Annotated in this window: 87 protein-coding genes, 1 tRNA gene, 1 rRNA gene, 1 other RNA gene and 3 pseudogenes (1 of these 93 cut by a window edge); 48 read left to right on the top strand and 45 right to left on the bottom strand. The window is 39.3% G+C overall.

Annotated elements, in window-relative coordinates:
* Window positions 1-22: 22 nt before the first annotated feature.
* Both rrf and ACQ96U_RS04950 read left to right on the top strand, forming a co-directional pair.
* Window positions 23-138: ribosomal RNA gene (rrf, locus tag ACQ96U_RS04955) — 5S ribosomal RNA — on the top strand.
* A gap of 250 nt (window positions 139-388) precedes the next feature.
* Complete coding sequence (locus ACQ96U_RS04950; RefSeq protein ID WP_431720117.1) at window positions 389-1,489, top strand: extracellular solute-binding protein; 1,101 nt, start codon at window positions 389-391, stop codon at window positions 1,487-1,489.
* A gap of 80 nt (window positions 1,490-1,569) precedes the next feature.
* Here the strand turns inward: ACQ96U_RS04950 and rep are convergent, their stop codons facing one another.
* Window positions 1,570-3,591 (bottom strand): DNA helicase Rep, encoded by a 2,022-nt coding sequence (gene rep, locus ACQ96U_RS04945; RefSeq protein WP_431720116.1) that lies wholly within the window; start codon window positions 3,589-3,591, stop codon window positions 1,570-1,572.
* 433 nt (window positions 3,592-4,024) lie between these two features.
* Here rep and ACQ96U_RS04940 point away from each other — a divergent pair, with 433 nt between their 5' ends.
* Window positions 4,025-5,728: a putative bifunctional diguanylate cyclase/phosphodiesterase gene (locus tag ACQ96U_RS04940; protein ID WP_431720115.1), complete on the top strand. Its 1,704-nt coding sequence runs from the start codon at window positions 4,025-4,027 to the stop codon at window positions 5,726-5,728.
* A 5-nt stretch (window positions 5,729-5,733) separates the two neighbouring features.
* Here the strand turns inward: ACQ96U_RS04940 and ACQ96U_RS04935 are convergent, their stop codons facing one another.
* Complete coding sequence (locus ACQ96U_RS04935; protein WP_431720114.1) at window positions 5,734-7,251, bottom strand: YifB family Mg chelatase-like AAA ATPase; 1,518 nt, start codon at window positions 7,249-7,251, stop codon at window positions 5,734-5,736.
* 176 nt (window positions 7,252-7,427) lie between these two features.
* Window positions 7,428-7,766 (bottom strand): accessory factor UbiK family protein, encoded by a 339-nt coding sequence (locus ACQ96U_RS04930; protein ID WP_431720113.1) that lies wholly within the window; start codon window positions 7,764-7,766, stop codon window positions 7,428-7,430.
* 622 nt (window positions 7,767-8,388) lie between these two features.
* Here ACQ96U_RS04930 and glnK point away from each other — a divergent pair.
* The 4 genes from glnK (at window position 8,389) to ACQ96U_RS04910 (ending at window position 13,594) form a co-directional block, all read left to right on the top strand.
* A complete protein-coding gene (gene glnK / locus ACQ96U_RS04925) occupies window positions 8,389-8,727 on the top strand; it encodes a P-II family nitrogen regulator (RefSeq protein WP_431720112.1) in 339 nt (112 codons plus the stop codon).
* A gap of 46 nt (window positions 8,728-8,773) precedes the next feature.
* Entirely contained in the window at window positions 8,774-10,021 is a 1,248-nt protein-coding gene (locus ACQ96U_RS04920) for an ammonium transporter (RefSeq protein ID WP_431720111.1), read from the top strand.
* A gap of 150 nt (window positions 10,022-10,171) precedes the next feature.
* The gene (locus ACQ96U_RS04915) at window positions 10,172-10,603 is read left to right on the top strand and encodes a secondary thiamine-phosphate synthase enzyme YjbQ (RefSeq protein ID WP_431720110.1); all 432 of its coding nucleotides are present in this window, start codon (window positions 10,172-10,174) and stop codon (window positions 10,601-10,603) included.
* Between the two features lie 288 nt (window positions 10,604-10,891).
* On the top strand, window positions 10,892-13,594 hold the full coding sequence (locus tag ACQ96U_RS04910) for a family 20 glycosylhydrolase (protein ID WP_431720109.1): 2,703 nt from the start codon (window positions 10,892-10,894) through the stop codon (window positions 13,592-13,594).
* A gap of 139 nt (window positions 13,595-13,733) precedes the next feature.
* Here the strand turns inward: ACQ96U_RS04910 and ACQ96U_RS04905 are convergent, their stop codons facing one another.
* The 3 genes from ACQ96U_RS04905 to ACQ96U_RS04895 form a co-directional block, all read right to left on the bottom strand.
* Window positions 13,734-15,914, bottom strand: coding sequence for a PKD domain-containing protein (locus ACQ96U_RS04905; RefSeq protein ID WP_431720108.1), 2,181 nt, complete (start codon window positions 15,912-15,914; stop codon window positions 13,734-13,736).
* 710 nt (window positions 15,915-16,624) lie between these two features.
* The gene (locus ACQ96U_RS04900; RefSeq protein ID WP_431720107.1) at window positions 16,625-17,392 is read right to left on the bottom strand and encodes a substrate-binding periplasmic protein; all 768 of its coding nucleotides are present in this window, start codon (window positions 17,390-17,392) and stop codon (window positions 16,625-16,627) included.
* A 380-nt stretch (window positions 17,393-17,772) separates the two neighbouring features.
* Window positions 17,773-20,040: a hypothetical protein gene (locus ACQ96U_RS04895; protein WP_431720106.1), complete on the bottom strand. Its 2,268-nt coding sequence runs from the start codon at window positions 20,038-20,040 to the stop codon at window positions 17,773-17,775.
* A gap of 697 nt (window positions 20,041-20,737) precedes the next feature.
* Here ACQ96U_RS04895 and ACQ96U_RS04890 point away from each other — a divergent pair.
* The 8 genes and pseudogenes from ACQ96U_RS04890 to ACQ96U_RS04855 form a co-directional block, all read left to right on the top strand.
* A pseudogene (locus ACQ96U_RS04890) lies at window positions 20,738-20,818 on the top strand (hypothetical protein); the annotation flags it as partial.
* Window positions 20,819-20,848: 30 nt separating this feature from the next.
* Window positions 20,849-21,280, top strand: a complete 432-nt coding sequence (locus ACQ96U_RS04885; protein ID WP_431720136.1) for a hypothetical protein — start codon at window positions 20,849-20,851, stop codon at window positions 21,278-21,280.
* Between the two features lie 574 nt (window positions 21,281-21,854).
* Entirely contained in the window at window positions 21,855-24,014 is a 2,160-nt protein-coding gene (locus tag ACQ96U_RS04880; RefSeq protein WP_431720105.1) for a type I secretion system permease/ATPase, read from the top strand.
* A 222-nt stretch (window positions 24,015-24,236) separates the two neighbouring features.
* A complete protein-coding gene (locus tag ACQ96U_RS04875) occupies window positions 24,237-25,625 on the top strand; it encodes an HlyD family type I secretion periplasmic adaptor subunit (protein WP_431720104.1) in 1,389 nt (462 codons plus the stop codon).
* A 3-nt stretch (window positions 25,626-25,628) separates the two neighbouring features.
* On the top strand, window positions 25,629-27,806 hold the full coding sequence (locus ACQ96U_RS04870) for a type I secretion system permease/ATPase (protein ID WP_431720103.1): 2,178 nt from the start codon (window positions 25,629-25,631) through the stop codon (window positions 27,804-27,806).
* A gap of 547 nt (window positions 27,807-28,353) precedes the next feature.
* Window positions 28,354-28,839: a pyridoxal-dependent decarboxylase gene (locus ACQ96U_RS04865; protein WP_431720102.1), complete on the top strand. Its 486-nt coding sequence runs from the start codon at window positions 28,354-28,356 to the stop codon at window positions 28,837-28,839.
* Window positions 28,840-28,883: 44 nt separating this feature from the next.
* A complete protein-coding gene (locus ACQ96U_RS04860) occupies window positions 28,884-29,186 on the top strand; it encodes a hypothetical protein (protein WP_431720101.1) in 303 nt (100 codons plus the stop codon).
* Window positions 29,187-29,694: 508 nt separating this feature from the next.
* On the top strand, window positions 29,695-41,538 hold the full coding sequence (locus tag ACQ96U_RS04855) for an amino acid adenylation domain-containing protein (protein WP_431720100.1): 11,844 nt from the start codon (window positions 29,695-29,697) through the stop codon (window positions 41,536-41,538).
* A 129-nt stretch (window positions 41,539-41,667) separates the two neighbouring features.
* Here ACQ96U_RS04855 and preA read toward each other — a convergent pair whose 3' ends face one another.
* The 3 genes from preA to ACQ96U_RS04840 all read right to left on the bottom strand — a co-directional run bounded on the left by preA (window position 41,668) and on the right by ACQ96U_RS04840 (window position 45,447).
* Window positions 41,668-42,957 (bottom strand): NAD-dependent dihydropyrimidine dehydrogenase subunit PreA, encoded by a 1,290-nt coding sequence (gene preA / locus ACQ96U_RS04850; protein ID WP_431720099.1) that lies wholly within the window; start codon window positions 42,955-42,957, stop codon window positions 41,668-41,670.
* Window positions 42,958-42,961: 4 nt separating this feature from the next.
* On the bottom strand, window positions 42,962-44,281 hold the full coding sequence (locus ACQ96U_RS04845) for an NAD(P)-dependent oxidoreductase (protein ID WP_431720098.1): 1,320 nt from the start codon (window positions 44,279-44,281) through the stop codon (window positions 42,962-42,964).
* 353 nt (window positions 44,282-44,634) lie between these two features.
* Window positions 44,635-45,447, bottom strand: a complete 813-nt coding sequence (locus ACQ96U_RS04840; RefSeq protein WP_431720097.1) for a substrate-binding periplasmic protein — start codon at window positions 45,445-45,447, stop codon at window positions 44,635-44,637.
* 241 nt (window positions 45,448-45,688) lie between these two features.
* Between ACQ96U_RS04840 and ACQ96U_RS04835 the strand changes: the two genes are divergently transcribed.
* From ACQ96U_RS04835 to ACQ96U_RS04825, 3 genes are all read left to right on the top strand, one after another.
* Complete coding sequence (locus ACQ96U_RS04835; protein ID WP_431720096.1) at window positions 45,689-46,345, top strand: 2OG-Fe(II) oxygenase; 657 nt, start codon at window positions 45,689-45,691, stop codon at window positions 46,343-46,345.
* Between the two features lie 95 nt (window positions 46,346-46,440).
* Window positions 46,441-47,463 (top strand): endonuclease/exonuclease/phosphatase family protein, encoded by a 1,023-nt coding sequence (locus ACQ96U_RS04830; protein ID WP_431720095.1) that lies wholly within the window; start codon window positions 46,441-46,443, stop codon window positions 47,461-47,463.
* Between the two features lie 136 nt (window positions 47,464-47,599).
* A complete protein-coding gene (locus ACQ96U_RS04825) occupies window positions 47,600-47,887 on the top strand; it encodes a hypothetical protein (RefSeq protein WP_431720094.1) in 288 nt (95 codons plus the stop codon).
* Window positions 47,888-47,951: 64 nt separating this feature from the next.
* On the opposite strand, the gene ACQ96U_RS04820 is transcribed toward ACQ96U_RS04825, so the two are convergent.
* Window positions 47,952-49,988 carry an extracellular solute-binding protein gene (locus tag ACQ96U_RS04820; protein ID WP_431720093.1) on the bottom strand — a complete coding sequence of 679 codons (2,037 nt, stop codon included), beginning with the start codon at window positions 49,986-49,988 and terminating at the stop codon, window positions 47,952-47,954.
* A 286-nt stretch (window positions 49,989-50,274) separates the two neighbouring features.
* Here ACQ96U_RS04820 and ACQ96U_RS04815 point away from each other — a divergent pair, with 286 nt between their 5' ends.
* Window positions 50,275-52,323 carry an extracellular solute-binding protein gene (locus ACQ96U_RS04815; protein ID WP_431720092.1) on the top strand — a complete coding sequence of 683 codons (2,049 nt, stop codon included), beginning with the start codon at window positions 50,275-50,277 and terminating at the stop codon, window positions 52,321-52,323.
* A gap of 1 nt (window position 52,324) precedes the next feature.
* Here the strand turns inward: ACQ96U_RS04815 and ACQ96U_RS04810 are convergent, their stop codons facing one another.
* From ACQ96U_RS04810 to lptM, 7 genes are all read right to left on the bottom strand, one after another.
* Entirely contained in the window at window positions 52,325-53,116 is a 792-nt protein-coding gene (locus tag ACQ96U_RS04810; RefSeq protein ID WP_431720091.1) for a substrate-binding periplasmic protein, read from the bottom strand.
* A gap of 176 nt (window positions 53,117-53,292) precedes the next feature.
* The gene (locus ACQ96U_RS04805; protein ID WP_431720090.1) at window positions 53,293-53,997 is read right to left on the bottom strand and encodes an HAD family hydrolase; all 705 of its coding nucleotides are present in this window, start codon (window positions 53,995-53,997) and stop codon (window positions 53,293-53,295) included.
* Window positions 53,990-54,901 (bottom strand): tyrosine recombinase XerC, encoded by a 912-nt coding sequence (gene xerC / locus ACQ96U_RS04800; RefSeq protein WP_431720089.1) that lies wholly within the window; start codon window positions 54,899-54,901, stop codon window positions 53,990-53,992. The genes ACQ96U_RS04805 and xerC overlap by 8 nt, the downstream gene beginning before the upstream one ends.
* 4 nt (window positions 54,902-54,905) lie before the next feature.
* The gene (locus ACQ96U_RS04795; RefSeq protein ID WP_431720088.1) at window positions 54,906-55,598 is read right to left on the bottom strand and encodes a DUF484 family protein; all 693 of its coding nucleotides are present in this window, start codon (window positions 55,596-55,598) and stop codon (window positions 54,906-54,908) included.
* Window positions 55,595-56,425 (bottom strand): diaminopimelate epimerase, encoded by an 831-nt coding sequence (gene dapF / locus ACQ96U_RS04790; protein WP_431720087.1) that lies wholly within the window; start codon window positions 56,423-56,425, stop codon window positions 55,595-55,597. The genes ACQ96U_RS04795 and dapF overlap by 4 nt, the downstream gene beginning before the upstream one ends.
* 364 nt (window positions 56,426-56,789) lie before the next feature.
* Window positions 56,790-58,040 carry a diaminopimelate decarboxylase gene (lysA, locus tag ACQ96U_RS04785; protein ID WP_431720086.1) on the bottom strand — a complete coding sequence of 417 codons (1,251 nt, stop codon included), beginning with the start codon at window positions 58,038-58,040 and terminating at the stop codon, window positions 56,790-56,792.
* Window positions 58,041-58,074: 34 nt separating this feature from the next.
* Window positions 58,075-58,194 (bottom strand): LPS translocon maturation chaperone LptM, encoded by a 120-nt coding sequence (gene lptM, locus ACQ96U_RS04780; protein ID WP_215820853.1) that lies wholly within the window; start codon window positions 58,192-58,194, stop codon window positions 58,075-58,077.
* A 378-nt stretch (window positions 58,195-58,572) separates the two neighbouring features.
* Here lptM and ACQ96U_RS04775 point away from each other — a divergent pair, with 378 nt between their 5' ends.
* On the top strand, window positions 58,573-58,851 hold the full coding sequence (locus ACQ96U_RS04775) for a hypothetical protein (protein ID WP_431720085.1): 279 nt from the start codon (window positions 58,573-58,575) through the stop codon (window positions 58,849-58,851).
* Window positions 58,852-58,989: 138 nt separating this feature from the next.
* Here ACQ96U_RS04775 and ACQ96U_RS04770 read toward each other — a convergent pair whose 3' ends face one another.
* The gene (locus ACQ96U_RS04770) at window positions 58,990-59,691 is read right to left on the bottom strand and encodes a hypothetical protein (RefSeq protein WP_431720084.1); all 702 of its coding nucleotides are present in this window, start codon (window positions 59,689-59,691) and stop codon (window positions 58,990-58,992) included.
* 396 nt (window positions 59,692-60,087) lie between these two features.
* Between ACQ96U_RS04770 and lpdA the strand changes: the two genes are divergently transcribed.
* Window positions 60,088-62,220: a dihydrolipoyl dehydrogenase gene (gene lpdA / locus ACQ96U_RS04765; RefSeq protein WP_431720083.1), complete on the top strand. Its 2,133-nt coding sequence runs from the start codon at window positions 60,088-60,090 to the stop codon at window positions 62,218-62,220.
* 48 nt (window positions 62,221-62,268) lie between these two features.
* On the opposite strand, the gene ACQ96U_RS04760 is transcribed toward lpdA, so the two are convergent.
* From ACQ96U_RS04760 to rpiA, 3 genes are all read right to left on the bottom strand, one after another.
* Window positions 62,269-62,961, bottom strand: coding sequence for a sensor histidine kinase (locus ACQ96U_RS04760; protein ID WP_431720082.1), 693 nt, complete (start codon window positions 62,959-62,961; stop codon window positions 62,269-62,271).
* Between the two features lie 15 nt (window positions 62,962-62,976).
* On the bottom strand, window positions 62,977-64,614 hold the full coding sequence (locus ACQ96U_RS04755; protein WP_431720081.1) for a tetratricopeptide repeat protein: 1,638 nt from the start codon (window positions 64,612-64,614) through the stop codon (window positions 62,977-62,979).
* Window positions 64,615-64,813: 199 nt separating this feature from the next.
* Window positions 64,814-65,491 carry a ribose-5-phosphate isomerase RpiA gene (gene rpiA / locus ACQ96U_RS04750; RefSeq protein ID WP_431720080.1) on the bottom strand — a complete coding sequence of 226 codons (678 nt, stop codon included), beginning with the start codon at window positions 65,489-65,491 and terminating at the stop codon, window positions 64,814-64,816.
* 157 nt (window positions 65,492-65,648) lie between these two features.
* Between rpiA and ilvA the strand changes: the two genes are divergently transcribed.
* Complete coding sequence (gene ilvA / locus ACQ96U_RS04745; RefSeq protein ID WP_431720079.1) at window positions 65,649-67,190, top strand: threonine ammonia-lyase, biosynthetic; 1,542 nt, start codon at window positions 65,649-65,651, stop codon at window positions 67,188-67,190.
* A gap of 33 nt (window positions 67,191-67,223) precedes the next feature.
* Here ilvA and ACQ96U_RS04740 read toward each other — a convergent pair whose 3' ends face one another.
* The gene (locus ACQ96U_RS04740) at window positions 67,224-69,779 is read right to left on the bottom strand and encodes a sensor domain-containing diguanylate cyclase (RefSeq protein ID WP_431720078.1); all 2,556 of its coding nucleotides are present in this window, start codon (window positions 69,777-69,779) and stop codon (window positions 67,224-67,226) included.
* A gap of 69 nt (window positions 69,780-69,848) precedes the next feature.
* Window positions 69,849-70,322, bottom strand: a complete 474-nt coding sequence (locus ACQ96U_RS04735; protein WP_431720077.1) for an EVE domain-containing protein — start codon at window positions 70,320-70,322, stop codon at window positions 69,849-69,851.
* A 413-nt stretch (window positions 70,323-70,735) separates the two neighbouring features.
* Between ACQ96U_RS04735 and ACQ96U_RS04730 the strand changes: the two genes are divergently transcribed.
* Complete coding sequence (locus ACQ96U_RS04730) at window positions 70,736-70,867, top strand: hypothetical protein (RefSeq protein WP_431720076.1); 132 nt, start codon at window positions 70,736-70,738, stop codon at window positions 70,865-70,867.
* A gap of 30 nt (window positions 70,868-70,897) precedes the next feature.
* Here the strand turns inward: ACQ96U_RS04730 and ACQ96U_RS04725 are convergent, their stop codons facing one another.
* The 4 genes from ACQ96U_RS04725 to ACQ96U_RS04710 all read right to left on the bottom strand — a co-directional run bounded on the left by ACQ96U_RS04725 (window position 70,898) and on the right by ACQ96U_RS04710 (window position 72,268).
* Window positions 70,898-71,488 carry a 5-formyltetrahydrofolate cyclo-ligase gene (locus ACQ96U_RS04725; RefSeq protein ID WP_431720075.1) on the bottom strand — a complete coding sequence of 197 codons (591 nt, stop codon included), beginning with the start codon at window positions 71,486-71,488 and terminating at the stop codon, window positions 70,898-70,900.
* A gap of 12 nt (window positions 71,489-71,500) precedes the next feature.
* A non-coding RNA gene (gene ssrS, locus ACQ96U_RS04720) (6S RNA) lies at window positions 71,501-71,681 on the bottom strand.
* Window positions 71,682-71,741: 60 nt separating this feature from the next.
* Entirely contained in the window at window positions 71,742-72,062 is a 321-nt protein-coding gene (locus tag ACQ96U_RS04715; RefSeq protein WP_431720074.1) for a cell division protein ZapA, read from the bottom strand.
* Window positions 72,059-72,268: a TIGR02449 family protein gene (locus ACQ96U_RS04710; protein ID WP_431720073.1), complete on the bottom strand. Its 210-nt coding sequence runs from the start codon at window positions 72,266-72,268 to the stop codon at window positions 72,059-72,061. The genes ACQ96U_RS04715 and ACQ96U_RS04710 overlap by 4 nt, the downstream gene beginning before the upstream one ends.
* A gap of 130 nt (window positions 72,269-72,398) precedes the next feature.
* Here ACQ96U_RS04710 and ACQ96U_RS04705 point away from each other — a divergent pair, with 130 nt between their 5' ends.
* From ACQ96U_RS04705 to ACQ96U_RS04665, 9 genes are all read left to right on the top strand, one after another.
* The gene (locus ACQ96U_RS04705) at window positions 72,399-72,992 is read left to right on the top strand and encodes a UPF0149 family protein (protein ID WP_431720072.1); all 594 of its coding nucleotides are present in this window, start codon (window positions 72,399-72,401) and stop codon (window positions 72,990-72,992) included.
* A gap of 134 nt (window positions 72,993-73,126) precedes the next feature.
* Complete coding sequence (gene pepP, locus ACQ96U_RS04700; protein ID WP_431720071.1) at window positions 73,127-74,449, top strand: Xaa-Pro aminopeptidase; 1,323 nt, start codon at window positions 73,127-73,129, stop codon at window positions 74,447-74,449.
* A gap of 22 nt (window positions 74,450-74,471) precedes the next feature.
* Window positions 74,472-75,695 carry a 2-octaprenyl-6-methoxyphenyl hydroxylase gene (ubiH, locus tag ACQ96U_RS04695; RefSeq protein WP_431720070.1) on the top strand — a complete coding sequence of 408 codons (1,224 nt, stop codon included), beginning with the start codon at window positions 74,472-74,474 and terminating at the stop codon, window positions 75,693-75,695.
* Between the two features lie 12 nt (window positions 75,696-75,707).
* On the top strand, window positions 75,708-76,988 hold the full coding sequence (locus ACQ96U_RS04690; protein WP_431720069.1) for an FAD-dependent monooxygenase: 1,281 nt from the start codon (window positions 75,708-75,710) through the stop codon (window positions 76,986-76,988).
* Between the two features lie 139 nt (window positions 76,989-77,127).
* Entirely contained in the window at window positions 77,128-78,159 is a 1,032-nt protein-coding gene (locus ACQ96U_RS04685) for an extracellular solute-binding protein (RefSeq protein ID WP_431720068.1), read from the top strand.
* Between the two features lie 189 nt (window positions 78,160-78,348).
* Window positions 78,349-79,977, top strand: a complete 1,629-nt coding sequence (locus ACQ96U_RS04680) for an ABC transporter permease (protein ID WP_431720067.1) — start codon at window positions 78,349-78,351, stop codon at window positions 79,975-79,977.
* A 150-nt stretch (window positions 79,978-80,127) separates the two neighbouring features.
* Window positions 80,128-80,520 (top strand): glycine cleavage system protein GcvH, encoded by a 393-nt coding sequence (gene gcvH / locus ACQ96U_RS04675; protein ID WP_215820833.1) that lies wholly within the window; start codon window positions 80,128-80,130, stop codon window positions 80,518-80,520.
* Window positions 80,521-81,077: 557 nt separating this feature from the next.
* Window positions 81,078-81,548: a C40 family peptidase gene (locus tag ACQ96U_RS04670; RefSeq protein WP_431720066.1), complete on the top strand. Its 471-nt coding sequence runs from the start codon at window positions 81,078-81,080 to the stop codon at window positions 81,546-81,548.
* Window positions 81,549-82,131: 583 nt separating this feature from the next.
* Window positions 82,132-82,686, top strand: coding sequence for a hypothetical protein (locus ACQ96U_RS04665; protein WP_431720065.1), 555 nt, complete (start codon window positions 82,132-82,134; stop codon window positions 82,684-82,686).
* Window positions 82,687-82,727: 41 nt separating this feature from the next.
* On the opposite strand, the gene ACQ96U_RS04660 is transcribed toward ACQ96U_RS04665, so the two are convergent.
* Together ACQ96U_RS04660 and ACQ96U_RS04655 are read right to left on the bottom strand one after the other, a co-directional pair.
* Window positions 82,728-82,803: transfer RNA gene (locus ACQ96U_RS04660), tRNA-Thr, on the bottom strand.
* A 400-nt stretch (window positions 82,804-83,203) separates the two neighbouring features.
* A complete protein-coding gene (locus ACQ96U_RS04655) occupies window positions 83,204-84,160 on the bottom strand; it encodes a GGDEF domain-containing response regulator (RefSeq protein WP_431720064.1) in 957 nt (318 codons plus the stop codon).
* A 566-nt stretch (window positions 84,161-84,726) separates the two neighbouring features.
* Between ACQ96U_RS04655 and ACQ96U_RS04650 the strand changes: the two genes are divergently transcribed.
* A complete protein-coding gene (locus tag ACQ96U_RS04650) occupies window positions 84,727-85,464 on the top strand; it encodes a flagellar brake protein (RefSeq protein WP_431720063.1) in 738 nt (245 codons plus the stop codon).
* A 37-nt stretch (window positions 85,465-85,501) separates the two neighbouring features.
* A complete protein-coding gene (locus tag ACQ96U_RS04645; RefSeq protein ID WP_431720062.1) occupies window positions 85,502-85,753 on the top strand; it encodes a hypothetical protein in 252 nt (83 codons plus the stop codon).
* Here ACQ96U_RS04645 and ACQ96U_RS04640 read toward each other — a convergent pair.
* From ACQ96U_RS04640 to ACQ96U_RS04625, 4 genes are all read right to left on the bottom strand, one after another.
* Window positions 85,742-86,212 carry a hypothetical protein gene (locus ACQ96U_RS04640; RefSeq protein ID WP_431720061.1) on the bottom strand — a complete coding sequence of 157 codons (471 nt, stop codon included), beginning with the start codon at window positions 86,210-86,212 and terminating at the stop codon, window positions 85,742-85,744. The genes ACQ96U_RS04645 and ACQ96U_RS04640 overlap by 12 nt on opposite strands.
* A gap of 195 nt (window positions 86,213-86,407) precedes the next feature.
* The gene (locus ACQ96U_RS04635) at window positions 86,408-87,553 is read right to left on the bottom strand and encodes a type IV pilus assembly protein FimV (RefSeq protein WP_431720060.1); all 1,146 of its coding nucleotides are present in this window, start codon (window positions 87,551-87,553) and stop codon (window positions 86,408-86,410) included.
* A gap of 253 nt (window positions 87,554-87,806) precedes the next feature.
* Window positions 87,807-88,169 carry a hypothetical protein gene (locus tag ACQ96U_RS04630; RefSeq protein ID WP_431720059.1) on the bottom strand — a complete coding sequence of 121 codons (363 nt, stop codon included), beginning with the start codon at window positions 88,167-88,169 and terminating at the stop codon, window positions 87,807-87,809.
* Between the two features lie 275 nt (window positions 88,170-88,444).
* Entirely contained in the window at window positions 88,445-89,131 is a 687-nt protein-coding gene (locus ACQ96U_RS04625; protein WP_431720058.1) for an outer membrane beta-barrel protein, read from the bottom strand.
* A 1,375-nt stretch (window positions 89,132-90,506) separates the two neighbouring features.
* Here ACQ96U_RS04625 and ACQ96U_RS04620 point away from each other — a divergent pair.
* The 3 genes and pseudogenes from ACQ96U_RS04620 (at window position 90,507) to ACQ96U_RS04610 (ending at window position 92,866) form a co-directional block, all read left to right on the top strand.
* The gene (locus ACQ96U_RS04620; protein ID WP_431720057.1) at window positions 90,507-90,722 is read left to right on the top strand and encodes a hypothetical protein; all 216 of its coding nucleotides are present in this window, start codon (window positions 90,507-90,509) and stop codon (window positions 90,720-90,722) included.
* A gap of 476 nt (window positions 90,723-91,198) precedes the next feature.
* Window positions 91,199-92,365, top strand: a pseudogene (locus ACQ96U_RS04615) (DNA-directed RNA polymerase).
* Window positions 92,366-92,488: 123 nt separating this feature from the next.
* A complete protein-coding gene (locus ACQ96U_RS04610; RefSeq protein ID WP_431720056.1) occupies window positions 92,489-92,866 on the top strand; it encodes a hypothetical protein in 378 nt (125 codons plus the stop codon).
* Window positions 92,867-93,053: 187 nt separating this feature from the next.
* Here the strand turns inward: ACQ96U_RS04610 and ACQ96U_RS04605 are convergent, their stop codons facing one another.
* Window positions 93,054-93,605, bottom strand: a complete 552-nt coding sequence (locus tag ACQ96U_RS04605; RefSeq protein ID WP_431720055.1) for a DUF4234 domain-containing protein — start codon at window positions 93,603-93,605, stop codon at window positions 93,054-93,056.
* A 350-nt stretch (window positions 93,606-93,955) separates the two neighbouring features.
* Between ACQ96U_RS04605 and ACQ96U_RS04600 the strand changes: the two genes are divergently transcribed.
* From ACQ96U_RS04600 to ACQ96U_RS04580, 5 genes are all read left to right on the top strand, one after another.
* A complete protein-coding gene (locus ACQ96U_RS04600) occupies window positions 93,956-94,267 on the top strand; it encodes a KilA-N domain-containing protein (protein WP_431720054.1) in 312 nt (103 codons plus the stop codon).
* Between the two features lie 175 nt (window positions 94,268-94,442).
* The gene (locus ACQ96U_RS04595) at window positions 94,443-94,796 is read left to right on the top strand and encodes a hypothetical protein (protein WP_431720053.1); all 354 of its coding nucleotides are present in this window, start codon (window positions 94,443-94,445) and stop codon (window positions 94,794-94,796) included.
* 284 nt (window positions 94,797-95,080) lie between these two features.
* The gene (locus ACQ96U_RS04590) at window positions 95,081-95,233 is read left to right on the top strand and encodes a hypothetical protein (protein WP_431720052.1); all 153 of its coding nucleotides are present in this window, start codon (window positions 95,081-95,083) and stop codon (window positions 95,231-95,233) included.
* A 37-nt stretch (window positions 95,234-95,270) separates the two neighbouring features.
* Window positions 95,271-95,828, top strand: a complete 558-nt coding sequence (locus ACQ96U_RS04585; protein WP_431720051.1) for a hypothetical protein — start codon at window positions 95,271-95,273, stop codon at window positions 95,826-95,828.
* Complete coding sequence (locus tag ACQ96U_RS04580) at window positions 95,828-96,541, top strand: DnaB-like helicase C-terminal domain-containing protein (protein WP_431720050.1); 714 nt, start codon at window positions 95,828-95,830, stop codon at window positions 96,539-96,541. Before ACQ96U_RS04585 ends, ACQ96U_RS04580 begins: the two co-directional genes overlap by 1 nt.
* Before the next feature lie 30 nt (window positions 96,542-96,571).
* Here ACQ96U_RS04580 and ACQ96U_RS04575 read toward each other — a convergent pair whose 3' ends face one another.
* A complete protein-coding gene (locus tag ACQ96U_RS04575) occupies window positions 96,572-96,946 on the bottom strand; it encodes a hypothetical protein (protein ID WP_431720049.1) in 375 nt (124 codons plus the stop codon).
* A 75-nt stretch (window positions 96,947-97,021) separates the two neighbouring features.
* Between ACQ96U_RS04575 and ACQ96U_RS04570 the strand changes: the two genes are divergently transcribed.
* A complete protein-coding gene (locus tag ACQ96U_RS04570) occupies window positions 97,022-97,201 on the top strand; it encodes a hypothetical protein (protein ID WP_431720048.1) in 180 nt (59 codons plus the stop codon).
* A gap of 674 nt (window positions 97,202-97,875) precedes the next feature.
* Here ACQ96U_RS04570 and ACQ96U_RS04565 read toward each other — a convergent pair.
* Both ACQ96U_RS04565 and ACQ96U_RS04560 read right to left on the bottom strand, forming a co-directional pair.
* Window positions 97,876-98,493, bottom strand: a pseudogene (locus tag ACQ96U_RS04565) (IS982 family transposase); the annotation flags it as partial.
* Between the two features lie 53 nt (window positions 98,494-98,546).
* Window positions 98,547-99,407, bottom strand: a complete 861-nt coding sequence (locus ACQ96U_RS04560; RefSeq protein WP_431720047.1) for a phage tail protein — start codon at window positions 99,405-99,407, stop codon at window positions 98,547-98,549.
* Window positions 99,408-99,724: 317 nt separating this feature from the next.
* On the opposite strand from ACQ96U_RS04560, the gene ACQ96U_RS04555 reads away from it, so the two are divergent.
* The 3 genes from ACQ96U_RS04555 to ACQ96U_RS04545 are packed head-to-tail and all read left to right on the top strand — an operon-like array spanning window position 99,725 to window position 104,797.
* On the top strand, window positions 99,725-100,060 hold the full coding sequence (locus ACQ96U_RS04555; RefSeq protein WP_431720046.1) for a hypothetical protein: 336 nt from the start codon (window positions 99,725-99,727) through the stop codon (window positions 100,058-100,060).
* The gene (locus ACQ96U_RS04550; RefSeq protein WP_431720045.1) at window positions 100,026-103,856 is read left to right on the top strand and encodes a toxin VasX; all 3,831 of its coding nucleotides are present in this window, start codon (window positions 100,026-100,028) and stop codon (window positions 103,854-103,856) included. The genes ACQ96U_RS04555 and ACQ96U_RS04550 overlap by 35 nt, the downstream gene beginning before the upstream one ends.
* Window positions 103,853-104,797, top strand: a complete 945-nt coding sequence (locus tag ACQ96U_RS04545) for a hypothetical protein (RefSeq protein WP_431720044.1) — start codon at window positions 103,853-103,855, stop codon at window positions 104,795-104,797. Before ACQ96U_RS04550 ends, ACQ96U_RS04545 begins: the two co-directional genes overlap by 4 nt.
* 300 nt (window positions 104,798-105,097) lie before the next feature.
* Here the strand turns inward: ACQ96U_RS04545 and ACQ96U_RS04540 are convergent, their stop codons facing one another.
* The 7 genes from ACQ96U_RS04540 to ACQ96U_RS04510 form a co-directional block, all read right to left on the bottom strand.
* Window positions 105,098-106,450, bottom strand: coding sequence for a CAP domain-containing protein (locus tag ACQ96U_RS04540; protein WP_431720043.1), 1,353 nt, complete (start codon window positions 106,448-106,450; stop codon window positions 105,098-105,100).
* Between the two features lie 172 nt (window positions 106,451-106,622).
* Complete coding sequence (locus ACQ96U_RS04535) at window positions 106,623-107,186, bottom strand: NapC/NirT family cytochrome c (protein ID WP_431720042.1); 564 nt, start codon at window positions 107,184-107,186, stop codon at window positions 106,623-106,625.
* Window positions 107,187-107,188: 2 nt separating this feature from the next.
* Window positions 107,189-108,325: a cytochrome c3 family protein gene (locus ACQ96U_RS04530; protein ID WP_431720041.1), complete on the bottom strand. Its 1,137-nt coding sequence runs from the start codon at window positions 108,323-108,325 to the stop codon at window positions 107,189-107,191.
* A 250-nt stretch (window positions 108,326-108,575) separates the two neighbouring features.
* Window positions 108,576-108,929 (bottom strand): cupredoxin domain-containing protein, encoded by a 354-nt coding sequence (locus ACQ96U_RS04525; protein WP_431720040.1) that lies wholly within the window; start codon window positions 108,927-108,929, stop codon window positions 108,576-108,578.
* Between the two features lie 12 nt (window positions 108,930-108,941).
* Window positions 108,942-111,209 carry a heavy metal translocating P-type ATPase gene (locus tag ACQ96U_RS04520; RefSeq protein WP_431720039.1) on the bottom strand — a complete coding sequence of 756 codons (2,268 nt, stop codon included), beginning with the start codon at window positions 111,207-111,209 and terminating at the stop codon, window positions 108,942-108,944.
* 183 nt (window positions 111,210-111,392) lie between these two features.
* Entirely contained in the window at window positions 111,393-112,043 is a 651-nt protein-coding gene (locus tag ACQ96U_RS04515; protein ID WP_431720038.1) for a hypothetical protein, read from the bottom strand.
* Between the two features lie 134 nt (window positions 112,044-112,177).
* On the bottom strand, window positions 112,178-112,390 hold the full coding sequence (locus tag ACQ96U_RS04510; RefSeq protein WP_431720037.1) for a hypothetical protein: 213 nt from the start codon (window positions 112,388-112,390) through the stop codon (window positions 112,178-112,180).
* A 188-nt stretch (window positions 112,391-112,578) separates the two neighbouring features.
* On the opposite strand from ACQ96U_RS04510, the gene ACQ96U_RS04505 reads away from it, so the two are divergent.
* Entirely contained in the window at window positions 112,579-113,034 is a 456-nt protein-coding gene (locus ACQ96U_RS04505) for a GNAT family N-acetyltransferase (protein ID WP_431720036.1), read from the top strand.
* A gap of 65 nt (window positions 113,035-113,099) precedes the next feature.
* On the top strand, window positions 113,100-113,558 hold the full coding sequence (locus tag ACQ96U_RS04500; RefSeq protein ID WP_431720035.1) for a GNAT family N-acetyltransferase: 459 nt from the start codon (window positions 113,100-113,102) through the stop codon (window positions 113,556-113,558).
* A gap of 11 nt (window positions 113,559-113,569) precedes the next feature.
* On the opposite strand, the gene ACQ96U_RS04495 is transcribed toward ACQ96U_RS04500, so the two are convergent.
* Window positions 113,570-114,062 carry the 3' portion of a TetR/AcrR family transcriptional regulator gene (locus ACQ96U_RS04495; RefSeq protein WP_431720034.1) on the bottom strand. 71 nt of this gene lie beyond the right edge of the window, so the window shows 493 of its 564 coding nt (coding positions 72-564); the start codon falls outside the window, past its right edge; the stop codon is at window positions 113,570-113,572.

The raw sequence follows: 114,062 nt of genomic DNA, 5'->3' as shown, positions 1-114,062 counted from the left end.
ACGATTCTGCTAAAGGTTTATGCTTGACGACGATAGCGAGTGGGCACCACCTGATTCCATCCCGAACTCAGAAGTGAAACTGCTCAGCGCCGATGGTAGTGTGGCGTTTCGCCATGTGAGAGTAGGACATCGTCAAGCGCTTATTGGAAGCCCTGGTACTGTTGTGCCGGGGCTTTTTACTTTAGGGATTTTGCTTAGTAATAACATTTAGCTCAATACTAAGCTTAAACTATAAGGAACTTAGACTGTATGTGTGGGATAACTTGGTCTACTAAGTTAGTTTAATCTACCCATCTTCTTTCTTTGTTTTACGCTTAAAATAAAGTTAGAGATATTTTATCAACAACTGTCGTAACAATACTGACAAGTGTATTGGAGATGGCTATTAATGAAATGCTTACACTCTCTGGTACTTAGTACTTCAATTCTTTGTTTTCCTTTAGTGACTCAGGCAGATGATACCAAACAGGTATATATCTATAACTGGAGTGATTATATAGCTGAAGATACGTTAAAGAATTTTGAAGAAAAGACTGGTATCAAGACGCAGTATGATGTTTTTGATAGTAACGAAATACTGGAAGCAAAGTTACTATCAGGTAAGACGGGCTACGATGTTGTTGTACCTTCTCACGATTTTTTGAGAGTACAAATTAGGGCTGGAGCATTTCAACCACTTGATAAAAGCAAACTCCCAAATTTAAAAAATCTTGATAGTGATATGATGAAGGAGATATCTGCCACTATTGACCCAGATAATAAGTTTGCTATTCCCTATTTATTGGCTACCACTGGTTTCGGTTATAACCCTGAAAAGGTAAAAGCGGCATTGGGTGATGATGCACCTGTTAATAGCTGGCGTTTACTTTTGGATGAAAAGAATTTAGCTAAGCTTAAGTCCTGTGGTGTTGCATTTTTAGATGCCCCTACTGAAGTCTTTCCTATAGTCTTAAATTACTTGGGTAAAAATCCTAATACCCAAAACTTGAATGATTACAAAGAAGCCGCCAAGCTGCTTGAAAAATTAAGCCCTCATGTGACTTATTTTCATTCATCAAAGTATATTTCTGACTTAGCAAATGGTGACATATGTGTAGCTATTGGTTGGTCTGGGGATATGTATCAAGCAGCAGACCGAGCAGCTGAAGCTAAAAATGGCATTAATATAACCTACAATATCCCTGAAGAAGGGGCGCCAATATCCTTTGATATGTTGGCGATTCCAAAGGATGCTACTCATCCAGAAGCAGCTCATGCATTTCTTAACTACTTAATGGAACCAAAGGTGATTGCAAATATTACTAACTACGTTAAGTATGCAAATCCAAACGTAGAATCGAAGTCATTTGTTGATGCTGAAATTATAAAAGATCCTGGTATTTACCCTACAGAAAAGGCAAAGCGTAAACTATTTACCTTTGGCGAGCGATCAAAGACTGTTCAGCGGTTTATCAATAGAGCCTGGACGCGTATTAAGACAGGTAAGTAATAATAATCTTTGAAAAGCTAAAATCGAGAAAATAAGGCCTAACTTATTTAGAAGTTAAGCCTTATTTTTGCGCTGTACTGTTATTGATTAATTCGGTTACGAATTGAAGTGAGGGCATCTTTCCCAGTTGCTTGTTTAATTTCCTGACTTACCTCTTCACCAAAGCCAATTCGTATAACATCCTCTTGTGGGAGTTCATCAAGAAAACGACTTGGTGTAGTTTCTATTTGTTCACCAAATTGCTTACGTTGTCCTGCTAAAGTCATTGTTAGTGCCTTTCGTGCTCGGGTAATACCTACGTAAGTTAATCGGCGTTCTTCTTCTATATTATTTTCTTCAATACTACTCCGGTGGGGGAGTAAATCTTCTTCCATACCAATCATAAATACAAAGGGATACTCAAGTCCTTTCGAGGCATGAAGGGTCATGAGCTGAACACGGTCACTATCGTCTTCTTGTTCTTGGCGCTCAAGCATATCCCTTAATACAAGCTTGCCTATTGCTGCTTTTATATCTGTTTCCACATCATCTTCTTCATCCATAACTTTTAGTGACTTTTCTAGTGAGTCAACAAGGGTCCAGACATTGCTCATTCGCTTATCTGCGACACTATCACTACTACTGTTTTGGCGTAACCAGTTCTGGTAATCCAAGTCATGAACCATCTCTTTAATAGCAGTAACAGGATCTTCTTGGTGACATTGTTGAGTTACCTTCTGCATCCAGTGAGTAAATCGTTGTAGTTTCTCAAGAAAGCGGTCATCAAGATGGGTGCTAAGACCAAACTCACTACAGGCAGCAAACAGACTGATATGTCGTTGAGATGCGTAATTTCCAAGTTTTTCTAGCGTCGTTGGACCGATTTCCCGGCGAGGTACATTAATGACTCGTAAGAATGCATTATCGTCATCTGGGTTAATGATGAGTCGAAGATATGCCATGATATCTTTTACTTCTGAACGAGAGAAAAAAGAGGTTCCACCTGATATAAAATAGGGAATTTGATGATGCTGTAACTTTAACTCAAGCAATTTAGCTTGATGGTTTCCTCTATATAAAATTGCATAGTCCTTGAATTTGGTTTCATGCTTTAATTTATGAGTGATAATTTCTGCCGCAACGCGTTCTGCTTCCACTTCTTCATTACGACAACGTACTACACGAATCTCGTCCCCCATGCCGAAGTCACTCCAAAGTCGTTTCTCAAAAACGTGTGGATTATTGGCAATAACGGTGTTTGCTGCTTTGAGAATACGGCTGGTTGAGCGGTAGTTTTGTTCTAGCTTAATAACATTGAGGCTTGGGTAGTCATCTTTGAGTAAAGCCAAATTTTCTGGACGAGCTCCACGCCAAGCATAAATTGATTGGTCATCATCCCCTACAACGGTAAACGCAGCTCTAGTACCAACGAGTTGTTTTACAAGTAAATATTGTGAGGCATTGGTATCTTGGTATTCATCGACTAATAAATAGCGAATTTTATTTTGCCATTTATCAAGAACTGTTGGGTTTTCAGAGAAGAGCATTACAGGTAATAATATGAGATCATCAAAGTCAACGGCATTGTAGGCTTTTAATGTACGTACGTAGTGCTGGTAGATGGTGGCAATGACTTCTGTCTCTTCATCTTTGGCATGACTAATCGCTTGGTCGGCGGTGATGAGGTCATTTTTCCAGTTTGAGATGGTATGTTGAATTAAATCAATTTTATCCATTCCTTCGCTATAGTACTTTTCACCTAGCTCTTTGATGAGTGCTTTGGAATCCTGGTCATCAAAAATTGAAAAGCCTGGCTTGTAGCCAAGTGTTTTATGTTCGCGGCGAATGATATTCAGACCCAAGTTGTGAAAAGTTGAAACAGTAAGCCCTCGGGCCTCTTTGCCGCTAACGAGTTGACCAACGCGCTCCTTCATCTCTCGCGCCGCCTTATTGGTGAAAGTAACAGCAACGACATGCTTAGCTTTTAAGCCGCATGTCTCAATCAAGTAAGCAATTTTTTGGGTGATAACACTTGTTTTACCACTCCCAGCCCCAGCTAAGACGAGTAAAGGTGAGTCAATATATTTTACAGCTTCTTCTTGTCTGGGATTAAGTCTACGCACAGAGTTTGGGCTCCTTTTCACTAACCAAATAGCGGCGTATTTTAACAAATAGAAATCTGACCGCGAATGGATTTTTTGTCATCTTTTGCTTTTTGGCTTTAACTCGGTGCGTGAGAATAATAGAGAAACATCCTGTAGTCATAGGATGAAATGACTTATCACTTAGAATGATAGACATAATCTGAAAACAAGTTACATGCTTGTGAAACTGTTATTGGTGATGCTTGCTCAAAAAATAAAAACTGGGAAATGATATCAATTTACATGGCTATTGATTTGGTATAAGAACGATAGCTCAGTAAGAACTGACAAAGCAGGTCAAGTTTATTGACGAGTTGTTAGAGAATTTTTGGTGGATTTTGACTGATTGTGTGATCATATAAGGTAATTAAATTGGCGCGACGACCAAGTGTATATTGGAGGACCGACATTCGTGGCAGGTCAACGAGATGAGGGGCAACCCAAAGTATATTTAATCGATAAAAAAAACACTGAGAAAAACTACTTGGTATCGTTGCTAAAAGAAAGTGACTCACAACTTTTTTTTAAACTAAATCACCTTACATCATTGGTAGAGATGGAATCTCTGGAAGGGTGCCGTGGCAGTAGGCTTGTTATCTTACTTGCAGAAGAGTTTATGGAAGAGTATCCAGGTTTACTGGAAGTATTAAGTTGTGACTATCCTGTTCTGTTATTAGTGGATTCAATTTCTGCTGATAAATATAAGCGAATAGTAAAAAAAGGGGCTGCTTATTATGTGTTGCGAAAAAGCTACACAAAAGAGCAATTAAAAACACTGGTTAAATTAGCTGAAGAGCAGTACGCACAAACGCACTCTACTTCAGGTATTGATACTCTAACAGGATTAGCCAGTCGTCGTACATTCACTCAGCGTTTAAATAGTATGTTGCTAGAGCAGCATTATAATAAGCCACCGGCCTTATTGCTGATTGATTTAGATGGCTTTAAAAAAGTAAATGAATGGCTGGGATATCAGGCTGGAGATCAACTGATATGTGATGTTGCACAAAGACTTAAGCAACTTTTTCCAATACACGAGCATATTGCTCGGATAGGTGATAATGAATACGGTGTGACCATTGATAATATCGGCCAGACTGCCGAGTTGGTACATACTGTTAAGGAATTACTAAAAGCACTGGCTCACCCATTTATAATTTCCGGTCATCAATTAACGATCGGTTGTAGTATTGGCATTGCTTTAGCCGTAGATGGTCCTAGAAATGTCGACTCATTAATTCATAATGCCACGCTTGCTTTGAAACAAGCGAAACAGCAACTAGGAGGCAGTTACTGTTTTTATTCTCATGACTTAAATACTCATGCTAAACAGCGTTACTGTTTGGAAACAGAACTGCGTCATGCAATTAAACAAAAAGAGTTTCAATTACTTTATCAACCCAGAATTGATGCAACAACAGGCAAGTTGTGTGGTGTTGAAGGGTTGTTGCGATGGTATCACCCATTACGTGGTTTGCTATTACCCAGTGATTTTATTCCATTAGCAGAAGAAACAGGGCTTATTGTTCCTTTGGGGCATTGGGTTATATACCAGTCTTGTTATGACCTTTTAAAGTTAATCGACGTGTGTGGTGAACAGGTTAGTATGGCGATTAACTTATCTTTTCAACAGTTCAAGGATGCTCGTTTATTTACTGTGATTTCTCATGCTTTGGAAAAATTTGATGTTCCACCTCAATGTTTGGAATTCGAGCTCACAGAAACTGCCATGATGCAAGATGAGGCTGCAGTCGCTGCTGCAATGAGTGCACTAGGGAAGTTGGGTATCACGTTTTCATTAGATGATTTTGGCACAGGCTTTTCGTCATTTGCACATATACAGCAGTTGCCGATTTCGACCTTAAAAATTGATCGAAGCTTTATTTGTAAGATTCACTCAAATACGGATGATGCGGTGATTGTACAGGCAATAACTAATTTAGCGCATAATTTGAATTTAAGTGTCGTTGCTGAAGGGGTGGAAAATCAGGCACAAGTGGATGTGCTTACTAAAATGGGTTGTGACCAACTACAGGGTTTTTTTTACAGCCCACCTGTGCCAATTACCTCGTTTTGCCAACGTAACTCTGATGAATTAGTAGGTTGTATAGTTTAAGCTTCTTAATTGGAAACCGCTCGATCTAGTTTTCTGTAACCAAGAGCCTCTGTGATATGACTGACTTGTAACTGCTCGTTCTCTGTTAGGTCCGCAATACTACGAGATACTCTTAAAATGCGATGATAAGCGCGAGCGGATAAACCCAGTTTTTGAAGTGCATTATTCAGCAAGCGTTGTGCATCATCTGTAAGAGAACAAAATAGCTCAATTTCTTTTGCATTTAACTCACTATTTGCTTTTCCTTGTCGGGCTAACTGAAGCTCTCTTGCTTTAATAACGCGTTGTTGGACTTGAGCACTGTTTTCTACACTTAACTGAGAGGCTCGTTGAGTAAGCAAGCCATTAGGTAATGAGGCAACCTCAATGTGCATATCAATTCGATCCAGTAATGGACCAGAGAGTTTACGGCGGTAACGACTAATTTGCTGATCAGTACAGCGACAGGCTTGTCGATTGTCACCAAGATACCCACAGGGGCAAGGGTTCATCGCCGCAACCAGTTGGAATTTTGCTGGATAAGTCACCTGTCGGCTGGCGCGAGAAATTACTATTTCTCCAGACTCCATTGGCTCACGTAAAACTTCTAACACTCTTCGCTCATATTCTGGAAGCTCATCAAGAAATAATACTCCGTGATGGGCCAGTGATATTTCTCCAGGTTTGGGGCTGCTGCCGCCACCCACCATCGCAATGGCTGATGCAGTATGGTGAGGTGCACGGAAACTTCTATTCAACCACTCTGTTATAGGTCGAGGTTTTCGAGAGATGGAGTTAACTGACGCGACTTCTAAAGCCTCTTTTTCTGTTAAAGGAGGCATTATGCTTGGTAGTCTACTGGCAAGCATGGTTTTTCCTGTTCCTGGAGGCCCAAAAAAGAGCAGGTTATGCCCACCTGCTGCAGCGACTTCAAGTGCTCGTTTGGCTTGTGGTTGCCCTTTTACATCGGCAAGGTCTTTAGATGATAGTGTTTTAATATGTTTGTAACTTGCTTTGAATGGGGTAATAGACTGGTTATCCTGCAGGTGCTGGCAAAGCTGGTTTAAGCTGTTGATGCCTAGCAATGTACAGTTTTTGACGAGACTGGCTTCTGCACAATTGTCTTCTGGAAGAACAAGTTGTCGATTGACGGTTTGGCATTGTACTGCAGCGGGTAACACACCTTTGACAGGTCTTACTTCACCAGATAAGGCAAGTTCCCCAATAAATTCGTAGTCTACGAGCTTAGCTGGGGCTATTTGTCCTGAAGCAGCTAAGATTCCCAACGCAATAGCAAGGTCAAAGCGACTCCCTTCTTTTGGCAAGTCTGCAGGGGCTAAATTGATGGTGATACGTTTTGCAGGAAATTCAAAGTGTGTATTTAAGAGAGCGCTTCGAACACGGTCTTTACTTTCTTTAACCGCAGTTTCTGGTAAACCAACAATAGCCAAACCAGGTAGACCATTTGAAAGGTGAGCTTCAACAGTAACAAGTGGCGCATGAATACCAAATTGAGCACGAGTATAAACAACAGCCAGAGACATAAATCATCCTTGCAGACTCACTAATAAAAGAGGAAGGTAGTTTAAAATTTGTACAGTGAGACTGCTAATAGGAGGATGACAGACTGTGAACTCGTAAAATATCCACAAAAAAAATGTGAATTTATTGGTTGTTTGGGTGATTTTTAATCGCTATGTAGTGACTAACTTGTGTTGAGTTAGTTCTCTTTTTCTTCTGGAGGTAATTGTTGAGAAGCACTTTCAATAATGATTGTCGATTTATCCGCTGAGGCAAGGTGAGCCTCCAGCGCTGCTACTTTCTGCTCTAATGCTTCTAGTTTGGCACGGGTATGTTGTAAAACGGCTAATTGATCTTCAAATTGCTCTCTTGTCACCAGGTCTAATTTGGCAAAAGCTGTTTGCAATAGAATATGGATATTATTTTCAATGTCTTTTTGAATTTGTGGTTTTTCCCCTGACATCAGTTGCTGCACTTTTTCACCAACGGAGCTGCTGATTTGTTCGCTAAGAGACTGAATAAATGCTTTGTTGATCATGCTTAAGCCTGTTCTGTTGAGTGTGCACGATTAAGGAAACATGTACGGTATAGATGTTATCAAGCAGTAATGAATGCACTATTACTTTAGCATAGTCATGAAGCGAGAAACTATTCGTAGTTGATCATTTAGAATTCATGGAACAGTCACTAGCCTCTTCTACTATCAGCTATATACATACACGCTTTGCTTAGACAGGGTGATCGTAAAAAGAGCAAAGCCATTTTGCGTGAACCAAACTGGTGCATTTTTTCTATAACACTCCTTCAATTCAACTCCGAACGATAAGCTAACTTATTGATATAAAAAGATGAAATCTGTAGATGGCATACATCCTGCTACTAAGTTGCTGTTAAACGTGTACTTGTTGAAGAAATGCTCAGCATTATGTGACGTTTACAGTTGCTTACTTTTTTGCTGAGCGTACGAGTAGGAAATGAATAAATAACCACTTGATGTTGATGGAACAAGGGGGTGTGGCAAAGGAAGCCTTGTGCTGTTAGCGCTAAGTTACGTAAAGGGTTATAAATCTACTTGTATTTAGGTATTAGGCTTATATAAATTGCATAAATAACTTGCTCCAGCCCCCCATGGGCAAGACATAAAACTGCAGGAGATTAAAATGAAATTAGTTTCGGCAATCATTAAGCCATTCAAGTTAGATGACGTACGTGAAGCCCTTTCTGAAATCGGTGTGCAAGGTATTACTGTTACTGAAGTGAAGGGATTTGGACGACAAAAAGGCCATACTGAATTATATCGTGGCGCTGAATATGTTGTTGACTTCTTACCCAAGGTAAAAATTGAAATTGCTATTGGCGATGAGATGTTAGATCAAGTCATTGAAGCAATATCAACGGCAGCTAACACCGGCAAAATAGGCGATGGCAAAATTTTTGTGGTTGCCCTTGAGCAGGCAGTAAGAATTCGAACTGGTGAGACAGGAACTGATGCTATCTGAGCGAACCGTTGTGTAACGTTATTTGAAGCCTAAAGGGGGGCTGATTGTGGAAAACTTAACTCAACTGTCTTATGCGCTCGATACTTTTTATTTTTTAGTATGTGGTGCTTTAGTCATGTGGATGGCTGCGGGTTTTGCTATGTTAGAAGCAGGCTTAGTCCGAGCTAAAAATACCGTCGAAATTTTAACCAAGAATGTCGCGTTATTTGCTGTAGCATGCACAATGTACTTGTTGTGTGGCTATGCAATCATGTATCCCGGTGAGGATGCAGCAGGTGGTATTTTACCTATATTAGGAACACTCATAGGTGATGAGCATACAGCAGAGGCTGTGTTATCAAGTGAGGGTTCAACTTATTATGCGGCACGTTCTGACTTTTTCTTTCAGGTGGTCTTTGTTGCAACGGCAATGTCGATTGTATCTGGTGCCGTTGCTGAACGAATGAAACTGTGGGCATTTTTATTGTTTGCGGTGGTGCTGACAGGATTTATTTACCCTGTTCAAGGTTACTGGAAATGGGGTGGTGGTTTCCTGCAAGCAGCTAAATTTCAAGACTTTGCAGGCTCTGGTGTAGTGCATATGTGTGGTGCTGCTGCTGCACTAGCAGCGGTCATTTTACTGGGACCACGTAACGGTAAGTATGGCAAGAATGGTGTGGTGAATGCTATTCCTGGTGCTAATTTGCCTCTCGCAACGTTAGGTACCTTTGTGTTGTGGCTGGGTTGGTTTGGTTTTAATGGCGGCTCCCAGCTCAAGTTGACTGGTATTGAAAATGCTAATGCTGTTGCACAGATTTTTGTGAATACCAATGCGGGAGCTGCAGGTGGAGTGATCGCTGCTCTTATTACTGCACGTTTGCTATTTGGCAAAGCTGATTTAACAATGGCTTTAAATGGTGCACTTGCAGGCTTGGTTGCGATTACTGCTGAACCTCTAACCCCTTCAGCATTAGCAGCAACACTCATTGGTGCTGTGGGTGGTATTCTGGTGGTGTTTGCCATTGTAACACTTGATAAGCTTCATCTGGATGATCCTGTTGGTGCCATTTCTGTACATGGTGTGGTAGGTATTTGGGGATTATTGGCTGTGCCTCTGACGAATAGCGATGCAACATTGCTCAAACAGTTACTGGGTATCGTGACCATCTTTGCCTGGGTTTTTGGTTGTAGCTTTGTCGTATGGTTTGTCCTTAAAAAAATTATGGGTATACGTATCAGTCAAGAGGAAGAATACGAAGGGGCAGATATTGCGGAGTGTGGTATGGAAGCCTATCCTGAATTTACCAGCAAATAAAATTATGAATATGGGACAGCCTTTAATAAGTCATCAATGGCCCTTAGAGGCAATGATAACAGCATATATTCGCTAGTTATTATAAAAGGAGGCATAAGCCTCCTTTTTTATTATTAAGTGCTCATATTCATTCGTGGGGATGGTTTTTTTATGTGGGTACAAAAGATTGTTCAATTAGTGCCAAGGGAACGAGGGTTTCATTTGGTAACTGATGAGCTAATACAAGAGCTACCAGAAATTGACACTGTTAAGGTGGGGTTATTAAGTCTTTTTATGCAGCACACATCAGCATCATTAACAGTGAATGAAAATGCTGATCCCTCAATACGAGCCGACTTTGAGTCCCACTTAAATTATTTAGTGCCTGAAAATGCGGAACATTTTCAATCCAAAGGTCATGGTGCTGATGCAACACCTGCACATTTAAAGAATACGCTGATCGGTTTCTCATTAGTCATACCCATATCACAAGGCCAGCTAGCGTTAGGTGCATGGCAAGGTATTTATCTCGGAGAGCATCATACTCATGGAAGCAGTCATCGAATTGTTGCAACACTGTTTGGTGAGGATTTCGAGAAATAAATTAAAATAGGCGTAATGTTTCAGCATATAAATAGTTTACTTATAGGTATAATATACCCTTCACGAATCATTTTTAGGGTTTGTTGTCTGCACTCTTGAGCACTAAGGATGGTGTGAATGCAGTTTATGCAGGAGCGTTTAACTGCCACCCCAGTCACTTATTAATATAAGCTCCGAGGGCTTCATCGCTTGACGGCCGCCCCTAAAAAAACTTCGTTATGGGTATAATTAAGTTGTAAGGAAATAATGTATTACAACAAGTCTAAAAATGACCTATAAGGTGAAATTATGAACATAAGGCCAAACGGAATTATAAGAAGCCTAAGACAGTACGAATACATTCTCAAAATATTATTTATCATTATCCCGGTCAGTTTATTTTCTATCGCAGCTTCAGCTAAAAATCTTAATACAAAAGGAAACGCATACAATATAGGTATCCACTGGCAGGTACTGGATAACTTGCAGGATGATGCAAATAGTTTTAAAGCCGAATTAAAAATAACAAATCATGGTCGCCAAAGCTTAATCAGTCAAAATTGGCGAATCTATTTTAACTTTGTCCGTGAAATACTCACCTATACACCTAATGATATGCTTGAAATAAAACATGTTAATGGTGATTTATTTTATATCGAGCCAAAAGCAGCATTTAAAGGATTAAATAATGGTGAAACCCTTACCATTAACCTAACTGCACAGTACTGGGCGATCAGTAAGTCTGATGCGCCTGCAGGATTTTACCTTGTGCCAAGTAAGGATAGTCAACCCATTCTGATTAATGATGTTGTTATTGCAGATCACCTATCAGATAAACAAACTAAACGATTTAATGGAGATCATTGGCCCGTTGACACTGCGGCAGTGCGCTTTGACAGAAATCGGGCGTTGCTTGCGGTGGATACCGCAGTCGTCGCACATAAGTCAGGTCAGCAAAAAAACAGCGATGAAAATACGTCCTTTGTAATACCAAGTCCTGTTGAAGTACATAAAAACAGTAATCAACCGCTTGTAATCAATCAACCAATTACCATTGCATTTAACGAAGAGTTTAGTAGTGAAGCACAGTATTTGAAAAGTATGCTTATTGAGGAGCTGGGTTGGCCTGTCAGTTTTACTGAGTATTGTGACTATACTGCGTTTAGTATTTGTTTAATTAAAGATAAAGTAAGTGATCAGCATTCAACTAAAACAAATACCGATGGTTATGAGTTGAGCGTAGATAAACTACATGGAATAAATATTTATGCAGAAAATGCAGGAGGTGTTTATTACGGAATACAAACACTCTTGGGGTTGATTCCTGTTGAGAGTTATTCACACTTTGCATTAAACTCAAAGCGTAGTAGGCAGTTATTAATTCCAGTTTTATATATTAAAGATTACCCCCGTTTTCAGTATCGAGGCGTGCACCTTGATGTTGCTCGAAACTTTAGCTCTTTAGATTCAATAAAACGATTAATTGATGTTTTAGCACTGTATAAGTTAAACAGGTTGCATTTACATCTTTCAGATGATGAAGGCTGGCGACTGGCTATTTCTGGGTTACCTGAGTTAACTGACGTTGGTGGGCGAAGAGGGCATACATTGGATGAAACAAAACACCTAGTGCCTTCTTTTGGATCTGGCCCTTTTCCAGATAATAATGGATCTGGATTTTATTCTCGTGCAGAGTTTATCGAATTATTACGTTATGCCCAGCGTCATCATATTACCGTAATACCTGAGGTTGACTTTCCTGGACATGCCCGTGCTGCAATAAAGTCAATGGAGGTGCGCTATGCTCGTTTGCAACGTGAAGGGTTCAAAGAACAAGCTGCTCGCTTTTTACTGAGTGACTTGCAAGATAAGTCTGTCTATAAGTCTGTTCAGGGCTGGCATGATAATGTCATCAACCCCTGTCTTTCTTCTACTTACTTATTTATTAATAAAATATTAGCTGAATTACACTGGATGTATCAGGAGGCTAATGTTGAAGTTCCTGTCATTCATTTAGGAGGAGATGAAGTCCCTGACGGTGTTTGGCGAAAATCACCCGCTTGTACAGCATTATTTGGCACAGAAGAACTTTCTGATGAACAGGTTGAGAGGCTCAAACGCCAGTTTGTTTATAATGTACATCAAATGGTACAGGTTTATCGTAAACAAACGGGCGGCTGGGAAGAGCTTGCTTTTGTTAAAGAAAATGATTCAGTAGTCATTAATCCGATGATTGATCCTGGCTCTATGCGTCCTTATGTATGGAATAATGTTTGGGGGTGGGGCACAGAAGACTATGGTTATCGGCTTGCTAACGCAGGGTTTCCCGTTGTATTGGCCAATGCGACAAATTTATATTTTGATTTAGCCTATCAAAAAGATCCAGATGAGTTGGGTTATTATTGGGCCGGTTTTGTTAATACACGTACGGTCTTTGAGTTTACCCCATTTGATATTTTTAAATCTGCTTGGCAGGATAGGATGGGAAATCCATTAAGTGATGATCAATGGGAAAATAGTACACGGTTACAAGCTGATATGCGTGGCAATATTTTAGGAATTCAAGGCCAGTTATGGAGTGAAAATATTAAATCCGCTGCGCAATTAGAGTACTTGGCATTACCTAAGTTAATCGCGCTGGCAGAAAGAGCATGGTCAAAACAGCCTGCATGGGCCAACGAACAGGATAGGAAAAAACGCCTTTTTAAATTAAACCAACATTGGCAAAAATTTGCAGTTCGAGTTGGGTCTTATGAATTACCACGGTTAGATCATTGGAATGGGGGATATCAATATCGTTTACCACTACCTGGTGCAAAACTCGTGGGTGGAAGAATACATGCAAATACAGCTTTTCCTGGTTTAACAGTACGATATACTGTTGATGGCAGTGAACCTTCAATCAATTCCAAAAAATACCAACATCCTTTGGACCCAGTTTCTGGTGAAATAAAGCTAAAAACATTTTCTTCAAATGGGCGGAGTAGTCGGACAACAGTATTATCACCATAAACTATAAGTCACTTCATTCGTAATGAATATTACTGACCAATAGACATAATTCGTTGAGGGTATAGTTTAAAAAAAGGGCTGTTAAACAGCCCTTATTAAGAGTGAAATTTAACCCTCTATAGAGAGTATTTTTTATTGATTATGTTGCAGACCCGGATACCACATTACTAAAGTTCGAGTCACCTGTTTTATTGGTTGCTTTGATACGATATTCGTATGTTTTTCCACCTTCTACGGCTTTATCAACAAATTGTGTTGTATTGGCTTCAACCGTATTGAGGTATTGCCAATCTTTTCCTTTTTCACGCTTTTGAATGACAAACATAAGCTCATTGTTACTTGTGTCTTGCCATTGCAACGTCACCGCTTTTTGACCATTTATGCTTGATACAGAAATAGACAAGCTTGCGGGTGCAGTTGGCTTTTCGTCACCATTATCGGGTCCTGATGGAGGTAACGGTGGTGGAATGTCAGGATCGTTGGGTTTGTCACCATCATCATCAGGGTTGCCTGGCGGTGGTGGCGGAGGTGGTAAGTCATCATCTCCTGAATCATCGCCATTGTCGTCTCCATCACCTGGAGGCGGTGGTGGTGGTGGAATATCTGGGTCATCTGGATTATCCCCATCATCATCGCCATCACCCGGAGGGGGAGGTGGTGGAATATTGGGGTCATCAGGGTTGTCCCCGTCGTCATCACCATCACCAGGAGGTGGAGGCGGTGGAATATTTGGATCATCCGGATTATCCCCATCATCACCTTTATGACAACCAATGGGTGCTTTTGAAACGACAAAAGAGTCAATATAGCTTTGGCGTTCTTGATCGGTATTATCTTCCCAAATACTTTCAAACTGGACTGCATTAATACCGTAGTTACGCCATTTTCCTGTCCAGTTTAAATCACCAACAGTCAACCCATCTTGTGGTTTGCCGTCAATCATGACCTGCATGGTGCCATTGCTGGCGTATGGTTCTGTTGCGTTGAGTTTGACTTTAACCTCAACACAATGCCACTGGCCTTTTGTTAACGGATTTTGGCCATCGCCTGGCTTATCTCCATCGTCGTCACCATCACCTGGTGGAGGAGGAATTGGAATGTTTGGATCATCAGGATTATCCCCATCATCATCACCATCCCCTGGTGGAGGCGGTGGTGGTATGTCACCGTCATCCGGACTGTCTCCATCATCGCCATCTCCAGGTGGAGGGGGAGGAGGGATATCCCCATCATCAGATGTATCATCACCATCACCTGGTGGTGGGGGCGGCGGTGGAATGTCGCCATCATCGTCTGGATTAGCTACATTTTTCAGACCTGGGGGTGGAGGAATATCTCCATCTCCTGAAGTGTCTGAGAGTGCTGTCAGGTTATCAACATCATCCCACTTGACGGTCTTAAGTGTAGAGTCTGGGTTTGTAGGGTCGAAACCTGTCCATGTATCAAGCGCAAGTTTTTCATCAGCAGGATTATGAATTAAACCTGCGATGAATGATTGGGGGCCAAATTGACTTTTACCATCTGCAACCCCTACAGCACGAACTAGCTTTTTAGGCGAGCCTTGTTGTTTTTTAGGGTATTTAATATAGAAGCGGTAGTATATTTCTTCGAATTTATCCGACTGATAGGGTGTTTTACCCAGGTCGTCAGCAGATGAGTTGTATGGTACTAAGCCAAAGTTACGACGGAAAGAGCCTGCGTTTTTCTGGTCTTTGCCCCATTTGAGTACCAGAGCGTGTTTACCATTTGCCGCTTCACTTTCTGTTGTCGTTAGCGAGTCGGCGTGCTCTCCTTGCTGAACACTATTCTTGCCGTATTTTTCGGCTAAACTGAGTCCGCTTTCAAAGTCATCACACCAAATCCAATCCTTGTGTTTACCTTCCCAGTCATTACATTCATTTTGAGCGTTTGTTGGGTCATCATCTGGTGTATCACCATCATCACCAGGGTCATCACTTTTGACTGTGACTTCAATGGTTTTTTTATCCGCGGCTTGCTTGTCGTCAGCCACCATAAGTGAGACTTTGTAAGTACCTGCTTCAGCATACGTATGTTGTGGTGCAATTTCTGTAGAGCCTTGGCCGTCACCAAATTGCCAGACATACTTTACAATTTGTCCGTCGGGGTCTTTACTATCTGCACCGCTAAAGCTACAGGTTAATTGATTACACTGATAATTAACTGAAGCTACAGGGGTTTGGTTGGTTTGAGGTGGATTCCCATCACCTGGTGGGGGCTTTGGTTTATCGTCATCATCACATGCTGTCAATGCTAAGAAGCATGTGCTGTAAATGAGTAATTTGGACAGTTTGGGGTTCATGTAAAAAAACCTGGATATTTTAACTGGTTCTATAAATTTGGTGTTAATTTTGTTGCTGGTATAGCAAAAATAAACACATCATTCTGATGTACAGCGCATAGTTTGCTGACTAGAAGCATGCAGTTTGTTTTAGTTCTTCAATCTGTGATTGTTTATGAAAATACATGTGAACTAATAATCAACTGCTTGGTGCTAGGCATAACTAAACCTTTGATGCCTATATTGTTAAAACAGTAATTACCTGTCTTCTTTCCTTAGCTATATTCCGTGATTCTGTCCATAAAATGGTTTAATTAAGGTGTCTTAAAATAAACCATGACTCCTGTTTTCAACTGTTAACCAATTTAAACAGAAAAGTGAAAGTTAAAAAAAGGGGTTAATCACAATAGTTTTATGTAGTTTGATAAAATCAGTAGTTAGCGAATTAGATAACAATATTTAAGCAAATTATCTCTATAAAATAGTTGATAAAAGTACATAATATATGTACTGATTAGATGATTTTTAACTTGATGTATTGATTAGCACATTAAATGTGAATTAATAATCAATAGACTTCGCGAAGATAAATTGATCTGGTTTTATTTGTGTACGGAGGGATAGGATGATTTAAAAAGGACATCCTTGACCATTTTAAATCACCCTATTTATATTGAGTTAAAATTGTAGCTTATTTTGTACTATTTAATTTTGAGTGGACTTCTGGTCTGTTATTTCTTCAAGGAAGCAGTGAGTTCCTCTTTATGAGAAGACATGACTCGTTTAATGAAACCATCGTCATGCATATTTTTAAGTTCAGCGTTTAAAGTATCAATGTATTTTTTAGGTGTGTCTTTATTCATCGCCAGGTATACAGATGCTTTGCGCAGAGTATAAACAGGTTTCACATTAATGTTTGATAACTTGGCGAGATAGGGGCCTGAAAAGCTGCCAGATACCCATAAATCGATTAACCCATTATCCAAGAGTTGAGGGTTATAGCGGTCATTACTGATAGCTGTAACATTAAAGCCCTTCGATTTTAAATAGATAACACGTATATCGCCTTTATAGCCACCAATTTCATATTTTTTTAGTTGATGTTCGTGTGTTATTTTTCCTTTAAAGTCATTTTTTGCAAAAACAACCCAATTATTTTCGAGTAATGGACCAACCCATTGGAATGAGTCTGCTCTTTCCTTAGTTTTTACAGTGCCAAAAACACCTCGGTAGGGTTTACGTTGTGCGTATGAGTAAGCCAGATTCCATTGTCTTAACTTAAGAGAATAGTTGAGATCTGTACGTTTAAATAACTCACTAATTATTTCAACAGAAATACCCTTAATATTTTCTTGCTTATGTTCGAAACTCTTATTTCTAACACTGTAGTTAAAAGGAGGTAAGTTCTCCGTGACCAAGTCGAATTCAGGTTCTTTCGCTTGAACAACCTGGCTGAGGGATAAACACATTAAAGTAGTAATAAACGTACGTAACAACATTATTGTAACCGATTAGAAGTGACTTAAGATGTGGCTTTTGGAATCTATACCTGCTTTACATAAACACTGATGAAGTCATCCTATGACGATATGAAGGTGTATTATGATCAATGGCCTGTATAACACTTTTAGTGAGTACCCCACCTAAAAGTTGAGCAATTTTATCAGCAATAAGATATTTATCAATAATGAGTGGTGTATCAAATAAAAAATGTTAAAAAGTCGTACGTTGGTCTTTTAGTTGGGGTGGGGAGAAATACAAACGTTCGATATAAAGTCTATGTTAACTACTTTATTCAGTGAATATTATTCAAGAGATATAATAAGAGTTAACCTCTAACTAAAGCTATTAAAGGTTATCTCTATTTATTGCTTACCTACTAATCCATTATTTCTTTAATGACATTGATAAACTGGTCGCTTAATGAGTCTCCATCTTCACTTTCAGTGTCATCTGACGGTGAACTATCATCAATAGTGGTTAATGAAGCCTCTCTTTCGGTCATCCACATATCGTGAATAGGCATAATTTCACCAATAGGATGAACATCTCTAAATCGAAAATCACTGTTAGTTAAAGTGGACGGTTCAGGCATATAAATAGGTTTCACTTGTACTAGGTTGGTTACTTTAGTGGTGTCAGCATCGTTAACCCACCAATCTACATTGATTTCATGTAAAAAGTTTTTCCCTTGGTATTGCTTGAACGTAAAGTTATCCTGTTGGGTCTGTGGATAACCTGTACTTACGGTTGCATTTTTTGAAAAGACTTTTTTGGCTTTAAGCAAGTTACCTTCACCACGAACAAACTGAATGTAGCCTGGTGCAATAGCATGGGACTCAGACATATCACCTGCATACCAGTTTTGATAAAAGTCGTACTTAGTAATACGTTCTTGCTGTGGATTATTAACATAACCGTATTTATCACTGCCATAGTTATAACTGATAGTGTACCAGGATAGTAAGTATGGGTAGCCTTCTGACCGGTTAATTTTGACACCATAAGAGCCATTTTGCTGCTTACTTGCACTTGCAAGACTGGGGAGCTGATTATACGGAATGCGTGCCCTGTTACGACATGCTGCATCTGAACACTCAAATCTAACGACACGTGTCGGATAAAGTTGCTTATCTAAATCTTTTGACTCGAGGCCACTACGTTGATGCGGATCGTCATAGTAAAGATCAAGATACATCGTGTTGATGCTGGATACGGTATAAATAGCACGTTCTAAAACACCCTGGTTGTTATAGATAAAGTTCCATTTTCTTAGTGCTGAAGTGCTAATTGAATCAATTCCGTTATTTTCGGTGAAAAACCGTGCTTCTTTTACGCGCTTATCAGACCGAGACTCGTCGTATACATACTCCATAGCGCCACGTGCAATCCAGCTTTGAGGCGTTTCATGTACGATGCCACCACCTTTGTTATACCAGCGAACACCTTTAAACACGACTTCCTGTTTATCGTCCATTGAATTGGGGTTATTGTCATCAGCGTCAAGTTGTTGTTGAGATAAAATAATGTACATGACATCTGACAACACAGCTAAATGAACGCTAACTTGTTGCTTGCCAAATTCGTGGTGTTTAGGTGTCCAATGACTATAAAGCGCTCGTTGGCGGAAAGAGGAATCAACCCAATTTGTTATGGGCGTACTGGTTTTATCTGCAAGAGACCTTTCAAGGTATGTGTACTCAGATTTATCTAACTTATATCGTTCGTCCTTAAGGTCGACTGAAACATCTATCGTTGATATTGTACCTGTCGCAGGCGTTGACTCAGAAATAAAGCCTATTTCGTATTTGAATGTGCTTTCATCATCAGTGGAAAAGTCTTCAAGCTTATCGCCTTTGTATAAATTACAAGGGTGCAACTGATTGCTATTTTTTCCACGCATCCAGATTTTTTGCTCTTCATAATAATCTGGTGTTTCTTTGACCTTTTTTATCATAAGATCATAGTCAGTGTTATTGATTAGTCTTACTTCACGAATCCAACGTCCAAAATGATGTGCACCAAGTCCATTCGCATAACCATAAAAGCTATCCAAGTCATCCTTGGCTTGAACGAGTGCAACAAATAAGCGATATCCAGCACCAGGACTCATGGGTAACATAGCGACACGAGCATAGATTTTGTTATACCCTTTAGCATTCACATCATGCTTTTTAGCAAGCCAAACACTATTAATTAAACCAGCATTTAACTTTTGCTGAGCATCAATATCGACCCATCCAGATACATCCTCAGTAAGGTTGTCATAAGTAGAAGGACGTTTTTCTACTTTAAACTTATTTTGTAAGGGGTTGGTTAACAGCTCCATATAAGGAGTGTTCCCTTGGTCACTAATGCCAAAGCGTGTTCTAATGGCTCTATCTTCTTGCGGCAGTTGGTAAACATGTTTTGCATTAAATATTTGGGAAAAATCACAAGGAGAAATGTAGGCTTCTCCTGAATCATTACCTGGGGGAACCTTAACGGCATGCCCATCTTCTGTTTCTACACGAATATTATACTCTGTATTATTGATTAAATAGACATTATAAATTGGGTATCGACTTGCACTTGAATGCCCTGCCAGCAAGAGTAATAGAAAAGTAAAGTACAACCCTAAATAGGGAATTTTTGGTATCGGTTTCATTACATCAAACCCTCATATTTAAGCACATAATTTAATGATGTGAATTCCCTGTTCTTATTATTTGAATAACTAAGATTATTGCTTTTATATTTGTTTATATAAGCAGTCTTAGATTTACTCTTGATGGCATAGTTTAAAATTGTGTAACTTGTTATTTTATTAGTAATTACTTATCAATAATGCAGTTTATTGATATTCAGGTATATTTATATTTTTATCGCTATAAAATAAATAAAAACTGATCCATGGTACTATTGTGGTAACAGCTAAGTAACTAATAATTATCAGAAAAAGTAGCCAAAAACCACTTATTTTTGTTGCATTTTGAGAGAATTTGATGTGAGGCATATATAAGAAAAAAGTGTTGTAAGAGTGTATTATATTTTTTTGGTAAATTTACATAAATAAATTGTCTCTTTTATTTAGTGATTATTATCGGTGTTATTGTTGTTAAATTACTATTTAATAGGGCTTGCAAAATATAAGTTAAAATGTATAGCTAAAATGAATGGGTGGTTAAGATATTTTAATAGGGATTAATTTTTATTTATATAGGTATTTAACTGGATATATTTTTATACAAAAGATCAAACTGCTTGTTGGTGGATAACGATCTACAGCAGAAACTCACTGTTACAGGGCACTTTACTGGTGGTGATCTGGCGATTAGCTATATCCAACCGTAGGCCGTAACAACCGTAACTTGATTCGTGGTCTGGCCGGTGATGATACCCTGTTTGGCATGGGCGGCGATGATATCCTGCTGGGTGGCGATGGTGATGACTTTATTCAGGGCGGTAATGGTCGCATGAATGGGGATGATGGCAACGATACCCTGATCGGTGGTGCCGGTAACGATGTGCTGGCTGGCTTTGCCGGTAACGATACCTTACAGGGTGGCGTGGGTGATGATCACTATTATTACCATGCCCAAGGTGGTCAGGACGTTATTGACAATACAGGAGGCGGTACCGATTGGGTGTTCTTTATCGATATCGACCGTGAGCGAATCAGCTATCACCGCAATGTTGACGATCTGGTGATGCTGGTGGATAACGACTTGCAGCAAAAGTTGACCGTTACTGGACACTTTACCGGTGGTGAAAAAGCTATCAGTTACATCCAACCCGGCGATGGTGGCTATGTGATTCCCTCATCACGACTTGAGGGGATGCTGACCGATGTGGTGCGTCTGTTGCCGCAGCGGATGTTCAGCCCGCCAGTAGTGTCAATGGGTTGATTAGTACCATGGCGAGAATGACCGATGGAGTAGCGGGTGAAGCAACATCTGGCTCACTGGTTACATCAAATGATCGCTTGGTATTAACCAGCTCGCATCAGTAAAAACTAAAGAAAAGTCACTAGACGTTTAGTTTTTTCTCACGGTAAGTGATTTAACTTGTGGTGGGATTACCTCCTTCATTGAGGGGATAAGCAACGGCTGGTGCTGTTTCTTTAACTCCGGTATTATGTTCTGCCTTAAACTATACCCTTTGCGAATCATTTTCAGGGTTTGCTGTCAGCGCTCTTCACCCCAGTCACTTATTATTTATAAGCTCCTGGGGCTTCATCGCTTGATGGCCTCTCCTAAATCCCTTCGCAATGGGTATACAATAGCAGCTTGGAAGCGACCATATTTTTAAATGAGTTTGAATTGGTAATCCTGTTTGGTTGGGTCTTACCAACGATGTAAAGCAAAGGAATTGTATTGGTATCGGGAAAATAGATTTACACAATATACAGTGATGGTTTTTATCCTTAGTGAATTTTAAAAATATTTGTGAGGATAAATTTGCAGTTAAATAAGGTAGTCAATGACTGAGCAATCAACCTCGCTACCGCGGGACGTTAGTACAGCATTAGGTTGTATAACCACACTGGGCTTGTTGTTTCAAGAAATTACGAATACAGAACAAGCCAATGAACTTAAACAGCAGTTTCAAAATCAGCGCTTGGAAACAGCAGCAAAAGCATTTGCTAAAGCGCTAAAATTGAAAGTGAAAGTGGCCAAGTGTGAATACAAAAAACTCTCTCAAGATCAGTTGCCATTAGCATTTGCCTCAAAAGAAGGCGATTATTATGTTTTAGCTAAAATTGCTGATGGTAAAGCTCTGATTCAACACCCTGATAAACCCCAGCCAGAAATAATTTCTGTGGATAAATTAGCGGAAATTTGGGCGGGAAAAACTATTTCTGTTTCGGGAGAAAAACGTCAGGCAGGCGCAACGCGACGTTTTGATATTACCTGGTTTATTCCAGAGTTTGTGCGCTTTAGGCGGCTCTTGGGTGAAGTGTTACTGGCCTCTGTTTTTTTACAGATATTAGCCTTATTAGCACCACTTGGCTTTCAGGTAGTGATGGATAAGGTATTGGTCCATCAGAGCCGATCCACGCTGGATGTATTAGTAATCGCTTTAATTATTGTGGGTATTATGGAGGTAGTATTAAAGGGATTAAGGGAATACCTTTTTGCTCACACCACCAATCGTATTGATATTCATCTGGGTTCAAAATTATTTAATCATTTAATGCGCCTACCCTTGCTGTATTTTAAAGCACGCAGTGTGGGTGTTACTGTCATGCGCATTCGGGAATTATCCACTGTCCGCGAGTTTATTACAGGGGCTGGCATGACGCTGATCGTAGACTTAGCGTTTACCTTTGTATTTTTTGCGGTGATGTATTATTACTCGCCATTTTTAACAGGGATCGTGTTAGCGTCTGTTCCAATTTACTTATTGCTTTCCTATTTAGTGACAAATCCTATGCAAAAACGTATTGAAGCACAGTTTCAATACGGTGCATTAAATAATGCTTTTTTAACGGAAACGGTATCGGGGGCCGAAACTGTTAAAAGCTTAGCCGTTGAGCCGCAAATGCAACAGCGTTGGGAAGGTCAGACACAAGATTTTGTTGATGCAAACTACCGTACTCAGCAGTTACAAAGTTTTACCTCTCATGGTGTCATGTTAATACAAAAAGTCACGATGGCATTGGTACTTTGGTTTGGGGCGAGGATGGTTATAGGTCTTGAGTTATCCATAGGCCAATTAATTGCGTTTAATATGATGGCGAACCATGTCAGCCAACCAGTAATTCGCTTAGCCGAGTTATGGCAGCAGTTTGTACAGGCTAGAGTCTCTGTTGACCGGTTAGGTGATGTGTTGAATACACCGATGGAACAACAACAAGGTCAAAAGGAGTTAGTTCAGCGTGTAAGAGGTTCGGTGTTAATACGGAACCTGATGTTTAGTTATCGACCTGATTTACCCCCTGTTTTAAAAGGCATTAATTTAATGATTAAGCCTGGTGAGGTGATTGGTGTTATTGGTCCATCAGGGTCAGGAAAAAGTACATTAACTAAACTTATTCAGCGTTTATATTTACCACAGCAAGGTGATATTTTTATTGATGGGGCGAGTGTAGCCCAGCTTGAACCTTCTAGTTTGCGACAGCAGATTGGTGTCGTTTTACAAGAAAACTATCTATTTAATCGATCTGTACGCGATAACATTGCTTTATCAAACCCTGCTGCACCTTTAGACGAAATTATTGCTGCTGCGAAGTTGGCTGGTGCGCATGACTTTGTTTTAGAGTTGCCTGATGGTTATGACACCGTCATTGCTGAAGGTGGAAGTTCATTATCGGGCGGGCAACGTCAACGCATTGCCATTGCCAGAGCATTATTAACGGATCCTGCGTTACTGATTTTTGATGAAGCTACCAGTGCATTAGATGATGTTTCCCAGGAAATTATCCAACGAAATATGCGCGACATTTGTCGTGGTCGTACTGTTATTGTGATTGCCCATCGTTTGTCTACGGTAAGAGAGTGTGATCGCATAATTGCCTTAGCTGACGGGCAAATTGTGGAAATGGGTCAGCATGAACAGTTATTGGCGCAAGAAGGGCTATATGCTCGTCTGTGGGCTCAACAGGAAAATATGGAGCAGGAAAATAGTATTACGATTTAGCACGTAGTGCTGTTTTTAGTTGAAATATACCCAAAACGAAGGGTTTTTAGGGGCGGCCGTCAAGCGATGAAGCCCCCGGAGCTTATATTAATAAGTGACTGGGGTGAAGAACGCAGACAACAAACCCTAAAAATGATTCGTGAAGGGTATAAAACGGGTATACCCACAGCGATTAGATTTTATGCATGAAGGGGGAAAACTGAGCCCTTCTGGAGTAGTAATGTGAGCATCAAACAGCATTTAAAAGTCGCTCTTTCCGCATGGCGACAACAACGTAAAGAACAAAAACCAGAAAAACGTAAAGCCCATGAATATGACTTTTTACCTGCATATTTAGAGGTCACAGAACGTCCACCCACTCCATATGGGCGAGGCTTTTTACTGGGAATTTGTGCTTTAGTCGTTATTGCATTGGCTTGGTCCATTATTGGCCGTATCGATATTATCGCCAGTGCTACCGGTAAATTAATTGTCAGTAGTCGCACTAAAGTTATTCAACCGATAGAAACGGCTGAGGTTATTGGTATCCATGTCCAAGATGGTCAGTTTGTAAAAAAAGGTGATGTGCTAATTGAGCTAAACCCAACAGGTGCAGCAGCAGATGTAAAACGTTTAACAGAACAGCTACAGTTTGCAAAAGTGGATATTGCACGTTGGCAAGCATTGCGGCAGGAAAATCCAGTCACTTCATTTAAACCTGAGTTTAATGCACCTGAACATTATGTTCTGCAGGCACGACATTTATTACAAAGTCAGGTTGATGAGCGAGATGCCGCATTGGCCACTATTGATAGTGAACTGAGCCAGAACGAAGCGCAGTTAAGTTCAACCAAAGCAGAAATTATTAGCCAGAGCAAAGTATTAAGCACCAAAGAAAAACGTTTATCTGCACAACGTAAGCTTGTTGAGCGGGATGCCTTTCCTCGATTACAGATGCTGGAACTTGAAGAAGAAACCCTGTCATTACGTAGTGAGCTTGAAGTATTAAGCAATAAAGTTAAAGAACTTGAAGCTGCGGCAGTGACAATAAAAGACCGACGTAAGCAGACTGTAAGACAGTGGTCGCGTGAAGATCGCCAGGAACTCAATGAAGCGCAAAAGCGGGTTGCAGAATACACTCAGGAACGTATTAAAGCGATTGAAAAAAACCGTTTACAAACCTTAAAAGCACCTGTTGATGGTGTTGTGCAGCAACTGGAAATTCATACCATTGGGGGAGTTGTTAGCCCTGCACAGCAGTTATTGGTCATTGTACCTGAGAATGCGTTGTTAGAAGCTGAAGCATTGGTTTTAAATAAAGATATTGGTTTTATTGTAGCAGGGCAGCCAGTAGAAATTAAAATTGATAGTTTTCCTTACACTAAGTATGGAACAATTTCAGGCAAAATTAAGCATGTTTCCCGTGATGCTGTTGAACATGAGCAGCTTGGTTTAGTTTTTCCTGCGCGCATTGAAATGGAAAAAGATGTTATCAATGTTGATGGTGAAGAGATTAAGCTGGGTGCGGGGATGAGTATTACGGCTGAAATTAGAACAGGTGATCGCCGAGTGATTGAATACCTGTTAAGCCCATTGCAAGAATATCAGTCAGAAGCATTACGGGAGCGTTAAGCAATGAATATGGACGTTTCATTACCCCGTAATATGGCTGAAGAGGCTTGTGACTCCGTTAGGAACACTCAACAGCTGGATAGTGCTATTCATTGTTTAGTACATGTCGGGAAGCTCTTTGATATTGCGGTGGATCCGTTACAGGTTGTACACCGGCATGGTAAATACCACACTGCTTATGAAGTATTAGATGTTGCGCGTTGTGCACAACGCTTAGGCTTGCGTACACAACATGTGTTGGTTAAACCTGAGCGTATTGCGCTGACACCATTACCTGTCATGGCTAAGATTGGTGACAGTTTCTATGTGATCGAGCAATGTGAGGATGGTATCGTTTATGGGTTTTGCGGTAAAACCCAACAGCCTTGGCATCAATCACTGGAAGAGCTAAAAAGTGCCTGGCCAGAAGAGTGGATTTTATTTTCTCGCCGGGATGATGTTGGAAATCACCAAAAAAAGCCTTTTGGTTATAGTTGGTTTATTCCATCAATCAAAAAATTCTGGCCCCAGTTTCGTAATGTTATTTTCGTATCACTATTTATCCAGCTGTTTGCTATTGTAACCCCCTTACTTTTCCAGGGTGTTATCGATAAGGTACTCGTCAGCCGAAGTTTAGCCAGTTTAGAAGTATTTGCCTTTGCTATTTTAGTGTTAGCCATTTTTGATCCTTTATTTGGTCTCTTGCGTTCCTGGTTATTTTCTCATGCGGCGAGTCGAATAAATTCAGAGTTAAGCTCCAGGCTTTATCAACATCTATTAGGGCTTCCTCTAAATTATTTTAAGCAACGACAAACCGGTGAAATTATTGCGCGAGTGCGCGAAATGGACCAAATACGCAGTTTTCTTACAGGGTCTGCGTTAACGTTTGTCTTGGATTTATTTTTTATTGGCATTTTCTTAGCGTTATTATTTTCTTATGCCTACCTATTAGCATGGATTGTGGTTGGCTCTCTCCTATTGTATTCATTATTCTGGTTATGTATTACGCCAGTCATGCGTGACCGAGTACAGCGCACCTTTGAAAAAAATGCCACAAATACTGCATTTTTAACTGAAGCTGTAACAGGTATTGAAACGATAAAAACCTCAGCGACAGAACAACAATTTTGTCGTCACTGGGAAGATAAATTATCTGCCTATGTAAAAACATCTTTTAAAGCAGCCACACTGGGTATTTGGGCAGGGCAAGGTATTGGTTTGATTCAAAAAATTACAGCAGCACTGACCTTATGGTTTGGTGTTGACTTGGTGATGACAGGTGATTTATCTGTGGGTGGTCTGGTTGCTTTTAACATGCTGGCAGGTCACGTCACCATGCCTATTTTACGATTGGCTCAGATTTGGCAGGACTTTCAGCAGACTGGAGTATCACTACGTAGAGTGGGTGATATTCTAGATGCGCCTGTAGAAGCTGTAGGTAGTGGTAAGTCAACTCCGCCTGCAATTAAAGGTGATATCGAACTGAGAAAAGTTACATTCCGTTATCAGGATAATGGACCAGAGGTGCTGCGTCGTTTGGACTTATCCGTTAAAGCTGGCGAAGTGATTGGCATCACAGGGCTTTCAGGTTCAGGTAAAAGTACCATCACCAAGTTAGTACAACGTTTATATGTGCCAGAAAGCGGGCAGGTGCTTATTGATGGTATGGATTTAGCCGTCACCGACCCTGTTGTGATTCGGCAGAAAACAGGTGTTGTGTTACAGGAGAGCTTTTTATTTAATGGCTCAGTAAAAGACAATATTACCTTAGCCTACCCTGAAGCGACGGAGAAAGAAGTTATTCATGCTGCTAAGTTGGCAGGTGCTCATGACTTTATCATGCAATTAGCACAAGGATATGATACACCGGTCGGTGAGCGAGGAGGCAGTCTGTCTGGTGGTCAGCGTCAGCGTATCGCAATTGCAAGAGCACTGATTACAAATCCAAGTATCCTGATTTTTGATGAAGCCACAAGTGCTTTAGACTATGAATCAGAGAGTGTCATCCTGGCGCAACTTCCTGAGATTGCGAAAGGTAGAACTTTGATAATGATTGCTCATCGCCTTAATACACTAAAACAGTGCGATAATATTATTGTGTTGGAAAAAGGGCAGATTCTTGAGCAGGGCATTCATCAGCAATTAATTGACTTGGAAGGACGCTACAGCCAGCTGTGGAGTTTGCAAACTGGAAAAAAATAGGATGAGTTACGACTTACAATATTATTACTCTTCTTTCCTTTGTTGATGCTCTGATCTCTCTGGACCTGATTATTGGCATATAGCTGATAGAGTAAGATAGAGATCAGGTGTTTAACAGCTTTGCTGGTCTGTTAGCGTAAAGGCTATGGATAGTGTGCATGAAATTGATAAGGAGGGTATAGATGACAGCGTTAGAAATACTGGTGCATAATATGGACCTTTCTATTAGCTGGAAGTTCGTAGATAGTAGTTATGGCGTTATCAAAAATAGACGCTGAACAGCTAGAGCTGTTTAAAAAGGCGTGTAGAAACACAAAGATCATATTTATGGATATCCCTGCTCTACAGATTATGATTATGGTTCACTTTCCACATTTTTAAGTTATTCAATTAATAATGCTGGTAATTGTATGAGTGTCAGCAATTACCCTATTAATAGCTTTTCTTTTGAAAGAGAGGTCATTCAGTGGTTTAGTGTACTTTTTAACCTTTCTTTGGGCTGTATACAACTAACGGGGGAACAGAAGGGAATCTGTAAGCCTTGTATATGGCACGTGAAAGACTAGATAAGCCTATCTTACTTTGTAGTAAAGCTGTTCACTACTCCATTGATAAAATCGCCAAAATTTTAAGTTTGCCTATTCGAAAAATATCTGTAAATACACAAGGGGAAATAGATTACGAAAGCTTAACTAGGGCGATTAAAGATCACCAGTGCAACTCAATCATAATTGTGCTTAACTTTGGCTCTTCCATGGTAGGTGCATATGACTCTCTAAGCAAGATAAATACAATTATTAATGACTTGAATTTAAGTCGAGATAGGGTGCATATTCATGCAGATGCAGCACTAGGTGGCTTTATTTTACCCTTTGTATCTGAGTATCAAGAGGTTTTTTTTGATAATGGCTTAGACTCATTAAGCTTATCAGGGCATAAAGTGTTGGGTTGCCCAATCCCTTATGGTCTATTCCTTACATTTGAAAGTCACCTGTATGCAATGACATCAAGAGTCGAATATATCGATTCCTAGATCTAACCATTCGTGGATCACGCAATGGTTTAACACCTTTGTTGATGTGGTATGCAGTCAAGTCAGTTTCTGTTGAAGAGCATCAGAGCAGAATAAAGCATTGTTTAGAAATTGCCTCTCAAGCGACTAACGTTCTTAATGAACTTGGTGTTCCTGCATGGAGAAATAAATTTTCAAATATAGTCGTTTTCCCTAAGCCTAGTGAAGCTGTTTGGAGAAAGTACCATTTGGCGGTTGAGAATGCTATAGCTCACATAGTAGTAAACGGACATGTTCGTTCACTTGATACTTTACTGCCTGCTCTGAAAGATATCGCAACTGATCTTCACAAAACGACACTGCTGTAAAAGCATTCTCTACAATCGTGAAGTACAGTAGTAATGATTATCGTAAGGGGATGGTGTACTGTTTATAGAGACGATTTAAGCAAGGTGGATATTTTCTTATCAGGTGGTCAGTTAATGTCGAACAAAAAACCATAACTCCTGTATTGTTTAACAGTTTGTTATGAGAAAGGTATATATGCTTGAGATGAAGATGGCAATTTTTTTATAAGGTTAATGTCAGTGCAGTGGGGGATATTGGCTGTTTTACGATCCTGTTTATGTAATCATGGTATATTGTAGGAAAAAGCGCATTATTTTTTAGTGGTATTTGAGTTTGTAAATTTAAAACAACGTTAAATGTTAGATTAGTTGACTGCTAAATGAACTAGTGTAGTTGTTGGTTTGTTAGTTTTTTATGGGATCGCACATAGAGTTATTTTCTTTTTGCATGTTTGCTGATATTTTAAGCAGAATTTAAGTTAGATTTTTTATGGAATTAAAATCTTCAATTCAAGGAATGGATTCGGTAATGTATACTCAGAATCAATGTGAGAATGAATTAGTTTCATTACACCCTGCTCAGGAAGAAGTGTATTTTGACCAAATGGTCAACTCTGATAGCGCTCACTATAATATAGGAGGCTATTTTAAAATCAAAGGAAAGCTTAATGTTGAGCTTTTCAAACAAGCAATTAAAATCACGGTTAATTCAGTTGATATATTTGGAATACGATTTGATTTCACTGATGGACACTTGCTTCAGATTTTTGATGGTTTGTCTAACAGAAATGATAATCTGATATATTTTGATTTTTCTAAAGAGAAAGATTCTAACAGTATAGCTAGCAGATGGATTAACCAATATCTTTCTATTCCTTTTGATTTAAGTGAAAAGTATCTATACGAAAATACATTGATTAAAATTGGCGAGTGTGAGTATTGGTGGGTAAACAAAGCCCATCATATTCTCACTGATGGTGTTGGGTATACTAATTATGGTATTACAGTATCCAAAGTATATAATGCGCTTATTTCTTCTGAGCCACTGGATAGGCTAGACAACTTACCATCATACAAACAGAGTATTAATAAAGCAGTTGAATACTTAAAGTCAAATAAATATCAGGAAGATAAGGTTTTTTGGGTAGATCAATTTCAAAAAAAATCTGATCTGTTATTATCCAAAAGGTACTTCTTTGGGGTTGCTAAATGCAATCACTATAGGGTGGAGTTATCAACTGAGCAAAGAGTCCAGCTATATCAATTATGTGAAGAGTTTAATGTTTCACTGCTACAGATAACATTAGTAGCTTTATCCATCTACTTTGCAAAGACAAATACAAACGATGAGCTTGTTTTTGGAGTGCCGGTTCATAACCGGCGTAATAAAGACGAACGGCTTACTGTCGGTATGATGGCAGGTGTAACCCCCTTTAAAATAAAAACGTCTTGCAATGAAAGCTTATTGAATTTTATAAAACGAATATCTCAGGCGCTAAAAAGAAACTATAGACATCAAAGATACCCTATTAGCCACTTAAAGCGTGAATTAAAACAAACGTTAGGCATATCTAATGACTTATTTGATGTTATCATAAACTATGAGGCATTTAATTTAGATCTACAATTTGGCGATCTAAAGAGTTCATTTGTGCACCTATCAAGTGAGGATGAAGTCACACCGTTACAGGTGCGTTGGTGCGACTATGGTGATAGCCAACCTTTACAGCTTAAATTGAGTTTTCGTACTGATTACTTTTCAAAAGCTGAAGCAGTACTATTAGCTGATAGAATAATCTATATATTACTTAATTTGACACAATACCAGCATGAGCCTATTAGTACGATCCCAATTCTCACGCCAAAAGAAACCCAAAAACTGTTGGTGGATTGGAACCAAACAGCAGCGCCGTATCCTGTAGAACAATGCATTCATGAATTATTTGAAGTCCAGGCAGATAAAAATCCAAATGCTATCGCGGTGGTGTTTGAGGAGCAGCAACTGACCTATGGTGAACTCAATCAACGCAGTAATCAGCTGGCCTATTATTTAATTGAGCAAGGCGTGAAGCCCGGTACTTTAGTGGGGTTCTGTATTGAGCGCTGCTTGGATATGATCATCGGGTTATTGGGTATTTTAAAAGCCGGTGGAGCTTATGTGCCGTTAGACCCAAGTTATCCGGTTGAGCGATTGAGTTATATGATCGAAGACAGTGGTATTAAATTAATGGTTACTCAGTATGCACTGAGAGATTTAATACCTAAGGTGGCCAATATGACTCCGATCTATTTGGATACTAAGGTAGGGCTGCAATTATTGTCCAAATATCCAAAGAGTAATATCGCTAAAGAGGTTTTACACTTTAATTCAAAGAGTTTAGCCTATGTGATTTATACTTCGGGTTCGACGGGTAAGCCTAAGGGAATTGAAATTAGACATAAAAGCACTGCAGCCTTAATTTCATGGTCAAATGCTATTTACGGATCAAAATCGATAGAAGTATTTATTGCAAGCACGTCCATCAATTTCGATCTTAGTATTTTTGAAATTTTTGTTAGTCTATCTTTCGGCAAGAAAATCTTGTTAGTAACTAATGCTTTGACAATAAAAAATTGCATTAATAATCAGACTACTCTCTTAAATACAGTCCCTTCAATCGCTAAGGCATTACTTGATGAAAGGGCTATTCCCTCAAGTGTAAAGATTATCAATTTAGCAGGGGAACCTTTGACAAAAAGTTTAGTTAATAGACTTTATCAAGAAACCAGCGTTGAAAAAGTATTCAATCTTTACGGTCCCTCAGAAGATACAACTTACTCTACGTTCATTGAGATTATAGAAGGAAGTAGCCAAGAGCCTACTATAGGGAAACCCATTAGTAATACAACCGCATATGTACTTTCTCCGGAGCAAACCCTATTACCCATAGGTGTCCCCGGTGAACTTTATATAGGTGGTGCGGGTCTGGCGAGAGGTTATTTAAACCGCCCAGAATTAACGGCGGAAAAATTCATTGCTCATCCCTTTAGTGATAACCCGAATGCGCGTTTATATCGCACTGGTGATTTAGTGCGCTGGTTACCAGATGGTAATTTAGAATTTATCGGTCGTATCGATCATCAAGTCAAAATCCGTGGTTTTCGAATTGAACTGGGTGAAATTGAAGCGGTGTTAGTACAACAACCATCAGTGCAAGAAACCGTAGTGGTGGCACGAGAGGATCAAGCTGGGGATAAACGCTTAGTGGCGTATATTGTTGCGACGGGTGATGAACAAACAGAAAATGCATTACTGGATAACTTAAAAAATACCTTAAAACAACAGTTGCCGGATTATATGGTGCCCTCAGGGTGGGTGGTGTTGGATAAATTACCATTAACCCCCAATGGAAAAATTGATCGTAAGGCTTTACCCGCACCTGAATATAGGCATATGGTCGATGAGTTTATAGCACCTTCGACACCCACTGAAATTGAATTAGTGGTTATATGGCAAGCCTTATTACAAATTAATCAGCCGATTAGTTGCCATGCAAACTTCTTTGAACTAGGGGGGCACTCTTTACTTGCAGTACGGTTAGTGAGCCAAATTCGAGACGCTTTTTCATTCGAGATAACGGTAAAAGCATTATTCAATATACCTCTTCTGTCTGACATAGCCACACTCATCGATCAACACAAGAATCATCATTCATTGGGTGCGCTAACTATTCCTGCTATTACTCCCAGAAACCCCCTGGAGACAGAACTACCACTATCATATGCTCAGCAACGGTTATGGTTTATTGATCAGCTGGAGGAGAACAGTGCGCACTACAATATCCCTGGAGCATTATTACTGGAAGGTTATCTAAACTTTTGTGCACTTAACCAAGCCTTAACAACGATTATTGAGCGGCATGAGAGTTTACGCACTCGTTTTATAACCATCGACGGTCAAGCTTACCAGCAGGTGATGCCATTACCCATAGATTGGACTATTGAAGTTATCGACTTGCACACTCTAGAAGGTGATGCATTACAAGCGTCGATTCAAAAGCATCAATTAGCTGAAGCGATAAAACCGTTTGATTTAAGCCAAGACTGCCTATTACGTGGTCAGTTATTAAAATTAGCGGATCAACAAGCACTGTTATTACTGACGATGCATCATATTGCCGCAGATGGCTGGTCGATTGGTGTATTAATTAATGAATTAAACACGTTATATCATGCCTACTGTCAAGGCCACGCTAACCCCTTACCTCCCTTAACAATCCAATATGCCGATTATGCGTTATGGCAGCGGGGTTATTTACAAGGTGAAGTTCTAGCACAACAGGTAGAGTATTGGCGTGAACAACTGCAAGGGTTGCCCGAAGTCCATCAGCTGCCACTGGATCATCCTCGTCCTTCCATGCAAACCTTTGAGGGCGCTACGTATCAACATGTGATCGATAAAACCGTGAGTGATGCGTTTAATCGGTATTGTGTCAGTCAAGGTGCTACGTTGTTTATGGGGTTGCACGCGGCATTTTCCATTTTATTAAGCCGTTATAGTGGGGAAACAGATATTGTTATAGGCACACCCATCGCTAACCGAGAACAAAGTGAAGTAGCATCACTGATAGGTTTTTTTGTGAATACACTGGTGATGCGGGCCGATTTATCCGCTAATCCCACATTTAAAAGCTTACTTCAGGAATGCAAACAGACAGCACTAGATGCCTATGCGCATCAACAAGTGCCGTTTGAACAATTAGTGGATGTGCTACAACCCAGCCGCCACCTCAGCCATCACCCACTGTTCCAAGTGATGCTGGCGTTACAAAATAATCAGCAACATTCACTGAACTTACCGGAGCTAACCGTATCAGTCCAAACGCCAGAATTCACCATTGCAAAGTTTGATTTAACCTTAAATGTATCAGAGCAAACCGAAGGGCTAATACTGGATTGGGAATATAATACCCAGCTATTTGAAACAGCGACTATTGAACGTATGGCTGGTCACTTTAACCAGCTACTCATTGGAACTGTTGCCAAGCCCGATCAGCCAGTCAATACATTAACCCTGCTCACGGAAAAAGAAACCCAACAGTTACTGGTGGACTGGAACCAAACTAACGCACCTTGCCCAACTAATCACTGTATCCACGAATTATTTGAAGCCCAGGCAGAAAAAAATCCCAATGCTATCGCCGTGGTATTTGAAGAGCAGCAGCTGACCTATGGTGAACTCAATCAGCGCAGCAATCAGCTGGCCCATTATTTAATTGAGCAAGGGGTGAAGCCCGATACCTTAGTGGGACTCTGTATTGAGCGCAGCTTGGAAATGATCATCGGGTTATTGGGTATTTTAAAAGCCGGTGGAGCTTATGTGCCGTTAGATCCAAGTTATCCGGTTGAGCGATTGAGTTATATGATCGAAGACAGTGGTATTAAATTAATGGTTACTCAGTATGCACTGAGAGATTTAATACCTAAGGTGGCCAATATGACTCCGATCTATTTAGATACTAAGGTAGGGCTGCAATTATTGTCCAAATATCCAAAGAGTAATATCGCTAAAGAGGTTTTACACCTTAATTCAAAGAGTTTAGCCTATGTGATTTATACCTCAGGCTCGACGGGTAAGCCTAAGGGAGTTCTTATACCTCACACCGCAGTAACACGTTTAGTCATAAATAATGATTATGTTCCTTTAAATGAAAAAACCGTAATAGGCCAATGTGCGACCATTACGTTTGATGCCGCTACATTCGAAGTGTGGGGGGCTTTACTCAATGGAGGACGACTGGCCCTATACCCACAGCCAATACTGGATCTAAACCAATTTAATGATTTTATAAACCATCATGAAATCAATACGATGTGGTTAACCTCTGGCTTATTTGATCATTTTGTAACTGATGCCCCTCGTACTTCTTCTCTAAAGTATATTCTAACAGGCGGTGATGTTGTTTCACCTCACTCTGTTGCCAAGCTGTATGCGGCGTGTCCAGACTTAACTGTTATTAATGGTTATGGCCCTACTGAAAATACAACCTTTACTTGTTGTTTTAACATTTCGCCCAATAGGACTAAAAATCAACCCATACCTATTGGATGCCCTATTAGTAATACAACCGCATATGTATTTTCTCCTGAGCAAACCTTATTACCCATAGGTATTCCTGGGGAGCTTTATGTGGGTGGTGCGGGCCTTGCCCGTGGCTATTTAAATCGCCCGGAATTAACTGCGGAAAAATTCATTGCTCACCCCTTTAGTGACGATCCGAATGCGCGTTTATACCGTACTGGTGACTTAGTCCGCTGGTTACCGGATGGTAATTTAGAGTTTATTGGTCGTATCGATCATCAAGTCAAAATCCGTGGCTTTCGAATTGAGCTGGGTGAAATCGAAGCAGTGTTAGCTCAACAGCCATCAGTACAAGAAACCGTTGTGGTGGCGCGTGAGGATCAATTGGGTGATAAACGGTTAGTGGCGTATATTGTTGCCACGGATGATGAACAAACAGAAAGTGCATTACGGAGTGAATTAAAACATACCTTAAAACAACAACTGCCGGATTATATGGTGCCCTCAGTGTGGGTGGTGTTGGATAAATTACCGTTAACCCCCAATGGAAAAATTGATCGTAAGGCTTTACCAGAACCAGACTATACACCCCAAGCCGATTATGTTGTGCCCACCTCTATGATTGAAAGCCAGCTTTGTGAGATTTGGCAAGCGGTGCTGGGTATAGCGCGGGTGAGTACGCAAGCTAACTTTTTTACGGTAGGGGGGGATTCGATTAAAGCCATACAAGTGGCATCCAGGGCACAACGCGCAGGCTTGGCACTGACGACGCGTCAGTTATTTACCTACCAAACCATTGCCGAACTGGCCTTGCACGTGACGACAGTGATCGATACGAAAATACCTCAAGTGGCGGTTGATGGTGAACAAACCTTATTACCGATTCAACAGCATTTTTTAACGACACAATTAACGGATGCTCATCACTTTAATCAGGCGCTGAGTATCCAGTTACCGCCTAACACCACCCAAACCGCGTTACAACACGCATTGTTAGCGATAGTGGCACGCCATGATGTATTGCGTTTAGCATTTGAACAGCATGCATCGGTTTGGCAGGCTAATTATCATACGCTAGATTTGCAGGTCATCACCGATACCCTACATTGCTTGTCAGTGACTTCCATGACAGACGACGCAAATCGGCGACGGATTCGTGATCATGCCAATCAACTCCAAGCCAGCTTTGATTTATCACAACCACCCTTAAGTCGCTGGCTGTGGATCGTTGATGAAGCAACGGCCAATAGTGAATTGATTTGGATCATGCATCACTTGATTGTCGACGGCGTGTCGTGGCGGGTCTTAGTGCAAGACTTACAGCACGCCATTGAACAATTTAATGGCACCGCCTCCGTGAAGTTAGCACCTAAAACCTCAAGTTATCAACGCTGGGCGAGGTATCTAAAAACGTACAGTGAGTCACCTGCATGCCAGCAAACCGTGGGTTATTGGCAGCAAGTAGTGAGTCAACCGTTCGAATCGCTACCCGCGATGCCACTGATGAGCACCGACAGTTTTAATCAGCAACGTACGGCACGTCACGTATTACCATTAAATGAGACCTTGACGCAGCAATTATTACAACAGGCGAATGGCTGCTATCACACCCAGATCAATGACCTGTTATTAACCGCATTATTGTTAGCAGTAACAGAGTGGTCAGGAGGTGATAGCCTCCGGGTGGATTTAGAGGGGCATGGCCGTGAAGCTCTGTGTGACGACATCAACTTGAGTGAAACCGTTGGTTGGTTTACCTCGGTTTACCCGGTGTATTTACATAAAGCGACCACCGTAGCGGGAACTGGACACATTGGTGAGCATATTAAAGTAGTAAAAGAGCAGTTACGGCAGATTCCGAATAAAGGCATCGACTATGGTATTTTACAGCGTTTTCAACCTGGCACCTTAGCAGATCATCGTCCCTCTGAGATCGTCTTTAATTACTTAGGTCAGTTTAATCAAACTATGTCAGAGGGTGATATCCAGTTACTGGGCACAACCACGGGAGATAGTGTTGGTGGTCAATTACAACGGGAACATGTATTAGGCTTCAACTGTTTGGTTATTGAGGGGCAATGGCAACTCGCCCTGGATTACCACCAAGGCCAGTTTAGCGCAGCTCACATCACTCAACTGGCGGATAAATATCATAGGTATTTAACCGCCATTATTCAGCACTGTATCAGCGCAACAGGTGGCTATACCCCTTCAGACTTCCCACTAGTGCAGCTGACTCAACCCGAGTTGGATCAGTTACAGCAAGTCTACCCAACACTGGAAGATCTGTATCCCAGTACCCCCATGCAGCAAGGGATGTTATTTCACAGTGAGCTGAATAGCGACACGGGCGTTTATATGACCCAGCTGGGTGTTCAATTGCACCAGCTTGACTCTCAGCGGTTTGAACAATGTTGGCAACAACTGATCGCTCGTCATGCCGTACTGCGTACAGCCTTTGTACCGGTGGAAGGGCAAACACTCCAGCTGGTGCAAACGCAGGCACATGCGTCTTGGCAAACGTTGGACTGGCAACATTTAAATGAAGCCGAACAACAGTCTCATGTTCAGGCACTACTGAAAGTAGTCCATAAGGTTGATCCGCAGCAGGCACCGCTAATGGATTTTACCTTAGCGCAAACAGGGCCTGCTGACTATTGGTTTATCTGGCGTCACCATCACGCCTTATTAGACGGCTGGTGTTTGCCTATTCTCTTTAAAGAGCTCTTTACCTTGTATCAACAAGGCAGTCACCCACAATCGGATAGCTTATCGCCCATAGCACCTTACCGAGCCTATATCGCCTGGTTACAACAACAAAGCAGCGAACACGCAGCTGCGTATTGGCGCCACTATTTAGCGGGGTTTACGACCCCAACTGTGTTACCCCTTGCTCACTTATTACCCACCACAGCAGAGGAACAGGCTCAACAAGAAACAGGCTTAACTCTTTCCACGACGTTAACAGAACAACTGCAACAACTGGCTCAGAGCCAACAAGTGACGCTGAATAGCGTGGTGCAAGCCGCATGGGGGTTATTGCTCAGTCGTTACAGTGGTGAGCAGGATGTGGTGTTTGGTAGCACGCGCTCAGGGCGACCCGATGAGCTACCCGATGTGGAACACATGGTCGGGCTGTTTATTAACAGTGTGCCAATACGGTTACAACTAACTGATAACCCTTCACTAGCTGACTGTTTGCAACAATTGCATCAGGTGCAAGTCAGTCACGACCAATACAGTTATGCCCCATTAGTGGACATTCAACGTTGGAGTGAAGTAGGTAGTGGTTACGGGTTATTTGAATCGCTGATAGTGTTTGAAAACTATCCTTTAGATGAGTCACTCAACCAACAACAGTCTGACTTGTCAGGCCAATTTATTATTGGTCAGGTTATCGCCGGTGAGCAGACGAACTATCCTTTGAGTTTATTGGTGCTTCCAGGAAAACAGCTACACTTTAAACTGCTGTACCAACCCCTGCGCTATACAGAAGACACCATGAGTCGTCTATTAGGGCATTTACAACAATTACTCCTGGCAATGACTCAAGCAGCTGCAACGGCTGCGGTTACACAACTTAACCTACTCACGGAAAAAGAAACCCAACAGTTACTGGTGGACTGGAACCAAACTAACGCACCTTACCCAACTAATCACTGTATCCACGAATTATTTGAAGCCCAGGCAGAAAAAAATCCCAATGCTATCGCCGTGGTATTTGAAGAGCAGCAACTGACCTATGGTGAACTCAATCAGCGCAGCAATCAGCTGGCCCATTATTTAATTGAGCAAGGGGTGAAGCCCGATACCTTGGTGGGACTCTGTCTTGAACGGAGCTTGGAAATGGTCATTGGGTTATTGGGTATTTTAAAAGCCGGTGGGGCTTATGTGCCGTTAGATCCTTCTGCTCCGCAAGCAAGATTGCAAGCCATACTGGATGATTGCCAGCCAGCATTCGTACTGACACAAATACAACTAACGGAATTGTTGAGCTGCAACGCAAGTCAATTAATCTGTTTAGATACTGATTGGCATATCATAGAAAACCACCTAACTCACCAACCGTATGTACTATGTAATCCCGATAACCTGGCCTATGTGATTTATACCTCCGGCTCGACAGGAAAACCAAAAGGGGTATTGCAGCAGCACAAAACTGTAGTGAATATAGTCCATCAGCAAGCATTGAGTGGGCAGTTAACTCATGCAATGAATACGTTACAGTTTACTACGATGACCTTTGATGTTGCTCTACAAGAGATTGTCACAAGCTGGTTTACAGGTAGTCGCCTCGTGCTAGTAAATAATGATGCACGTTTGAATATATCTAAGTTGGTTGATGTATTAATCCATCATGGTATTGAGCGCCTATTTATTGTACCTGCTCTATTAAATGTATTAACCGACTATGTGATTAGATATGATGTTCATTTAACTAATCTGCAAGAGATTATTACTGCAGGTGAAGCACTACAGATAACGGGAAGTTTATCTCAATTTCTTCAAGATCATCCATGTTGTAGTTTATGGAACCATTATGGTCCCTCTGAAACTCATGTGGTGACGGTAGAACAAGTCAAGACCTGCTCTATTGGGGATTATCCCCCAATCGGTAAACCACTAAAAAATCATCAATGCTATGTTGTTAACCAGGCTAACCAACTACAACCTATTGGTGTGCCTGGTGAGTTATTAGTTAGTGGTGTCGGTTTGGCCCGTGGCTATTTAAATCGCTCAGCATTAACCGCTGAAAAGTTCATTGCTAATCCCTTTAGTGACGATCCTAATGCACGTTTATACCGTACTGGCGACTTAGTTCGCTGGTTACCGGATGGTAATTTAGAGTTTATTGGTCGTATTGATCATCAAGTCAAAATCCGTGGTTTTCGAATTGAGCTGGGTGAAATCGAAGCGGTGTTAGTACAACAACCATCGGTACAAGAAACGGTGGTGGTTGTACAAGAAGATCGAGCTGGGGATAAACGCATAGTGGCGTATATTGTCGCGACGGATGATGAACAAACAGGAAATGTATTACTGGATGAATTAAAAAATACCTTAAAACAACAATTGCCGGATTATATGGTGCCCTCGGGGTGGGTGGTGCTGGATAAATTACCATTAACCCCCAATGGAAAAATTAATCGTAAGGCTTTACCGGCACCTGAATATATACATATGGCAGATAAGTTTATAGCGCCTTCGACACCCACTGAAATTGAATTAGTGGTTATATGGCAAGACTTATTAAAAATAGATCAATCTATTAGTATCAATGCGAACTTTTTTGACTTGGGTGGACATTCTTTATTAGTCATGCAGCTGGTGGCAACGATTAACGATAATCTTGACACCCAAATAGCGGTAAGGGATATATTTGCTTATGGAAATTTAAAAGAGTTAGCTGCATTTATTGATCAGCAAAGAGCAGATAACAGAGTGCGAGAGTGGATACCTTTGGTCAGGTTGTCTGTTGAGGGGGCAACTACCCCTACACTGCCTAAATTATATTGTGTACCTGGGGCAGGTGGTTTTAGTATTGCTTATCAGGCACTGTCAGACAAGTTAAGTAAGCATGCCCAGGTATTAGTTTTTGAAGCGAAAGGTTTGGATGGCATTGAACATCCTCATGATGATTGGGAGCTATTAATCGATTGCTATTTAAAAGCCATTATTGCTGAACAAACAAAAGGTCCTTACTTTTTATTAGGACACTCATTTGGTGGACGGGTAGTATTTGAGCTTGCCCGAAAGCTTGAAGCATTAGGACATGAAGTAAAGGTCATTATTTTAGATACCGTATTATCTAACAGTATTTTGGCAAATGAGATAATAACGATGTCTGACATGAGCGTTGCCCAAAAAGTGCTGCAAGTAGTTGATGAATTTACTAGGGAAATGCCTCAACCTGTAAATAATGAGTCACTTGAACCTAAGGAGCAGCTCAAGCAGTTAATGGTTACAGGAGGGCTATTACCTGCTAATGGTAATCATCAGTTGCTTGATGGGTTTTTACAAGTGTATGCAGCTCAAGAGGCTTTATTTGAGCAGTATGTACCTAGTGGAAAACTACAAGGTAAGCTGTATTTTTTATACGGTGCAGAATCCTTTATAGCCAATAAGATCACATTGGCACGGCTAAGTTATAACCAATACTGTGCTCAAAAAGTTGACGAATATAAGGTCGAAGGAGGCCATGTGTCTATGTTAAGACCTAAAAATGTTCATTCTATTGTGAGTGTAATAGTGTCGATTTTACAAGTATCTAAGGAACAAACTAAAACTAAAGAAGACGAGATGATTTATTAGAAGAAAGTTTATAGTAAGTTCTTTTGATGATTGAATGAGCGCTGTACTTAGATCTATATGTATTTGTTATATGCAAAGGCCAGCAGTGCAGCGCTCCTGGTCAACGTAAAAACATAGTGTTCACAGGCCCTAGGCTGTGACCTTTTCAATTTTTTTTTCACACATTGGATTATTCGGATGCTGTGTCCAGTTTAAGTATGGCTTTTTATTCTCTTGCGTGACCATAGTTATACAATCATGTTCTGGGCACGTAATTTCGCATAAGTTACAGCCTACGCAGTTATCTTCAATAATAGAGTACACTTTTCGGTTATTATGCTCAGCGGGCTGAATAGCTTGGTGGGATGTATCTTCACAGGCTGCATAACAACGACCACAACCAATACATGCATCAGGGTTAATAGAAGCGATTGTCTTGTAATTTAGGTTTAAATATTTCCAATCAGTAATGCGGGGGACGACAATACCAATAAAATCGCTTAGCTTTTGATAGCCTTTAATTTTCATCCATTGAGTTAAACCATCAGTTAACTCATCAATAATTGAAAAACCATAGACCATTGCAGCAGTACAAATTTGCACATTGTGGGCTCCAAGGACCATAAATTCAGCTGCATCATGCCACGTAGTAATTCCGCCGATACCTGATATGGGTAGACTTTGTGTGTCTTCATTCCTAGCAATTTGGCTGACCATATTTAATGCGATAGGTTTTACTGCAGGTCCACAGTAACCTCCACTGGTAACATAACCATCAACATTTGGGCGGGCTTTAAGAGTATTTAAGTCGACTCCAGTAATAGAATTTATGGTATTAATAAGTGAAACGGCATCAGCACCACCACGAAGAGCGGCTTGTGCAGGTTGTAGAATATTTGTGATATTGGGTGTTAGTTTAACAATCACTGGCATGCGCGTGTAATGCTTACACCATGCGGTGATCTGTTCTACAAATTCTGGTACTTGACCAACCGCGGACCCCATTCCACGTTCTGGCATACCATGAGGACAACCAAAATTGAGTTCTATTCCATCAGCACCTGTGTCCTCAACTTTTCTAAGTATGGTACGCCATGCCTCTTCTTTACAAGGAACCATTAAAGAAACAATAATAGCTCGATCAGGCCATTTACGTTTCATTGCACGAATTTCTGCAAGGTTGGTGTCAAGTGGTCGGTCGGAAATTAACTCGATATTATTAATACCAATTAGATTACCGTACATGTCATGATGTGCTGAATAACGTGATGATAAATTTATTGGGTGTGGATCCTCCCCCAACGTTTTCCAAACAGCTCCACCCCAGCCAGCTTCAAAGGCGCGATTAATATTATAAGCTTTATCGGTAGGAGGCGCAGAAGCTAGCCAAAAAGGATTAGGAGAAGATATTCCTGCAAAGTTACTCGCTAAAATACTCATATTATTAATCTCCTATAATATAAGAGTGAATACTTTCTGCTGCTTCCTTTCCTTGCTGCACCGCATATACGGTAAGATCTTGCCCCTTATAGATACAGTCGCCTCCAGCAAAAACACTGGGTATTGATGTTTGGTAGTTATCATTAACGGCTATTTTTCGTTGGTGCACAGATAAAGTACTTTGGTTTTGTCTAAAAAGAGATTGTGTACATAAGGTTTGGCCAATAGCTTTAAATACATAGTCGGCTGTTAATGTAATTGTTTCCTGAGGTATTTCATGAGTCTGAATATGAAAAGTAACCGCTAATTTTTTATCAGTTAATTGGTCAATTTTAATAGGATTAAACCAAGTTTCTTTGTGTACATCATGTAGTTGAGCAAGCTGTTGTTCTTTTAGAGTGGCAGACATGTGTTGATATCCACGTCGATAGGCTAATGTCACTTTACCTGCTCCAAGTTTTTTAAGCTGTACGGCCACATCAATAGCTGTATTTCCACCACCAATGACAATAGCAGATTTCCCTTTTAAACTTTCTTGAATTTGGTGCTGACGAATAGTATGAATAAAGTGTGTGGCATCTAGAACGTTTGGCAATGACTCGCCTGGAATATTTAGCTTTCTTGCGCTAGCTAACCCTATAGCTATAAATACTGCATGGTATCTATCGAGTAAGTCATTCAAAAAAAGATTATCGCCCAATGTTTTTTTTGTAAAAATATTTATATTGCCTATGTCTAGTATTTTATTAATTTCTAACTCAGAATAATTGTTTACTAGTTTATAAGAAGCAATCCCATATTCATTTAGGCCTCCAATCTTGCTTTCCTTCTCGAAAATATCGATAGCATGGCCTAACTGAGCCAGCTTATGGGCACAGGAAATACCTGCAGGTCCAGCACCGATAACCGCGATTTTTTTATTGGTATCGCTTTTACGTACAAATGGATACTCACCTTGTATGTTATCAATGGCATGTCGTTGTAATAAACCTATTTTTACGGGGTTTGATTCAGGATGAGTATTTCTGACACAGGCGTGTTCGCATAAAATTTCCGTTGGGCATACTCGAGCACAACTACCGCCAAATATATTTTCGCTTAATATTGTTTGAGCTGAGCCTTGTAAGTTATTTGTACTTATTTTTCTAATAAAATCGGGGATGTTAATATGAGTAGGGCAGGCAGTTATGCAGGGAGCATTATAGCAATAAAGACAGCGAGAGGCTTCCTCTAGCGCTTCTTTATGGGTTAAAGGTGAGTGAATATCATCAAAGTGATAATTGTTATCAGCAACAGCTTTTGAGAGATTTATTTTTTGTTGCATTTAATCCCCATCGTAATCTAAATATAACTACATCAGTGCTGGTATAATTTTTATGATTTATAGTAATATATTGGAAGTAAAGCATTACCATCCAAGAAGGATTACTTTGAGCTAAAAAAATAAGCTTCTTGTATTGGGTTGCTTGAATGTTAATTAAACTATAAATTATTTAATATAAATTTTACTATTTCCTACGGTTTAACTTTCTTTGGTGTATTTTTCAGTAATAACTCAACCCAAGATAAAATTTTAAAATGAACAGATATTGAGGTTCAATAGTATCTACTGCAATCCATGATGCTATTATTTTTATTCATAAAGTTTATGATGGTAAGCTTGTTTGATATAAGGGCTTATTCGAATTCAGTGTCAATATATTTAAGCACAATCTTTTTGCGAAAGCCTGATTTTTTAATCTTTCGGTATTGGGTATTAAATCGTTTAAGTAGTTCTTCAGCATTAGGCCAAGCTCTGCTAATGCCCGCATGAAAAGTTCTTATTTTGCCAATAGGTTTGGGAATATAGTCGATGACTTTCTGCCAGCTTTTATTTTGCCCTAGGTAGAATTTACATTGGTGAATTTCACAAATGATGAGGTCTACTCGTTTATGAAATAAATTTTTTAAATGCTGTTTTTCTGGTGACTCTAAAGCAGGTGACTTGATTGCAATGAATGATTTATTAGTAATTGCGTTTAAAAAAATAGGGTCATAGTTATATCCGTCAGTATATCCAACAACATATTTATTTAGATCGCTGAGCTTATTCCACGTTATATTATTTTCCTTTCGCTTGAAGAACACATCTGCAATTTTTATTAGGTAGTCAGTAAATAAAAATTGTTTTATGCGTTCTTCATTTTGTGTGAAAGTAAAGAGGATAGCATATTTGCCTTCAGCAGCCTCTTTATAAGCGCGCTTCCAAGGTAAAATAGTGACTTCAGGAGTATAACCGATGTCTTTTACTGTTTGTGTAACAAGTTCATAACTAATCCCTCGCATTTCACCTTGGTCATCCAGGTAGTTCATGGGGGGGAAAGTAGCAAAAATAATAGGTAGACTTTTTCCTTGGGAGGAGTCTGGGTAAACAAGGATGAATAGTAATAAAAAAATAAAAATTACAGAGTGTATATAGAGAGAGGTATTTTTGTTATGCTTGTAAAACATAATACCTCCTAAATAATGTAAATTGATAAAAAATAATAAATTCAACTATTTAGTATAGCTACATTGTAGTTAATGGAAAGAAAGGAGAACTTTTAACATTTGATCAATAAAAAACGTGTTAACTATCGTTAAACTTAATTGACCTTTTGATCATTAAAAATTGACAAGAACTTGCTATAGCTTATATTGCTTAACTTTTGATAAACACATTAGTGTATAAATACTTTGAGGTATAATTAATATGGAGTGCAGCTTAGCTGTTCAATCCTTCTCTCAGGAAAAGTTATTTACCTCTGTGATTAAGGATTTAGTTAAACAAGGATGGTCTGTGCAACAAAATTCTTTGCCCGAAAAACTGTTGCAGGATTTGGTTGATGAGATTAATTATTTTGATAACAAACAATTATTGCTTCCAGCAGCGATTGGGCGGCGTCATCAAAAACAGTTTGACCAATCAATTCGTAGCGATAGAACGTTATGGCTTGATGGGCGGTCGAAAACCCAACTGGTGCTTTTAGATTTTCTAGAAGCATTTAGACTCAACTTGAACGAGCAACTTTGGCTTGGTCTGGATGAGGTAGAGTGTCACTATGCGATTTATGATAAGGGGAGTTTTTACAAGCGTCATTTAGATGCCTTTAATGGCCATGAGACTAGAGTCGTTAGTGTTGTTTTTTATTTGAATAAGGATTGGCAGGAGGTTGATGGAGGGAGTTTAAAACTCTACTCAGCGAAAGATATACAAGCAGTAAGCACCGTCTTACCAGAAAGAGGCACATGTGTTTGCTTTATGAGTTCTGAGATACCGCACGAAGTATTACCTTCTTTCAGGTCACGAATGAGCATTGCAGGCTGGTTCCGGCGACAGTCCACAATAGAAAAAAGGTTTGGATTGTGAGCTGTAACATGAGTGATTGGATATCCGAGAGTACTATATCCCCAGTATACTTAATGTGTATTAACTCCATTTTTACTGGTAACAATGAAGCGTAGATGATTAAAAAAGCTGTAGACAAACTAATTACCTTGTTATTGATTGGTGGGACTTTCTGTTCCGTACTGGCATATTGGGGGAATAGCCATTGGTGGTTGGAGTTATTAACGCATTTTCGGGCATTTTACTTCTTTAGCGGTATCGTAGCATTTTTATGGTTGCTAGCGACGCGACGCTTCTTATTCACAGTATTCGCTTCAGTGATTTTAGTACTTAATTGGCAGGTACCGATGCTGTACCTGCCACCATCTGTAGTATCATTCAATAGTACTGAAGCGTTAGCAGAGCACGTTGACAAGAAACGCAAACCCATTGTGATTTACCATGCAAATGTACTGTCTTCTAATACTCAGTACCAGCAACTTGTCCAACAGCTGTCAGATTACCAGCCTGATATTGTTATATTACAGGAAATTACTGAGGCATGGTTACAAGGTATCAAGGAGGGACTGGCTGATTATCCTTACCAACTAACTAAGCCTGAAGCTGGTAATTTTGGTATTGCATTATTTAGTCGTTTCCCGCTGACCAATAGGCAAACTATTCAGCTGAGCAATACCGGATTACCAAGTATATTTGCTTCTGCTCAAACACCACAAGGAGAACTGGCTGTCTTTACTACGCATCCTCTGCCGCCAGTAAGTGTATCCTATTCTTTGTTGAGGGACTTTCAACTTGAAGCCACGGCAAAATTTTTACAGAGTGTTGCTGCCCCTTATGTGCTGGTGGGTGATTTAAATACAACACCGTGGTCACCCGCTTTTACACGCTTAATGAAACGAGCGAACCTTAAAAATGCTCGACAAGGTTTGGGAATTTTACCTACATGGCCTGCACCTCTGCCACTATTACAAATACCCATTGATCACGTACTTCATAGTGAAAAGATCCAGGTAATTTCAATGGAAGTGGCCGATAAAATTGGGTCTGATCACTTACCTATTGTGACTAAAATTTACTTAACTGAAGATAATGCGGATAAACAGCTTCAGAAAGATAAAAAGAATAAGAAAAGCCACTGATAGATATGTGAATAAGTACTTTAACCTAATGATTTTAAAGGTAAATAATTGTCTTAAATTTGCAATTATATGGAAATGTATTGGTCATAATATTGGCTTATGCTGGCGGCAATTAAAGGGCTAGAGGAGCCTGATCATGAAAGTTGCATTTGATTTCTTTGCCAACCGCCAAAATCCAGACAGCTACCAGAAGTCGTTTGTTGTTGAGCTTTCGACATTACCTGCTAAGGAAGATGTCGTGCATTTTGAAGGGGAAGACTACACGGTGTGGCTGCTTGAATGGAATTTGTCAGATAGTCATCAGGATTCTAGCTGTGTTGTTACTGTTAAATGTCATAGAAAAAGTCTATACGACTTTCGACATGATACACATACTGTAATACCAAGCTCAGATAGAACACTGGCGAAGTATTTAGCAAGCTAGTCCATTCTTGGCTTGTGCTATCTTGGTCGATACCTCAATAAAATAAGCTGTTTTCAGAGCGATATCATTTGAGGTACCCTGAGTTTACCATTTGTTTATAGACAAAGTTTTGTGATGTGGTAAGTGCTTTGTCTATAGTACTCTTACCTTGTAATATTTCGCTTATATTTTGTCCAACAAGTGCTCCAATAGCAGTAAACTCTGGTATACCAACATATTGAATACCTGTGTAAGGGGTAGGCTTGACGGTTGGATGTAATATATCCGCCCCTTCAATGGCATTCAGCACAAAACCTGCGAAAGGTGCTACTTGTTGATATGTTTTAGTTTCATAGGTTGATTTTCGTGTGCCTGGTGGAACAGAGATCCATCCTTTGGACTGTGCGACAAGTTTGATGTACTCCTGTGATGTTGCCCAAGTAATAAATTTTTTAGCAGCCTCTTTGTTTTTGGATGATGCAGGAATAGCCAATGACCAGGCCCATAGCCAGTTAGACGGTATGACTGATGAAGGGGCTTGAGCAAAGCCAAGATGTTTAGACACTTTAGATAGTTTTGGATTAAACAGTAGTCCAGCTGCAACCGTGGCATCTATCCACATTCCACAGTGCCCTTGTGAAAATAGCTTTAAATTTTCATTAAAACCGTTATTTTCGGCATTAGGAGGGGCATAAAATTGCATTAGCCTGGTGTAATAAGTGAGCGCATTTTTCCATTCAGGAGACGTTAATTGAGGGTTCCATTGTTGGTCAAACCAGCGTCCACCAAAAGCATTGACGAGCGATGTTATAAGGGCCATGTTTTCACCCCAGCCTGCCTTTCCTCGCAGACATATTCCATATATTTTTTGCTGCGGGTTATGTATAACTTCCGCAAAACGTTCTATATCTTGAAAAGTGGGTTGCTTGGGCATGGTCAGGTTAGCGTTATCAAACAGGTCTTTTCGGTAGAATGTCATCACGCTTTCAGCATAAAAAGGTAATGCATAGAGATGCTGGTTGTAGGAAAGCGCCTCAAGGAGTGAGGGTAAAATATCATGCAGGTTATAGTTTTCTGGGAGATCTTTTAATTGAGTTAACCAGCCTTGTTTAGCCCATATAGGCGTTTCATAAGTGCCTATGGTCATGATGTCAAACTGGCCATCAGCAATTGCAATATCACTTAGCAATCGACGTCTGAGCGTGTTTTCTTCCATGACTTTCCACTCAAGTTCAATATCAGGATTTTCTTTTTCAAATGTGGTAGCTAACTCCTGCATGATGGCCATATCAGGATTATTGACAGTGCCAATAGTCAATTGAGTTTTTGTGGGTGAGCTTGGCGGGTTTGCCTGTAGGCCATGTTGTGATTGGATAGCCACCAGCGTTCCATCTTGTCGCATGATTGCCAGCCCACTATTAAAGGCTGCAAGTAATGTTATTGCCGACTCAGATTTTTTAGAAAAGGCAATATGAAAGTTTTTTCTTGTCAGTGCTGGTTGTACAAATTCTAACTGCCCTATGTAATAGGGGCGCTTGCTTACCATTAGGTCGGCTGCCGTAAATTTATCAATTAGGACAAACTGTATACGGCTACCTGCCAGTTTATCTAAATTTTGTAGATCTCTCGTAACAGCTTCAATGTTGATATTAGGAATTTTTTTTAATTCTGGTAGTGTGAATCCGCCACGCACTAAACCAACTTTTTTTCCGTCAAGTGCTGACAATGCCTGAGATAAATTCTGTTCAGGCGAGACTGGATATTGAAACCCATCATATTTACGTTTTAATAAACCAATCGTATCACCAGGAAAAGGATCAGAAAAAAGGAATTCGTTATCAGGAAATGCATCTTGGTACACGGGTAAAATACCATCCGCTTCGCCTTGGCTGACCATTGCTGTTGTTCTAGCCCATGGATAAAAGCTAATTTTTGCCTGATAACCTGCGAGACGAAATGCTTCAACCACAACTTGATACACATAACCTTTATTTAATAAATTAACACCAATGTAAGGTACACGTTCTCCAGTGACTAGATTAACGGAAGGGGCTGCATAGGTGTTGTTGAGCAATAATGTGAAAATAGTAATTATGCAGCTGGCGGTTATTTTACGAGTCATTTAAAAGAACTCCTTGTCTTATGCAAATACTACTAAACCTGGACGCTTAGGTTACCAAAACAACTTTAACTATAGGAAAATATTAGTAAAAAATAGGTGTTTTAGATAAGTGGCTGAAAGATAAAAATGATTCGTTAAGGGTATAAAGTAAATGAATAAACGATTTGATGATTATTATCGATAATTTGAACCGATAAAACTATCTGTTTTTATTGCTAGAATAGAACTACAGGTAATGAAAATTAGTGGTAAAGAAATGGTTGGATATTTTGCATTAAGAGATTGTATGATCTTAAGATGTAATACAAAGCTAATTAAATGGTTGCTCATTAATTTTCTGGGATTACTATCGATTTTGGCCAATGCATCTTCTACAGTTGATTTGGTTACGGGGGAACGAGTGCCCTATATAGGGAATTATTTATATAATAAGGGCTATGTATATCAACTTGTTGAAGAAGCATTTGCACGAAGTGGTTATAATGTACGAATTAGCTTTCATCCGTGGGCTAGGTCAAATGATTACATATTAAAAGGTAAAGCTGACGGTATTTTACCCGTGTACCAAGATGCATTTCCTGATGATGAATTCCTTTTTTCTGATCCTTTTCCTGGTGATACGATTGGTTTATTAAAGCGAATAGATAATCCTTTTAAGTTCAAAGCCTCTCCATTGTTAGACCTCTCAAAGGCACTTAGTAGTGACTCCGAATTGAAAGTGGGCAGTGTACGTGGTGGTAGTTTACTGCCTGATTTGGAAGGTTTATATAATATTACTCTTGAGTTTGTAACCAGAGAAGTGCAAAACTTGGATAAGCTTGAGAATAACCGTATCCATTTTGTTTTAATTGATAAATACACGGCTGCTGACTTGATGGTAGAGCAGCGTCCGCATTTGATTGGAAAACTGGAATTTTTGGAGCCTCCTCTCGCAACAAAAAACTTTCACATTGTATTTAACAAAAAATCAAAGCATGCGGAAGAGAGTTTGCGAGCTTTTAATCGAGGCCTAGCTGAACTAAAACAGCAAGGAAGAGTGAAAGAGATTTTAATACAGCACGGATTACTTGCGGAGGCCAAACAACCAGATAATAAAATTAAGTTAACGATTGGCACAGTGAATAACCCTGATATGGTTATTATGCAAGCGTTATCGACTGAATTTGAGCAGCAAAATCCATCCATTAGTTTGGAATGGTATGTACTTGAGGAAAACACCTTAAGGCGTCGACTGTTAAGTGATTTAGCAATACATAATGGCCAGTTTGATATTATGACCATAGGTACTTATGAAACGCCTATTTGGGCCAATTCGGGTTGGATCAGCCCTCTGGAAAATTTATCTCAGGAGTATGAGTTGGATGATGTGCTGCCTTCTATTACCAAGGCATTAACGTATAAGGATAAGCTGTATGCGTTACCGTTCTATGCCGAAAGTATTATGACTTATTACCGTAAAGATTTGCTGGAAAAGGCAGGTCTTAAGATGCCAGAAACACCGACATATGGAGATATACAAAAGTTTGCTGCTAGATTGCACCAGCCTGATCAGGGTATCTATGGGATCTGTTTACGTGGCAAGGCAGGATGGGGGGAAAATATGTCGTATTTAACATCCTTAATTCATGCATTTGGTGGTCGTTGGTTTGATGAGCAGTGGCAGCCTCAGTTGAATTCAATAGAGTGGCGACGCGCTATTACATTTTACATTGATCTTATAAAGAAATTTGGTCCCCCGAACTCAACGCGTAATGGCTTTACAGAAAATTTAGCACTTTTCGCACAGGGACATTGTGCAATCTGGATTGATGCTACGGTTGCAGCAGGTTTTTTATTTAACCCTAAACATTCAATAGTTTATAAGCATTTAGGCGTTGCCCCTGCCCCGAAAGCAGCCATTAAATCCAATTGGCTATGGGCCTGGTCATTGGCTATTCCTGCATCTTCAAAATATAAAAAAGAAGCAAAAAAATTCATTACTTGGGCGACGAATAAGCACTATATAAAACGAGTAGCAGAGCAATATGGGTGGGTATCAATTCCTCCTGGCACACGTAAATCAACATATCAATCACAAGCCTATTTACAAGTAGCACCTTTTGCCAAGCTGGTACTCAATGCGATCGAAAGTGCTGATATTGTTCAGCCCTCTTCAAAACCTACACCCTATATGGGAATACAGTATGTGGGTATTCCAGAGTTTGCTGCTTTGGGGACTTATGTAGGGCAGGTTATTGTAGATGTTGTGGAAGGGAACAAAAAGGTTGATGATGCCCTGAATAGTGCTCAGCAGTATGCTTATCGACAAATGCGTGAATCAGGTTATATACATTAACTTACCATTCAGGTTGACTAATACCAGGACAAATTTTGTGTAATTTCAGATTTGAATGGAGATTATTTTTAGATGACTGTTTGGTCAGTACTTTATTGAGGGTTTCATAGAGGTGTAATGCTTCAGGGTATTTTTTGGATACCATAACATGATAGTAATTTTTTTTGAAAACACTTGGCGAGTAAGTAATTTTATCTCGCTGTGCTTGAGTATAGTATTTATTCAATATTATAAGACCATTATCAAGAGGCATAGGCACTAATGCTACACGTTTTTTGAGTAGTAGATTAAATGTTAATTTTTCCAGACGTACTTTTCTTAGTGCCAAATTGTATTTTTTAGCTACCGCTTCAAACTCTCTACCAAAATAGTAAGATTCTGTCATGGCAATGGGGCCAGCCCTTTTTAAATCTTCTACGGATGTTAGTTTGACTGGATTAGATTTCAAGTGGAAGATGACGTTATCCATGAAGTAAATAGGATAAGTAAAATAGAATTCTTTTGCTCGCTCTTTGTTACAGATCCACCCTGGTGAAGCCATGACGTGTCCTGCAGCTGAATTATTATAGGCTGCTTTCCAGCTTTTATACCAAACATAATCAACATCAATACCGTCATTATTGAGAAGGTTCTTTAAATAATGAGCTAAAGTTCCTTTATTTTTATTATTGTTGTCGAAGTACGGTGGCCAATTAGCTACTGCAAATTCAATTGTTTCTAGCCCATAGGTAGGAGAGATGCATGAAAACAATAAAGTATATATTGCTATTTTTTTGAATAAAAAGTTGTACATAGGAGTCCGACTAAAGTGAATTGTAGTCGTAGTCTGTTTGTGAGCAAATTGAGTGTTAACCTTCTGTATATTAACAAATAACTTTGGTTTGTGGCTGAGGACAGTGTAAGTATAGCGGTGTTATGATTATTGTATATAAAGGTAGATTAGGAATTTACGCCTAATGTCAGCGAGCATTATTTGTTTTCGGATAATTTATCAATTAACGTTGGGATTTCATGTAGGCTATGGGCGATAGCATCAGGCTGGTATTCATGGTACACCCAGTTGTCTTGTTGAGGGTTAAACCAAATTGATTTAAAACCCGCCTGGTTTGCACCTAAAATATCATGAATGGGATGGTCTCCAATATGAGCGATTTGATTAGCTTGAACACCTGCTAATACGACTGCTTCCGAGAAAATAGTAGGGTCTGGTTTACTAATTTTGAGTTCTTCAGCTTTAATAGCAAAGGAAAAGTATTGTCCAATACTCATTTGAGATATTTCTGCATTACCATTGGTAATGACGCCTAAGCTATATCGTTGACTTAACTGTTGTAATGTTTTCTCAGTATGAGGGAAGTAAGTCACTTGTTGTCTAGTGGATAAAAAGCGTGCAAATGCTTGCTCAGCGAGTTTTCTGGATGAGTCACCATAGCCACATTCTGATAGCGCTTGTTCAAGAGTATGGCGTCGTAACTCACTGACATCATGTGTTAATTCAGGATTTTTATCTAATAGCTCATCCTTTAGCGTTTTGAGTTGTGCTAAAGAATATTGTTGAGTTAATTGCTTGCAATGTTGTTTTAGCCAAGTGTACATGGCTGACTCGGCTACTACCATGACGGGTTTATTATCCCAAAGGGTATCATCAAGGTCGAAAGTAACCGCTTTAATCATGATTTTTTTTACTGCGTTTGGAGCGGGGGTGGCTGCTATCGTATACGTTACTGAGGTATTCAAAATCAATGTGGGTATACATTTGGGTGGTTGAAATATCTTTATGTCCCAGTAACTCCTGCACTGCCCGTAAGTCCTTGCTGCCTTCAAGCATATGTGTGGCAAAGCTATGTCGTAACATATGAGGATGCAATTTACTGTTTAAGTTTTTTTCCTGGGCCAGTTTAGCGAGCCTGTACTGTACTTGTCGTGTACTGATGCGTGTTCCGCGTAGTGAAATAAAGAGTGCAGTGCATGCCTGCTTGGCAAGTTGGGGACGAATAGATAACCAACGTTCTAAGCTATCAATCGCTTTGCTGCCTACAGGTAACAGCCGTTCTTTATTTCCTTTCCCTTGAACTTTTACCAGTCGTGACGTTAAGTTGATATCGCCAATATCAAGCATGACGAGTTCATTTAAGCGCAACCCTGAAGAATAAAAAAGCTCTAATATAGCATGGTCGCGATAGAGTAGAGGATCATCTTCTGGTGGGGAGAGTAAGTGCTCCAGTTGATCCACGGTAAGCGTATCAGGCAACTTTCGTTGTGTTTTTGGGGCTCGTAGGTTAAGTGTAATATTGGTTGATAAATGTTGGTTTATATACAGATATTTACAAAAATGTCGTAAAGTTGCCAGCTGACGTTGAATTGATCTAGGGTTTAGACCACGTTGGTGTTGAGACTGCAGAAAAGCTCGGAGTAGTGTGGTTGATAATTGTGACCATTGCTGTAGCTGTTGATCTTGCATAAAAGCAAGTAATTGCTGTAAATCTCGCTGGTAACTGGTCAGAGTGTTTTCGGCCAGTCGACGTTCAACATGCAAGAAATTTATAAATTGATTAATAATCAGTTCAAGTCGAGTCATGCTATTAATGAGGCCAATATTGGAGTAACGCTCGACTTAGTATATCAGCAATGTAGCTAATGAAGAGTGTCCCCATTGCTGTTTGAAAATGTTTACTATCTTTACTACCGATGGCAAGTATACCTATGGGCTGTGTACTACGTAGTGTAATGACAGCACTGGAACCAACAGCTTGTGCATGTTCTTGAAATAAAAATTCTTGTTCGTTGGGTCGAAGGACACCACAAACAGGTTTATCTTGTGCAAGCAAGATAGAAATCTTTTGTTGGGCAAGCGTGAGCGGTTGAATTTGGAAGTAAGCACTTACTTTTGGGTTGTCAGCCAAAAGTATAAGGCTTACAAAATCAACATTAAATTCATGTTTCAAGGTAATACGACAAACCTTGCCAATTTCATCCAGTGATTTGGCTTCCAACAGCTCAGTAATTAATCGGCGGGTTTTTTCAAAGAGCGAATCATTTTCTCTTGCAATATCTAATAACTTGTTAAGCTGGTTGCGTAATTCCAGGTTGCGCTCTCTGAGGAGAGACACTTGTCGTTCAATCAGGGAGGTTGCTTGTCCCGATGGGTGTGGTATTTCGAGTAATTTAAGCAGATCTGGTCGTTGATACAAGAAGTTGGGATTAGCCTTTAGGTAATCAGCCACTTCGTCTTCAGTGGTTAGTGTTTGTGGTATGGTTTGTTGTTGTTCTTTCATATACGTACTTGCCCCTCAAAAACACGGGTTGCTGGCCCGATCATACGCACTGAGTGTCCACTTCCCTGCCATTCTATTTGTAATGAGCCTCCTGGCAGATCCACCTGAACTTGCTCTGTTAACAAATTTTGAAGACGGCCGGCCACAACGGCTGCACAGGCACCTGTTCCACACGCAAGGGTTTCTCCTGCACCCCGTTCAAATACACGTAACTTAATTTGTTGCGAATTAATGACTTGCATAAAACCAACATTAGCACGTTGTGGGAAAGATTCATGTTTTTCCAGCAAAGGTCCCCATTTTTCAACCTGGGCTTGAAGAATATCTTCAACAAGCAGAACCATATGAGGATTACCCATGGAGACGGCACTCACTTCAAAGGCTTGGTTGTGACATTGAATAGGATAGGTGATGGCTTGCTGTCTCGCATGAAATGGTATCTGTGCCGGCTCAAGTATTGGATGCCCCATATCTACTTCAACGGCATTGTTATTATGGACAATGAGCGTTATATCGCCACCCTGGGTTTCAACATTGATAGAGCGTTTGCTGGTTAATTTCCGGTCTCTGACAAAACGGGCAAAGCAGCGTGCACCATTACCACATTGTTCAACTTCAGAACCATCGGCATTAAATATACGGTATTTGAAGTCTACATCAGGCTTGGAAGGAGGCTCGACAATGAGCAGTTGGTCAAAGCCAATACCAAAGTGCCGGTTGGCTAGCTGTTTGATTTTTTCTTGGGTGAGACGAGCATGTTGGGTAACCAGATCGATTACCATAAAATCATTGCCCAATCCGTGCATTTTGGTGAAGCGAAGTAGCATTTAAAATAGTCTCAATTCTTAAATACTTTATGAAAACAAGTCTGTTGTAATTATGTCGTTTTGATACTCATAGAAAGGAGCATAACCATGACTATGCCATTCTAGAGTATATCCTCTTAAATTGTGGGTATAAAAAACGACTAAGTGTGAGTACATCACTTGTCGCAGATATAAATTCACATAGAGGTGTTTCGTTTGTCTTAAGCCTAACAGTACTTGCTGTGTATTAACACTAGGTTTGTTTTTTATTTTCGTGCTAGGTTTTACGGTTTAATTATGTAGCTTAAGGATATATTGCTAGCCCAAGTTCAGGCTAGCGAGGCATGTATACCTTTTACTGGGTATAAAAATTATGAGCTTGGGATTACTCTGGCAGCAATAGCTCATTAGCAAGTTGCTCTGTAATGGTTTCACGTTTGCGAATTAAATGATACTGATCACCATCAACCATCACTTCAGCGGCTCGGTTACGTGTATTGTAATTGGAGCTCATAACAAAGCCGTAGGCACCTGCTGAACGTACCGCTAATAAGTCCTGAGGCTGAATAGCCAATTCGCGATCTTTACCTAAAAAGTCACTGGTTTCACAAATAGCACCAACAATATCATAGGTTTGAGATTCGCAGTCATGACGGGGAGTCACGGGAATAATTTCTTGCCATGCCTGGTAAAGAGCGGGTCGCAGCAGATCATTCATGGCTGCATCGACAATGGCAAAGTGTTTTGTTGCTGTGGGCTTTAAATAGTCAACTCGTGTAATGAGAATGCCTGCATTGGCAGCAATCGATCGACCTGGCTCAAAGATAAGTTCTAAGGCGCGACTGCCCAAACGTTCTAAAATGGCACTCGCATAAGTATCAGGTTCGGGAGGTTGCTCATTTCGATAAGGTACCCCAAGCCCTCCACCTAAATCCAAATGTTGTATGGTAATTCCTTTTGCCGCCAGTGCGTCAACTAAGCCCAGAAGCCGGTCTAGGGCATCTAGAAATGGAGGTAAAGAAGTCAGTTGAGACCCAATGTGGCAATCAATGCCAATAATATGGATATGACTTAAACGAGCCGCCTGCTCATAAACAGTGATTGCTTCATTTATATCGATACCAAACTTATTTTCTTTTAGTCCTGTGGATATATAAGGGTGTGTTTGTGGATCCACATCAGGATTAACACGCATAGAAATGTTGGCAACGATATCCATATCACTGGCGACAGCTTGAAGTTGTTCCAACTCTGCAATGGACTCAACATTAAAACAATGTACACCCACTGACAATGCTCGACGCATTTCATGAGGCTGTTTGCCTACACCTGAAAAAACAACTTTTTTGGGATCGCCTCCTGCCGCAAGCACTCTCTCTAACTCACCCACAGAAACAATATCAAAACCGGCCCCTAGCTTGGCAAGCACGTTGAGTACTGCAATATTGGCGTTTGCCTTGACAGCAAAGCAAATTAAGTGCGGGTGATTACCCAAAGCGCGTTGGTATGCCTGAAAATGGCGGGTTAATGTCGCACGAGAGTAGAGGTAGGTGGGGGTGCCAAATTGTGCGGCTATCTTAGCGACGGGAACATTTTCTGCAAAGAGTTCACCGTCTTGATAGTGAAAGTGATCCATAATGACCTAAGTACACCTGTCTGGTTGTGATTTTTTACTCAGCTGTTTCTTCAGTCGTTTGCTGTTGCTCTGTATCATCTGGCAAATATAAAGGCCCTTTTTGGCCACAGCCGGACAGTAACAACAGCAAAACCATTGAGAAGATGATACGCATCACACTTGCTCCTATCCAGTAGATATTCAAAAGAAATAGTATACCTTGTCAATACCGTGCTGGCTATTTAGACGCTGATTCTAATTCTATCTTTCACAATAGGTTAGTCGGTGTAATTTAGGAATACGCTTTCATAAGTCAGTGTATGTGTAATGCTTGGGCTACGCTATGTGATCAAGATCGGTTATTTAATATAGGATCATTCTCGTTTTCTTCTGGTGCATTATAAAAAAATCTATGGAGTTTTTTCCAAATTATATTTTTTTTAGTGGTGCGTACTATTGTCATCAGCTTCTACAGCAGGCTATGAAAAACATAAATAGTCACTGTTGGTAAGCTAAAAAATAAATTTTTATAATTAATAAGGAGATATTAGTTATGGCATCATGTGCACCTTTTAAAGTAGCGTTTAATGGTCAGCCAGAAGATATTTATGCGCGTGTTAAAGTGATGATTGATGGTAATGGTGGTACATTGGAAGGCGATACTCATTCTGGCAAATTCAGTGTTTCAGTACCTGTTTTTGGTACAGTTAAAGGTGAGTATACAATTGTTGATAAGGAAGCAGTAATTACTATTACTGAGCGCTCTCCTTTCCTTGCTTGCCAAACAATTGAAAACTTTATCCGTAAGAACTTAGATAAAGTAGATCCATAATTATACAGTAGTTGAATAGTATAGTTATAGCTTGAAAAAAAAGAGAGCCAGTTTTTTGGCTCTCTTTTTTATTGAGTAAAAATTACTATATAAAATGAGAGGGGGGAGCACTGTATTCACTATTTTTAGAGACCCCCTTTAGTTGATAGACATTGAGCCCAATAAATTCAACCAGTTTCGTTTATTACCATGGTTGAACTCAATCCGATAAAATTTACCTGGTATGTTTAAATCTATAAAATACGCTGCGTAGTTAAATGAAATATTGTCCCCTTTAATTAAGAAAGCTTTGATATCACCATTGCGAATAACAGATACTTGATCAAATGTTTTAAAATCAGTGTGTCTCGCTGCTTTATAAAGACCCAGTTTAAGTGCACGAATATTGGGTTGTTTTTCCTGTAGTATTTTCTTCCGGGGAACTTCAAACATAATAGTGGGTATATCATGAGCTTTAATGTTGCTATTTTTAAGTTCAGGGTAATCATCAAGCGTTAATATCTGCAGTGCTAGAGAGAATCCCACACGTTGCTTTAAGAACAGCTCATTTTCTGTTTGACTGATGGATGAAAATGGACCAGTAACTCTAAATCGAAAGGCATCGAATAGCAGTGTAGTGGCTTGGGCTGGGGGCGTTACTTTAGCTGGCCAAGGTTGTTCAAGTGCAATGAGCTCACAAAACTGCTCTTGACAGCTATGATTAGCAACAGGTGTAGTCTGAGTAGTAGGTTGCTTAGTATCTGTGCTAGGTGATGAAGCCTGAACTTGAAGGCTCATCTGGAGGGTGAGGCATAGAGCGCAGGTAATATACCATAGCTTGGTGTTAAAGCGTTGTTTCATTTTAACGGCCCCCTCTGACATGACTACTTGATACTTTACCTTTTGCGTACTGAAGGAGGCTGGGGGTAGCTCACAATTTGGATAGCTTATAATAGCAAGGCAAGCAGAGAGTGTTAGTTTTTGAAATAAAACACAGTGTAATCAGGTCAGAGTTGATGATGGCATAACCAACACGAATGGCTTTTAGGCGAGGCCATCGAGTTATGAAGCGCAGGAGCTGATAAATAATAAGTGACTGTAGGGGCCGTTAAGTGCTTCTGCATAAACTGTATTCCCATCATCCTTGGTGGTTAAGAATGAAGCTAGCAAAGCCCTTTTGCCTTAGTGCTATAAAAGTTATTCGTGAAGGGTATATAAAATGTTATAGGGGATCATACCTCTAGTGCAGGACTACTAATGAAGAAATCAAAACTGATATTGGCAACGAGTGTTGCTATTGCCATAGCTCTTTTTTTTCTACTTGATCTTGAACAGTACCTTTCTGTTTCTTTCTTTCAGTCACTTTATGATCAGAACCCTATAGAAACAGCATTGATTTTCTTTGTTATTTATGTGGCAGTTACTGGGCTATCACTGCCTGGCGCAGCACTCATGACATTGGTTGCAGGTGTCATTTTTGGACTGTTACACGGTACTATTTTGGTATCGTTTGCCAGTACGATTGGGGCTACCTTAGCATTCTTACTTTCGCGCACATTACTCCATGACTGGGTACAAAGCCGTTTTTCAAGTTATTTGAAAACAATTAACCAAGGTATTCGTCAAGAAGGGGCTTTTTACCTTTTTACATTACGTTTGATTCCTGCTATTCCCTTTTTTGTTATTAACTTAGTCATGGGATTAACGCCCATTCGGACAGGGCGCTTTTTTATCGTCAGTCAGGTGGGTATGTTGCCAGGAACAATTGTTTATGTGGGGGCTGGAGCAAGTCTGACACAGGTTGAAGCGTTATCAATTAAAGGCGTATTACAGCCAGAAATTATCGCTGCATTTCTTTTGCTGGGAATATTCCCCTGGCTGGCTAAAGCGGTAATAACGCGCTGGAAGGAGTACAAAGTGCTGAAATCGTATCCCAGACCTACTCACTTTGATACAAATTTATTGGTGATCGGGGCAGGCTCTGCTGGGCTGGTATCAGCTTATATTGCGGCTGCAGTTAAAGCAAAGGTCATGTTGATTGAGCGCTATAAAATGGGGGGAGATTGCTTAAATACGGGATGTGTTCCCTCAAAAGCGTTATTAAGATCAGCCAAAATGGCGCACTATTTTCGACGCGCAGAGGCTTATGGTATTGCTCAACCTGAAGTGCAAGTGGACTTTGCTAAGGTGATGGAAAGGGTACAGCAAGTTATTCAAAAAGTAGAGCCTCATGATTCTATTGAGCGTTATACCACACTGGGTGTTGAGTGTGTAACAGGAACTGCGACCATTAAAACCCCTTATTCTGTCGATATTGATGGAAAAACGGTCACTACGAAAAACATCATTATTGCTTCAGGTGGAAGCCCTATGGTGCCGCCAATTCCTGGGTTAGACACTATAGATTATTACACGTCAGACACAATCTGGCGTATTCGTGAGCGTCCAGAACGAATGTTGGTGATTGGGGGAGGACCTATTGGTTGTGAGTTAACTCAAGCATTCGCTCGACTTGGGGTAAGCGTTACACAAATAGATATAGCGCCTCGCTTGATGCCTCGTGAAGATGAAGAAGTCTCTGCATTAATACAGCAGAAATTTATAGAAGAAGGTATAGAAGTGTTAGCAGGTCATAAGCCTGTAGAATTCTATCTTAAAGATGGACAAAAGCAGGTTATTTTGGAAGCAAATGGGAGCCAGAAAACACTAAGTTTTGATCTTGTTTTAGTAGCAGTAGGTCGTCAAGCAAATACAGCAAACCTTGGTTTGGATGCATTAGGTATTGCATTGACTGAGCGTGGAACAATTGCCGTCAATGAATATTTACAAACAAAGTTTCCAAATATTTATGCTTGTGGAGATGTTGCTGGTCCTTATCAGTTTACTCATACGGCATCACACCAAGCATGGTATGCTGCAGTAAATGCCCTATTTAGACGATTTAAAAAGTTTAAAGTAGACTACCGAGTTATTCCCTGGGCAACATTTACTGATCCCGAAGTGGCTCGTGTTGGTTTTAATGAACAAGAGGCTCAAGAGCAAAATATTGCTTATGAAGTCACTCGATATAATATCGATGATCTGGACCGGGCCATTGCTGATGAAGAGGCCCATGGCTTTGTTAAAGTACTTACCGTCCCTGGTAAAGATACTATTTTAGGGGTGACAATTGTTGGGTATCACGCCAGTGAATTAATTACAGAATATATTTCAGCCATGAAACATGGATTAGGCTTAAATAAGATTCTAGGTACCATTCATATTTACCCTACATTATCAGAAGCTAATAAGTATGCGGCTGGTGTTTGGAAAAAGGCGCATGCACCTGAGAAGTTGCTCAATGGGTTGGCACGATACCATCAATGGGAGCGTCAAGGGAAACACGAGTAGGTTTAGTGTCGTAGTTAATTTTATATATCTGCTAGAGGGTGGTGTTCGTTATGGTAAAACCAGCTTAAAGACACCTCCACCCAGTTCACTGTTATTTTCCAGCTGAATATAGCCAGCACTGTTTTCTTGTGTATGAAGCTGGGCAATTCGTTGGGCAAAATAAAGTCCAAGATGGGTACTGCCTGTATGCGTATTAATGGATTTTTGCGAGTGAAAGTGTAATGGGTCAATAAGCATGTGATCTGGATAACCAGGACCATTGTCTGCTATTAGTATCGTTAACTCGTTGGTTGCTTGTGCAGTAATTTTAATTTTGTCTTTGGTGTAGCGTAGGGTATTGACTAATACGTTATTGAGGACACAGGCAATCAAATCTCGGTCGTAGTACCAGCTTAAATGAGCAGGGCAGTCAATTTCTAAGTTTATATTTCTTGCGTCAAATAAGATTTTATTACGTAAGGTTTGCTCTTCTAACAAATCCATTACAAACTGTTCTTCTATTTGTAACAATAATTGATCCTGGTCTAGTCGATATAAGCCGAGTAACTGGATCAGATCATTATTGACTCGAGAAGCTTCGTAATGCAGTAATGCATAATACTCAGACTGTGCTTGTGTTTTAGGTGGGAACTGTTCAACGGTTTCTTCGATAGAGCCTAACAGCATGCCAAGCGAGTTTTTCATATCATGCACTGTAGCAGCAAGTACTAGAGAGAAATCTAAAGTAGGAGCATCCGCCATAATTATCTCCGAAGACTATGCTGATAGTTTTTGTTGCAATGAGGCTATTTTACTTTTTAACGCCTCATAACGTTCAAACTGTGGATGAGACGCATGAATATGGCTTACATTATTTACATAAGTTTGACACTGCTCTAGCGTTTTTTTGGCAAGTCCTGAGTCACTCATTTGCTTAAGGTAAGCTTGAATTAAATTTAAATTGAGCCCTGGGTGTCTTGGAGAAAACTTGAGCGCTTCCGTGAACTTTTCAATGGCTTTAGAAAAGTCTTGTTGCTCGTAGGCCGTAATTGCTTCTTGGTTAATTGCTGCGGCTTTAATACGATTTTTGATACTGACGGGTTCATCTAAGAGTGCATTGGCCTGATCAATTAAATCTTGTTTATCAGGGTTTTCAGCAATAACTTTTCTTAAAATCTGTTCTGCGTCTTCAGTACGATTGTTGGTGAAGAGTGTTTTCGCCATTTCTAGTTGGATATCAGGACTAACACTATCTCCCATATTTTCCATTGCTTTTAAGGCTGATGTTAAAGATTTTTCAGCATCAGCTTCATTATTTTGGCCGGCATGAACACGGGACGTTATCATTGCTGACTGCAACATTAATTTGGGATCATCTTTATATTTTTTATTGATTTGTTCCAGAATATTTAAGGCTTCCTTAGCTTGGAATTTGCCTTCTTTTGAGTAGTCATGTTCAGCATTATCGGATAAACAACGTGCAAAGTTTAGATGATTATCTGTTGTATCATGAATGGAGTTTTTTCCTAGTTCTACGGTATTTCGGTAGGCTTGTGTTGCGGTATCAAGATCATCATTTTTACGGCTGATTTCAGCAAGCTTGAGTTGGCGATGAACTGAGCGAGGTGAAATTTGTACCCCTGTCATAATCGCTTGTTGTGCTTTGGTTGCATCACCAATCGCAAGATACGTCGCGGCAATCTCATCATAACAGTTAACATACTGAGGATTGAGGGCAAGGAGCTGATTAAAGTACTCTAGGGCTTGGGGATAATTATTTCGTGCAGCGGCGACTTTGCCGAGCGTTAAGTAAGGCCAGTCTAACTTTCGCTCTTCTAATTGTTTCTGACAAATCTGTTCTGCTTCATCGTAATTTTTATTTTGGTAATATAATTCGGCGAGTTTTCGGGTACACCATTTATGACTTCTTGAGTCTTGTTTCAGGACCTTTTGGCATTCACTGATTGCTTGCTTAATATTGTTTTGATCCAGTGCTTTTTTTATGGGTAAAACCTGATAATGTTCATCCATCAGCCGGTCAAGACGGTTCTTTAGCATAGACTGGGTGATAGGCTTGGTCAGGTAAGCATCAGGTTGATGTTCCAATGCGCCTAACACCATATCTTTTGTGGCTTCTGCTGTAATCAGTAAAAACAGGCTGGTATTTTTGAGGCGTCGGGTATAACGAAGCTCATCAAGTATTTGTTGACCGTTTTTCCCAGAACCAAGGTTATAGTCACATAGAATGACATCGTAGTCTTGGTTTTTACAGGCAGCAATTGCATCTCGACCATTAATTGCCATATCGACTTTGGAAACACCAAAGCTATCCAGCATCTTCTTTATAGATAAACGAAAGTTCTCAAAGTCATCAATAATAAGAAAACGTTTGTCGCTGTAATTAATGAATGCCATCGGTTATCCAGTCCATGTTCAAAAAGCATGGTTTCTGGCAATCAGTATAGCAGCTATCAGGTAGGACTAAGTGAAGGGTTTTGATCTGTTGTCTTATGAATGAAAGGGCGTAAGGACATAAGCAATGCACTCCACTTAGTCGCCATTAAGTTATAAAGTGGAGTGCTGCGGTGAGCAAAGTAACATTAACAGCAAGGCATTAAACGGTGATTGTTTTTACACCTTCTTGAGTGCCAAGCAGAAGAATATCAGCAGGTCGAAGTGCAAAAATACCGTTTGTGACAACCCCTGTAATATTATTGAGCTTAGCTTCAAGCTCTCGAGGATTGGTGATGCTGAGATTCCAGACATCCAGAATCACATTGCCGTTATCTGTAACAACACCTTCCCGATATTGCGGATCTCCTCCCAACTTAACGATTTCTCTAGCTGCATAGCTACGAGCCATGGGGATGACTTCAACAGGTAATGGGAATGAGCCCAACACATCAACCAGCTTACTTTCATCGGCAATACAAACGAATGATTTAGCAACGGCTGCTACAATTTTTTCTCTTGTGAGTGCTGCTCCACCGCCTTTAATAAGCTGAAGTTGGTGGTTACTTTCATCTGCACCGTCAATATAAAATTCTAAGGAACTTACCGTATTGAGGTCATAAACAGGGATACCGTGTGACTTAAGACGGTCTGCACTTGCTTCAGAGCTGGCGACCGCACCATCAAATTGGTTTTTAATAGCCGCGAGTGCATCGATAAAAAAGTTAGCGGTTGAGCCTGTACCAATGCCAATGATGCTGTCTTGTTCTAAGTGAGGCTTGATATGGTCGAGTGCTGCTAGTGCTACAGCTTGTTTAAGCTGGTCCTGATTGACAGACATGAATAGTACCTTTTGCTTTAAGAATCTTTACGGCGGGAATTATATACCTTTCGTTGAGGGTATTCTCATCCAAGGCAAGCGTTTCTATTGATTAGGGATATTGACGCTGCACACTGTGACTAATACGTTATAGAATAGTATACCTTCCATAAAATTAATGAGTGTTGTAAAGAAGGATGTCATGCTTCAGCAATACATTAAAAAAATATTAGAAGCGCCAGTCTATGATGTGGCCGTTGAAACACCGATTGATCAGGCAGTTTTCTTATCCAAGCGTCTTCAAAATACGATTTTAATTAAGCGAGAAGACCTGCAACCGGTATTTTCTTTTAAAATTCGTGGTGCCTATAACCGGGTAGCTCAGTTGTCTGAGGATGAAAAAGCGCGAGGAGTTATTGCTGCGTCCGCGGGAAATCATGCTCAAGGTTTGGCGTTGGCGGCGAAAAAACTGGGTATCAAGGCTGTTATTGTGATGCCACAAACAACGCCTGAAATTAAAGTGCGCGCTGTTAAAGAAAGAGGGGCTCAAGTCATTTTGCATGGCGATGCTTTTGATGAAGCCTTAGCCTACTCGCAAAAGTTAGTTACAGAGCATGGGTATGTGTATATCCACCCTTATGATGATGTAGATACGATCGCGGGTCAGGGCACGATTGCGATGGAGGTTTTACGTCAGCATTCAGGCAAGCTTGACGCGATTTTTGTTCCCGTTGGGGGCGGAGGGCTGATTGCAGGCATTGCTGCTTATGCAAAGTATCTTCGGCCTGAGATTAAAATTATTGGAGTTGAGTTTGAAGAGTCTGCATGTTTACAAGCGGCTATGCAGGCTGGAGAGCGGGTTGTATTACCTCAAGTAGGCATATTTGCTGATGGTGTTGCTGTTGCCCAAATAGGTGAAGAGACATTCAAAATTTGCCAGCGCTATGTGGACGATGTCATCACTGTCACAGCCGATGAAATATGCGCTGCAATTAAAGATATTTATGATGATACTCGTTCCATTTGTGAGCCTGCTGGAGCCTTAGGGATTGCAGGTGTTAAAAAGTATGTTGATCTACACAAAACGCACGGACACACTTTTCTAGCCATTGATAGTGGTGCCAATGTGAATTTTGATCGGCTGCGTTATATTTCGGAACGAGCTGAGTTAGGGGAGCGGCGAGAGGCAATAATTGCTGTTACCATTCCTGAAAAACCCGGTAGTTTTAAGGCTTTTTGCCAGGCTTTAGGTAAACGTAATATCACAGAGTTTAATTACCGTTATCATACGGCACGTGAAGCACAGATATTTGTGGGCGTACAAACAGGCATTGGCCCGCACGATAAAGCGCAAGCAATTATTCAATCGTTAGCAAAGCAAGGATATGCGGTTAACGATTTGACGGATAATGAGCTGGCAAAACTACATATACGTCATATGGTGGGTGGGCATGCAACAGCCGTCGATAATGAAGTTGTTTACCGTTTTGAATTCCCTGAGCGACCTGGTGCATTGTTACGATTTTTGAATAAATTGGGCCAACGTTGGAATATTTCCATGTTTCACTATCGAAATCATGGCGCGGCTTATGGACGGGTATGTGTTGGTTTACAGGTGCCTTTGAACGAACGAGAGCAAGTACCAGCATTTTTGGAAGAAATAGGTTATCACTATTGGCCTGAATCAGAAAACCCAGCCTACCAGCTCTTTTTAGGCTAGAAGCTGGCTGTTAGATTTTAGGTTGGTACTGCCTTATTGTTGTTGCTTGCTTTTTTTGACTTCATGAAGATCAGGCCGAACATGTTCATTACTAACGGTCTGATTGCACCCACCTTTTTTGGCAAGAGCTAATGCTTTCTGCGCAAACTTAATTAAGTCTTGGCTACAAGAACCTGGTTCAGGGATACCTGCTGATAAACCTATTGATACGGTCACAAATGAAGCAATGCTGGAAAGAGGGTGGTGAATATGGGCATCGTGCAAGTTATTGTGAATACGGCGTGCAATTTCTTCTGCCCCGAACTGGTCCGTTTCAGGCAGTAAAGCAACAAACTGCTGGCCTTCAAATCGACTTAAAACATCCACACTACGGGTGATCGATCGCTTTAAAATATTGGCGACATCTTTTAAACAGATATCACCTTGTTGGTGGCCATGCGCCTCATTGTAAAAGCGAAAATTATCAATATCGATTATCATGAGGGCTAAAGGCTCTTCCTGCCGAGCAGCACGTTCCCACTCATTGATTAGCATGGACTCAAAGTGTTTACGGTTGTAAACCCCAGTAAGCATATCACGTGTTGACAGAGTGATAAGTCGTTTTTCAAGTTCACGATGTTCTGTTACATCGTGGACAACAACCAGTAGATACTTTCGACGGTTTAGTATAGTAGTGCGAGTCGTCACTTCGACTTGTAGTGCAGAGCCATCCTTTTTAATCACTTCCATTTGATAAATGCTCGAAGTAAGTTTTCGTCGGGAGGATGCAGCTTTTTGAATAATACGCTCCATTTTTTTGGCCACTAGATTGCCATGCTGTAAGGCCAACATAAACTCATGTTCAGCATAACCTAATGATGTAAATGTGGAGTTATTGTAATACATCAATTCGCGTGTATTGTTATCCACAATGATAAGAGCATCGCGAGATAAGTTGACTAAATTAGTAAACAAGTCTAATTGTAGTGTTTGCTCTTGAAATTGTTCTTCAATTCGTTGGCGTTCTTCAATTTCATAAGTAAGCTTATCGTTTGCTTGCTGTGCTTTTTCGCTCTCAATATATACTCTGCGTAAAGTAGATAGGCATAGTGTGAAAAAACCACTCAAACAGATAGCCGCAATAAAAGCGGTCAATGGTAATAGAGAGTGACTTTGTTTGCTTATTGCAAACGAGGGGTAACCATAAATTGTCCAAGGTGAGTGTTCATTTATATTAGTACTGATTTTAATAGCAGCATGTTGGTCATATCCCTCTAAATAATCAGTTTGATAAATGATTCTACCGCTTTCAATGACTTTGAAAGCAAATCCTTCATAATCAGATTGATTGGACAGTAAGCTATTGATTACCGATTTGACACGAAAAACCCCCACAATAAAGCCGAAGAAATTATTTTTTTGATCAAATATCGGCGTGTAATTAATAAAGCCCTCGCCACCTTGTACTAGTGGAATAACTTGTGTCGTTACACTACTTTGTTGAGTGAAAGCTCTTCTTAGGTGAAATATAGCGGGGTTACTCGGTGGTACCCGGAAGTTAATAACTTTTTTGTTAGACTCAAGGGGGACAACCCAGCGAATTGTGTAGTCTTGGTCCATCCATTCAAGGGCTTGAAAGTTTGGGAAGTCTTTAAGCAGATTATTAGCGTCTGCTAACCATACACTTTTAGCGATTGTTTTTTGGACTGACCAGCGTTCAGCCATGCGTTGTAAAGCATTGCGTTGCGCATTGAGTGATCGATTTATTTCTGTGGCAAGTTGCTGAGTAGTGTGTTGGGTGTTTTGTTTGAGAAAATTGTAGTCTTTCTTTTCAAGAATCATGTAGCCCAGTAATGACACTAAAACCATGATTAAACCAAAGTAAGGGGGAACCCAGGCAGGCACTCGCTCTTCTTGGTATTTTTTCCAAGGTGTATGTTCAATGATAAGGGTTAACCCACAGAGGCTGATAAGTAGGTTATCTCCATACAGTGTGGAAAAAAAATGGGTGAATCCATACTGTGGTGGTAGGTCAAGTAAGAGCGTGTAAAGTCCTGTTACACCATAGATCAAAGGCCAACTGGCTAAAAAACCTCGAGTGAATGGCAGACTTTTAAGGGGGGAAATGCGTTCGTTAATCAGGAAGCTAATACTGCCTGCGCCAAGTACCGTTAATGAAGCAAGGTTGGCCAAAGGGTTATTGTTTAGATCTTGGGAAGGGGAGTAAATTGATAAAGTACTATAGTCAGTGGTTACCAGTTGGGTTGCCAGAGAAATCAATGTGGTAAAAAGTGTTAGACCACCGAGTATGATGGAGAAGCGATAATGCTGGAGGTAATGCGATAGCGCTGCACTAGCCAACAGTATTAATGTTATAGAGACCCCCCAAGCTGTTTGGCTAAGTGCAAGCAAACAGGTTGCGCCAACAATTAAAGTAGCTGAGCCACCAACAATAAATATGCTATAACACTGAGCAAAAACACCCTGTATCTGCAATAAGTACTTATGGATTCTATGCACCATAAAAACAGCATAGTCTTCGTACCTAGTCTTGACTAGCATGTCACTGTGCTGTTTGTCAGAAGACGTAAGTTCAGCTTTACCAGGCATTCGCTGGCAAAGCTTTAGTTTGTTGGAGGAAAAGATGGATGTGGGGAATGAAACAAATAGTTAGAGGTGCTAATCAGCTAGCTTGTTAATAATGTCCCACTGTTGTTGGGTGACGGGCATAATCGATAAACGGCTTCCGCGTTTAACTAAGGGCATTTCACAAAGTTCTGGTTGTTGTTTCAGTTCATCTAAACTGATCATGCGGGAATATTTCTTGTAGAACTTTATATCAACCATATACCAGCGGGGGTGTTCAGGCGTGCTTTTTACGTCAAAGTAGGGTGAGTTGGGGTCCCAAGCTGTGTGATCAGGGTAAGCAGTTCGGCTGACTTCTGCGATGCCTACAATGCCGGGAGGTTTGCAGCTTGAGTGATAAAAAAGAACCTGATCGCCCTGCTGCATTTCGTCACGCATCATATTGCGTGCTTGATAGTTTCTTACACCATCCCAAGACTCAGTTTGGTTTGGTGAGTTAAAGAGATCATCAATACTAAAGACATTAGGTTCACTTTTCATTAGCCAGTAGCGCGGTTTTTTAGCCATTCGGAAATAGACCTTGAAATAAGAAAATAAATTCATTCTATTTGTATTATTCTAACGTAATGAGGTGAGCATCACATTTGCTTGCTATCTATCAGAGTAGAATGCGGCAGTTAGCGTATTATTTGTGAGTCTTATAACTCATTTGACAACGCTATTTGATTGAGTAAAGAAGGAAAATTATTAATAAATACTACGAGTAGTTGATTTGTAAATAGATTGAAAATTGTTTTTAGATGTTAAAATAACCGTAAACATGCTTTTAACGAAGCGTTAATCTCAGTAAGCAGACTACTTGTATTACGTATATATTAGAATTCATAGATAGCTGTTTATACCTTGCAAAAAATTTTGCAGGGTATGTGACTTGTTGTTCTTAACCAGTGACGGTAACTTAATTTGTGGTGTTAATTGTCATGACACAAAAAAAACCAGATTTCATGACGGTATTGGTTGCGCTTTTTTTGTTTGGGGTTATAGCTACGGGGTTTGTGCAAATAAATGATAGCTTCGCGTTATCGTCCCATCATGAGACAGGTAAGCGCTAACTAAACTAAACGCTTTCCCCTGTTTTTTAGCTAACATTGATACACCCGTTGGTCAGTGGCTATTGCATTTAAGGGTATATCCCAACTGGCTGTAGGCAGTTTATCTACACGTTGGCACTCATGTGCGACACCCATTAATTTAGGGTGGCGTAGGTGTGGTATTGTCTGTACAAAAGCAAATGTGCGGTCATAGAAGCCACCCCCCATTCCCAAACGACCTCCATGAATATCGAACCCAACCAGTGGTAAGAGGACAAGGTCTAGTGCCCAAGGGGTAATAACTTTATTTCCTCGGCGTGTTGGTTCAGGAATGCTAAAGTTATTCAGACTTAATGTCGTATGTGGCTGATAATGAACAAACCATAGCCGGTTGTGTTTATCAGGCCGGAGTACAGGTAAAAATACGTGCTTTCCTGATTTCCATAGAAAACGAATTGTAGGTGATAAATTAATTTCACCATCATTTGCAATATACACTGCAACTGTTTTGCTTTTTATAAATGTTGGATTTTTTTTTAGGCTGGATAAAAGACTTTCGCTAGCACGTTGCTGTTGCTGCTTGGATAGCTGACGACGTTTTTGGCGAAGTGTTGTTCGGAGTGATTTTCGGGTCAAGTTCATATCAAAAAAAGAATGACCCCCAGTTTGCCGCTGTCAGTATAGCCCTTGAACCCATGGTTCAAGGTGGTGGCTGCTGAAATACGTTGGGCTTTCCACTTTTAAGTGGACATGCACGCCAGTATTTACGAGGAGCCTCCTGATCTTCGATTATCGGCTCAGGGACAGTCGTGACTGGCCTGCAAACCAGGGAGCCTGTTTAAGATTATAATGATTTAAGAAAAATTGTCGCGGTTTTTTTTAGATAATTTTTGCATCAATAACCAGGTTCACTATTTACGTCTTGTAACACCTTATCGACTTTTTTAACGATCTGTTCCACCTGACGTTTGGTTTCTTCCTGGTCTTTGGAGATAGATTTTGCTAGCTGTAATAACTCATGGGCTATATTTAAAGCAGCCATTACTGCGATGCGCTCTAAACCAATCACCTTACCAGTGCCACGAATATCGCGCATTTTACTGTCTAAGTAGTTAGCTGCTTCTACGAGAGCCGCTTTTTCTCCCTCGCCACAGCTAACACGGTAATCTTTATCTAAAATACTAACAGTTGTGGTATTAACAGCAGAATTGCTCATGATTCTTGTTCCAGAGCTTTAAGTCGGCTGATCATGGCTTCAACTTTGCTACGAGCGAGTTCATTCTTCTCGACGAGTTGTGCCCGTTCCTCACGCCAAGCTTGCTCATTTGCTTTAAGCGTTTGGTTTTCTTCTAGTAATTGCTGGCATAGAGCTAATAGCTCATCAATTTTGTGATGAAGCATGTTATTTAGTTGTTCATCCATAGCCTTTAGATTAGCCGTAATATCAGCGGTTACTATAGAGTGCCTGATGAAAAGGGTCAATCTTTGGTACAGTGTTACACATTGAAATGATAGCATTACTCCAATTAATTGGTGGGCATAGGTTTAATATATGGTCAATAATCCTCAACGTGACGAGAAAGCCCTTGACTATGACAATTTGTTTGAATTGTTTTCTAGCTTAAAGTCTATTCAAACTCCAGCAGAGTTACATGGCCAATTGACGGGTTATTTGTGTTCTGGAAAACGTTTTCAGCCAGATACTTGGTTACAAGTTGCACAAAAAATGATGGATATTGATGCCTTAACGGATGAGGCAAAGGTTACGTTAATTAATCTGTATGACCATGTGATTACTAAGCTTGAGGATCAATCCTTTGGTTTTCAGCCTTTACTTCCTGACGAGGCTGAATCATTAACAGCTCAGGCACGTGCCATTGGTAGCTGGTCACAAAGCTTTCTGGCTGGGTTTGGTTTAGGGGGGGCCATTCAGTCATCATTGTCTGAGGAGATTATTGGCATACTTCGTGATTTTGCTCAAATTGCACAGCTAGAAACAGAATTAGAAGATAGTGATAGCAACGAGTCAGACTTAACTGAAATTATTGAATATGTCCGTATGGCGGCATTATTAGTTTACACAGAGTTTAATAAAACTTCTGACCAAAAGCAGACGCAATCAAACCCGCCTAAGAAAAAACATTAATTTTTGCGTGTTAATGTTGACAAAAATATTCACATAAACAAAGTTAAGTAAGGTATTTTTTGAGTAAAGAAGACAGTAGCAGTGCGTCCAGTGAAGTGGTGAGTTGCTCAACTTGGTAATCATAGGGAATCTAAATGAAAAAAATTACCGCAGTAGAATATAAGCATCGTCGAAGTGCATTAATGGCTGAGATGGAAGCAAACAGCATTGCCATTTTACCTTCAGCGCCATTGCAGCCTCGCAATCGTGATGTAGAGCATCCTTATCGTCAGGATAGTGACTTTTATTACTTAACTGGATTTACTGAGTCTGAGTCGGTATTAGTGTTAATTCCTGGGCGAACACATGGTGAAGCTGTGCTTTTTTGTCAGGAGAAGGATCCTGAAAAAGAGTTATGGGAAGGACGACGGGCCGGTCAAGAAGGTGCTGTGGCTAACTATGGGATGGATGATGCTTTCCCTATTAATGATATTGATGAAATCTTGCCAGGCCTTATTGAGGGACGCTCGAGAGTTTATTATGCCATTGGTGCAAATGAAGTCTTTGATCGTCGATTAATGGGCTGGATAAAGTCGATTAAATCGAAAACCAAGCAAGGTGCACAGCCTCCTGGAGAGTTTATAGCACTCGAAAATATCCTGCATGAACAGCGACTATTTAAAAGTGATGTGGAAATTGCAGTAATGACCGAAGCGGGTGAAATTTCTGCAAAGGCTCATTTAAGGGCAATGCGTGCTTGCCGTCCTGGTTTATATGAGTATCAGCTAGAGGCTGAGATTCTTCATGAATTTATGCATGCTGGCGCTCGCTTTGCTGCTTATCCCAGTATTGTTGGGGGAGGGGAGAATGCATGTATCTTGCATTACACCAACAATGATTGTCAGCTTAAGGATGGCGAACTTATTCTTATTGATGCAGGCTGTGAGTTAGACCACTATGCCGCAGATATAACTCGTACATTTCCTGTTAATGGACGTTTTTCTGAAGAGCAGAGAGCTATCTATGACCTTGTACTGACAGCTCAGCTTGAAGCTATTGAAGCAATAAAGCCTGGCACTGTGTTTAATCATATTCATGATATTACTGTGCGAGTAATCACTGAAGGTTTGGTTAAACTTGGAATTTTAACAGGGGATGTGAATAAGCTCATTGAGGATGAAGCTTATAAACCTTTCTACATGCATAAATCCAGTCACTGGATTGGCATGGATGTGCATGATGTCGGTGATTATCGAATTGCTGGGCAGTGGCGTGACTTGGAGCCTGGCATGGTACTAACTATTGAGCCAGGGATTTATATTGCGCCAGACAACATGGAAGTCGATTCTAAGTGGCAAGGGATTGGGGTGCGTATTGAGGATGATGTTGTTGTGACAGAGACAGGACACACCGTTATAACCAGTGCGGTACCCAAACAGGTGCATGAGATTGAAGCGCTGATACAGCAGGTACAGTAGGTAGCGAATTGAGGGGATGTTGATGCACTTTCCTGTAGTCATTATTGGTGGAGGAATGGTTGGTGCGACACTGGCACATACACTGGCACGGATGTTTCCGCAAAAAGTTGCGTTAATTGAGGCTGCACCATTTCCAACAACTCCTCAGTCAGATGTGCAGCCTAGTTTTGATGCTCGATCGACAGCCTTAGCATGGGGAACCCGTTTACTGTTTGAGCAGCTGGGGTTGTGGGATGAGCTTACTACCTATGCGACACCTATTGAACATATTCATGTATCTAACCAGGGACATTTTGGTTTTACTCGTTTGCATGCACAGGATGAGGGGGTGTCAGCACTAGGATATGTCATAAGTAACCAACACTTGGGACAAACCCTCTTTAAACATTTAATGGCGGCAGAAGAGAAACAGAAGCTAGAGCTGATCATGCCCGCTAAGGTAGTGGCACTTAGCCCTAATAACAAAGGTACTTCATTACAGGTTGAGCGTAATGAAACAACAGAAATCATTACCGCTGACCTTGTCATTATTGCCGATGGTGGTCGTTCAGGGCTAACGGAGCAGCTTGGGATTGATATAACGGAAAAGCAGTATAATCAGTCGGCGTTGATCGCTAATGTTGCCTTAAGTAAGTCTCACAATAATATTGCTTATGAGCGTTTTACTGAATCTGGCCCCATGGCGTTATTGCCGTTATCAGGTAGGCACTGTGCGTTGGTTTGGTCATTACCAGAAACTATGGTTGATGATATTGCATTAATGCCAGAAGCTGATTTTACCTCATACTTACAGCAAAACTTTGGTTATCGGTTGGGTCGGTTTACTAAGGTTGGTCTTCGGCATATTTACCCTCTTACCCTTCGATGTAGTACTGAGCAAGTGCGTCCTGGGCTTGTTGTGCTGGGTAATGCAGCGCATCAGTTACATCCGGTAGCAGGACAAGGCTTTAATCTGGCATTACGAGATGCACTTCGTTTAGCAGAGGTTATTCAGGAAGCATTAGTACTGGAACAGCCACTTTATACGCTCAAAACATTGCATCACTATGTGAAGCGCCAAGAAGCAGATCAACAAGTGACTATCCAATGGAGTGATCGTTTGGTTCGTTGGTTTAGTTCTACTACTCCTACGCTTTCTATTTTGAGAAACCTTGGTTTGGTTGGCTTGGATCTTTGTTTTCCTGGCAAGTCATTGTTTACGCAACATGCTATGGGCATGGGGTTACCTGCTGCAAAAATTAATTAGGGCTGAAGGTTAATGAAATCATATGATATTGTGATTGTCGGTGGCGGTATGGTGGGTGCTGCTATTGCCTTGGGAATCAGTCAGCAAACTGACTATAAAATTGCAATTGTCGATAATCAGTCCCTTGATCAATTAGCATCATGGCCCAAAGCTGACCGTATTGATAATCGAGTAAGTGCTGTTACCCTGGCAACAGTTGACTTTCTCTCTCAGCTAAGGGTTTGGCCTGCTATAGAAGCATTTCGCAGGAGTGCATTTAAGCGCATGTTTGTGTGGGACAGTGAAGGGACAGGGAATATCCAGTTTACGGCAGAAGAGGTACATCGCAGACAACTGGGTTATATTATTGAAAACAGGGCAATTCAAGCAGCACTTTGGCAGCAACTTGAACAGCAAGCAGCAATTGATGTCTATGCAGAGCATGTGTTAACGGCTTTAGTTGCTAACACACCAGCGGTGCTTTCAAGTCCACGTGCATCTTTCAATACGAATACCAATTCAATTTCTCAGGATTATCCCTATACCGTTGTATTAAATGGTGGACAAGAGTTGTCTGCATCATTAGTTATTGGTGCTGATGGTGCTAGGTCACAGGTTCGTCGTTTAGCACAATTTACTACCCGGGAATGGGATTACTTACATCATGCTTTAGTTGCAACGGTTAAATGGGAAAACAGTCATCAGCATACTGCTTGGCAAGTATTTTTGCCTACAGGCCCCTTAGCGTTATTACCCTTGAATAATTTAAGTACTGAACAAGATGAGCTAAGTCAGGATGTAACTTCAATAGTCTGGTCAGCACCTGCTACTCATATAGAGAAGTTAATGAAAGCACCAACAACGATGCTTTTAAAGCAACTTTCACAGGCGACTGAAGCACGTTTAGGGGAGGCCATTGAAATCAAAGATCAGGCATCATTCCCATTACGTCAGCGGCATGCCAAACAGTATTATAAGAAAGGTGTGGTGCTTGCTGGAGATGCTGCTCACACTATTCATCCTCTTGCAGGACAAGGCATGAACTTGGGAATGGCTGATGCACTTGCGTTAGTGACCGAAGTTGCACGTGCAGCTAAAAGAGGTGATACCCCTGGAGGTGAACATATTCTGTCACGTTATCAGCGTCAACGGATGCCTGATAACCTGATGATGATGGGCTTGATGGAAAGCTTTCAACATACCTTTCAAAGCCAGCAGTTACCCGTCAGATGGTTGCGTAATCAAGGTTTAAGCTGGGTAAACAAGCAAGCATGGTTAAAGCAGCAGTTGATAAAGAAAGCCGTAGGTCTGTAAGTAGAGCTAATACTGTGTGCTTTGTTTTGCTATGCAGAGATATAATCCTTCCACTTGACGTGCTTTGAGATGTGAGTGTTTGTTGCTTGTATAAATGTTAATCATTATCATTAGCGACATATGGCTACAGGAGTCACCTATGTCTCAAAAACGTTTTTCCTCATTAGCATTGACCTCGCTTTTCATTGTGACACTAACCATCGCAGATATGAGTGTTGCCAGCAGCACTGAAAATAAAGGCGAGATGGTTATTTATTCCTCACGTAAAGAACACCTCATTAAGCCTTTATTTGATCAATACACAAAAGAGACAGGTGTTAAAATCCGCTATGTGACAGATGCAGAGGGACCTTTAATTGCAAGAATGCAAGCGGAAGGAAAGGCAACACCTGCGGATATGTTTATTACCGTTGACGCAGGGAATTTATGGCAGGCACAGCAAAAAGGCCTGTTGCAGCCAGTACAATCTGAAATTTTAAATAAAAATATTCCTGAGCATTTAAGAGATCCTAATAACAACTGGTTTGGTTTGTCTGTGCGTGCACGAACAATGGTCTATGCGACCGATCGAGTGAAACCAGAAGAGTTATCCACATATGAGGATTTAGCTTCAAGTAAGTGGGATGGACGGCTTTGCTTGCGTACTGCTAAAAAAGTCTATAACCAGTCGTTGGTTGGTACTTTAATTGCTCGCTTAGGCCAAGAGAAAACAGAAGTGATCGTAAAAGGCTGGGTAAATAATCTCGCTACGCCTGTTTTTTCTAATGATACATTAGCGTTACAAGCCGTAGATGCAGGGCAGTGTGATGTCACTGTGGTGAACACATACTACTTTGGACGTCTATTAAAAGAAAAACCCAATCTAAAGTTAAAAATATTTTGGGCAAACCAGTCATCATCTGGAACGCATGTCAATATTTCTGGTGCTGGGATTACTAAATATGCTAAGCACAAAGCAACAGCCGTTGCCTTTTTAGAGTGGTTAAGTCAGCCAGAAGCTCAGAAAATTTTTGCAAATGTTAATATGGAGTTTCCCGCTAATCAAAGTGTGAAACCTTCTGAATTGGTTGCCCGTTGGGGGGAGTTTAAACAAGACCAGCTTAATGTTGAGGCAGCCGGGCGATTACAAGGCGAAGCTATAAAACTAATGGACCGTGCAGGTTATCATTAATTTTTCAGCCGTTGATAAAGCGCCTGTGTATATTTACGGGCGTTTTTAACTTCTCCTTTCTACAGACTTCACCCAGTTTACATATTCATATAAGCTCATAGCCCTTTATACCCTTAGTTATGGGTATACAGCACTTACAACCACTTAATTTATTATTGTGGGTAATTTAATCAGGAAAGTAAGCTCGTTGTGATAAAGCATCCTCCATTATTGCGCCGTCTATCATTTACGATTGCAGGCATAGTCCTCATGCCTCTATTAGTGCTGATTATTAGTTGGCACGATTTTCAAACGGAAATTTGGCTACATTTAATTGAAACTCAATTAGGTCGTTTGCTTGCTAATACGCTGTTTTTACTTGTTGGAGTTGGTCTTGGAGTAATGGTCATTGGCGTCAGTTTGGCCTGGTTAACAACGATGTGTGATTTTCCTGGACGGAAGTTTTTTGACTGGGCATTAATGTTACCTTTTGCTATTCCAGCTTATGTATTGGCATTTGTATACTTGGGTTTTTTTGAGTTTAGTGGACCGTTACAAACCTTATTAAGAGAGTGGTTTGGTACAAGCCGTTTTTTTCCCTCTATTCGCAGCCCGGGTGGGGTTGTGTTGGTCTTAGTGTTAGTTTTTTATCCTTATGTGTATATGTTGGCACGTAGTGCATTTATTACACAGGGACGTGGAGCAATAGATGCTGCTCGAATTTTAGGACTAACACCATTTCAAGCATTTTGGCGAGTTGCACTACCTATCGCCAGACCAGCCATTGCGGCAGGGGTTGGCCTTGCCCTTATGGAAACGTTAGCGGACTTTGGAACTGTTGCAACATTTAATTACGATACGTTTACAACCGCTATTTATAAAGCGTGGTATGGTTTTTTTAATTTACAAGCCGCTGCCCAACTGGCTACTTTATTAATGCTGTTTGTGTGTATGGCATTTTGGCTAGAGCAGCGGGGCAGGGGAAGTACACAATACGCGTTACAACAGCGCTCTCATCAGCATAAACCCTATAGATTAAAAGGTATGCCGTGTTATGCAGCATTAATTTATGCCTCAATTGTCTTGGGCTTTGCTTTTATTCTGCCAGTAGCGCAATTGCTGGTATGGGTTGTGAAACAGGGAATACAAGATATTGATAGCCATTTTGCAGGATTAGTAGGGCACTCTATTATATTAGCTAGTTCGGCAAGTTTAGCCGTTGTTTGTGTTGCTTTAGTATTGAGCTTCGCTAAACGGTTTCATAAAGATCACTGGCTTAAGAAGACTGTAATGGCAGCAAATTTAGGTTATGCCCTTCCAGGCTCAGTATTGGCAGTCGGTATTATGTTTGCGTTCAGCCAGGTAGATAATCACCTTCTTATTCCACTTCAAGAGTGGATTGGTTTACCTCCGCAGCCGCTACTTTTGGGTAGCTTTCTTGCTTTGCTTTTAGCCTATATTATCCGTTTTATTGCGGTTGCTTTTGGACCCACTGATGCGGCATTACAAAGTATTCGATCAAGCCTACATGAAGCTGCTCGAAGTTTAGGTGTGAGTGGCCTAGCCATTGTCAGAAGAGTTTATGTGCCAATATTGGCTCCAGGTTTAATAACAGCAGGCATTTTAGTGTTTGTTGATGTAATGAAAGAAATGCCAGCGACTCTTTTAATGCGCCCGTTCGGATGGGATACACTTGCTGTACGCATTTATGAAATGACATCAGAGGGCGAGTGGCAAAGGGCGGCACTTCCTGCTTTAGCTTTAGTATTGGTTGGACTTATTCCAGTATTTCTTTTGATGAGAAAATCTCGTTATCGTAATGAAAGCAAGCCAGAATAAACAAATAAATGTGAAAAATAACAGAACGGCTATAAAGTATATACGATAGTACTTGTCATGAGATTTTTGGTTGCAGTTATGGCGACTGTTGTTTATGGTTAAGACGACAGTTTTACCTCCTTGAACTCAGCATTTGAGAGGACAATAATAATGAGCAGCATACCTGCAGAGTTGCGCTATGTATCAACCCATGAATGGGTGCGCCTTGAGGACGACAACACAGCGGTGGTTGGTATTACTGACCATGCTCAGGAGTTGCTAGGCGATGTTGTATTTATTGAGTTGCCTGATGTTGATGCAACCATTAGTGCAGGTGATGAAGTAGGGACGATAGAGTCAGTCAAAGCAGCTTCTGATATGTTTGCACCACTTTCTGGCGATGTAATTGCTATCAATGAAGATTTGGAAGAAGCGCCTGAACTCGTAAACTCTGATCCATATGGAGATGGCTGGTTATTTAAAATAAAAATTAAAGACCAAGTTGAAGTTGATGAGCTGCTAGATGCTGAAGCGTATAGTGAGTTATGCGAAGCTGATGAATAGTAGTGGCTTAAACCTTTTTAAAAATGAGCAGTTAAACTGCTCATTGCATGTTTTGATTCAAATTATTGGCGCTTAATCATGTGGTATGAGTGCTAATCCTCTCCTTTAGTGTTGCCTGGGTACGACATCAACGTCATGTGATCTAGGTTTTTGCATATACCTTACTCCCTAGATGTTGAGCACTTCTGATACTGTTTAAATGACGCTTTCAAATATATTTAAAAATAGCTTTGTGTAAGTATTTCACATAGATAGCAAGAGCTAATAGGTAATAAAAATTAGATTTTATTCAAAATCTTGCGCTGTATTTCCACTAAAGAAGCAACTATTAACATTTTGTTCTGTCAAACAAAAGTACATTTGTATTGGTGTAATTTTTGCTTGAGTTTTCAAAGGAATGACCAATCATGGCAAATACATCAAAACATACAATGTTTAGCTGTTTGAGTGACCTCATCAGCTGTTTTTGTCATTTGTAATCTCTAACTAGACAAAATCCGGAGAGATTATAGCGAGAAGTATCCTATTAAATTATGCAGCATGTGGAGTCGTTGCCTATGGTGTTTCGAATATTTAAGTTAGTAGTGCTTATTACCACCCTACAAATAACTGGGTGTGTTGTTTTTACACAGGATGAAGATTTATCTTCTCAAAACGAAGTTAAGACATTATTAAATAACCACTATCAAAACTGGCGAGGAACACCTTACCGTTATGGTGGTACAACAAAAAATGGTATTGATTGCTCTGGCTTTATCCAGCAGACTTATAAAACACTATTTGGCATAAAATTACCTCGTTCTTCCAGAAGCCAAATAAAAGTGGGAAAACGAGTGTCGTATAGTCAAGCTCAGTATGGTGATTTGGTTTTTTTTCATAATGGCCGAAAAGTAAGCCATGTTGGTATTTTTATGGGAGAAAGCAAATTTTTACATGTTTCAACCCGCAAAGGTGTTACTATTTCAAGTATTAACAGTAAGTATTGGTCAAAGCGACTCTATCGAGTGAATCGTGTACTCGCCAATTAGGCATTTCGGTAAATACTTAACTCAATTCACTATCAAATATCCTTAACCGTGAAAATTAATCATACTTGTGTGTCGTTCTATACCAAATACGCCATGTATCGTAATTAAATATTCAATTATGATGATTTAAAGCCTATCAGGATAGTACCAAGGAAGGTAAGTTGTTCAGCCATAGCTTACAAAGGTAGTAAATTAAAATAACTAACTGGTCACTTATTAACTTCCTTACTTTCACAAAAAATCACTATTTTTATAAGCGTCCTTAAGGTAGTTATCGACAAAAAAATAACATCGTTTTTTGTTGAGGGTAAATTTTTATTGATCTTGATCAATAGAATATTCTCTCTCTTTTAGTGTCGTATACTGTATGCCGCATCCCGCTTGTTTTTAATTATTTCAAAAATATAAATACGCATAATTACTTATTAATTTTCGGTTTTATTATTTAATTACCTGTCCTATTATAACAACATAAAGAGAATTTAAACCCCAGTTGATTTTAAGACTTTAATCATAGGGAAAAGCAAAAAATAAAGTCATAAAAAAAACAGCACTAAAAAATACTACATAAGGAGATGTAGCCATGAAAACTTTAAAACTCAGCAAAAAACTTATTGGCGTTATGCTTATCAGCATGGTTCCTGCAATAGGTTGTGCAGATCAATTCTTTAGAATGAATGTTGGAGATAGTTTGACTTATGTCAACTCCGAAAATAACCACGATGTCATTCAAAGTAAAATAATGAATGAAAATAATGGATGGTATAAATTCAATCAATTTGCAGGGCTAGGCAAACAATGGCTTAAAGTTAATGAAAAAGGTCAAATTCATATTTGGAATGAGTATGACCAGAAAGTTAATTTAATGACTGACTTTTCAGCTGGTATTGGTTTTTCAAGTGATGTTAAATTCTTCTGCGCTGACAAAACTGTTATCTATGAAAAATATGGTCAGTTAACTACTAAAGCAGGAACTTTTGATAATGTCACTCACCTGAAATTGACTGGTGGGTGCTATGATGCCGGAGTCAGTGACATATGGTTTGCAGAAGCTGTTGGTGTGGTCAAGTGGACTGAGATGACATTCACTGGTAGTAGGAATTTTGAATTGTTGGGTAAAAACAACCCAGGACTTTAGTGATTGGATATCAGAGTCAAACATAAGGATAAAATGAGATATGGTGCCGGCACTAGGAGTCGAACCCAGGACCTACTGATTACAAGTCAGTTGCTCTACCAGCTGAGCTATACCGGCAACGGAGAGTGCAGATGTTAGTTTGGATGAGTGGATATGTCAATAGGTCATAGGTGTTTAAAAAATGTTCATTATAGGTTGCTGGACATAGAAAGAAAGGTTAATGCAAGAAGCAAAAAAAATAGCGAATCCATGGTAATGGGTTCGCTAGATTGGTAAAAGTTTTATTAAGAAATGAGGTAATTAAAGTTTTATTTAAAATGTCTTTATCGGACAGTTCAGTTATTGAGTTTCACACACGTTATTAACGTTTAAACACAGCTTATCAAGACAATATGCTTTCCTGTTTTTACGCGCTTTCCATGCGCATAAAGCTCCAGCCTTATCTTCCTTAATGCGGCTTTACAGACAAAGAGCTTATACAGCTTATTATGGCAAAGAAATAAAATGAACGCATAAGCTAGATTTGGACTGAGCTTGTAGGAAATTGACCGTACTTGTTAGGTGAAATGGCGACAATCTGATTTCTTCCCCTTTCTTTAGCTGTATAGAGCGCAGCATCAGCTTTAGTCAATAAATCGTTGATAGTAAAAGTATTGATATGGTCTTGGTTTGAGGCTGCGCCAATACTTATCGATACGAAGGGGCTTACAGAGCTAGCTTTGTGAGGTATTTCTAAATTTTGAACAGTTTGTCTTAGCTGTTGAGCGATTAAACGAGCACCATCCAGTTCAGTCATAGGGAGAAGAACTACAAACTCTTCTCCACCAAATCGACATATGTAATCGAGAGGACGTTTAAGATTATTTTTCAATGCTTGGGCTATTGTTACAAGGCAGTGATCGCCTTCCAAGTGTCCATAGTTATCATTGTATTGTTTAAAAAAATCAACATCAATCATTAAGATGCTTAAAGCTTTTTGTTCTCGACGACAGCGTTTTAACTCTCTTTCAGATACGTCATAAAATCCACTACGATTGGCTACACCAGTCAATACATCAGTTTTGCTTAAACTTTGTAACTGACTGTTCATCATATGGAGTTTTCGTTGTATATCGACGATTCTCTGCATTGCACGTATTTGAGCATGAACCAAAATAGGTTTTAGTGGTTTTGTTAAAATACCATCGCCTCCTGCACTAAGTGCTTCAGCAAACTCTTGGTCATTTTCTGTTGCACTAATAAAAATGATAGGTAGCCACTCAGATTGTTGATCTCTGATGATTTTTGCTGTTTCTATACCATTAAGATCAGGCATTTGAATATCCATGAAGATCATATCAATTTCATGGTTTTTCATATAAGAAAGTGCTTCATGACCATCACATACAGTATGTACTGTATGACCAGTATCACTAATAACCTTTTGCAGAAAAACCCTCATCGAAGGTGTATCATCAGCAATAAGTATATTCAAGTGTTAACCTTGATCCAATAATCATATGACAACGTATGTCTTATAATTATATACGTTTATGAATGATGCTAAGTAAAAAAATAGAATGAAACATATATTGCATTTTGGAATAAATAAAAAATTTATATATCGCATCAAAATTATTATAAATTTTATGTAAAAACTGATTGGTCTAACCTGAGTTATATAACTTTAGAGTTTTTTATGGGATATAAAAAAGTGGTTTTAGAGGTGTCTACAATACTATTGAAGCAAAAAAAGTAGAAGGTGGATAAACAACTTTTCAAATATATGACATTTTATGATAACCAGATATTTTCAGTATGACATGATATGTCCTTTACGGATCTTATTTCCCTGAGGAGCTTTTAACTGCAGTCCCTAAAAAAACTTCGTTATGGTTATAGTCTGTGAATATGTACTCAAGTTGAATGATAATTATGAATTATGAACATCTAAAAAACGAAGTCGAATGAGACCTCAAGTCTGGTATAACCCAATCATTAGAATTAATATAAATAATAAGAGATTGATATGTAGAACTTTGGTATTCAAAGGTAGTATTAATGTTTAGTATGTTGAGGTGGTTTAAGCAATCAGTAGAGAAAGAGAAAGACTTAGTATCTTTTCATGTTCTAAGTAGATTATGTCGAGATCATAGTTTTATTAATGTAAAAATAAATGACGATGAACATATCTTTCGAAGTATGATTCTTATGGTTGACCCACAGGAAGAGTTCGTACTTATTGATGACTTGTATCCACCTGCTCCTGAAGGCTTCATCAACGATGGTTGTAAAGTTAAAGTAGATTGTTCTGAAAGGGGCCATAAAACTCATTTTGTCACAACACTGATGTCTATTGAGTCATTTGAAGATATGCCAGCGTTAAAGCTTGAACTACCAGAAACATTACAGCATTCGCAAAGACGTTCAGACTATAGAGTGAGTATTTCTCAAACTGAATACTTAAAAGTTGTATTAAGTGGTTTTGGTACTAAGGTTGTCAATGGCAGAATACTGGATTTATCAACAAAAGGTATTCAAATTAAGTTTGCAGGTCCTATACCTGATGGAATACGTCAGGATGTGATTGTTAACAATTGTATGTTTACCTTGCCTGATGGAACAAGTATTAAATGTCGTATTCTAGTAAGCCATGCCAGGTGTTATCGAAAACCTATTACATACACGTTGGTAGGAGGTAGGTTAATAGACCTGCCATCAAAAATACAGAAAAAACTTGATCAATTTATTTTTAAAATACAAAGAGAACAGCGTAGGAGGGAACTTGATAATACCTAAAAAATGAGCTGAATTCTTACATTTAAGGTGTATAATAATGAGTGGCTATGATAAGGGAATATATAGCAAATTTAGAAAAAGCAGAATTTTGGCATGGATGCTTATAGTGGGTGTTTCAATTCTTGTTTTTTCAATACCGTTTGGAATTCTAATTGGTATTCTTTACAATTATATTGAACGAGAGATGATAATTGCAATTTGGGTTGGATTAAAAAGTACCTTGTTTTTTATTTTTATGGGGGTTGTAATATGTCTTATCGCTGCAGTATCTTTAAATTCAAAACGATAAGCCTTTTTTAATATCTTTTTCTTTTCTGTTGAGCTGCTTAAGGAGCTTTAATGTGCTTTGTTGGCGCTTTATATATACGATTTTTTGTAACAAAATTGATAGATTGTATACTATATGCCCACTATAAATTATAAATATGACAAGCAATGTCAAGTTGATTGCATCTTGCCCTATATTCATTATATGAAAGTAATGTGAAAGAAAAATAATAATTTGAAGAAAGATTCCATAAAGAGCTGGTTTTATATAATATGTTAGTTGTAGTTTTTGTGAAAGATCTTTCCTCACCATTGTAACCTTTTCTGTTAGTTGCTTTGCAATTAATAATAGTTCCACCTTCTTCTTACTATTGCCATGAAAAAAATAATAAACAAAGATTTCTTTTGGAAAAAGTGGTATAAGAATTGACGCTGTGATAAATGTGAAGGATATAAAAATTAAAGTGTAGTATAAGTCCATTTATAGTCACCTTATTACAAAAGGTAGTACCCTACACTCTGAAAGTTTAATACAAAAAGATAAAAACCACTAGAAATATGTTGTTATTTGTTAAAGGTTAAGGTCGATATAATAATATATAGACTGACAACTATATTTTTGTAATATATATATCATTTTTGATTTCTGACAATACCAGTTGATTTTTAGCTAATGTTATTGATCAGAACCCAACTCACTTTGAAGTGTTGAGATCTTATCATCTTTATCCTTTATTCTTCGTTTTAGAGATTGTATTCTTCGTTCAAGATCTTTAAGTTTAGCAAATGATTTTCTGTTACTCTCATTTATTGCAGCCAACTCGCTTTTATCTGAAGTAAGTTGATTTTGCAATTTATTGAAATCAACGTTAGACATTGTGTTTGTCTTCTTAGTTGGCATTTGTTTAGAAGAAGCATTTTCTTGAGTAACAATTTTTAACCTGGCTTTATCTTGTTTTTTGGTTTTAGGTTTTATATTTTCGGGTTTGACATAGCTACTTGTTGTTGCAGGACGATCTGTGGATGCTACTGAAGAATGAGATGTATTTATATCTTGCCATTGACGGTGATGTTTATTAATACTTGCAACAGCTGTTGTATAGGGTATCTTGGCTACATCACTTTGTTTTGGTAGCTTTAATTCAATATTCTTTTTGAGCAGGTTTATATTATTGTTAATGAATGCATGTGGGTTTTCTCGATAGATAGCAATCATAGTTTGTTGAAGGGAGACGGTTGTTGACGGCCTCATTTGAGCTGCTATTTCCATGAGAGTATCGTTTTCTTGCACATAGTAATAATCGAGGCTTGAAAACTGCTTGTTGGAGATAATTGGTTGGTGTGTCTTGTGAGCAAAGGGTTCGGTGATTACTGGTTGAGAATGCTTAGCAACTAAAGCATCGTAACGATTTTGATACCTTTGCACAAATGCAGGTAACTCAGTAGAAACTTCATACTTTCTCACTAGCTTTCCATTTGGCCAGATCAAAGAAACAAATAAATCTACAGAGGGTTCTTTAATAGGTCTATCTGTAGTGATTTTAATAAATCCAGTTTTATTTTGGTTGATCGTTACATCAAAGTGGAAATTGCTATATAAGATATTTCGATTTGTACCTAACCTGCCTATATCATCTGCACTTGCAAATTTTGCGATAATTTCATTCTTAGTCAGGTCTCCAACTTCAATAAGCTCAAGTTGGGCATTTAATGGTTCACCATATGAGGATTTTACATCTAATCTTCCCAAACCAAGCGCTAAAACTGAACTAGAAAAAACACAACCAAAAGAAACAAAAGCTAATGCTTGTTGGAACCTCATAGTATATTTCTCTTTATAAACAAGCCAATTATTTTGATTTGAACTATAACAACCTTATTATAGCTAAAATGTCATATAAATAAGTTTTATCTGTAAAAAATGTCAATGTCATTTGTAATGAGAAGATGACTAATCATTAAATATATAGATACTTTTTGTATAGTTATAAATTTTAATGAAGACTATTTAATGAATGAGTGTGGAGCTGTTTTTATAGGTGAGATCTGATTTTAAAAAATATAGTTTTGTAAGTTTAATTGGTTAAAGTGTATTGTATTATATGTGGAATAAAGTCGTCTGTTGACCTTTTTATTAGTGTTGTAATCAGCCATCCTTGTGTTTGATATAGGTTTTTTACCTGTTCTGCAATAATCACTATAACTTCGATACTATGTTCAGTGGGATGAGGTATATCTATTATTAGTGGTAGCTTCTCAACTCGCTCTAGTGTTCTATTTATTTTATTAATATCATCAAAAATAGCTTGTTTGACTTCATCAACTTGTAGGTAAACTGGATTTTTAAATCTATAATTTATTGGATTAGGTATAATATTTTGTATGTCTTTTTCCTGAAGCTCGGCTTTTAAAGCTGAATGGATTTTATAGATGTCCATAATCTAGCCAATCTTTATATACTCTTCATGAGTATTGTACGCTTGTTTACTTTGTTCTTAATCTTAGTCTCAGCACCCTGAACTTCATATCTTGATGCTTTACTAAGTTATCATAGTGTATTATAGCGTATAATTTAAAGGTAAATACAGGAGATATGCTCTGAGATAGGTGTTAAATGTAGCTGAAATAATTACTACACAATATTTACTTTTAAAAGCAAAGAGCACCAGTATATAGCGCTCTTATATCTTTAGAGGTTGCCCTTTAGTATAAATTAAAACTTGTACTGAACAGATAAGGTGTATAAATCGATGTCATTTTCACCGAATCTTAGCGTATCTGTTTTGTTTTCGTCATACTTTTCGCCAACATCATTGATGCGTTCCCACTGAAGACCAAATGCAACATTTTCAGTGAGGTTGTAGTTAGCGCCCAAACCAAATGTTAGACTGGTACCTTTCTCAGAGTGGGAGTTTGCTTTATTGACTGAAGGAAAAGCTGAATTAGTTATAGAGTAATCTTCTTCTACTTTCCACTTCATGACACCAGCAGTGGCTTTAAGCTCAATATTGGTATTGATTGGGTAAAAACCGACTGCTTTAATTCCGTAGCCTTTAATTTCGTTTTCTACATCTTCATGAACACTGCCGCCAGGACTGTTATACTCAGCATCCGGACTACCAAAGTCAGTATAATTAATTTCTAGGCCAAAGTACTTGTTTACACGGTAACCAGCAAAAAGGTTAACTGCACCTTCTCTTTTCGTGTACTCAGAGTTTCCACTGTAACGGTCATTTTCTTTTTCATAATCTGAATAAGAATCGTTGTAGTCGGCTGCACCAGCGCCCAGACCTAGATAGAAACCGCTTTTTTCATCTGCAAAAGGATTTAATGAGTTTGTTGCAAATGCCGGTGCTACAAAGGTTGTAGTTAAAGCAACTGCTAATACTGCTTTTTTCATGTTACTCCCTAATGAGTACTTCTTGATAAGGCTATTTTTACTAAACATGCGTTCAGACTAACCGAAGTCAGCATTGTTATATGAAGCAAGCTTTGTAAACAATTAGCATATATACGACTTTAAATTTATATTAAAATATGATATGAAGTGCTTTGGTGAAAGATACATTTTGTACTCATATATTCTTGCAGGACTAACAACTAGAAAAAATTTAATTAATAGGTAATGAAGACTTTAAATTTATTATGATTTTTATAGGTGCTAGAAAACTAAATACGACTGACGAGAGTATGATAGAGATTCGCAAGTTAGCCTACAGATGAACATTAAATTAGGTAAATATATCATTCTGAAACTCAGGATAATTACACCATATTGAAAGCAATTTTCTAAAGCACCTTTACCTAAAGTCAATATAATGTGTATCGAACTCGTTATGATCCCTTCTCTGTTGGTTTGGTTGTTGCACACTTGCTATAAATGGTTCGACGTGTTGTTCCCCTGCCTTTGTGTCATTACGCTATTTATGCTTTTCACTATTTTAATATTTTAAAGGAGAGAGCTTTGACAAAGAAGGAAAATAAGAGGAAATAATTACCGCTGTTATAACTTTATGCAGTTAATCTCTGAGACTTTAGCTAAGCAAACAGAGATGGAATTAAAGCACTTCCTTAAAGATGGCTCAGTTGAACGCTTCGTTTTACATAAGGTAGATAATGAATATAAGTATACTACCGCATATAGAGCTAATCGCCTACCTAGATCAGAGATCCTTACCTACACTAAAACCTAGGTCTCCAGATCTTATAATTATTATATAAATGAACGAGTCGACATCTCAATGTCAACTTAAAAAAAGTTTGAGCTACCACCTAACATTGCTTATATAGCTTCGAATAAAGTTATAATATTATTGAGTAAATATGGCAGAAGTGTAAGCTGAATACTCACCTATAACGTTATAAAAAACCACTCAGTGAGTACTATCAAAAAGACCCAGAATAAAGCGAAAGCCCATAGAGATGGGCTAAACAAAAGCTTCTTGATAGCTCCAGATATGATTTCCAAGAAACTCATACGCCATCCTCCTGGGCATGACTAAATTGAAATCCTTTTAAAGTATAGCTACTACTTTTGGAGTAGTGTATATCGACAAAAGCTTTTATAGCTATGAAACGAAAGGTTGCAAAAACCAGGGAGTTGGCTTATAGCTGACTAGTCTATCTACTTACTTACAGATTATTATATTATGTCGTATTTTTGTATATTATGTTAATACTTATACAACATGAGAAGTGGTAGGGTTGTAATTTTTTTGGTTATAGATACTACACTAAATAAAACGATATACGATTTCAAACAAAGGGATCTTGTCATGAATGCTGAAGAACTAATAATCCAACAAACAAATAGCATGAATGAGGCTTACAATGAGCTTTTAGGATTAAGCGGAAGTATTTTAACAGAGGCAAATACAGAAAATTTTTTGAAAATTTACAATCTTTTATTAAAGAGTATTGAGCAACAAAATCAAATTAACCAAGCAATTTTGAATGAAATTAAAGCCTTAAAGACTGCTATAGCTACATAAAGGTTGTTAGGTTTATACATATCATAGAATCCTCATTTTTCAAGCTTTTAGCTGGTTACTGCTGTCTTGTGGATTTATTAGGGAGTTAAGGAATAAGTTGACTTAGTTTGTTATTTCTCCCTAATCTCCTATGTTTGTGTATTTTGGTGATTTGTAACAGTGAGCGTTCTGTTGTCTATCATGGAGTCAGGTTGTATCAACCTTAGTGGTTGAAGGAGTATATATTGCTTCTGTTTCCACAAAGTCTCAGGGTTTAAAGTGGCTAATCGGAAGCATCACTGAGTAAGTCTGCAATAGTGACCTGTCAGGCACAAGATAACAGCCTGCTATGCGCAAGGACTTAACTAAATGTAGAGTTGGGATATCTGTTGGCTGAACAGCCCTGTCGTGGACAGTATTATTACCTGCATATGATTGCCGATATTTACAGTTGTTTGATTGTTGCTTGGAGGTGCATGAAGTGAAGACTGAAACAGATGCCACTTGTGTTACAGGCTCCAATGAAAGGGGGAGGAATATCAGAAGTAGCCGTTAACTTAACCCCTGCAGATGTACCTCAGGATATATACCAGCGTGTCATCGACAAAATATATGTGAAGCTTGAAGCAATCGTTGGGAAAGACTGGAAGGAACACGACTACACAAAAATAATAAATATCATTGATGAAAAAATTGAAGGTATTTATAACAAGAGTAAGCGGAAATATAAGTTAAAAAAAACACTTTATGAATGGAGGCAGTTAGTTAAGTCTGATAAGCGCAACTCAGATGGAACCCTTGCAAAGAGGTCTATTCCAGAGCAAGAAGCTCATGACCTTTACAATACAATGCTTTGTGCCTACGCCTGGTTAAACTATGGGTATGATAGAGAGAAAGGCTGTATGGGCCGTAAGTTAGCTAAAAGTGCCGTAATGACATTTCCTTATGGGAGCAAGGAGTATGGCTTTAAGGACCAGTTGCTGGAGCGAGTAATTAAACCTGCGAAGATTGAGGCAATGAAGTTTAATGACATCAAAGACATAAGTGCGTCCATTTGGTCCTGAATATGGGAGGATAACTCTATTGTCTTTAAGGGTGCATCCTTGCTTGCATCCCTTCTGTATGGGGCTGTGTGCGAAACTGTAGTTAAAGCGGCTGAAGGTATGGAGTGGTTACAGAAGACAGCAAAAGTAGTGGCTAAAAAAGGTGAGCCTATTTCATGGAAAACCCCAATAGGCTTTTTAGTTGAACAAAATTACTGGGTCTATAAAGAAAAAAGAAGCGAAACAAGCTTTTTAGGAAAAGAAAAGGTTAGGTTTACTTTTAAGGTACAGGGAGCAAACATTGATAAGCAGAAACAAGCTTCGTCAATAGCCCCTAACTTTGTGCACTCTCTAGATGCAACACATTTAATGTTAGTTGTAGTTAATGCTAATTACATAGATAACTGGGCCTTAGTCCATGACTCTTTTGGAACCTTACCAAGCAGGACCCAAGAGCTTTATAATAAAATACGAACTTGCTTTTATGAGTTATATACAGAGCATGATGTTTTTAACTTATTCTGGGAGCAGATGCTTAACTACTTAAAAGAGGAGGATAAAAAAAAGATAAAAGTGACACCGAAAAAAGGGAGCTTGCAACCATCATTGATTTTAAAGTAGAGTTACTGCTTTGGGTAACAAGCAGAATAATCCTAGTTTTAAACCATGAAGCTACTCTAGAAAAAATGGATTAACTGTTTTATTATCTTCCTCAAAGTTATTATTGAAGTATGGGAGGTGTATATGCCAAATCCTAGAAATATTAATCCATGGATTAAGGCTTTTTTCTTTGTATTTATATGGGTAGGCTTAATGGTTGCTGGAGTTTATAATACTTATCCTCGTATAGGGATGATGACCTCATTTTCTATATTTATATATGTTTTTTATGGTTTGGTTTTTAGTAGCTATACATGGAAGGTTGCCGCTATATCAATAGGATTAACTTTACTATATTCCTATATCTCAGGGGAGAGCGTTAGTAGTTTAATGGTGGAAGTACACTCAGTTAAAACCGTTGGAGGCTTTCTTACATTTTTTGTTTGGTTAAGTTGTGTACAGTTAGTCCCACACAGTATTTATCAGTTATACCATAAAGCTAAATATGACTGTTTCGCTTGAGTAGTAGCCTCTTGCAACGAAATATGATTGATATTTGCTTTTGTGCTTTGAAGGAGGGGCAGTAAAATCTCACTTATCAAAAGCAGTCTAAGGATTAGTGGTAAAGACTCATGCATCCTATCATTTTTAAATAAAGAAAACCCCAAGTTAACAGTTAGCTAGCTTGGGGTTTTCTTTAGTGTTTTACCTAAATAGTTGAAACACCACTAACTTCGTTAAACTCTTGGTTAAGATTTTGTGATGTATGGTCAATAAATTTGTTTACTTTATACTGAAGGTAAATAGCGTTGCCGAAGAATGTTAGTATTCCACCTATCCAAAACATATCTTTTTTCTTGGCTTTAAACATATAGTTTAACCGATTTCTAATGTTATATAACCAGAAAGTGGCTAAGACCAGGAAAATTATTTGCATAATATATTCTACTAGAAAAGGTTCAGGTATGCGTCCACTAGTATATATAATATAGTTTTGATATATGCCATATATAAAGCTTACTATACAGTAAACTATAACGAGATTTGGTATATGCATTGATATTTTACGGTCACAAACTCTGTTAATTATAACAGTTCTTCTATACATCCAGTAATAATAATAAAGGCCAAAAGTAACTAGAGTTAAGAAAAAAACTCCACATGCGCTAAATCTAGGAAGTTCATAAATACCTTCTTTACGAAAAGTATCCAGTGCTAAATCTGAGGTAGGTGCGGCATAAGGGCTATTTGCTGAACTCATTTACTACTCCATGATATTTCCGTATCAAAGGAAGGCTACTAGTTTAAAAACGGTGAGGTATTCTATCTTTTGGTTGTTTTTTAATCAATCTATTGAGGGAGTAAGTACGAGAAAAAAGTATTTTAAGTGAGATAAATCATTACTTAATGGGCTCTTTTCATAACAAGAACGAATAGAAATTTCTGCCAAAACTCCTCTTAGCTATAAGTGCGGTATTGTTTTTTCTAATATACGTACAGCCTAATAATGACGTGGTCTAGAGTTAGGGACCCGTTTAGATACCCCGAAAGATTCTTCCCTTAAGTTTCATACCTAAGTTTTTACTTTAAGTAACCTCAAGGATTAACTCTATGTCTAATCAAGGTTTAACTCCTATCATCATCGACAGTATTTCTATTAAGCAAGATACACAAGGACGCCTCTGCCTTAATGATTTACATAAAGCCGCTGGGGGAGACCCATTACAGCGCCCACAACTTTGGCTTAGGAATAAGAAAACCCAAGATTTAATCAGTGAAATTTCCAGTGCGCAAATTTGCGCAGTGAAAGAAAATCAAGCTCTTAGAGTCATTAATGGTTGTCTGAATATTTACAACAATGTGCCTCCTCGTTATTCATATATTTTAAAAAAAATTAACACTTATACACACCTACCGAGATGATGCTATCAATTGAAACTTTTGTGCCCTGGTGGTAGTCATTATCAAGATAATAATGTAATCACAATTTTGAGCGGCTATCTTGTAGCGATTGTTTTGTGGTGATAATGTTGCAAAATATCTATACATGGGTTGCCAATATCTAAGCTGGAACAAGAGTATTAAGGTGGTATTATCTGTGAAAAGAGTAAGAATAATTTTCAACATAGCGATTACTGTTTTTATAGTATTACATGCAAACTTAAGTGTTGCTTTCGATGAGTCTAATTGGGATACAGTAAAAGAAATTGAAGTGATTGGTGAAGGGCTTAATGGAAGGATTATAGTTACCACTGAATCGCCCTCAAACCCCAGGAATTGCTCAAGTGATACTTACTCCCTAAATGCATCTAATAAAATGTTTAGATCAATTCAACAGTTTTTAGCTTTATCCCTTACGCATGGTTATCAAGTTAAGTTTAAAGTATATGGTTGTGACGGTTTACGGCACAATGGTATTGAAAACTTAAAAGTACGTACTAAAAATAGTTAATCATTGGTAGTGTCAGCAAAGGCGTATTAAAGCCTTTGTACTGACTATAATACATCAAGTTAGGCTGCACTTCTCGACGTTTATATCCTTTTATACAAAATGTTTCGACTATCACTCTCTCCCATACTAAATATGTTTTTCCAATAAACGAGCTTAACTGAATTTTTTCTGGCTTCGTAAATATTGTCAATTTATGATGATGAAAATTTTTTCTACAAAAATAATGAATAATTACTAATACATTCATTCCCCTCCGCAATAAATAAAAATAACTGAGAAATTACATGACACCCCTAACGTGTGCTTATCGCTATTACTGGGATAAAGGCATTCCTTTACCTATTGATATTGCTAGTAGGCTCCTTGCCGAAGGCTATGACGTAGAAGCACCAGAACAAAAACAATTAAATATGAACAAGCACAGGAATAAAAAATAATATAGCAAAAGATAACTTTGTTACGCCTCGTGGCATTTTGGGTCCATACCCTCACTTGAATAAGGTTGACACCAAATTTGATAGTGATGGTATTTATGATGCTCGTTTAATCCTTTCACCTGAAGCAGCAAAACCCTTGATTGTCGAAATTGAAAAGAGATTCGAAGAGCATTACCAAAAGCTTTGCCAAGAGCTACGTAAAAAGAAATTAAGAAAGGCAGACCTCCCATTTGAAGAAGACGAAGAAACTGGGAATGTAGTTTTTAAATTTAAAGTTAAAGCCAAAGGTAAACGCAAAGATGGAACCACATTTACACGTCGTCCCATTTTGTATGACACAAAGAACAATGTAATACCTGAAGATAAAGTCCTTGGACAAGGTAGTGAGGTCCGTATTTCAACTGTCTTCTATCACTGGTATGCACCTTCAACAGGCGTAGGTATTACGCTGCAACCTGAAGCTGTTCGCGTCTATCAACTAGAAGAGTATGCCTTCCAAGCCAATGCTTCCTTCTACGGGTTTGAAGACGAAGAAGAAGGTTTCACCATTGATGAAGATGACATGGACCCAGTGGAGGAAGACGAAGACTTTTAGTGTGCCACTACAGAAAGACAGATTTACTCAAGGAAGACATTGCGCACAACATAGTGGTACACGGTGAGAAGTGTATGACCTTCTTACTGGAGGAACCTAATCTGCAACTCACTTTAAACACGATAGCAGGGAAGGTGGACTCAAAGTTATACCATATTCCAGGCACTCAGTTTGACCAAGAGCAATTCCAGAAGACACGCTCCCTCGTGGCTAAACACTTACTCATGTATTCCGTAGATGGGAACACAGAGCCTGAAGACATACTGCAGTATATCCGTTTAGGTGTTGAAGGATATGGCGCTAAGCATGTCTACTTGGACCACATAACGTATATCTTAGATGCTGTGGGTGAGAATAACGGGCTGGAGGTCCTTAAATCCTTTATGCGTGGATTAAATGATTTAAATAAGGAGCTGCCGTTTACACTTTATTATGTTTCACACTTGCGTAAAAAAGATGGGAAAAAGAGTCATGAGGAGGGTGGTCGTGTAACTCTCGATGACTTTGCAGGAGGTAAGGCTAATGTGCAATATGCCAACTTTACCTTTGCCCTTGAGCGGGACCAGCAAGCAGAGGTGGATGAAGAAAAGAATAAGACAATATTAAGGGTGCTTAAAGATAGGTATACAGGTCAGTCTACAGGGACCACTTTTAACTTGATGTATAACCCTGAGACTGGGAGGAAGTTGGAAGGCGAGACATTTATAATGTGAAATGCAATTTTAGGTGCCCAATAATTTAACTTATCTTGATTTATCATTGTTGTCTGTAAGCCATACCATTGTGACGAATAATGGTATTATTACTGAAAAAATAACAGAAAATAAAACAGAGGATTCAATTCCTGAGCCACTGACAAATATCACAGACAGTGGGATAAGTATCATATTGACTACAACTATTGATGCATAAGTTACAAAAAGAGCAGTTTTATATCGTTTAAATTGGTTTTTTCCCTTTCCCATAAAAAACCTTGAGCTTATTAATGGATATATAGCTAATATTACAAAGCCAAATACAATAAGTACAAATTGCCCTGGGGCTGCATCCCCAGCACTGAAAGCAAGACTAGGTGAAAAAAAAGTCACCATTAATGCACAGTAAAAAAACTGCTTCATATTACAATCAACCTGGTTCACTTGAGGGTTAACTTGTTTATACGTGATGTTAGTATAGAGTAAAAAACTCATCTTATGAAAATCATCAATGATATTGAAACTAATGGTCTTTTAGACCAGCTAACTAAAATCCATACTATAGTTGCTTATGACCAAAGTACTAATAAAAGCTATAGTTTTTGCCCACAACAGATAAATGAAGCTGTTCTTTTCTTAGAAGATGCTCAAGAACTCATAGCTCACAATGGTTTCTAGCTCGACTATTTGATTATTAAAGAGCTTTATTAAGCTAAAGTTGTTCTCTTTTTCTTCTTTTGATATATAGATAAATTAACATGCTTATAAAAGGGACTGGTATGATTAACAAAAATAAGAGTGGGAAATAGTATATAAAGGAATGTTCGGTGCTATATAGAATGGAAGCTATATGTTTACAGATTAAAAATATAAAAAAGAAAAGGGCGAGGAATGAATAGTGTACCCTGAGTGCATAACAGTATTTTTTAAAACGGTTAGGTCCTTTAAAAATAAATAGGAAAGAAGTGATGAGTGGTAATATTATGGCTACAGGTATGGTAAACATTACCCCAACAGCAAAGCCTATATAAGCATCTCCAGCAGCATGAGCAATTTGGGGAGATAAAGCTGTAACTATAAAAATCAATATAATTTTTTTCATCAGCTATTTACTTTAAGCATATAAAGGTATGATTTAAAACTGGCTTTATGTATAACGGCTATAGACCCAACTTGTTAAAGTTGAAAACTTATCTAAGTATATATCAACAGTACTAAAGAAGTATGCAAATAATCTATGATATTGAAACTAATGGTCTTTTAGACTCACTTACTGAAATCCACACAATAATTGCGTATGACCAAGTTAAACAAGAATTCTATAACTTTACGCGATGCTCGACTTTTTAGCCTATTAATTCAGCCTTAAAGTCTGCACCTAAATAACCTTTATCACCTAGCAAAATACCACTCTTCATCAATTTCGTTAACTCCCAGACGGCTTCTCGCTCACTGTCATTAGCGGGTGTTAACGTAAACCCTGCAATTGCACCATGAAAATCAATGAGTAAGTGCCCTTTAAACCCATAATAAGTTTCACTTTTTGAAGCACAATAACCGTAGTTTGCCTCTCCTTTAAAACGGCTACAGCTTTTTGCTCGTTTAAAGTGGCTCACGGGTAAAGGAAAAGCATCGACAATATGGAGTGGGTCAGTGATTGTTCCCAGTGCCATAGTGACTCGTTTTTGCAACTGCTGTTTTACCGCCCATAAGTTTGCTGCTTGCTTTGAAAATTGGCTTCTTGAGCCGATACCTGGAAAATAATTTCGCCAATGTTCACGAAAATACCGCCAGATATGAGTATCTTCATCTAACCCAAAAAACTCGCCGATGAGCTCCATTGCAATCACTTCAGGATCAGAAAGAGAGGGCATAGTCCCTCGTTTACGTAATCGCTGGCCTTTAAGTAACTCATTGAAGGTATCATCAACCCAGCAATAAACTGCTATGATAAACTCTTCTACTGACATCCCCTGTCCCTTTGAATTTGTTTCGGCAAAACAAAGGTTGGGGTCAGGGGTTGTCATTTCAAACTAATAAAAGTCGAGCATCGCGTTAATGTAGCCTCTTTGGTTACATTGATAGTGCTGTAGATGGTATTAAATCCTTTAATACTATTTGAGCCTGCAGGCTGCATTGCCTGATTTTTACTTAGTAATATATAGGATCTTTCACTACGAATAATATCAACTGCAGTCTTTACTGATTTGGCAGTCGCTAGTTTGTCGGACGTATTCTCATCAATTGCATCAGTTTTAGCATTCGGTAACTGGTCTAAACCAACATCCACTTTAGTGGGTTTATTTCCCTCGTGATAAACACGTTGATTGTGATTTTCACCTGCGTAAATATCCCCCACCACATGAATATCGCCTTTAAAAACACCACCCGTTTTTGGTACATAATTATCTTTAACATATTGACGAGAAGCCAATACAATTGCCGGATCAATTTTTAGTTCTATATTTTTAGCATTTAATATTTCTAAAACGACTTTCAAATAAAGACTACTGGCACTACCACTGTTTTGTTGTACTTTTGGTTTATACGTTTTCGGATATTTACCAATACAAACTAAGTCACCTTGGTTATCATAAAGGCCAAATTCCGTAATATAAAAACCACCCACATCAACGGGTATAACCGCTTCAGCCACCACCCAGTTTTTATTATGTGGGTCAATTGATAAATGAGTAATATTGCCAGACCAGCGCTCTCTCACCAAAGATTTAGCATTTTCATTGGGGAAAGTTTCTTTACCTTCCTCTACACCACCATCCCCTACTTTTATCGTTGTTATCTTTAACGTATCCCCCATTAACGTAGCGTTGGTTAGTTTTGCTATTCCTACGTCAGTCAGTAAATTGTAGTATTCTTTATCCATAACTCCATCTGTATTTTGTATAAGTTTTTTGAATGACTACGTTATCACTGATCCCCTTCCCTAATCAGGTGAAATTCTTCACTTTTAATTATAGCTATCGAGAATCATTTTCAAACGCAAATAAAATGGTATAAATACCTACAGCAAAAATTATTTTAGAGAAATACAACAGATATCACTGATATTATTTTGTGATACTTACACAGTAGTTCGCACATAAAACCTTTAAAATATACAACAGATATTTAATTGCTCCTTGTAACTCAGAGCAAAGGCTACAAAGTTTCTCATAGGTATTTTAGGGCAGGACAAGTGTAATGCGCCGTAAGCTTGACATACGCTCATACGAGGAGCGACTAAAGGAAGATCCTGACTACGACATTACACAAGATCGCTACTGGGAACCTGATCAAACCATGTCGATCTATGGTGATCCTGAACTGGGTACATCAGTTTGGGATGATGTGCGTAGTATGGAAGTCAAAGACTTCGGTATTCCATTGCTGCCGTATGTTATTCGTGAAAAAGTGCCGCTCATTCCTGATCGTGTGGTGCCTCCTGTCCCCCCTCCCGACACATCTCCTGATTTGAATTACAAAATTGTGGTTGAAGTAGCAGGTGTTCAGCATAGAAGTAGCAGGTGTTCAGCATAATAGTACACAACGGTTGTATTTAGGTGTCGATAAAGACAGCGAACAAGGGCTTGAATTAAAAGCAGCTGCTACTCATTTTAAGGATGGTGAACGTTACCGCAGTCTCGTAGAATTTCATAATATCCAGAATGTCCCCCGAGAGCTGGGTATTCGTATTGCCATGCATGGTCGTGGCGAACCGCCTCTTTATCTACCACTTATTCTGCAACTTCAGCCAGTACCCAAAGATACTGAAAAAACACCTTGGGATACGATCATTATTCCCGTCAAACCCCTGACTTATCTTAATGATAAAAAATCCCGTCCAGAGTCGGATATCCTCCAAGAAGGTGGCTGGGTTTATGTGTTTTGGAAAAATAAACTATGGAGAGAGCTAGAAGTCAGCAAAAACCAAACCTACCGATATACACGTCTGGCGTTTTATCGTAATGCCCGCCAAAGCCGTTTAGGATTAACTGACCCAAATACGCGTGAAGCACTTGGCACCGCTTACGACACTATCTGGATACCCTACAAACTGAATGGTGAAGTACAGCAAGGTGCTACGGGAATAAAAATGCTGTTCAGTAAGCAGCAACTAAGCTGGGATGCTATTGATGAGCTTGAAAGCAATCCTGGTGAATTAGATAAACAGACCACATCGGTTGACAGTATTAAGGTCTATGAGCAGACCAAAGGCTTTGATTTAGCAGATGGGCCTGTAGGTCCTATTGCGCCAGCCTTACTGGACCAAAATAAAGAGGTCGTTCCTCCTCAACAAAATAAACGCGTCTCATCAGAACGGTATCTGGATGCCAACCGAGAGCATAAGATCCCTGTCGTTTATTTAAATGAGCGCCCTATTGATACAAAAGTGACGGCCATTTATCCCGTTCGATTTGCTTATGCCAACTTTTTTGAAGAGTCACTGGAAAGTGCAGTAGAGCCTCCCCCCATAAACACGATGCTGGGCGCGAACACCATCGCCGACGGCAAAGGCTATGTCATTCGTTTATTACGCCAAGGCTGGGTGTATATTCGAGAAGAAGATGACAGTGCTAACGGTCATTTTCATATTTTTAAATACACAAAAACAGAAGAGAACGGCGAGGTTAAAGAGCAGTTTGATAAATACCTTTTTAAAAACAAAGTCAATGCACAAGGTGGGCTGGTGTACGACAGCTCTGGCAGTGAAAACGGTTATCCTTTCATCTTTGTTAAACGCACCTTAAAAGAAATCAGTATCGCCTACAGTGAGCATGAGTGGCACGCTGATGTCATCGACAAAATGAATGGTCAACTGGATGCGCGTAAAAAAGCGATGCAGCGAGTCAATTTACATGCTGATCAAGATCCCTACGCACTACCAGCCACCGCAGAAAACTTTAAACAGCTGGTTGAGGATTACCGAAGCCGCAAAAATCGCTTATTAGCACTTAAAAATGCTGATGTAGACCCATCAGTCAAAGACATCAGTTTAGACGTTCTCACCACAGAAACTTCCTATGAACTTGAGGCTGAACAGATTGCTGCTGAGCTTCAGAAGAAAACACTTTACAGCAAAACAGCACGAATCGTTGCCTTGCACGATCCTGTTGGTCGCCAGAAAGAAATAGCCCGCGTTCATGGCATGTTGTCACTTTGGGAGAAAGAATATGCTTCCAGAAACATGTATCCCTATGTCATTGGGCAAATTGTCAATGACTTAAAACGTTCAGCAGAAGGTGAAGTTAAAGAAATCGTCGAAGAATCCATCAATTGGCAGGAACATGGCGAATACTGGCAAAATATTGAGGATGAATTTTCAGTATTCAAAGAACGACAGGAGCAGTTCGCTACACTTTATAAATCCTTCATGTTTGGTTCGCCCAATGTCGGTAACGTCGGCTCTCTCGATACTTACTTTAAATACTTCTTTTGTCACGCGCCCCATTCTGATCAGGATGCAGAGCACGAGTTACAGAAACTTTGTAAGCTATCTGCAGGCATTTATCAAGGGATCATGGCATCAGTTCCTGGCAAGCAAGCGTTAGAAGAAATTATTTCAGATGCGGCAGAGCAGCCAGAAGAAATAGAAAACGCTAAAAATGGCTATTACCTTTCCTTCCAGATATTCAGGTTTATTGTCACTACCCCTCAAAAAGGTTATGACTGGTCAATAACTACAGTGAAATTGCTTGATTGGGTTTTACAACATCTTGGCTCCATATGGGGGCATGCAGTTTCTTTATTGAAATTTAGTAAAGAGCTTGGTCAGCGAACGGTTAATAGGCTTACGTTTAACGCCTTAAAGTATGTAACAAATCAGCTTATATACGATGTACTAAGAGTCTACGGACTAGAGCTTGATATCAATAAAAGCATACGAATGACTCATGATGAGCTGGCTAAAACGTTGGCTCACTATATTAATAAATCCAGTAGTGGCAAAAACGCCAACACCATTCTTGATAAAGCTGTAAAGAAAGTTCAACGAGGCCAGTCATTATTTAACTGGGCGGAGCGGGTGAAAACCCAAAAACTACCAGAGCTTCTTAATCTTTCAGAAGTGCGCGTAATGAAAGCTTCAGGGAATCGCTATTCATTTGTTACCCCAAAAAACAAAGTCGAAAGAATAGGGTTACTTTTTGATACTGGCTTTGCAGGCTTATCAGCCACTTTTAATATGATGACAATTTATGATATTGCTCAGTCTACCCACTTTTCTAATGCAAATCCCCTCAACGAACGTAATGGTCTATATTCAGCCATCTCCGTCATAGCCAGCATCAATTCACTTATGCTTGATACAACGCTGATTTTACGTTCAGGTACGCTTGCTACCTCATCAATTCTAAACAAAGCGGCTCCATCGTTAGCCAAAGCTTTAGCCCCTAAGATGATGGAAAAAGCTACCATCCTGGGTAATTTTCTTAGTAACTCTGCGTATGCTGCAACCTATATGGCAATAGCAAACTATGGAACGATGGTGTTATCCGCATGGGATGCCCTTAGAGCTTATAATCGAGGTAATTATGGAGAAAGTACAGGCTACTCTTTCATAGCTGTAGGTTCAGCATTGATTTTTGCTCATGCTCTATATGCTGCAGGTATAGCGAGTACAACAGCAGGTTCAGCTGCTTCAGCAACGGGGGTTGGCTCACCACCAGGCGTAATGGCGGTCGCTGCTGGCCTTTTATTTATGGGAGTTGGTGGCGCACTCATTTATATCTACGGTCAAACCCCATTAGAAACATTGCTTAAAAACTGCTTCTGGGGATCAGGACCTAAGTATATTTTTTGGCCAAAAGATAACAGTAAACTGCTAAGGGATGATCGGCCAAATATAAATCAACGTTTATCTAGAACTCAACAAATTGCATCAGCTAAAGAAATTCAATTGGCATATAGAATGGAATTACAGGAGTTTATGAATATCCTGTATATGCCTCAGCTTGAGCTAGATAAAGATATCGGACTATTTCCAGGCTCAGGCAACACCTATCACTATAAATTCATTTTACCTGGGTTTGAGCCAGGCATATCAGAGGTTGAGTTTGCACTTTATACCAAGACAAGTTTTCAGGAAGATGGACAAATCACCATTAAGCCTGACAAGTTACTCACTCAGCAGATGACAGAGAAAATGAAGACGGCTGATGTAAAACTTAAAGAGGGTGCAGCTCATTTCACTCTTGAGATGAAGTTCAATACCAAAGTCAGTATGTTCTGGGTATATCGGCCTCAACCGAATATTATTGTGCCAATGCGTTTAATTACTGATGATGGGAGATTAAAAACACCTATTATCGGCATGCGAGATGAGAGTTCATTGTGATGGGGAAGTTTATTAAAACGATTTATCCAAAGCCTTTTTTCCTGAAATGGAAAGAATTACTCGCCATAGACCTTAGTTCATTTGCGCAACCTGACCCCATTGTTGAGATTAACGCTCGACAAATTAAGGTCATGCAAAACAAAACAGAAATCCGCAACTGTTGGGCAAGCCTGTTTTTGCTGGGGCTTATTTTTATCGCTGGATTTAAGTTTCTTGACTATTATGAAGCGTGGAAAAGTGCGGAGTGGAATGCAAACCGTTTTATAGAAATTGCCAAGAAAGAACATGGAAGTGAATATTTTAGTCTAACAAAAGACCCTGGTGCTCTAGCATTTTATTCTGTTGTAGGCGATGACGGAAAAATGTCATTCAAAGGGTTTATCCATGATCGCTATAACAACTACACGCACACGACTCAGCGCATTATCGGTGACATCATTTTTACCAGTATCCCTTTGCTTGGTATTTTTATCTTATTGCTTTGGATTATCTTGTTACGTAAACCGGCACCATTGATTTTTGATCGGGAAAAACGTGTTGTATATAGCTGGCAAAAAGGTGGCGTTTGGGCGCAGCGCTATGATGATATTCGGCTCCATGAAAACATCCAGATGCTCCTATTTTTTCTACGTTGCGAATTAAAAGACGGTTCTTTAGGCTGGGCAAGATACCCACTCCAGCCCACAGGAAACCCCTTATTTTCCTCACTTTCAGCCTATAAACCCACCTTAGCGTATATTGCGCAATTCATGGAATATGGCCGAGAAAAGGTTTTGCCCAATCAAGACTCATGGCAAGCCAAGCCGCCCTTTTACTTTAGAGATGATCCCGAACCTGAAAATATCGAACAGGAAATTGACCGTATTCTGCAACGCATCACCGAAGCGAATAATGAAATTCCTTTAGATGAAGAGGGAAACCCTATTCCACCAGAGGAGTAAATTTCAAAAATACTCAAAAAAAGATATCGTTAGTTTTTTGGCTCTTGTCAACCTGATGACAAAAGCAGCCTAATTCCCATTGAACACGCCGTGCATCCTTCCCTGGAGGCTCGATTGCCGCGTCCTGCGGCAAACGGTTCAACGGAAATCAGCCGGCTTTTGTTTAATAATAGAATCTATGATTTTACTAACAATCACCTACTTCAAGAATGTTTGTTTTATATTATTAACATGACCTCAATGTTTGTCTATGGTACCAGATTCATCTTTGGTACACAGTTATAGTCCACTTCCAGTATTTTATTTAAACTGCCACTGTTGTCCTTTGGTGTCATCCTTCGTCCAAATACCAACCCAATCACCATATTTAGTAAAGTGCTTCAAATAAACCATACGATACGCTAAGTTTTGTATGCGACCATCAACTAACTGCCACCGTTGATGTAGTTGTTGGGCATTACATTGACCAATGACTGCACGATTAGTACCTTTCCACCACTGTGGCATTTGCAAACATTTTTCAGAAGCGTTAGCAGGGTGCAGTAAGCCGTTGCTATCTAACTCCCACTGTTGAGATTTCGAATCACTACAACGTGCAGCATTAACACGAGCACCATCAACGTTACTATTGTTTACGGTACCCAAACAAACATTCAAGCTGTTCGTAATCGGTTTGTACTTATTATTACCTGGATCTGGATTCGGCGTAGGGTCTGGATTTGGCGTTGGATCAGGATCGGGGTTAGTTTGACACGAGCTGGTACCACTGAGTTTTCCAAAGTTTTGTGTCCATAAATGCCGATAACGGTTTCCACTGTTATAGGCATAACCTACACCAATGTCGCAATAATTTTTACTTAAAATGGATGCTCTATGACCTGAGCTGTTCATCCACTGCTCCATTGTCCCTTCTGCATCTGAAGAACCTGCGGCGATGTTTTCTGCCGCATATCCGTGTTGATAACCTTGTGCTTTCATACGATCAAATGGAGAGCGTCCATCTCGGCTAGTATGGCTAAAGTAATTATTTTGAGCCATATCTTCAGAATGAAGACGTGATGACTTAGCAAGCTTCGTATTATAATTATACTTATGTAAGTTTCGTGCAGTACGCTCCTGATTGACTAATTTAAAAACAGCTTGCTCTCTGGTTTCATCCACCATTTTGGCGACTCTTGTTGAGCCCTGTTTCATTTCACGAATAATCTGTTGGCCATTATTAAATCTGATAAAGAAAGTTCTTCCCATGATCTCAATTTTGCCTGAGACACTTTCAGGAGAAATAGCAAGAATAACTTTACTTTGAGGTTCACTATCTACCGTTCCAACCCATAAGCTGCTCACTTGAGCACCTGAAACTTCTGATGGTTGAAAACTAGTAGATACGCCATTATCCACAACACGTTTCTTATTTGCTATAAACTGAATTCCATCAAATAGCTCAATTTTAATTTTATCCAGTGCCAACACATTTGTTGTAAATATTTCAGGATTAATGTGAACTGTTTTTTCTTGTTTAACAATAGGACTCAAATTTTTTATTTCTGATGCCGCTTGAACAACGTTCTCTTGCGTAAGATTTAATGTTTTTGCATTGACCGCATTAACAAAAAAAATAGCCAATGGAAGCGCAATAGCTCTTGATACGCTCATAAACCTTCCTCAATACAATATTATACAATCATTAATACTATATTAAGGAATATATAAATTTCGTTGCATTTATCGCAAAGAATATATGCACTATACTTTTTTAATAATTAATGCGAAGTAAATCGGCATTACAAAATTTCAAGAACGAATCATTTCACGTTAAAATAGATAATTAGTCAGGCAGTTTATGTGTATTTTCAACAAAACCTTCATGTGGCTTAACAGGGGAATGGACTAAATTATAGTGGCACTGTATACAGGTTACTTTAGTATAAAACGACTGAGCATGTGCTCGTTGTCCCTCATAGGATGAAACAGCAATTTTTTCCATAATATGACAATTACGGCAAACCCTACTGTCATTAGCTAACATTCGTTCTCTCACTTGTTTTGCTAACCGTGGTTTGAAGCTTTCCCAAACAGCAGGGTTCGTAAAATCATTTCTTACCTCTGAAAGGCTATCTTTAATGCCTCCTTTAACATGAGTCCACATGGCTAATGCGAGTGATTCTGGTATATGACAATCTGCACAACCAACAACAACCCCACTTTTAGATGTTCTGTGAGCAGACGCTACATATATTTCCTCATTTGCTATGTATTGGTTCATAGAATGACAACTATTACCACAAAACTCATCAGTCGATGTCACTCTATCAACATGATCTGCAGTAATCACTAACAGAATACTCAAAAGGATACCTAAAAACAAAACGATGAATATATTTTTATTCATAATTATTGGTGAATACGTTTTGCAAACTCAATGGCCCATGCTTTATCTTTGTCGGTATGGCAGATTAAACATGCATAATCAACCGTGATAAATGCTTTTCCCTCATCATTTAATCGAACAAACTGGCCATTATTGGTAAACATTTTCCATTGTTGATCCGTACTGATACGGAAAATATGACCACGTACATCCCCCTCAGGAATTTCACCTATTTTTGCCTGATGTTTTACTGATACAGCTGATTTAGCAATCCGTGGCATATGGCAAGTTGTACACTGAAAATCAACTTTCGCAGGAATATGATCGATAGTTTCTGTGTGGCATATTTGACATGTATTTTGTTCACCTTTAAACCCATTCCCCTGATACTTAACACTTTGGTGAGGCTCGTGGCAGGCAATACATTTAATATTGCGATGTGGTGAGGCCAGCAAATCTTCATACTGCTCATGGTGCCTTATCAAACCATTACTCGCATCAATCTGGCTGACATTACCTCGTCGATGACAATCACCACAGTTCTCTTCAAAACTTAAATGTACTTGCTCAGGTTGTGCAGCATGTTGATCACCTGGACCATGGCAAGCTTCACAGGTGACTCCATCAGCACTCCAAACCCCATAGATACCTGGTAGATTATTTTGATGCGGTCCTTTAGGACCCGTTAAAACCCAACCTGTTGTATGACACTCCCCACATGTATATGGCTTACGTGGTGCATTATCTTTGTCATACCCTGTCCAAGAGGATGTGGTTTTTAGTATTTGATTTGCTAAATTAAATTGACGGTGTTTATCTCCCGTTAATATATATCCTTCTTTATCCATAAAACGTGCTTTCCAAGCAAATCCCCCTATAACATAGGAAATATCATTCCATTGTTTATCTGCTGGTGGAGACGGAACTCCGGGTGAAGTATCTGCTGGGAAGACTGGAGGACCTGTTACTTTTTGAATTTTATGGGGATGGCCTGTTTTAATGTAAGACGAATAAATGTCACTATGGCATTCGCGGCATTTATTATCTCCAATATATGTTTGAGCAAAAGAAAGTACAGGGCAAAGAATTAATAAAACTGCTGTACAAAATGATGCGTGTAACTGCCAAAAGCGGACAAAATAACAAAGGTCAGCTATCATTATTGGCCCTTCTTTCTATAAAGAAACAACCACTCTAAAAAACTTTTTTCAAAGAGTAACTCATAGTAAATATAGTTAACTTAATCAAGAAAATAAAAGTGTATTTACTCATATTTGATTGAAACACTAAAAATCTGTTAAGCAAGTTCATAACAAAATGCTAACATTGCTAACCTTATATACTCATAATGAGGTATATTTTTATACTTACTTTTAAAGAGTGATGCCCACAGCAAAAAGTATATAATAATTACTCAACAACAAGAACGCCTCGATACATTTGCATTTGGCAATGAAAAGAATATTCGCCAGTGTTTAAGGCTGGCAGCTTTATTTCTGTAGTTTTATTTAAGGGTAGTGTTTCACTAATATCCAAGTCTGGAAACAGTACCATCTCAGCACAGGGTGAAGCATCTTTCCGTAAAAAACGAAGGATCGTGGATTGATTAGCTTTTAACTTAATGTTTGCTGGCTCGTAGACTCCATTATCAACGATAATAATGGATTTTGAACTATCCATGATAGCCTTTGTTGGCTTATAAAGCCAAAACCACCAAACGATTAATCCTATTAATCCTATACCCAACACGTTAACCAAAAACATTTTCACACTCTCCTAATTGCTCTGTGCTTTGAAAAAGCGTAACCGGTTTGCATTAGTGACTACCGTAACGGATGAAAATGCCATGGCAGCACCAGCAATAACTGGATTTAACAGCATACCCCAAAGTGGATATAAAATACCTGCGGCTATTGGAATACCTGCAATATTATAAATAAAAGCACCCAATAAATTTTGTTTAATATTGTTTAAAGTGGCTTTACTAATAGCTATTGCATCTGCTAAGCCATGCAAAGAACCACGCATCAGTGTGACATCAGCACTTTCGATTGCGACATCGGTACCTGTTCCTATCGCAAATCCAACATGGGCTCTGGCTAACGCAGGCGCATCATTAATGCCATCTCCGGTCATACCAACAATTTCACCTTGCTGTTGCAAAATAGCCACTTTCTCTGCTTTTTCTTCAGGTAATACCTCCGCAAAAAAGTCATTAATGCCTACCTTTTTTGCAACAGCATTTGCAGTAGCTTGATTATCACCTGTAATCATCACAACACGAATATTATTTTTCTGTAGCCGTTGAATAGCATTGATCGCATCTTCTTTAATCGGATCAGCAACAGCAATAATTGCACTCAGTTTATGATCAATAGCAAAATAGATGGGTGTTTTTGCTTCGTTGGCCAAAGTACGTATCTCGTCCTCAACACCATCAATATCAACGTTCTTAGCGCGCATTAGCTTTTCATTACCCAATAACAACTGCTTATTCTCGCAGCTTGCTTCAACACCATGACCCGTTATTGCCTTAAAATTATCTGTTTTATTGAGAGATATTTTACGTTCATTAGCCGTTTCAACGATTGCCAAAGCCAATGGGTGTTCTGAACCTGACTCAAGACTCGCAGCAAGTTGGAGGATCGTTTCTTCATTTATATCACTTAAAATAACAATGTCGGTTACTTTAGGTGCACCTTGGGTAATCGTTCCTGTTTTATCTAATACCATTGTCGTGATTTTTGATGCGGTCTGTAACGCTTCACCATTACGAATTAAAACTCCTGCTTCAGCGGCTTTGCCAACCCCCACCATCACCGACATGGGTGTTGCTAACCCTAGCGCACATGGACATGCAATAATTAACACCGTCATTGCTGATACAAGTGCAAAAGCGACAATGGGATCAGGGCCAAAATTGAGCCAGACCAAAGCACTTAATACGGCAATAATCATGACAGTTGGTACAAAATAAGCCGATATTACATCGGCTAAACGACCAATGGGTGGTTTTGAATTTTGTGCACGTTTGACCATATTGATGATATGTGCCAGTGCAGTATCCTTACCAATACGTGTCGCGCTAAATAACACGGAACCCGTCTTATTTAATGTACCACCAACAACCTCATCACCCTCCCCTTTAGCAACAGGCATTGGCTCTCCAGTTAGCATGGACTCATCAACTGTTGTATGTCCTTCTTTAACAACACCATCAACAGGTATTTTTTCACCAGGTCTAACCCGAATAATATCGTTTAACTGTACATGCTCAATGGGAATATCAACTTCTTTTTCACTTCTTACGACACGTGCCGTTTTGGGTTGTAAGCCAATTAACCGTTTAATAGCCTCAGACGTTTTCCCCCTGGCCCTTAACTCAAGCGCTAACCCTAAATTAATTAAGCCAATAATCATGGTTGTTGCTTCAAAATAAACATGACGGGCCATTTCAGGTACACTATTGGGTAGAATGACAACAAGCATAGAGTATAACCAGGCTGCACCTGTTCCCAAGGCAATTAGTGTATCCATCGTTGCTGAATGATGTTTAAGTGACTTCCATGCTCCGATATAAAAGTGCTTCCCGGAGAAAACCATCACTCCAAGGGTCAACAAACCAATAATTAACCAAGCTATCTGATCAGTTGTACTGGAAATGGTCATGTCACCAGTCCAAAGGCCATAAACCATTAGGGGAATTCCCAACCCCAGTGCAATTGTCATATTACGAATGAGTTGTTTATAGTGTTTAAAGTCTGCCTTTGACTTTTCGTCCAAGGCCTCTTTTTCAGTACTGCTAGCCATTACCTGAGCACGATAACCAGCCATCTCTATGGCGTTGATTAGTTGTTCATCAGTGACATGACCAACCACCACAACAATTCGTTGTGCAAAATTCATGGTCGCCTGTTCCACCCCAGATACTTGTTTAAGAGCACCTTCAATTTTACCCACACAACTCGCACACCCTGCGCCTTCAACAAGCAACTGATGCCGTGTAACCTCAGCAATTTCAGTATTTACGATAGACTGTCCCATGACCATTCCTCTATAAAAGCATGTTCTTCAGAGATACCCATAGTAATAGCTATAGCTTAAACCTAGGAGTTACACATAGGTCAAGTTTAATGATCTTATAAGACTGATCTATTGAGGTCATAAAAAAGGCCCTAAACGGGCCTTTTTCTTTTCGTTATTTTAACGGTACTGACTGTTTAATATTTATAGTTTTTTTATTTTTCTAGTGTTTGGAAAATTACCAGGACACACTGCACTACTACCTCGCCCAGTAATCACGTAGCCATCAGGCACGGGAGATATTGAACACATGGTATCGGTACTGCCAGGTATTTTTATCTTCCACACATTAGGAAATTGACCAGGACAGGATGCACTACTTGTTTCACGAGTAATTATATAGTTTTTAGGTAACCTGGATATCTTACAAATAGATTCTGATTGACCTGGCTTTTTAATTTTCCATACATTAGGAAATTGACCAGGACAGGACCCACTGGATGCTTCTGAGGTAATAACATAACCATCAGGAAAAGGTGAAATTTTACAAATACTATCGGATGAACTTGGTTTTTTAATAATCCACATATTTGGAAAATTACCAGAACAACCTGCTCCTGAAGCTTCCCCCGTTATCACCCAACCTTGTGGCACTCGTTGGTTTTTACAAATTTTCATACTACGCGACATAATCGCATTATACATTTCACTTTGATCATCATTTAATGGAAGCAGTCCTTCTTGATTTATTGGACTCAACACTTCTTCAAACTGGCTTTCATTGGCATAAGTTATCGTTGCCAATACACTTGTAATAGCAAAAGCAATAACCGAATAACAAAAGGTTTTTTTCATTTTTTAAGCTCCTTCCTTGAAAATCACAGATTACCCTAATGTATATTACCGATGGAATCAATATAGACAAAAGTCTAAATGTAAACCCATATAACTTTAGATATTACCAAATACTTTATTAGTCAGAAATGAATTTACTCTAGAGGATTTTTTTCTTTAAGCTCTCTAATACGAAACCTTAGATGAACATTTTCAATAACCAGTAAAATGATTGAAATTAAAATGAAAGCCTCAAACATAATAGACTGACCACTACTACTCCAAAACAGCCAGGCTAAAATGGCCAAAACAATAGCAGTAATCAAGAGCAGAAAACGATCAGTGAACAGTTCTAAATATCTTTTCATTAATATATACACCTATTTTATATAGGTATGTTACAAATGTAGCCCCTAGCAATCCCCAGTATAGCCTGAAAATATCTAACCATTATGTAATAAACACAAGTTTATATAGTCAGGAATGCATGACATTTGGCATAACATTTGCTGAAATTGTCAATCTACTGAAGTATAACTACAACTGAAGTATTTTTATGAAGATAATAATTGATGACTTATCTGAGCCAAAAGTAATCCAACTATTAAGCGAACACCTTGAAGGTATGAAAGCTAACTCCCCTCCAGAAAGCATTCATGCACTTGAACTCAATGCACTGCGTAAACCTGATATTACTTTTTGGAGTATATGGGAAGGACATGAGGTCATGGGCTGTGGTGCACTAAAAAGGCTCACGATGCACCATGCTGAACTAAAATCTATGCGAACAGCTAAATCTCACCTACGAAAAGGCATTGCAACTCATCTACTGCAACATATCCTGATTGAAGCCAAAGAACGAGGTTACAAAAAAATCAGTCTTGAAACAGGCACTACAGAAGCGTTCAAGCCTGCACACAAGTTATATCAATGCTTTGGTTTTAACTACTGTGAACCCTTTGCTGACTACTGTAATGATCCTTATAGTGCTTTCATGACCAAACAACTCTAACACCTGTTTTTGTATAACAACACTTTACATCTACCGAATAAGCATACCTCACCATAGAAAAACATATGACATTAAAAATTGTTAAGGTCCACCCTGACTCAGACCAAGCTATTCTGCTCCAAAATGAGCTCTCCGCCAAGCTTCTAGAAATTACAGGAGATACCGGTGAGTCATCATTTAACACACAGGATTTTAACGAATCAACACAATCCATATTTATTATACTTCTAAAAGATAGCGCTCCTGTCGCTTGTGGGTCAATACGGCCCATATCTTCCCGTATTTGTGAAATAAAAAGAATGTATTCAAAACTTCCTAAAAATGGGTTTGGCAACCTTATTCTGGCAGAATTGGAAACATTTGCTAAAGAGTCAGGCTATAAAGAAATCTGGCTTTCAACACGTAAAATTAATAGTAAAGCCATTCAATTTTATTTAAAAAATAATTACCGAATCCAACCAAACTATGGTCGATATCAATTCACTACAACATCTATCTGCTTCTCAAAGCAACTCGCTATTTGACGCTCAAGCATTTAATTTTTAGGGATAAGCTTTAAAGCAATCTTTTTAGCTTTTTTAGCGGCATCAAGATCACCGAGGACATACGCTTGAGTAATAGCACCTTCTTTTAAAAAACAAAGCTCTTCAGTTACAGTCTCAACATTATCATTAGATATATTCAATTGTCGAACATGCTGTTCAATGAGATGAGATACCTTTTCTTTGTGTGCTAGACAGCGCCGATTAATTTCGTGATCACAAAACTCAGCACATGCATTAATAAAAAAACAACCACGAAAATCCATTAATACATCTACTCGACTATTAAACCAATCGTCTAATGCATCAAATAAGGCCTCGATAGCAGGTAAACCTTGTTCGACTTCATTTAATCTCGTGTTGAGCCAGCCAATAAAAATTTGATCTCGATAAGAAACGACTTCACATACCAGTTGTTCTTTGCTTTCAAAATAGGAGTACAGTGTTTTCTTTGCAATACCCGACTCTTTAAGTATTTGGTTTATG

The organism is Zooshikella sp. RANM57, from assembly GCF_050749885.1.
GTDB lineage: Bacteria > Pseudomonadota > Gammaproteobacteria > Pseudomonadales > Zooshikellaceae > Zooshikella.
The sequence above is the reverse complement of the archived record's forward strand: the minus strand, read 5'-3'. Positions and strand labels throughout refer to the sequence as shown.

Coding starts and splice junctions, on each gene's coding strand:
- ACQ96U_RS04635 (WP_431720060.1), bottom strand. CDS start 87,553: ATGAGGTTCCAACAAGCATTAGCTTTTGTTTCTTTTGGTTGTGTTTTT.
- ACQ96U_RS04645 (WP_431720062.1), top strand. CDS start 85,502: ATGAGTGGCTATGATAAGGGAATATATAGCAAATTTAGAAAAAGCAGA.
- ACQ96U_RS04670 (WP_431720066.1), top strand. CDS start 81,078: ATGGTGTTTCGAATATTTAAGTTAGTAGTGCTTATTACCACCCTACAA.
- ACQ96U_RS04840 (WP_431720097.1), bottom strand. CDS start 45,447: ATGTTTTACAAGCATAACAAAAATACCTCTCTCTATATACACTCTGTA.
- ACQ96U_RS04730 (WP_431720076.1), top strand. CDS start 70,736: ATGACACAAAAAAAACCAGATTTCATGACGGTATTGGTTGCGCTTTTT.
- ACQ96U_RS04705 (WP_431720072.1), top strand. CDS start 72,399: ATGGTCAATAATCCTCAACGTGACGAGAAAGCCCTTGACTATGACAAT.
- ubiH (WP_431720070.1), top strand. CDS start 74,472: ATGCACTTTCCTGTAGTCATTATTGGTGGAGGAATGGTTGGTGCGACA.
- ACQ96U_RS04665 (WP_431720065.1), top strand. CDS start 82,132: ATGAAAACTTTAAAACTCAGCAAAAAACTTATTGGCGTTATGCTTATC.
- ACQ96U_RS04505 (WP_431720036.1), top strand. CDS start 112,579: ATGAAGATAATAATTGATGACTTATCTGAGCCAAAAGTAATCCAACTA.
- ACQ96U_RS04605 (WP_431720055.1), bottom strand. CDS start 93,605: ATGAGTTCAGCAAATAGCCCTTATGCCGCACCTACCTCAGATTTAGCA.
- ACQ96U_RS04625 (WP_431720058.1), bottom strand. CDS start 89,131: ATGAAAAAAGCAGTATTAGCAGTTGCTTTAACTACAACCTTTGTAGCA.
- ACQ96U_RS04855 (WP_431720100.1), top strand. CDS start 29,695: ATGTATACTCAGAATCAATGTGAGAATGAATTAGTTTCATTACACCCT.
- ACQ96U_RS04600 (WP_431720054.1), top strand. CDS start 93,956: ATGTCTAATCAAGGTTTAACTCCTATCATCATCGACAGTATTTCTATT.
- ACQ96U_RS04900 (WP_431720107.1), bottom strand. CDS start 17,392: ATGTTGTTACGTACGTTTATTACTACTTTAATGTGTTTATCCCTCAGC.
- xerC (WP_431720089.1), bottom strand. CDS start 54,901: ATGACTCGACTTGAACTGATTATTAATCAATTTATAAATTTCTTGCAT.
- ACQ96U_RS04630 (WP_431720059.1), bottom strand. CDS start 88,169: ATGGACATCTATAAAATCCATTCAGCTTTAAAAGCCGAGCTTCAGGAA.
- ACQ96U_RS04795 (WP_431720088.1), bottom strand. CDS start 55,598: ATGAAAGAACAACAACAAACCATACCACAAACACTAACCACTGAAGAC.
- ACQ96U_RS04685 (WP_431720068.1), top strand. CDS start 77,128: ATGTCTCAAAAACGTTTTTCCTCATTAGCATTGACCTCGCTTTTCATT.
- ACQ96U_RS04500 (WP_431720035.1), top strand. CDS start 113,100: ATGACATTAAAAATTGTTAAGGTCCACCCTGACTCAGACCAAGCTATT.
- ACQ96U_RS04540 (WP_431720043.1), bottom strand. CDS start 106,450: ATGAGCGTATCAAGAGCTATTGCGCTTCCATTGGCTATTTTTTTTGTT.
- rpiA (WP_431720080.1), bottom strand. CDS start 65,491: ATGTCTGTCAATCAGGACCAGCTTAAACAAGCTGTAGCACTAGCAGCA.
- ACQ96U_RS04895 (WP_431720106.1), bottom strand. CDS start 20,040: ATGAAACCGATACCAAAAATTCCCTATTTAGGGTTGTACTTTACTTTT.
- ACQ96U_RS04530 (WP_431720041.1), bottom strand. CDS start 108,325: ATGATAGCTGACCTTTGTTATTTTGTCCGCTTTTGGCAGTTACACGCA.
- ACQ96U_RS04525 (WP_431720040.1), bottom strand. CDS start 108,929: ATGTTTTTGGTTAACGTGTTGGGTATAGGATTAATAGGATTAATCGTT.
- ACQ96U_RS04805 (WP_431720090.1), bottom strand. CDS start 53,997: ATGATTAAAGCGGTTACTTTCGACCTTGATGATACCCTTTGGGATAAT.
- ACQ96U_RS04755 (WP_431720081.1), bottom strand. CDS start 64,614: ATGGCATTCATTAATTACAGCGACAAACGTTTTCTTATTATTGATGAC.
- ACQ96U_RS04725 (WP_431720075.1), bottom strand. CDS start 71,488: ATGAACTTGACCCGAAAATCACTCCGAACAACACTTCGCCAAAAACGT.
- ACQ96U_RS04935 (WP_431720114.1), bottom strand. CDS start 7,251: ATGTCTCTGGCTGTTGTTTATACTCGTGCTCAATTTGGTATTCATGCG.
- ACQ96U_RS04515 (WP_431720038.1), bottom strand. CDS start 112,043: ATGAAAAAAACCTTTTGTTATTCGGTTATTGCTTTTGCTATTACAAGT.
- ACQ96U_RS04860 (WP_431720101.1), top strand. CDS start 28,884: ATGTGGTATGCAGTCAAGTCAGTTTCTGTTGAAGAGCATCAGAGCAGA.
- ACQ96U_RS04825 (WP_431720094.1), top strand. CDS start 47,600: ATGAAAGTTGCATTTGATTTCTTTGCCAACCGCCAAAATCCAGACAGC.
- ACQ96U_RS04880 (WP_431720105.1), top strand. CDS start 21,855: ATGACTGAGCAATCAACCTCGCTACCGCGGGACGTTAGTACAGCATTA.
- gcvH (WP_215820833.1), top strand. CDS start 80,128: ATGAGCAGCATACCTGCAGAGTTGCGCTATGTATCAACCCATGAATGG.
- ACQ96U_RS04910 (WP_431720109.1), top strand. CDS start 10,892: ATGAACATAAGGCCAAACGGAATTATAAGAAGCCTAAGACAGTACGAA.
- ACQ96U_RS04520 (WP_431720039.1), bottom strand. CDS start 111,209: ATGGGACAGTCTATCGTAAATACTGAAATTGCTGAGGTTACACGGCAT.
- ACQ96U_RS04870 (WP_431720103.1), top strand. CDS start 25,629: ATGAATATGGACGTTTCATTACCCCGTAATATGGCTGAAGAGGCTTGT.
- ACQ96U_RS04740 (WP_431720078.1), bottom strand. CDS start 69,779: ATGCCTGGTAAAGCTGAACTTACGTCTTCTGACAAACAGCACAGTGAC.
- dapF (WP_431720087.1), bottom strand. CDS start 56,425: ATGCTACTTCGCTTCACCAAAATGCACGGATTGGGCAATGATTTTATG.
- ACQ96U_RS04715 (WP_431720074.1), bottom strand. CDS start 72,062: ATGAGCAATTCTGCTGTTAATACCACAACTGTTAGTATTTTAGATAAA.
- ACQ96U_RS04950 (WP_431720117.1), top strand. CDS start 389: ATGAAATGCTTACACTCTCTGGTACTTAGTACTTCAATTCTTTGTTTT.
- ACQ96U_RS04835 (WP_431720096.1), top strand. CDS start 45,689: ATGGAGTGCAGCTTAGCTGTTCAATCCTTCTCTCAGGAAAAGTTATTT.
- ACQ96U_RS04885 (WP_431720136.1), top strand. CDS start 20,849: ATGAATGGGGATGATGGCAACGATACCCTGATCGGTGGTGCCGGTAAC.
- ACQ96U_RS04575 (WP_431720049.1), bottom strand. CDS start 96,946: ATGAAGCAGTTTTTTTACTGTGCATTAATGGTGACTTTTTTTTCACCT.
- ACQ96U_RS04570 (WP_431720048.1), top strand. CDS start 97,022: ATGAAAATCATCAATGATATTGAAACTAATGGTCTTTTAGACCAGCTA.
- lpdA (WP_431720083.1), top strand. CDS start 60,088: ATGAAGAAATCAAAACTGATATTGGCAACGAGTGTTGCTATTGCCATA.
- ACQ96U_RS04775 (WP_431720085.1), top strand. CDS start 58,573: ATGGCATCATGTGCACCTTTTAAAGTAGCGTTTAATGGTCAGCCAGAA.
- ACQ96U_RS04810 (WP_431720091.1), bottom strand. CDS start 53,116: ATGTACAACTTTTTATTCAAAAAAATAGCAATATATACTTTATTGTTT.
- ACQ96U_RS04830 (WP_431720095.1), top strand. CDS start 46,441: ATGATTAAAAAAGCTGTAGACAAACTAATTACCTTGTTATTGATTGGT.
- ACQ96U_RS04590 (WP_431720052.1), top strand. CDS start 95,081: ATGACACCCCTAACGTGTGCTTATCGCTATTACTGGGATAAAGGCATT.
- ACQ96U_RS04640 (WP_431720061.1), bottom strand. CDS start 86,212: ATGGACTTATACTACACTTTAATTTTTATATCCTTCACATTTATCACA.
- ACQ96U_RS04905 (WP_431720108.1), bottom strand. CDS start 15,914: ATGAACCCCAAACTGTCCAAATTACTCATTTACAGCACATGCTTCTTA.
- ACQ96U_RS04770 (WP_431720084.1), bottom strand. CDS start 59,691: ATGAAACAACGCTTTAACACCAAGCTATGGTATATTACCTGCGCTCTA.
- ilvA (WP_431720079.1), top strand. CDS start 65,649: ATGAGTGTTGTAAAGAAGGATGTCATGCTTCAGCAATACATTAAAAAA.
- ACQ96U_RS04555 (WP_431720046.1), top strand. CDS start 99,725: ATGCGCCGTAAGCTTGACATACGCTCATACGAGGAGCGACTAAAGGAA.
- ACQ96U_RS04915 (WP_431720110.1), top strand. CDS start 10,172: ATGTGGGTACAAAAGATTGTTCAATTAGTGCCAAGGGAACGAGGGTTT.
- ACQ96U_RS04735 (WP_431720077.1), bottom strand. CDS start 70,322: ATGGCTAAAAAACCGCGCTACTGGCTAATGAAAAGTGAACCTAATGTC.
- ACQ96U_RS04815 (WP_431720092.1), top strand. CDS start 50,275: ATGATCTTAAGATGTAATACAAAGCTAATTAAATGGTTGCTCATTAAT.
- ACQ96U_RS04845 (WP_431720098.1), bottom strand. CDS start 44,281: ATGCAACAAAAAATAAATCTCTCAAAAGCTGTTGCTGATAACAATTAT.
- ACQ96U_RS04510 (WP_431720037.1), bottom strand. CDS start 112,390: ATGAAAAGATATTTAGAACTGTTCACTGATCGTTTTCTGCTCTTGATT.
- ACQ96U_RS04760 (WP_431720082.1), bottom strand. CDS start 62,961: ATGGCGGATGCTCCTACTTTAGATTTCTCTCTAGTACTTGCTGCTACA.
- pepP (WP_431720071.1), top strand. CDS start 73,127: ATGAAAAAAATTACCGCAGTAGAATATAAGCATCGTCGAAGTGCATTA.
- lysA (WP_431720086.1), bottom strand. CDS start 58,040: ATGGATCACTTTCACTATCAAGACGGTGAACTCTTTGCAGAAAATGTT.
- ACQ96U_RS04865 (WP_431720102.1), top strand. CDS start 28,354: ATGGCACGTGAAAGACTAGATAAGCCTATCTTACTTTGTAGTAAAGCT.
- ACQ96U_RS04930 (WP_431720113.1), bottom strand. CDS start 7,766: ATGATCAACAAAGCATTTATTCAGTCTCTTAGCGAACAAATCAGCAGC.
- ACQ96U_RS04690 (WP_431720069.1), top strand. CDS start 75,708: ATGAAATCATATGATATTGTGATTGTCGGTGGCGGTATGGTGGGTGCT.
- preA (WP_431720099.1), bottom strand. CDS start 42,957: ATGAGTATTTTAGCGAGTAACTTTGCAGGAATATCTTCTCCTAATCCT.
- ACQ96U_RS04535 (WP_431720042.1), bottom strand. CDS start 107,186: ATGAATAAAAATATATTCATCGTTTTGTTTTTAGGTATCCTTTTGAGT.
- glnK (WP_431720112.1), top strand. CDS start 8,389: ATGAAATTAGTTTCGGCAATCATTAAGCCATTCAAGTTAGATGACGTA.
- ACQ96U_RS04610 (WP_431720056.1), top strand. CDS start 92,489: ATGCCAAATCCTAGAAATATTAATCCATGGATTAAGGCTTTTTTCTTT.
- lptM (WP_215820853.1), bottom strand. CDS start 58,194: ATGCGTATCATCTTCTCAATGGTTTTGCTGTTGTTACTGTCCGGCTGT.
- ACQ96U_RS04820 (WP_431720093.1), bottom strand. CDS start 49,988: ATGACTCGTAAAATAACCGCCAGCTGCATAATTACTATTTTCACATTA.
- ACQ96U_RS04620 (WP_431720057.1), top strand. CDS start 90,507: ATGAATGCTGAAGAACTAATAATCCAACAAACAAATAGCATGAATGAG.
- ACQ96U_RS04560 (WP_431720047.1), bottom strand. CDS start 99,407: ATGGATAAAGAATACTACAATTTACTGACTGACGTAGGAATAGCAAAA.
- ACQ96U_RS04650 (WP_431720063.1), top strand. CDS start 84,727: ATGTTTAGTATGTTGAGGTGGTTTAAGCAATCAGTAGAGAAAGAGAAA.
- ACQ96U_RS04710 (WP_431720073.1), bottom strand. CDS start 72,268: ATGGATGAACAACTAAATAACATGCTTCATCACAAAATTGATGAGCTA.